The 115343-nt window shown below is 45.5% G+C and carries 98 protein-coding genes and 1 riboswitch (1 of these 99 cut by a window edge); of the genes, 65 read left to right on the forward strand and 33 right to left on the reverse strand.

What is annotated here, in order from left to right; translation table 11 throughout:
* Window positions 1-657: 657 nt before the first annotated feature.
* The 4 genes from HG547_RS06945 (at window position 658) to HG547_RS06960 (ending at window position 6588) form a co-directional block, all read left to right on the forward strand.
* Complete coding sequence (locus HG547_RS06945) at window positions 658-3513, forward strand: choice-of-anchor Q domain-containing protein (protein WP_169547410.1); 2856 nt, start codon at window positions 658-660, stop codon at window positions 3511-3513.
* A gap of 233 nt (window positions 3514-3746) precedes the next feature.
* The gene (locus HG547_RS06950) at window positions 3747-4169 is read left to right on the forward strand and encodes a hypothetical protein (protein ID WP_169547411.1); all 423 of its coding nucleotides are present in this window, start codon (window positions 3747-3749) and stop codon (window positions 4167-4169) included.
* A gap of 238 nt (window positions 4170-4407) precedes the next feature.
* Complete coding sequence (locus tag HG547_RS06955; protein WP_169547412.1) at window positions 4408-5385, forward strand: transposase; 978 nt, start codon at window positions 4408-4410, stop codon at window positions 5383-5385.
* Window positions 5386-5850: 465 nt separating this feature from the next.
* Window positions 5851-6588 (forward strand): hypothetical protein, encoded by a 738-nt coding sequence (locus tag HG547_RS06960; RefSeq protein WP_169547413.1) that lies wholly within the window; start codon window positions 5851-5853, stop codon window positions 6586-6588.
* 438 nt (window positions 6589-7026) lie between these two features.
* On the opposite strand, the gene metH is transcribed toward HG547_RS06960, so the two are convergent.
* Window positions 7027-10761, reverse strand: coding sequence for a methionine synthase (gene metH / locus HG547_RS06965; protein WP_169547414.1), 3735 nt, complete (start codon window positions 10759-10761; stop codon window positions 7027-7029).
* 298 nt (window positions 10762-11059) lie between these two features.
* On the opposite strand from metH, the gene HG547_RS06970 reads away from it, so the two are divergent.
* The 12 genes from HG547_RS06970 (at window position 11060) to HG547_RS07025 (ending at window position 25716) form a co-directional block, all read left to right on the forward strand.
* The gene (locus HG547_RS06970) at window positions 11060-11782 is read left to right on the forward strand and encodes a histidine phosphatase family protein (protein WP_169547415.1); all 723 of its coding nucleotides are present in this window, start codon (window positions 11060-11062) and stop codon (window positions 11780-11782) included.
* A 175-nt stretch (window positions 11783-11957) separates the two neighbouring features.
* A riboswitch (cobalamin riboswitch) is annotated at window positions 11958-12154 on the forward strand.
* Window positions 12155-12277: 123 nt separating this feature from the next.
* Window positions 12278-13165, forward strand: a complete 888-nt coding sequence (locus tag HG547_RS06975) for an ABC transporter ATP-binding protein (protein ID WP_037414795.1) — start codon at window positions 12278-12280, stop codon at window positions 13163-13165.
* Window positions 13162-14301 carry an iron ABC transporter permease gene (locus HG547_RS06980; RefSeq protein ID WP_069453401.1) on the forward strand — a complete coding sequence of 380 codons (1140 nt, stop codon included), beginning with the start codon at window positions 13162-13164 and terminating at the stop codon, window positions 14299-14301. Before HG547_RS06975 ends, HG547_RS06980 begins: the two co-directional genes overlap by 4 nt.
* Before the next feature lie 144 nt (window positions 14302-14445).
* On the forward strand, window positions 14446-15498 hold the full coding sequence (cobT, locus tag HG547_RS06985) for a nicotinate-nucleotide--dimethylbenzimidazole phosphoribosyltransferase (protein WP_037414788.1): 1053 nt from the start codon (window positions 14446-14448) through the stop codon (window positions 15496-15498).
* 91 nt (window positions 15499-15589) lie between these two features.
* Window positions 15590-16378: an adenosylcobinamide-GDP ribazoletransferase gene (locus HG547_RS06990; protein WP_169547416.1), complete on the forward strand. Its 789-nt coding sequence runs from the start codon at window positions 15590-15592 to the stop codon at window positions 16376-16378.
* Complete coding sequence (cobU, locus tag HG547_RS06995; protein ID WP_169547417.1) at window positions 16375-16974, forward strand: bifunctional adenosylcobinamide kinase/adenosylcobinamide-phosphate guanylyltransferase; 600 nt, start codon at window positions 16375-16377, stop codon at window positions 16972-16974. Before HG547_RS06990 ends, cobU begins: the two co-directional genes overlap by 4 nt.
* A 206-nt stretch (window positions 16975-17180) precedes the next feature.
* Window positions 17181-18707, forward strand: a complete 1527-nt coding sequence (locus tag HG547_RS07000) for a cobyric acid synthase (RefSeq protein ID WP_248278717.1) — start codon at window positions 17181-17183, stop codon at window positions 18705-18707.
* Between the two features lie 15 nt (window positions 18708-18722).
* Complete coding sequence (cobO, locus tag HG547_RS07005; protein ID WP_169547419.1) at window positions 18723-19346, forward strand: cob(I)yrinic acid a,c-diamide adenosyltransferase; 624 nt, start codon at window positions 18723-18725, stop codon at window positions 19344-19346.
* 677 nt (window positions 19347-20023) lie between these two features.
* Entirely contained in the window at window positions 20024-22765 is a 2742-nt protein-coding gene (locus HG547_RS07010) for a restriction endonuclease (protein ID WP_169547420.1), read from the forward strand.
* A 591-nt stretch (window positions 22766-23356) separates the two neighbouring features.
* Complete coding sequence (locus tag HG547_RS07015; RefSeq protein WP_169547421.1) at window positions 23357-24394, forward strand: DUF2235 domain-containing protein; 1038 nt, start codon at window positions 23357-23359, stop codon at window positions 24392-24394.
* Window positions 24395-24409: 15 nt separating this feature from the next.
* Entirely contained in the window at window positions 24410-25234 is an 825-nt protein-coding gene (locus HG547_RS07020) for a cobalamin-binding protein (RefSeq protein ID WP_169547422.1), read from the forward strand.
* 98 nt (window positions 25235-25332) lie between these two features.
* Complete coding sequence (locus HG547_RS07025; RefSeq protein WP_099456903.1) at window positions 25333-25716, forward strand: MAPEG family protein; 384 nt, start codon at window positions 25333-25335, stop codon at window positions 25714-25716.
* A 187-nt stretch (window positions 25717-25903) separates the two neighbouring features.
* Here HG547_RS07025 and HG547_RS07030 read toward each other — a convergent pair whose 3' ends face one another.
* A complete protein-coding gene (locus tag HG547_RS07030) occupies window positions 25904-27172 on the reverse strand; it encodes a NupC/NupG family nucleoside CNT transporter (protein WP_169547423.1) in 1269 nt (422 codons plus the stop codon).
* A 114-nt stretch (window positions 27173-27286) separates the two neighbouring features.
* On the reverse strand, window positions 27287-28072 hold the full coding sequence (locus tag HG547_RS07035; RefSeq protein WP_169547424.1) for a 5'-methylthioadenosine/S-adenosylhomocysteine nucleosidase: 786 nt from the start codon (window positions 28070-28072) through the stop codon (window positions 27287-27289).
* A gap of 834 nt (window positions 28073-28906) precedes the next feature.
* Between HG547_RS07035 and HG547_RS07040 the strand changes: the two genes are divergently transcribed.
* The 5 genes from HG547_RS07040 to HG547_RS07060 all read left to right on the forward strand — a co-directional run bounded on the left by HG547_RS07040 (window position 28907) and on the right by HG547_RS07060 (window position 34328).
* Window positions 28907-29125, forward strand: a complete 219-nt coding sequence (locus HG547_RS07040; protein WP_037421608.1) for a hypothetical protein — start codon at window positions 28907-28909, stop codon at window positions 29123-29125.
* A gap of 410 nt (window positions 29126-29535) precedes the next feature.
* A complete protein-coding gene (locus HG547_RS07045; RefSeq protein ID WP_211164575.1) occupies window positions 29536-31071 on the forward strand; it encodes a PAS domain-containing methyl-accepting chemotaxis protein in 1536 nt (511 codons plus the stop codon).
* 77 nt (window positions 31072-31148) lie between these two features.
* Window positions 31149-32231, forward strand: coding sequence for an HD domain-containing phosphohydrolase (locus HG547_RS07050; protein ID WP_169547426.1), 1083 nt, complete (start codon window positions 31149-31151; stop codon window positions 32229-32231).
* 428 nt (window positions 32232-32659) lie between these two features.
* Window positions 32660-33796 carry a glucosaminidase domain-containing protein gene (locus HG547_RS07055; RefSeq protein WP_224020997.1) on the forward strand — a complete coding sequence of 379 codons (1137 nt, stop codon included), beginning with the start codon at window positions 32660-32662 and terminating at the stop codon, window positions 33794-33796.
* Window positions 33797-33989: 193 nt separating this feature from the next.
* Window positions 33990-34328, forward strand: a complete 339-nt coding sequence (locus tag HG547_RS07060; RefSeq protein WP_047540620.1) for a hypothetical protein — start codon at window positions 33990-33992, stop codon at window positions 34326-34328.
* Between the two features lie 216 nt (window positions 34329-34544).
* On the opposite strand, the gene HG547_RS07065 is transcribed toward HG547_RS07060, so the two are convergent.
* The 5 genes from HG547_RS07065 to pyrC form a co-directional block, all read right to left on the reverse strand.
* Window positions 34545-34838 carry a DUF3144 domain-containing protein gene (locus HG547_RS07065; protein WP_037428416.1) on the reverse strand — a complete coding sequence of 98 codons (294 nt, stop codon included), beginning with the start codon at window positions 34836-34838 and terminating at the stop codon, window positions 34545-34547.
* A 503-nt stretch (window positions 34839-35341) separates the two neighbouring features.
* Window positions 35342-35788 carry a hypothetical protein gene (locus tag HG547_RS07070; protein ID WP_069453393.1) on the reverse strand — a complete coding sequence of 149 codons (447 nt, stop codon included), beginning with the start codon at window positions 35786-35788 and terminating at the stop codon, window positions 35342-35344.
* Window positions 35789-35983: 195 nt separating this feature from the next.
* Window positions 35984-36346, reverse strand: coding sequence for a nuclear transport factor 2 family protein (locus HG547_RS07075; RefSeq protein ID WP_169547427.1), 363 nt, complete (start codon window positions 36344-36346; stop codon window positions 35984-35986).
* Window positions 36347-36477: 131 nt separating this feature from the next.
* Window positions 36478-37524 carry a hypothetical protein gene (locus HG547_RS07080; protein WP_169547428.1) on the reverse strand — a complete coding sequence of 349 codons (1047 nt, stop codon included), beginning with the start codon at window positions 37522-37524 and terminating at the stop codon, window positions 36478-36480.
* Between the two features lie 129 nt (window positions 37525-37653).
* Window positions 37654-38685: a dihydroorotase gene (pyrC, locus tag HG547_RS07085; protein ID WP_099456899.1), complete on the reverse strand. Its 1032-nt coding sequence runs from the start codon at window positions 38683-38685 to the stop codon at window positions 37654-37656.
* 389 nt (window positions 38686-39074) lie between these two features.
* Here pyrC and HG547_RS07090 point away from each other — a divergent pair, with 389 nt between their 5' ends.
* The 10 genes from HG547_RS07090 to HG547_RS07135 all read left to right on the forward strand — a co-directional run bounded on the left by HG547_RS07090 (window position 39075) and on the right by HG547_RS07135 (window position 49184).
* The gene (locus tag HG547_RS07090; protein ID WP_055647007.1) at window positions 39075-40337 is read left to right on the forward strand and encodes an HlyD family efflux transporter periplasmic adaptor subunit; all 1263 of its coding nucleotides are present in this window, start codon (window positions 39075-39077) and stop codon (window positions 40335-40337) included.
* A 93-nt stretch (window positions 40338-40430) separates the two neighbouring features.
* Entirely contained in the window at window positions 40431-40706 is a 276-nt protein-coding gene (locus HG547_RS07095; RefSeq protein WP_169547429.1) for a hypothetical protein, read from the forward strand.
* A 108-nt stretch (window positions 40707-40814) separates the two neighbouring features.
* Window positions 40815-41555 carry an ABC transporter ATP-binding protein gene (locus HG547_RS07100; RefSeq protein WP_011621658.1) on the forward strand — a complete coding sequence of 247 codons (741 nt, stop codon included), beginning with the start codon at window positions 40815-40817 and terminating at the stop codon, window positions 41553-41555.
* 8 nt (window positions 41556-41563) lie between these two features.
* Window positions 41564-42868 carry an ABC transporter permease gene (locus HG547_RS07105; RefSeq protein ID WP_037428404.1) on the forward strand — a complete coding sequence of 435 codons (1305 nt, stop codon included), beginning with the start codon at window positions 41564-41566 and terminating at the stop codon, window positions 42866-42868.
* Between the two features lie 11 nt (window positions 42869-42879).
* Window positions 42880-44079, forward strand: coding sequence for an FtsX-like permease family protein (locus HG547_RS07110; RefSeq protein ID WP_037421576.1), 1200 nt, complete (start codon window positions 42880-42882; stop codon window positions 44077-44079).
* A 97-nt stretch (window positions 44080-44176) separates the two neighbouring features.
* The gene (locus HG547_RS07115; protein WP_169547430.1) at window positions 44177-45613 is read left to right on the forward strand and encodes a sigma-54 dependent transcriptional regulator; all 1437 of its coding nucleotides are present in this window, start codon (window positions 44177-44179) and stop codon (window positions 45611-45613) included.
* Between the two features lie 40 nt (window positions 45614-45653).
* Window positions 45654-47309, forward strand: coding sequence for an ATP-binding protein (locus tag HG547_RS07120; RefSeq protein WP_169547431.1), 1656 nt, complete (start codon window positions 45654-45656; stop codon window positions 47307-47309).
* Window positions 47310-47561: 252 nt separating this feature from the next.
* Window positions 47562-47972, forward strand: a complete 411-nt coding sequence (locus HG547_RS07125; protein ID WP_037421568.1) for a curli production assembly/transport protein CsgE — start codon at window positions 47562-47564, stop codon at window positions 47970-47972.
* A 10-nt stretch (window positions 47973-47982) separates the two neighbouring features.
* Window positions 47983-48378, forward strand: a complete 396-nt coding sequence (locus tag HG547_RS07130; RefSeq protein WP_037421565.1) for a curli assembly protein CsgF — start codon at window positions 47983-47985, stop codon at window positions 48376-48378.
* Window positions 48378-49184: a CsgG/HfaB family protein gene (locus HG547_RS07135; protein ID WP_037421563.1), complete on the forward strand. Its 807-nt coding sequence runs from the start codon at window positions 48378-48380 to the stop codon at window positions 49182-49184. The genes HG547_RS07130 and HG547_RS07135 overlap by 1 nt, the downstream gene beginning before the upstream one ends.
* 88 nt (window positions 49185-49272) lie before the next feature.
* Here HG547_RS07135 and HG547_RS07140 read toward each other — a convergent pair whose 3' ends face one another.
* Both HG547_RS07140 and HG547_RS07145 read right to left on the reverse strand, forming a co-directional pair.
* Window positions 49273-49881, reverse strand: coding sequence for a TetR/AcrR family transcriptional regulator (locus HG547_RS07140; protein WP_037421559.1), 609 nt, complete (start codon window positions 49879-49881; stop codon window positions 49273-49275).
* A 22-nt stretch (window positions 49882-49903) separates the two neighbouring features.
* Window positions 49904-51328 carry a coniferyl aldehyde dehydrogenase gene (locus HG547_RS07145; protein ID WP_169547432.1) on the reverse strand — a complete coding sequence of 475 codons (1425 nt, stop codon included), beginning with the start codon at window positions 51326-51328 and terminating at the stop codon, window positions 49904-49906.
* 197 nt (window positions 51329-51525) lie between these two features.
* Between HG547_RS07145 and HG547_RS07150 the strand changes: the two genes are divergently transcribed.
* The 3 genes from HG547_RS07150 (at window position 51526) to HG547_RS07160 (ending at window position 52985) form a co-directional block, all read left to right on the forward strand.
* On the forward strand, window positions 51526-51924 hold the full coding sequence (locus HG547_RS07150; protein WP_169547433.1) for an STAS/SEC14 domain-containing protein: 399 nt from the start codon (window positions 51526-51528) through the stop codon (window positions 51922-51924).
* Window positions 51925-51943: 19 nt separating this feature from the next.
* Window positions 51944-52375 (forward strand): universal stress protein, encoded by a 432-nt coding sequence (locus HG547_RS07155; protein ID WP_047538365.1) that lies wholly within the window; start codon window positions 51944-51946, stop codon window positions 52373-52375.
* A 172-nt stretch (window positions 52376-52547) separates the two neighbouring features.
* The gene (locus tag HG547_RS07160; RefSeq protein ID WP_055647015.1) at window positions 52548-52985 is read left to right on the forward strand and encodes a universal stress protein; all 438 of its coding nucleotides are present in this window, start codon (window positions 52548-52550) and stop codon (window positions 52983-52985) included.
* Window positions 52986-53046: 61 nt separating this feature from the next.
* Here the strand turns inward: HG547_RS07160 and HG547_RS07165 are convergent, their stop codons facing one another.
* Together HG547_RS07165 and HG547_RS07170 are read right to left on the reverse strand one after the other, a co-directional pair.
* Window positions 53047-53868 carry a transporter substrate-binding domain-containing protein gene (locus HG547_RS07165; RefSeq protein WP_239000516.1) on the reverse strand — a complete coding sequence of 274 codons (822 nt, stop codon included), beginning with the start codon at window positions 53866-53868 and terminating at the stop codon, window positions 53047-53049.
* 166 nt (window positions 53869-54034) lie between these two features.
* Window positions 54035-54586 (reverse strand): DUF924 family protein, encoded by a 552-nt coding sequence (locus HG547_RS07170; protein WP_169547512.1) that lies wholly within the window; start codon window positions 54584-54586, stop codon window positions 54035-54037.
* A gap of 198 nt (window positions 54587-54784) precedes the next feature.
* Between HG547_RS07170 and HG547_RS07175 the strand changes: the two genes are divergently transcribed.
* From HG547_RS07175 to HG547_RS07185, 3 genes are all read left to right on the forward strand, one after another.
* Complete coding sequence (locus HG547_RS07175) at window positions 54785-55135, forward strand: winged helix-turn-helix domain-containing protein (RefSeq protein WP_169547434.1); 351 nt, start codon at window positions 54785-54787, stop codon at window positions 55133-55135.
* Entirely contained in the window at window positions 55132-56601 is a 1470-nt protein-coding gene (locus tag HG547_RS07180) for an FAD-dependent oxidoreductase (protein ID WP_169547435.1), read from the forward strand. Before HG547_RS07175 ends, HG547_RS07180 begins: the two co-directional genes overlap by 4 nt.
* 94 nt (window positions 56602-56695) lie before the next feature.
* The gene (locus HG547_RS07185) at window positions 56696-57064 is read left to right on the forward strand and encodes a hypothetical protein (RefSeq protein WP_211164576.1); all 369 of its coding nucleotides are present in this window, start codon (window positions 56696-56698) and stop codon (window positions 57062-57064) included.
* Here the strand turns inward: HG547_RS07185 and HG547_RS07190 are convergent.
* The 7 genes from HG547_RS07190 to HG547_RS07220 form a co-directional block, all read right to left on the reverse strand.
* Window positions 57061-57402 (reverse strand): DUF2956 domain-containing protein, encoded by a 342-nt coding sequence (locus tag HG547_RS07190; protein WP_169547436.1) that lies wholly within the window; start codon window positions 57400-57402, stop codon window positions 57061-57063. The two genes, HG547_RS07185 and HG547_RS07190, sit on opposite strands and share 4 nt — an antisense overlap.
* 86 nt (window positions 57403-57488) lie before the next feature.
* Window positions 57489-58307, reverse strand: coding sequence for a heme ABC transporter ATP-binding protein (locus HG547_RS07195; protein WP_211164577.1), 819 nt, complete (start codon window positions 58305-58307; stop codon window positions 57489-57491).
* Between the two features lie 11 nt (window positions 58308-58318).
* The gene (locus HG547_RS07200) at window positions 58319-59335 is read right to left on the reverse strand and encodes an iron ABC transporter permease (protein ID WP_169547437.1); all 1017 of its coding nucleotides are present in this window, start codon (window positions 59333-59335) and stop codon (window positions 58319-58321) included.
* A 2-nt stretch (window positions 59336-59337) separates the two neighbouring features.
* On the reverse strand, window positions 59338-60291 hold the full coding sequence (locus HG547_RS07205) for a hemin ABC transporter substrate-binding protein (protein WP_169547438.1): 954 nt from the start codon (window positions 60289-60291) through the stop codon (window positions 59338-59340).
* Between the two features lie 93 nt (window positions 60292-60384).
* Window positions 60385-60822 (reverse strand): biopolymer transporter ExbD, encoded by a 438-nt coding sequence (locus tag HG547_RS07210; protein ID WP_169547439.1) that lies wholly within the window; start codon window positions 60820-60822, stop codon window positions 60385-60387.
* Window positions 60819-61562 carry a MotA/TolQ/ExbB proton channel family protein gene (locus HG547_RS07215; RefSeq protein WP_248278712.1) on the reverse strand — a complete coding sequence of 248 codons (744 nt, stop codon included), beginning with the start codon at window positions 61560-61562 and terminating at the stop codon, window positions 60819-60821. Before HG547_RS07215 ends, HG547_RS07210 begins: the two co-directional genes overlap by 4 nt.
* Before the next feature lie 96 nt (window positions 61563-61658).
* The gene (locus HG547_RS07220; RefSeq protein ID WP_169547441.1) at window positions 61659-62579 is read right to left on the reverse strand and encodes an energy transducer TonB; all 921 of its coding nucleotides are present in this window, start codon (window positions 62577-62579) and stop codon (window positions 61659-61661) included.
* Between the two features lie 244 nt (window positions 62580-62823).
* On the opposite strand from HG547_RS07220, the gene HG547_RS07225 reads away from it, so the two are divergent.
* The 4 genes from HG547_RS07225 to HG547_RS07240 all read left to right on the forward strand — a co-directional run bounded on the left by HG547_RS07225 (window position 62824) and on the right by HG547_RS07240 (window position 68168).
* A complete protein-coding gene (locus HG547_RS07225; RefSeq protein ID WP_169547442.1) occupies window positions 62824-64917 on the forward strand; it encodes a TonB-dependent hemoglobin/transferrin/lactoferrin family receptor in 2094 nt (697 codons plus the stop codon).
* Window positions 64918-64941: 24 nt separating this feature from the next.
* On the forward strand, window positions 64942-65502 hold the full coding sequence (hutX, locus tag HG547_RS07230; RefSeq protein ID WP_169547443.1) for a heme utilization cystosolic carrier protein HutX: 561 nt from the start codon (window positions 64942-64944) through the stop codon (window positions 65500-65502).
* Window positions 65503-65535: 33 nt separating this feature from the next.
* Window positions 65536-66093: a heme utilization protein HutZ gene (hutZ, locus tag HG547_RS07235; protein ID WP_144374741.1), complete on the forward strand. Its 558-nt coding sequence runs from the start codon at window positions 65536-65538 to the stop codon at window positions 66091-66093.
* A 287-nt stretch (window positions 66094-66380) separates the two neighbouring features.
* Entirely contained in the window at window positions 66381-68168 is a 1788-nt protein-coding gene (locus HG547_RS07240; protein ID WP_169547444.1) for an ABC transporter ATP-binding protein/permease, read from the forward strand.
* 93 nt (window positions 68169-68261) lie between these two features.
* Here the strand turns inward: HG547_RS07240 and HG547_RS07245 are convergent, their stop codons facing one another.
* From HG547_RS07245 to HG547_RS07260, 4 genes are all read right to left on the reverse strand, one after another.
* Window positions 68262-69866 (reverse strand): long-chain fatty acid--CoA ligase, encoded by a 1605-nt coding sequence (locus HG547_RS07245; protein ID WP_047538408.1) that lies wholly within the window; start codon window positions 69864-69866, stop codon window positions 68262-68264.
* A 368-nt stretch (window positions 69867-70234) separates the two neighbouring features.
* On the reverse strand, window positions 70235-71668 hold the full coding sequence (gene ccoG, locus HG547_RS07250; RefSeq protein ID WP_169547445.1) for a cytochrome c oxidase accessory protein CcoG: 1434 nt from the start codon (window positions 71666-71668) through the stop codon (window positions 70235-70237).
* Window positions 71669-71828: 160 nt separating this feature from the next.
* Entirely contained in the window at window positions 71829-73295 is a 1467-nt protein-coding gene (locus HG547_RS07255; protein WP_169547446.1) for a sigma 54-interacting transcriptional regulator, read from the reverse strand.
* Between the two features lie 504 nt (window positions 73296-73799).
* Window positions 73800-74345 (reverse strand): thioredoxin family protein, encoded by a 546-nt coding sequence (locus HG547_RS07260; RefSeq protein ID WP_169547447.1) that lies wholly within the window; start codon window positions 74343-74345, stop codon window positions 73800-73802.
* A 203-nt stretch (window positions 74346-74548) separates the two neighbouring features.
* Between HG547_RS07260 and HG547_RS07265 the strand changes: the two genes are divergently transcribed.
* A complete protein-coding gene (locus HG547_RS07265) occupies window positions 74549-76099 on the forward strand; it encodes a peptidase S10 (protein WP_248278713.1) in 1551 nt (516 codons plus the stop codon).
* An 86-nt stretch (window positions 76100-76185) separates the two neighbouring features.
* Window positions 76186-76806 carry a LysE family translocator gene (locus tag HG547_RS07270; RefSeq protein ID WP_169547449.1) on the forward strand — a complete coding sequence of 207 codons (621 nt, stop codon included), beginning with the start codon at window positions 76186-76188 and terminating at the stop codon, window positions 76804-76806.
* A gap of 7 nt (window positions 76807-76813) precedes the next feature.
* On the opposite strand, the gene HG547_RS07275 is transcribed toward HG547_RS07270, so the two are convergent.
* The 4 genes from HG547_RS07275 to HG547_RS07290 all read right to left on the reverse strand — a co-directional run bounded on the left by HG547_RS07275 (window position 76814) and on the right by HG547_RS07290 (window position 80454).
* Window positions 76814-77083, reverse strand: coding sequence for a hypothetical protein (locus tag HG547_RS07275; protein ID WP_169547450.1), 270 nt, complete (start codon window positions 77081-77083; stop codon window positions 76814-76816).
* A 371-nt stretch (window positions 77084-77454) separates the two neighbouring features.
* The gene (locus HG547_RS07280) at window positions 77455-78219 is read right to left on the reverse strand and encodes a 23S rRNA pseudouridine(2604) synthase RluF (RefSeq protein ID WP_169547451.1); all 765 of its coding nucleotides are present in this window, start codon (window positions 78217-78219) and stop codon (window positions 77455-77457) included.
* An 11-nt stretch (window positions 78220-78230) separates the two neighbouring features.
* Entirely contained in the window at window positions 78231-78926 is a 696-nt protein-coding gene (locus HG547_RS07285; RefSeq protein ID WP_047538423.1) for a hypothetical protein, read from the reverse strand.
* Between the two features lie 190 nt (window positions 78927-79116).
* Complete coding sequence (locus tag HG547_RS07290) at window positions 79117-80454, reverse strand: Na+/H+ antiporter NhaC family protein (RefSeq protein ID WP_169547452.1); 1338 nt, start codon at window positions 80452-80454, stop codon at window positions 79117-79119.
* A 562-nt stretch (window positions 80455-81016) separates the two neighbouring features.
* Here HG547_RS07290 and HG547_RS07295 point away from each other — a divergent pair.
* Complete coding sequence (locus HG547_RS07295) at window positions 81017-81856, forward strand: FAD:protein FMN transferase (protein ID WP_169547453.1); 840 nt, start codon at window positions 81017-81019, stop codon at window positions 81854-81856.
* Window positions 81857-82005: 149 nt separating this feature from the next.
* Here HG547_RS07295 and HG547_RS07300 read toward each other — a convergent pair whose 3' ends face one another.
* Window positions 82006-83637 carry a methyl-accepting chemotaxis protein gene (locus HG547_RS07300; RefSeq protein WP_047538426.1) on the reverse strand — a complete coding sequence of 544 codons (1632 nt, stop codon included), beginning with the start codon at window positions 83635-83637 and terminating at the stop codon, window positions 82006-82008.
* 134 nt (window positions 83638-83771) lie between these two features.
* Window positions 83772-84662 carry a DMT family transporter gene (locus HG547_RS07305; protein WP_169547454.1) on the reverse strand — a complete coding sequence of 297 codons (891 nt, stop codon included), beginning with the start codon at window positions 84660-84662 and terminating at the stop codon, window positions 83772-83774.
* Window positions 84663-84848: 186 nt separating this feature from the next.
* Between HG547_RS07305 and HG547_RS07310 the strand changes: the two genes are divergently transcribed.
* A complete protein-coding gene (locus tag HG547_RS07310; protein WP_169547455.1) occupies window positions 84849-85628 on the forward strand; it encodes a helix-turn-helix transcriptional regulator in 780 nt (259 codons plus the stop codon).
* Between the two features lie 529 nt (window positions 85629-86157).
* On the opposite strand, the gene HG547_RS07315 is transcribed toward HG547_RS07310, so the two are convergent.
* The gene (locus HG547_RS07315) at window positions 86158-86556 is read right to left on the reverse strand and encodes a GreA/GreB family elongation factor (protein WP_169547456.1); all 399 of its coding nucleotides are present in this window, start codon (window positions 86554-86556) and stop codon (window positions 86158-86160) included.
* Between the two features lie 593 nt (window positions 86557-87149).
* On the opposite strand from HG547_RS07315, the gene HG547_RS07320 reads away from it, so the two are divergent.
* The gene (locus HG547_RS07320) at window positions 87150-88442 is read left to right on the forward strand and encodes an aminotransferase class I/II-fold pyridoxal phosphate-dependent enzyme (RefSeq protein WP_169547457.1); all 1293 of its coding nucleotides are present in this window, start codon (window positions 87150-87152) and stop codon (window positions 88440-88442) included.
* Window positions 88443-88520: 78 nt separating this feature from the next.
* On the opposite strand, the gene HG547_RS07325 is transcribed toward HG547_RS07320, so the two are convergent.
* Both HG547_RS07325 and HG547_RS07330 read right to left on the reverse strand, forming a co-directional pair.
* Window positions 88521-91673 (reverse strand): DUF2339 domain-containing protein, encoded by a 3153-nt coding sequence (locus tag HG547_RS07325; protein ID WP_169547458.1) that lies wholly within the window; start codon window positions 91671-91673, stop codon window positions 88521-88523.
* 211 nt (window positions 91674-91884) lie between these two features.
* On the reverse strand, window positions 91885-93018 hold the full coding sequence (locus HG547_RS07330) for a methyltransferase (protein WP_169547515.1): 1134 nt from the start codon (window positions 93016-93018) through the stop codon (window positions 91885-91887).
* Between the two features lie 259 nt (window positions 93019-93277).
* On the opposite strand from HG547_RS07330, the gene HG547_RS07335 reads away from it, so the two are divergent.
* The 17 genes from HG547_RS07335 (at window position 93278) to dinB (ending at window position 110967) form a co-directional block, all read left to right on the forward strand.
* Window positions 93278-93940, forward strand: coding sequence for an alpha-ketoglutarate-dependent dioxygenase AlkB (locus tag HG547_RS07335; RefSeq protein ID WP_169547459.1), 663 nt, complete (start codon window positions 93278-93280; stop codon window positions 93938-93940).
* Between the two features lie 134 nt (window positions 93941-94074).
* Window positions 94075-94395: a BolA family protein gene (locus HG547_RS07340; protein WP_037415031.1), complete on the forward strand. Its 321-nt coding sequence runs from the start codon at window positions 94075-94077 to the stop codon at window positions 94393-94395.
* 212 nt (window positions 94396-94607) lie between these two features.
* Window positions 94608-95714: a TRAP transporter substrate-binding protein gene (locus HG547_RS07345; RefSeq protein WP_169547460.1), complete on the forward strand. Its 1107-nt coding sequence runs from the start codon at window positions 94608-94610 to the stop codon at window positions 95712-95714.
* Between the two features lie 155 nt (window positions 95715-95869).
* A complete protein-coding gene (gene luxS / locus HG547_RS07350) occupies window positions 95870-96379 on the forward strand; it encodes an S-ribosylhomocysteine lyase (protein ID WP_037415025.1) in 510 nt (169 codons plus the stop codon).
* A 130-nt stretch (window positions 96380-96509) separates the two neighbouring features.
* The gene (locus HG547_RS07355) at window positions 96510-98561 is read left to right on the forward strand and encodes a TonB-dependent receptor (protein WP_169547461.1); all 2052 of its coding nucleotides are present in this window, start codon (window positions 96510-96512) and stop codon (window positions 98559-98561) included.
* A gap of 403 nt (window positions 98562-98964) precedes the next feature.
* The gene (locus HG547_RS07360; RefSeq protein ID WP_037415063.1) at window positions 98965-100299 is read left to right on the forward strand and encodes a Na(+)-translocating NADH-quinone reductase subunit A; all 1335 of its coding nucleotides are present in this window, start codon (window positions 98965-98967) and stop codon (window positions 100297-100299) included.
* Window positions 100299-101498, forward strand: a complete 1200-nt coding sequence (locus HG547_RS07365) for an NADH:ubiquinone reductase (Na(+)-transporting) subunit B (RefSeq protein ID WP_037415023.1) — start codon at window positions 100299-100301, stop codon at window positions 101496-101498. Before HG547_RS07360 ends, HG547_RS07365 begins: the two co-directional genes overlap by 1 nt.
* Window positions 101491-102279 carry a Na(+)-translocating NADH-quinone reductase subunit C gene (locus HG547_RS07370; protein ID WP_037415022.1) on the forward strand — a complete coding sequence of 263 codons (789 nt, stop codon included), beginning with the start codon at window positions 101491-101493 and terminating at the stop codon, window positions 102277-102279. Before HG547_RS07365 ends, HG547_RS07370 begins: the two co-directional genes overlap by 8 nt.
* Entirely contained in the window at window positions 102279-102911 is a 633-nt protein-coding gene (locus HG547_RS07375; protein ID WP_037415013.1) for an NADH:ubiquinone reductase (Na(+)-transporting) subunit D, read from the forward strand. Before HG547_RS07370 ends, HG547_RS07375 begins: the two co-directional genes overlap by 1 nt.
* Window positions 102912-102916: 5 nt before the next feature.
* Window positions 102917-103525, forward strand: a complete 609-nt coding sequence (gene nqrE / locus HG547_RS07380) for an NADH:ubiquinone reductase (Na(+)-transporting) subunit E (RefSeq protein ID WP_006080469.1) — start codon at window positions 102917-102919, stop codon at window positions 103523-103525.
* Between the two features lie 46 nt (window positions 103526-103571).
* Window positions 103572-104828 (forward strand): NADH:ubiquinone reductase (Na(+)-transporting) subunit F, encoded by a 1257-nt coding sequence (nqrF, locus tag HG547_RS07385; protein WP_037427058.1) that lies wholly within the window; start codon window positions 103572-103574, stop codon window positions 104826-104828.
* A 98-nt stretch (window positions 104829-104926) separates the two neighbouring features.
* A complete protein-coding gene (locus HG547_RS07390; protein ID WP_037415060.1) occupies window positions 104927-105985 on the forward strand; it encodes an FAD:protein FMN transferase in 1059 nt (352 codons plus the stop codon).
* Between the two features lie 11 nt (window positions 105986-105996).
* Window positions 105997-106221, forward strand: coding sequence for a (Na+)-NQR maturation NqrM (gene nqrM, locus HG547_RS07395; protein WP_011071354.1), 225 nt, complete (start codon window positions 105997-105999; stop codon window positions 106219-106221).
* Between the two features lie 238 nt (window positions 106222-106459).
* Window positions 106460-106933, forward strand: a complete 474-nt coding sequence (bfr, locus tag HG547_RS07400; RefSeq protein ID WP_037415005.1) for a bacterioferritin — start codon at window positions 106460-106462, stop codon at window positions 106931-106933.
* Between the two features lie 9 nt (window positions 106934-106942).
* Window positions 106943-107410 carry a bacterioferritin gene (gene bfr / locus HG547_RS07405; RefSeq protein WP_011071356.1) on the forward strand — a complete coding sequence of 156 codons (468 nt, stop codon included), beginning with the start codon at window positions 106943-106945 and terminating at the stop codon, window positions 107408-107410.
* 299 nt (window positions 107411-107709) lie between these two features.
* Window positions 107710-109713 (forward strand): methyl-accepting chemotaxis protein, encoded by a 2004-nt coding sequence (locus HG547_RS07410; protein WP_169547462.1) that lies wholly within the window; start codon window positions 107710-107712, stop codon window positions 109711-109713.
* A 174-nt stretch (window positions 109714-109887) separates the two neighbouring features.
* Window positions 109888-110967, forward strand: coding sequence for a DNA polymerase IV (gene dinB, locus HG547_RS07415; protein ID WP_169547463.1), 1080 nt, complete (start codon window positions 109888-109890; stop codon window positions 110965-110967).
* A gap of 169 nt (window positions 110968-111136) precedes the next feature.
* Here dinB and HG547_RS07420 read toward each other — a convergent pair whose 3' ends face one another.
* Window positions 111137-112600, reverse strand: a complete 1464-nt coding sequence (locus tag HG547_RS07420) for an aminoacyl-histidine dipeptidase (RefSeq protein ID WP_169547464.1) — start codon at window positions 112598-112600, stop codon at window positions 111137-111139.
* Between the two features lie 218 nt (window positions 112601-112818).
* Between HG547_RS07420 and HG547_RS07425 the strand changes: the two genes are divergently transcribed.
* A complete protein-coding gene (locus HG547_RS07425) occupies window positions 112819-114357 on the forward strand; it encodes a leucyl aminopeptidase family protein (RefSeq protein WP_169547465.1) in 1539 nt (512 codons plus the stop codon).
* 919 nt (window positions 114358-115276) lie between these two features.
* Window positions 115277-115343, forward strand: partial view of a TonB-dependent siderophore receptor gene (locus tag HG547_RS07430; protein ID WP_069453366.1) — the beginning only. It continues 2099 nt past the right edge of the window; the window shows 67 of its 2166 coding nt (coding positions 1-67); it begins with the start codon at window positions 115277-115279; the stop codon falls past the right edge of the window.

The following is a 115343-nucleotide window of genomic DNA, read 5'->3' on the forward strand; positions in this document are numbered from 1 at the left end:
CTAGATTCTAGATTCTATAAAAGCATTACAGCAGTGCAATCCCTTGGCTAATGGGTGTTTGCCAAGTGCGGTAGCCATGGAAAGATTTTTGTCGGTTCACAAAGTTGTGAACTGGTTTTTTAGCGGCCTATCGGCCGAGGTGAATCAAGGTCGTGGGTCTTCACCCCCTGATTTTTAAACAAGAGTCGACCAAGAGGGGATCAACAGCAATTCCTTCTTGCCTCTTTGTTAATAAGAGTCCTTGCTTCTCCGCAACTGAGTTGAAAGTCCCTTGGGCATTAAGCGTTCTATGCTATCGCGTCAGACGCTCGTCCCTGATTCGACTGACGCTATCTCGGCATCTGATAGGCAGGATGCCTGAATGTCGTGAAGTGCATGGTCAATGATGTTCCATACATCATACTGACATTTTCCATTTCCCTATGGATCAGATGCACGAGAACGACTATGCCTCGCTCACGCAACGAACGTAAATGCCCTTCGGCAACTCCGAGGGGGGTGGTGTATTCCTTCGGCTCAGGTGTTATAGGTCGATTGTTAAGGCATAAAAGTACCTGTCCAATTTTTTAACCTCAGTGTCAGTTACAAATAATGAAAGTTATACTTATCCGAATACTTTAAATAACTTAATAAAATCAAATAAATGGATGTTATGATATGAAATATGCACTTGTACCCCTTTTGTGTTTATGTCTTTCAGCATGTGGTGGCGGTGGTGGAGATTCTTCAGCAGAAACACCTACCCCACCTCCTGTCACCAAAGACCCCTTGTCTAAATTTATCAATATTAAAGACCAATATGCAGGTATTGAGTCTGTAGCTCCATTGAATACAGAAACATTAGGCCAAGTGTACAAGTACATCTTTACACTCATTCCTGAATTACTACCGGACTATAACGATCAAAGTGGCGAACTGGGTTCGACTTGCTCTGGTGGTGGAACGATTAAAATTTCGAATGGAAGCTCAGATAAAGAAAAAAATATTGCTTTCACTAATTGCGTTGAAGATGGCATGACAACTAACGGTAAAGCTACTGTGAGAGCAAACCGATTTTCCACCGATGGAATACTTATTGATAGTACCGTGATTTTTGAGGATGTTGATGTAAAAGGTACTTTAGGTCACAGTTTACTTGCTGGTACTGCACAATATGTAGAGCAGGACTTAACTTGTGCAAAAACTGAAGCAACATATAATTTAATGTTTTCAGATGTAAATAATAAAAAACAAATCTTATTTTCAAATTTTAAATTTATTAGAACTGGTAATGAGATGGTGTTATGTGGAAATGATGGTTTTAGGATACAAGGTCGCGTATTCGATTCATCTTTAGGGTTCTGGGATGTCCAAACGAATGAATTATTTAAACTTAACACTATGGTACATGCCTATGAAGAAAGTGGTGAGTTTGTTGTTAGGGGAAGTAACAGTAGTCAAGCTACATTTTCAGTTGAATTCTATAAGGAGTTAAGAGGAAACATAATCTCTAATTACACCTATTATAAAATTATGCTACATAGTGGCATGGTAAATAAAGAATATGCTTTTTTAAAGGAATACTATAAACCCTCCATATTGACCTCATTTGAGGATGCGGATAACGATGGAATAACTGATGGTTGGGAGTTGGCTTTTGGTTTAAATCCAACATCGGCTTTGGATGCGACTCAAGATTTAGATGGTGATGGCTTTACAAATTTGCAAGAGTTCTTATCTTTTGGTCATCCTAACGATAAAAAAATACTTCCTAAAATTGCTGATCTCGGAGTTACTTTATCCCATGAAACCCAAGGCTATTCTAAAAAGATTATCGTAAAAGCTGAAGTCGAAAGTGATGTAAAATCAACTGATAGCGGAACAGTGTTGACGACCTACTCAACATCTCTTCCTGTTTATTTTGATAGCGATAGTTATGCTCATTCCAATTTTTGTACTTTAACAGATAATCGGCTCGAACTGACCTGTAAATGGGATAATATATCACCAGGATATAAAGCTGTTCAAGAGATCTATTTAAATGCTGACACAGCAAATGGAGCAGAGATTAAAAGTGTTATCACTGCAAAAATACAGCATCTTGGACATGATGAGGATTTGTCGAATAACCAAGCAACAATTGATGTTGCAAGACATGCTGCTGATGTATCTTATCGATTGTGGATTGATAACCGTCAAGAGTATATGATGGAATTAGTTGGTACTTCACAAAAGCTAGCGTTTACAATTCATCAGCAAGAATCTAAATTTGGTGGCTTTGATCCTGTGACCGGCAATAAAATTAGACTGGACATACCGGAAAATATCACATTATTAAGTGCCGAATGTGTTAATAGCCATGAAAAGTATAGTTGTTTGGTTGGAAACGAAATTGTTTTTAAAGACTATCAATGGGCTTATAGTTTTACACTTGATATTAGGGGAGATAGTCAAGGGGAAGGGAAGTTAGTATTCAATTCACTCAGCTCTATAACTGGTGATAAAGTGTTATCTTCAATACCATTTCCAATAGTGGTTGGTCAATCTACAGAAGCATTACAAAAACAGATTGATATGGCGGCCGATGGTGAAAAAGTTAATGTTCCGGCAGGAATTTATATTGGTGATTTAGATTTATCTAAAAAACAAACGCTATTAGAGGCGGAATCTAAAGGTGCTAAGCTTTATAGCAGCGAAACTTCATTTTGGCAACCAAGTTTAATTATTGATAAAAATAGTAGTGTAAATGGTTTTACCTTAGCTAATCACTATATAAAGGTAGAGGGTAGTGGAGGTGCTATTACACGTAATTTATTTGATGGTACACCAAACAACCTCATGTCAGTATCCATTTTAAATAGCGGAGAGATGCTTTTTGAACAAAATATATTGATAGGTAAGGCTCTCGATAATGGTTACGTATCTAGTAATTTGGATGATGATTACCATTGCCCTAGGATTGAAAGCGGTAATTATGCTGTTGCACAAAATACTAAGACTAGACTAGTGAATAATATATATTTTGGCAATCTTTTGGATGCGCCTGATTTATATTTCGGATGTCAGTTTCTTAATGCAAGTATGTCCTCTGAATTAGAAATCTACAATAATACTTTTCTTGGGCTAGAATCTGTAGTGAAGCTTATTTATTATGGGCTTGATGAGCCATATTATAAAATGTCAATCGATAACAATATCGTTTCAAAATCTAGATATTTAATTGATAATGCTTCGTATGCTAGTACTTTGTATAAGTTTGCTTCTGGAAGCAGCATTAACTTAAGTAATAATATAGTTAATGAGGTTAGGGGCTTGTATATAGATATGCAGGACCAACAAGTTGAAGTGAATACTTTTTTTGCCGATCCTTTACTTGATAATAATGGATATCCTTTTAGTAACTCACCGGTAATTGATGCTGGTGTGCCGTTAAACGTAGATGTCGATTTATATGGTGTAGCAAGACCAATTGACGGTGATAACAATGGAACAAAAGTCATTGATATTGGTGCAATAGAGTTTAGATTAAACTGATTATGCTACATTCTTTAATTGTTAAAGCTCTAATTGCTAAACAGTGGATGCAAGTTTGCTAAATAACCAGAAATGACTCATGGAATGTAAAGCACAGGAATGGCAGGTTAGTATTACTATGACCTGCCCATTTTTCTCAACGTCACTGGTGCAACAATGCCAGTTCTGGTGTATCCCGTAGTATTTATGTTTTCTGATGAAAAGAGCTGTTCAGAATAGAAATGGATTTTGGAATGAAATCAGTTTTACAAATTACCTTAGGGATCTTGCTAGCGGGTTTGGTTACTTTGTTAGTGCGAATTGGCTATTTGAGTTATATCGAATACCGCCTGACGCAAGGGCTTAATGAGTTTGCTATGCAACAAAAGCAAACTGAACTTGCTCGCCAACAAGCCGCAAAAGAACGCAAGATTATTGAATATCAGCAGCAACAAATTGCAATGCAACAGGCTGCGGAACAACAACGTATAGCTCAGCAAAACGAAGCGGCACGCATACGTAAAGCCGAAGCATGGCGCAAATATTATATCGTCCCCGAAGACTGCAAAAACTATAAGTCAGATGAGCACATGGTTAACTGCTTAAACCATAAAGCTGATGCCAAAGCAGAATTTGATAGGGCGTATGTCTCTGGTGAATTGGTACTCCCGAAATAAAGTAGTCGAAATTTTTAGCATAAATAAAAGTCGTGGGGCTTCATCCCTGATTGTTAAACAAGAGTCGACTAAGGAGGACTGCTCGTCTTGTCCTTCTTGCCTATTGTTTTCACATAAGCCAAGACGCCCCTAACGGAGTTGAAAGCCCCTTGAGCTAAAATCTAGCCACCCATTACAAATCGCGTTATTTAGGCTCCTCTACTAGACTCAGTAAAAGTGTTTATGTGGAGGAGTTGCTATGCCGAGGCCTAGAAGAACTCAGATTAGTGTTGAAGACACGCCCTTCTATCACTGTTGTAGTCGCGTTGTTCGGCGTGCATTTTTATGCGGCGATGATACTTATTCAGGTAAAAACTATGACCATCGCCGCGCTTGGATAGAATCGCTACTGTTTGAAATTGAAGCAGTTTTTTCTATTGATATAGCGGCCTTTGCGATAATGTCGAATCATTTGCATGTGGTGTTACGGGTGGATATCGACCGTGCTAATCGTTGGACTGATCGCGAAGTGCTTGAGCAGTGGCATAAGCTATTTAAAGGTGATGAATTAACGCAAAAATTCGCTAAAGGTGAGTTGGTTGAACCTCACCAAGTCCTCAGGCTAAAACATGCAATAGCAATTTACCGTAGCCGTTTATGTGATATCAGTTGGTTCATACGTTGCTTAAACGAACCAATAGCAAGACAAGCAAATCAAGAAGATAACTGTAGTGGTCGTTTCTGGGAAGGTCGCTTTAAGTCACAGGCTCTACTTGATGAAGCTGCGGTTTTAGCCTGTATGACCTATGTTGATTTGAATCCCATCAGAGCCAAAATGGCTAACACGCCAGAACAATCAGACCATACCAGCATTCAGCTACGCATTCGGGCTGCATTGAAAGGTGAACAGCCTAACAATTTACTGCCTTTCATTGGTAATGAACGCGATAACCAACCTAATGGAATCGCGTTTACGCTCAAGGATTATCTTGAGTTAGTTGAGGATACAGGGCGGATCATCCGCAACGATAAGCGTGGTGCAATAAGTGGAAATAGCAACAAGTTACTGACCAGATTAAATATATCCCAAGACAATTGGCTTAAACTGACCACCGAGTTTGGCAAGCTATTTCATGGCCCAGTCGGTACGTTGCAAGAACTGACCGATTACTGCGAGCATTTAGAGAAGCGACGACGGCACTTTGCTAAATGCTGTCGTTACCTTAACACAGGCTGATTTCAAGCCTGTTTCATTGCTCGTTCCTTCAAAAGCTCCAACACCTCCAACGAGGCAATGGGTTGGGCTTGTTTTACTAAAAATATCGTTTTTTCAGCCAAATAGGTCAATTTAGTCAGTCATCATCCTTTGTAACCCTACTTCGCTACCCTTTTAACGGCTAAGTGACTTTTCGTCACTTGAATGCCCTCATAAAGTACATTATGTTCTTGTTTTATTTTGGGTGGCCTGATGTATCGCCTCCTGATGTATCGCCTGATGTATCGGTGATGTATCGATAGCCTGATGTATCGGCCTGATGTATCGCTGCCTGATTTATTTGTAGTGGAAGAGGACTAAAAAAGTAAATTTAGAATCAGCAAATTGGCATGAGAATTTAGCTATATGGTCATTTTTACCTAATTAACTGCCGATAGACTAATAATATAAAAATCTAACAATAATTTGCATGGAGTATGGCGATAAATGAAATTGAAACAGGCTTTGCTAATTGGTTTAGCACTTTTTATATCAAAATCTGCTTATTCAAACCCTTCAGAATGTTGGGTTGAAGATCCTGATGTTCAAGGAACTTATGAGGGAGATTGTGTAGCTGGTAAAGCTAATGGTTTTGGAGTTTCAACAGGAAAGGATACCTATAAAGGTGAATTTAAAGATGGGTATTTACATGGAAAAGGTACCTATACATGGCAAAGTGGTAGGGTATATGAAGGGGATTGGGTCGATGGGAAGCGGACAGGGAAAGGCAAATGGCAAGAATGTGGTCCAGCCTCTGGTTGTGACTACTATGAGGGAGAATGGCTGAATAGTAAGTTTAATGGATTTGGTACGTTTTCTTACCGTTGTAACTGTAAGTTTATTGGTTGCCAACGTTGTACAGATCACGGATTGTTTGAAGATGGAAAATTAATTGAATCAGCACCATCAGATGTGACGTCTATAAAAGAGTTCAAAGCTTGGAAAATGAAAGAGAGTAAAAAAATTAATGCTTATGAAGATAAGGTTCGCTCTTTTAGATCTAACTTATCTGTAGGTGATGATTCTTCAGTTGGTATTATTATAGAAGTAAAAGAAAATATAGTAAAAGTACAGACAAATGATAGCCAATGCACACAGCGAAATAATGATGGAGATTGCTTAAATTGGATTACTACACCTGTAGAAAAATGGTTTAAGAAAAATGATATTTATCCTAGAGATTAAATCCTCATCGCTTTAATGTTTAATTGGAAATCCATTGCTAAATCTCTAAAATTGGTAGTAAACATTACTCGGCATACTTTGCATGGCTAGCGAGCAACACAAAAGCAGCAGAAGTTCACCTATCCCCTGCGAAGTTGCTGAAGGGCGTTGAAGAAAATCGCGTGACGCAGACAGGACGTCTGCGTAGCTTTCGGGGGGAAGGGACGCCCCATCGGAAGCGTTAGCGATTTTCGAATAAGCACGAAGCCAGTATTCAATGCATGTAACTTCGCTAGGGGCGGCAAGGGGAGATGCAAGAGGGGGATTGCTGTTGATCCCCTTCTTGCCCTGGTGTGGAATGGAATTCCACGACTTTGATTTAAAATTTCAAACGAAGTTTGAATCAGCTTTTCAAACCGCGTTAGCGTAAGTCCGATCCAGCTTACTCTGGATCACTCTCTATTCAGGATCATAATCCAACACTGGCGCTAGCCACTTCTCCGTCTCTGCAACTGTCATCCCCTTACGCTTCGCATAATCCTCCACCTGATCGCGACCAATATTACTCACGCCAAAGTAGCGGGATTTCGGGTGGGCAAAGTACCAGCCGGATACTGCGGCGGTAGGGAACATGGCGTAGCTTTCGGTAATATTTAAGTCGATGGTTTCATTCGGCTTTAACAGTTCCCACAACAGGCCTTTTTCGGTGTGATCCGGGCAAGCGGGGTAACCCGGTGCAGGGCGAATGCCCTTGTATTTCTCACGAATTAACGCTTCGTTATCGAGCTGCTCATCGGCGGCATAACCCCAAAACTCTTTACGTACGCGCTCGTGCATCCGCTCGGCAAAGGCTTCGGCTAAACGGTCGGCTAAACACTTGAGCATAATGGCGTTGTAGTCATCATGGTTGGCCTCAAAGCGGGCGACATGCTCATCAATCCCATGACCTGCGGTGACCGCAAAGCCGCCCATATAGTCGGCAACGCCGCTGTCTTTGGGCGCGACAAAGTCGGCCAGACAGAAGTTATCGTTACCGACCCGCTCAAGTTGCATCCGCAGGTGATGGGTGGTCAGCTCAACCTCGGTACGAGTCTCATCTGTGTACAGCTCAATATCATCGAAGTTGACAGTATTGGCGGGGAATAGCCCAATCACGCCCTTGGCGGTAAGCCACTTTTCTTCGATGATTTTTGTAAGCATCGCCTGACCATCGGCGAACAGCTTTTGCGCCTCAACGCCGACTACTTTGTCGCTTAAGATTTCAGGGTAATGGCCATGCAACTCCCACGCGCGGAAGAAGGGGGTCCAGTCAATACGGTCAACTAAATCGGTTAATGGATAGTCTTCAAATACTTGGCGACCCAGCACATTGGGTTTGAACGGGGTGTAGTTTGCCCAATCGTGCTGGCAGCGGTTTTCGCGGGCGGCCTCTAGCGAGACGATTTCCTTACGCTTGGTTTGCGATAAACGCTTGGTGCGCATATCGTCGTATTCGGCGTAGGTCTCATCGATAGTCGCTTGGCGAGTTTCATTGCTGACGAGCTTGCTGACCATAGGCACGGCGCGGGAGGCGTCGGCAATGTAAATCGCACCATGGGGATAATGGGGCGCAATCTTCACCGCGGTATGGATTTTCGAGCAGGTCGCGCCGCCGATAATTGCTGGAATGGTGAGCCCTTCACGGTGGAAGGTTTTGACGTTATGCACCATTTCATCAAGGCTTGGGGTGATAAGCCCAGACATGCCGATAATATCGATATTGTGTTCTTTCACCGCCTCAAGAATGCGCTCTACCGACACCATCACGCCTAAATCGAACACTTCAAAGCCATTACAGGCGAGCACCACGCCGACTATGTTCTTGCCGATATCGTGCACATCGCCCTTAACAGTGACCATCAAAATCTTACCGTTAGACTGACCTGCAACTTTTTCCTTTTCAATAAAGGGATTGAGGTAGGCTACGGCCTTTTTCATCACCCGCGCGGATTTGACCACCTGTGGCAGGAACATTTTGCCCGAGCCAAACAGGTCGCCGACGATATTCATACCGTCCATCAGCGGGCCTTCAATTACATCCAGCGGACGGGAGGCTGCTTGGCGAGCCGCTTCAGTATCTTCGTCGATAAATTCGGTGATACCTTTGACCAGCGCATGGGCGAGACGTTGATTAACCGGCCATGAGCGCCATTCTAAGTCTTCTTTTTTCGCGCTACTTGAGCCATCGCCACGGAATTTTTCTGCAATCTCAAGCAATTGCTCGGTGTTGTTTGAGTCTTCAACTGGGCAGGGCAGGTTGAGCACCACGTTCTCGACCTTATCCTTAAGCTCGGGGTCGATATCATCGTAAATCGCTAACTGGCCCGCGTTAACGATACCCATGTCCATGCCGACTTTAATCGCGTGGTACAGGAATACCGCGTGAATCGCCTCACGCACAGGATTGTTACCGCGGAAGGAGAAGGACACGTTCGACACCCCGCCGGAAATCATCGCGTGGGGCAGGGTGGCCTTAATCTCTTTAATGGCTTCAATAAAATCGACGGCATAGTTATCGTGCTCATCGATACCCGTGGCAATGGCAAAGATATTCGGGTCGAAGATAATGTCTTCGGGTGGAAAACCCACCTTATCGACCAGTACGCGGTAGGCGCGGGTACAGATCTCGACTTTGCGCGCCTTAGTGTCGGCTTGGCCTTGCTCGTCGAACGCCATAATAATGGCCGCGGCGCCGTAGCGTTTCACTAGGGTTGCCTGCTCGATAAACTTCTCTTCGCCTTCCTTCAAGGAGATAGAGTTCACAATCCCCTTGCCTTGAATACATTTGAGGCCCGCTTCAATCACCTCCCACTTAGAGGAGTCGATCATAATCGGCACACGGCTGATATCCGGCTCAGAGGCGATAAGATTTAAGAACTTATGCATCACCTCCACGCCATCGAGCATGCCTTCGTCCATGTTGATGTCGATGATCTGCGCGCCGCTTTCTACCTGTTCGCGGGCGACATCGAGCGCCTGCTCGAACTTGCCTTCTTTGATCAGCTTTAAGAACTTAGCAGAACCCGTGACGTTGGTACGTTCACCCACGTTCACAAACAGGGTTTGGGCGTCGATAGTGAGCGGTTCCAAACCCGATAAACGGCAGGCGACGGGGATCTCGGGTAATACCCGTGGCGCAAACGGCTCTACGGCTTCGCGAATGACCTTAATATGCTCGGGCGTGCTACCACAGCAGCCGCCGATAATGTTGAGCATGCCTTCACGGGCCCATTCTTGGATAACGCTGGCCATGTCTTTTGGGGTTTCATCGTAACCGCCAAACTCGTTTGGTAGACCCGCGTTAGGGTGCGCCGAGACATAACATTCGGCGATGCGTGACAGTTCTTCAACGTAGGGACGCAGCTCTTTTGGCCCAAGGGCGCAGTTAAGGCCGATGGATAAGGGGTTGATATGGCGAAGGGAGTTATAAAAGGCTTCGGTGGTTTGCCCGGTCAGGGTTCTGCCAGAGGCATCGGTAATGGTGCCTGAGATCATCACGGGCAAACGCGCTGGCGAATTTGCGCCAAAGAGTTCATCGAACACGGTTTCGATGGCAAATAGTGCGGCTTTGGCGTTTAAGGTATCGAAGATGGTCTCGACCATAATGATATCGGCGCCGCCTTCAATCAGGGCGCGGGTCGATTCGCAGTAAGCGGTCACTAACTCATCAAAGTGGATATTGCGATATCCGGGATCGTTCACATCTGGGCTGATAGAGCAAGTGCGGTTAGTGGGTCCTAACACACCGGCAACATAACGTGGTTTACCCGTGGCTTTTTCGATTTCATCACAGGCCTCACGGGCGAGGCGCGCACCTTCACGGTTAATCTCGGCGGACAGCGACTGCATATCGTAGTCGGCCATGGCGATAGTGGTGGCGTTGAAAGTGTTGGTTTCAATAATATCGGCACCGGCTAATAGGTAGTCGGTGTGAATTTGTTTGATGATGTGTGGCTGCGTGAGCACTAAAAGATCGTTATTGCCCTTAACGTCGGTATGCCAATCCTTGAAACGCTCGCCACGGTAATCGGCTTCTTCTAGCTTGTAGCCTTGGATCATAGTGCCCATGGCGCCGTCTAAAATCAGAATGCGCTTTGACAACTGGTTGCGAATGTCTGCCAGTGTTTGGCTGGCTCGATGGAGAGATATCGCCATAAATGATTACCTTTACTACAGCTAAGTTGAGTCCAAAAATATGCAATTCTGCGGTAAATTGCATTTTATTATTGAATGTCGTTCGTTATGGTTTGGACATTTATACGTATAGACGTCCATAATACGCGACATCGGATTGTCAGGGCAAGGTGAAAGTCAAAGTCATTAGAATCTAGGTTCTAGGCTCTAGGCTCTAGGCTCTAGGCTCTAGGCTCTAGGCTCTAGGTTTTAGGTTTTAGTCTTTAGGCTTTGTTCCTAGCACCTAGATTCTAGGTTCTAAGATTTTTAAAAGGCATATATGAAACAAGTTCGCTTATTACTGTTACGCCACGGGGAATGCGAAGGCGGTGCGATTTTACGTGGCAGAGTCGATGTTCCACTGAGCGAGAAGGGCTGGCGGCAGATGTCGGCAGCAGTGGCGGCGCAGGCGACTGTGTGCCACGGTATTTACAGCTCCACCTCAAGGCGCTGCGCTGAATTTGCCAAGGTGTTGGCGCTGGAGCCGCATTCCAGGTTGTCTGAGAGTTCACATTTAGCGGCACCAACGCCTTCGCCGCTTGAGGTCAACCTGCTGGAGGATCTACAAGAAATGGATTTTGGCGATTGGGATGGTCGCGTGCTCGATGAGTTATATCAACAGGATGGCGAGCGCATGGCGGCCTATTGGCAAGATCCTTGGGCCGTGTCGCCGCCCAATGGAGAAACGATGGCAAGTTTCGAGGCTCGTATCGATGGCGCAATAGAGCTGATCCTCAATAAAGAGTTTGCCCTGCTGGCGTTGGATGATGAACAGGCCCACGGCGAGCGTAATGCCAATGCACCCACAGCCAATATTTGGGTTCTGACCCACGGCGGGGTGATCCGTCATTTAATGGCAAGAGCGTTGGGGGCGGTGAGAACGGTAGGGTTTTACAGTCAACTTACTTTACCGGTTGCCGCGGTGGTGACGATTAATGTACTCGAAGATAAACATGGGACTCGATATTGGCGCTTAGACTGGCCATCGGGCCATGGTGATTGAGTTTGAAATCTCATGCTAAATGGGATGATGAAAATTTTCTGATTTAAACTGCATTGCCTAATGAGCAAGATATAGGATAATGCTTTTCCCTGACGTTTGAGCGAGATAGCGCATTGTGTTCGCTAAGTTTAAATGTCGCAGAAATAGGTGTTGGGAATTTCGCTTTATCCTGCGCTATTCGCTTAAGGCAATAGTCGTTATAAACGCCGGATCAACCCAAACATAATAGGGAATCGGGGTGCTGCCCGTCAGCCAGCCCGAACTGTACCCGCAACTGTGAGTAGTAAAAAGAAGTGCCTAGAATCTAGAGCCTAGAACCTAGAACCTTCTTTGCTACAAGTCAGGAGACCTGCCTATTTCTGTTTTCGCTGCGTGCAGCCTTAGTTCTCGAGCGGGTGACTCGAGGGAGCAGAAAATGATATTGATACGTTTCGCCCTGTGGCCCATGGTGCTACTGGGTTTGGGTACAACATATGCCTGTGGGAGCTGCTTTAAATGAAGCCTTCCACGTCAACAGATGTGCAATCTTCGGCGGTGCTAGCTAATGTGGCACTCAATGTCAGCCAATTGAGTTGGACCATCGAAGGCAAAACCATTCTTTCAGGGATTAACTTTGCCCTACAACGCGGTGAAATGCTGGGATTAATCGGCCCTAACGGTGCGGGTAAATCCAGTTTACTGCGTTGTATATATCGTTTTATTCGCCCAACTCTGGGGCAAATCAGTTTGTTTTCGCAGGATATTAACGAGCTTTCGCCCAAGGCATTTGCCTGCAAAGTAGCTGTGGTGCAGCAGGATACGCCGCACTATTTTGATATGACCACAGAGCAACTCGTTGCTATGGGGCTCACGCCCCACAAAGGGATGTTCGATACTAATTCCAGCGGTGATAGTGAAAAAATTATCAAGGCGCTTGAAAAGGTAGGTCTTAGCCATAAGCGCTATCAGCAATATGAGCGGCTCTCCGGTGGCGAGAAACAACGGGCACTGATTGCCCGCGCTATTGTGCAACAACCTCAGTTACTGATTTTAGATGAACCCACAAACCACCTCGATGTGCGCTATCAAATACAAATTTTGGAGCTGGTTCGAAGCCTTGGCATTAGTGTCATTGCCTCTATTCATGATCTGAATTTAGCAAGTGCCCTGTGTGATAGTTTGCTGCTACTGGATAAGGGGCAAGTGAGCGCCATGGGCACGCCGAGTGAGGTATTAACAGAGGAGCGCATTGCCCAAGTTTTTGGTGTTTGCGCTCAAGTGATGCCCCATCCACAACATGCCAATCCTTTAATTAATTACTTTTATGGTTATCAAAAATCACCGACGGATGATGTGGTTGTATCCGCTCCCCATAACATCAACGGGGAGATAAACACGCCATGATTGACACGTTTAAGCTGATAATGATGAATCTTTTAACCCATATTTTAACGCCATTAACCCGCCAGCAATGGCTGATTCTTGGCTTGGTGGGTTTTGCTCTGCTGACCCCGATTGCGGCCGCCAGTTTTGGCGCGGCAAATATCAGCTTTTTAGATGTGCTGCATGTGTTTATTAAATTATTCAATCAATTTTTCGCCAACGACGATGCGTCAACTGCCGCCTCGATGACGGAGCGGATTGTGATGGAATTAAGGTTGCCACGGATATTGCTCGCGTTTGTGGCGGGGGCGGGGCTGTCTTTAGCGGGCAGTGTGCTGCAAACCGTAACGCGCAATCCCCTTGCTGACCCTTATTTATTTGGCATCAGTTCAGGTGCCTCCTTTGGCGCAGTGGTGATGCTGACCTTGTTTACTGGCTCTGGTCTATTCGGTAATGCGGGCGTTATTGCCAATTCGGGGATTTTTAGTGGCTCGGGAATGTTTGCTGGGCTCCTGTGGTTTAGTTTGCCTTTCGGCGCTTTTATTGGTGCCAGTTTATCCGTTCTTATTGTTCTCGCCTTGTCAGGGCTTGGGCTCAACAGCCAAGTTGAGCGCATGCTGCTCTCTGGGGTGGCAACATCGTTTATGTTTGGCGCATTAACCAGCTTGCTGTTGTATTTTGCCAGCCCGCAGGCCACGGCATCAGTGCTTTTTTGGAGTTTGGGCAGTTTTGCTAAGGCCAGTTGGCCGCTCTTAATTTTGCCATCCATCGTTGTATTGGTGAGTTTTTTTATCATCCTCGGTTGGAAGCGGCAGATTATGGCCCTGCAGGCGGGGGATGAAACGGCCCACACCTTAGGGGTGAATGTACCTAAATTACGCCTCAATATGTTATTGCTCTGCTCGCTAATTACCGCCGTTTTAGTGGCGACCTGTGGTGGCATAGGTTTTGTTGGATTAATGATCCCCCATACGGTGCGCTTGTTATTTCCCGGGCGTCAGCCAATTTTGCTCACCGCGTTAGTGGGCGGCTTGTTTATGGTGTGGATTGATGTGCTCGCGAGATGTTTGCTGGGCAATCAAGAACTGCCCGTTGGTATTATCACCGCCTCAATAGGTAGTTTTTTCTTTTTGCTGATTTTGCGTCGGCGTAACTAATCTAACTCGCGTTTTTCGCAGAGGATTAGCTAATTTAGTACTAAGTGCGTATGGAAAATAGCCGCTGTATGCGTCGTAGTTGTTATCGAACGAGTTATTGAAATCGAACGAGTTATTGAAATCGAATTAGTCACTGGAGTGTGAATGTCTCAATCAAGCCTGTCATTTCAAATCGAGCCTGTGAGTAAAGCGCAGGATCAGGTTATTCAACAAAAAATCGATCTTAAAACCAAGCCGCCAGGTGCCTTGGGACAACTCGAATCCTTAGCATTACAAATTGCTCGCATTCAAGGGCCACAACAATTGCAGATAGTCAAACCGACCATGTTGGTATTTGCAGGGGATCACGGCATTGCCGCTGAAGGGGTTTCGATTGCCCCAAGTGAAGTCACCCACCAAATGGTGCAAAACTTTGCCCACGGCGGCGCGGCCATTAATGTGTTTTGTCGCCAATTAGGTTTTACGCTTGAAGTGATCGATTGCGGTATTTTGACACCCGTTGAGGGGCTAGAAGGGATTATCGATCAACGTCTTGGCGCGGGTACTGCTGCTATTCATTTGGAACCCGCCATGCCTTTAACGAGTGTGGATAAGGGCTTTGATATGGCGCGCGAGCTTATTGAGCGTCACCATCAAGCGGGCTGTAATTTGGTTGCGTTTGGTGAAATGGGGATTGGCAACACGTCCTCTGCCGCGGCAATTATGGCGGCGATAATGCAGCTCGATGTGGCTGACTGTGTGGGGCGCGGTACAGGCATTAATAGCGACACTTTAGCGCGTAAGTTAACCTTGGTAGAGCTGGCGTTGCTATCGCATCAAAGTGCGCTTAGTGGGCCAAAACAGGTGCTTGCTTGTCTTGGCGGGTTTGAAATTGTGCAAATGACTGGTGCCATGCTGGCTGCTGCTGAGCGCAAGATGTTGGTGGTTGTGGATGGTTTTATTGCGACAGCCGCCGCATTAGTGGCGGTGACGATCAATGCTAATGTACGGGATTATCTGATTTTCGCCCATTGCTCCGAGGAGCAAGGCCATCAACGTATGTTGGAATATTTGCAAGCTAAACCCTTGTTATCTTTGGGGCTTAGATTAGGTGAAGGCACGGGTGCAGCCTTAGCATTGCCGTTAATTCAAGCCGCAGTAAATTTTTACAATCAAATGGCGAGTTTTAGTGATGCAGGGATTGAGGCTGTTGTATGATGTGCCTGCTAACTTATTTAAAATAATAACGTTTAGCCAATCGTTTTAACTTTAAACCCTGCAGCAAGTGTGTATTCACTAAGGATGCTTTATGTCAGAACGCGAAAGCTGGCACAAAGAGATAGATTTATTTTTTGTGGCCATGGGCTATTTTACCCGTATTCCTATGCCCAAATGGGTCGAAGTCGATGCCGATAAACTCAATAAAGCCAGTCGTTACTTTGGCTTAGTGGGTTTACTGGTGGGACTGTTAAGCGCCATCGTTTTTTGGCTGACTCAAAATTGGTTACCCGCTGGGGTGTCTGTATTGCTGTCGATGTTAACGGGCGTACTGTTAACGGGCGGTTTCCACGAAGATGGGTTAGCCGATACCTTCGATGGGTTTGGTGGCGGTTGGACGGCTGAAGACAAGCTACGCATTATGAAGGATTCGCGCCTTGGTAGTTATGGTGCCTTGGCCTTGATTATTGTCTTGATGCTTAAATGGCAATTATTGGTTGAATTAGCGCTTTATGACCCTGTGGTTGCTGGTTCGGCGATGATTGTCGCCCATACTGTGAGTCGAGTCGTGGCTGCGAGCCTTATTTTCACCGAAAAATATGTGCGCGACGATGAGACCAGTAAATCTAAGCCGTTAGCGCAGCACCAAGGCATTAATGAACTGTTTATTTTGATCGCCAGTGGTGTGTTAGTGCTGTTGGTATTAAAGGGGATTGCTGCACTGTCGCTGTTGTTGATTATGATCGGATTGCGCCGTTTGATCGTGGTGATCTTTAGACGTCAAATTGGTGGTTACACCGGCGATACCTTAGGCGCTGCGCAGCAAATTTGTGAAATTGTGTGTTACTTCGTGCTGCTCGTTGTAGGTAGCATTCTGTGATCCATTTAGTGCTGGGCGGCGCTCGTAGCGGTAAGAGCCGTTACGGTGAAACCTTAGTACGCCAGTATACGGCTTTAGGATTCGATGCCTGCTACGTCGCAACCGCGCAGGCACTCGATGCTGAAATGGCCAGTCGGATCCGTTTGCATCAAGATGGTCGTGCCCAGGACGATATCGACTGGCAGTTGATTGAAGAACCCTTGGCATTAACCGCCAAGCTTAAGCATTTAGCTAAGCCGGGGCGGGTGATTATGGTGGATTGCTTAACGCTTTGGTTAACTAATCAATTACTTGCAGTCCAGCCACAGGCTGAGCCAGCTTCGACCGAATCAGATTTTGCCCTAGCGGTTGCGACATCATCTCAACACGATGTGTTAGTCCACTGGCGACAGGCAAAAACGGATTTTGTCAGTGCGTTAAATACACTTGAAGGTGTGGTGATTTTAATCAGTAATGAAGTAGGCTCAGGCATTGTGCCCTTGGGGGAACTGAGTCGCCAATTTGTGGATGAAGCTGGCTGGTTAAACCAAGATGTTGCTGCGGTTGCGGATAATGTGACCTTAGTGGTGGCGGGTTTACCGCTGACGCTTAAATGAGCTGGTGCATTTCAATCGCGTCGTTAATGTTATTTTGAGCCGCTTTTGCATTTAGTTCGTACTAAATAATCAGCCTTTTATCTTATTTCATCTATTGAGTGATGTCCTTGCCCATGCATTCACATAACGTTGCAGATCCCACGGCAACCAATCAAACGTCAACCGCTAGTTTGCCTCAAACATCGTCCCAAGGCGCGAAAGTATTAATGGTGCAGGGGACAACCTCTGATGCGGGTAAAAGTACGTTGGTGGCGGGAATTTGCCGATTGCTAGTCCGTCAGGGTGTCAACGTCGCGCCTTTTAAACCACAGAATATGGCGCTTAATAGTGCTGTGACTGTTGATGGTGGTGAGATTGGCCGCGCACAGGCGCTGCAAGCCGCGGCCTGTTATTTAGCGCCACATACTGATTTTAATCCGATTTTACTCAAACCCAGTTCAGATACGGGCGCGCAAATTATTGTCCAGGGTAAAGCGTTAACGACACTCGAAGCCTCGGCTTTTTTTGGTGAAAAATCGAAAGATTATAAAGCCATGGCCCTTAATGCCGTGTTGGACTCCTTTGAACGCCTAGGTCAGCAATATCACACCATTGTGGTTGAAGGGGCGGGGAGCCCAGCAGAAATCAACCTGCGTGCTGGGGATATTGCCAATATGGGCTTTGCCGAGGCAGTTGACTGCCCGGTGATTATTATTGCCGACATCGACAAAGGCGGGGTGTTTGCCCATTTGGTAGGGACCTTGGCGCTGTTATCCGAGTCAGAACAGGCGCGGGTAAAGGGTTTTGTGATCAATCGCTTTCGCGGCGATATCAGCCTGTTGCAGCCTGGTATTGATTGGCTTGAGGCGTATACGCAAAAGCCAGTATTAGGCGTGCTGCCCTATTTGCATGATTTGCACTTAGACGCCGAGGATGCGCTCACTGATTCGCCAACTAAGCAGGCCAAGAGTCGTTTTAAAGTGCGAGTGCTGGTGTATCCGCGCACAAGTAATCACACGGATTTTGATCCCCTCAGGCTGCATCCCGATATCGATTTTGATTATGTGTCACTCCAGACACAAGCCTCAGCTCAGACGCCGGAGATCGCCGCCGATCTACTGATTTTACCCGGCAGTAAGAATGTCCGAGCCGATCTGGCTTTTTTGCGGGAGCAAGGCTGGGATAAGCAAATTGCTAAGCATTTGCGCTACGGCGGTAAAGTGCTGGGAATTTGCGGTGGTTATCAAATGCTGGGTGAGCGCATTGCCGATCCGTTAGGGATAGAAGATGTGCTCGGGACTAGCCAAGGTTTGGGTTATTTACCCATAACCACCGAATTTAAAGCTGAAAAGCAGTTACGTAGCGTCGCAGGTGAGTTGACATTGTTAGGGCAGACAGTGGTGGTCAAAGGTTATGAGATCCACTGCGGTGAGTCCCACTATCTCACCTCCAGTGATGCCGCCAAGGGTGCACCATTACGCTTGATCAATGAGCTCGATGAACAGTCGGAAAAGTCTTTTGCTGACGGCTGCTTAAGTGAGGACGGGCAAGTATTAGGCACTTATTTACACGGGCTATTCGACAGCCCTGAGGCGTGCCAGTTAATTCTGCGCTGGGCGGGATTAGAAGACGCACAAGCAATTGATATCAATGAAATTCGCGAACAACAGTTGAATCGTTTGGCTGATGTACTAGCCGAGCATCTAGATTTACCACAATTACAGGCAATCTTAACCGCATCAGTTAAGCCGTAGGATGAATACCAAACCATGACAACAGCAAACGATAATAACCAAGAACAATTAAAGGCTGAACGCCACAAGGCGCGCCAACAAAAACTCAAAGCGGGAGTCGATGCAAAAATTGCCGCCGCTCAGGATGAAAAAGGCATTTTGTTAGTCTTAACAGGCAATGGCAAAGGTAAGTCGACCTCAGGTTTTGGCACGGTTGCCCGCGCGGTGGGCCATGGCAAAAAAGCCGCCGTAGTGCAATTTATCAAGGGCACTTGGGAATGCGGCGAGCGTAATCTACTTGAAGGCGCTGGCGTTAGTTTTCATGTGATGGGCACCGGCTTTACTTGGGAAACCCAAGATAAAGAAAAGGATACCGCAGCCGCTCTTGTCGCTTGGGAAGCAGCTGAAGCTTTACTGCAAGACGAGAGCATTGATTGCGTGATGCTCGATGAGCTGACCTATATGGTGAGTTATCACTATCTTGATGTCGAGCGGGTACTGACTGCACTTAAAAATCGCCCGCCGATGCAACATGTGATTATCACTGGCCGCGCCTGCCACCGAGCGATTATCGAGCTGGCCGATACGGTGAGTGAAGTGCAACCCATTAAACATGCCTTCGAAGCGGGCATTAAAGCACAGCTGGGGTTTGATTATTAAACTGAGCGTGTGTCGCGATAGCCATAAAGCGACATTTCCTATACCCATATGGGGCAGAGATAAAATGGCGGCCATGCCGCCTATGGTCACTGTTGCAACAATGGCAATTTTAATGACCATTGAACTGTTCATCAGGCTAAAAGCTTTTGCCCCAAAACAAGTCGGCTGAATCGGATATTGCGATATATGCATTGCCACTGTTTCCCCCAGTGACACGCCGTGAATATATCCCTATAGGCTCGACGACGGCATCCATGCCGCCAACGGTCACTGTTGCAACAATGGCAATTTTAATGACCATTGAACTGTTCATCTGGCTAAAAGCTTTTGTCCCAAAGCTGGCTAGCATTCATTTAGTGAATTGAAAACTAACGAATTAATTGCCTTGCAAAATCTCATCTATTTACCCAATGTTTGGCCCTACCGTAAAGCGACTAATAATATATGGGTATAAAGTCGTATTTAAATTTAGATGCTTTTGAGTGTTTTTAAACTCATTAGTTTGCGCGTTTTTCCAGCCTAAAATTTATAAAACCCTTAAAAATCATCCGCATAAGCTTTCCCAAAATTAGTTAATAGGTTTGGAAAACGCGCATGCGCACTAATAAAATGTTAGGGGCTTGATCCTGTTTCGATTATTTTAGCCGACAAACAAAATAACTAGAAATGGAAATAGAATGAAAATAGAAGTCGCAAGTATTGAAGGTGATCCGCAGAAAGTTAAAGGTGATCTATTTGAAAAACTGTCAAAAGACTTACTTGAAGCTCAAGGGTATGACGTTATAGAAGAGATTCGCTTCGTAGGTGTGGAGCTTGATTTACTCTGCAGACATAGGGTGAATAACAAACAAATATACGTAGAGTGCAAGGCACATAAAGAAAAAGTTTCAGCGACTATCCTACGCCAATTACTTGGAACAGTTGCGGGGTACGACTACTCCGAAGGTTGGTTGATTTCAACATCTGACTTTGGAAAAGAGGCCAAAGGCTTTGTTGAAATGTGGAAAGAGAAACCTCGTGAGGTAGCTTCAAAATTAAGCTTCTATACACCAGCAGAGGTTATCAGTTCTTTAAAAGCAGCTTCAATAATATGTCATCCCCCAATAATTGCTGCAGAAGAAAAAGTCGGCGGCAAAGAGTTTTTGGGTGAATGGTCTTTGCTTGTGAGTTCTTTTGGAAGGTTTTGGGCCGTTTATACATTACGTGGTGGGGCTCCTCACGGTGTACTTTTATTCAACGCGGTAAATGGGCGTCATATTAATGATCAAGAAACTTTAAATAATTTAGGTAGTTTAGATTGCTCGTTAGCAGAGTATGATTTAAGTGTTGGCTTGGAGAAATCAGTTGAGTCAGTTTTATCTAAGACGACAAAATTACCTAATGTGGTAGAGGTTCAGATAGGTGATTCGTGGGAAGACTATAGGCCCGCAAGACCTAAAGATTTTGTTGGGAGGGAGAGTGCTCAAAAGGAAATAATTAACTTTTTGGACAACATAAAAAGTAACAAAAGCAATACTCGAATCTTTGCAATAACTGGTAACTCTGGCTTAGGAAAAAGTTCGCTGATAGCAAAGATACGCCAGAGAACAAGTAATCAGTTTTATAAAAATCGCTATTACACTTTTGCAGTTGATATACGTGGGGCAAAGACGCCATCTTATATTTCAGCAGCCCTTTTAACTTGCCTTAAACTTGCTCAAAAAGAAGGTTTCGGAGACCCGATTGAACTTCAATTGACTGACCCAAGCTCACCATTATCATCACCTAGTATTCTTAATTATTTGGAATCTTTAGAGAAATCAGGTCAAGTTATATGCTTGATATTTGATCAGTTTGAAGAGCTATATTCTAAACCAGAATTATTCAGTATTTTCTCCGCAGCGAAGGATTTAATGGTAGATGTAGCTGCGCAAAAATCTAATTTTGCCCTAGGATTTGCTTGGAAAACGGATAGTACCACTCAGCAAGATCATCCTGCATATCATATGTGGCATGAACTCGCAGATTATCGAAAAGTCTACAGATTGGATGTGTTTGACAGTGGTGAAATTGCAAAGTCGATAACTACGTTTGAGAAAGAGGTGGACTATAAATTACCAGTTGAATTACGTCATCAAATAACGCAAAGCTGCCAAGGTTTCCCTTGGCTTCTAAAAAAACTTTGCATAAATTTGCATGAAAGCAATAAAAAAGGTGATGAGTCGCAATCAGTATTAGCAGATTTGGATGTTAGGAGATTATTTGAAAGTGATTTGGAAATCCTAACCCAACAAGAACTGACATGTTTACGTATCGTTGCACAGAAAGCCCCTGCAGACTGGAGCGAAATTATTGAAATTTCAGGGATTTCAGTTGTTAATAGCCTAGTTAATAAACGATTGCTTATAAAAAGTGGCGATAGATTAAACGTCTACTGGGATATTTTTAAAGACTATCTCATGACAGGTAATGTGCCCGTTGTCCCATTCAATTATATTCCGACATCCGATCTTTCATCGATGTTACGCGTCTATACGTATTTACTCGCAAATGATTTTTCAGAGTCTAAAGAATTAGCAGACAAAACTGACCTTCAAGAGAAAACTGTTTGGAATATTGGCGCAGACCTAGTTATGTTTGGTTTAGCAGAAAGAAAGGGAGTTAAGTTTAAGCATCATAGAGATATAGCTACGCATGATGAAGGAACAATGCTTCAAGTACTGCGAGAAAAAATAGCTAAGCACGCTTTGAAAATTTCTTTATACAAAAACCGATCAGGCCAATCTGTAAGTCAAAGTTTCATAATAGAAACATTAAAATCATGTCTGCCTAAAGCAACGTATAGTGATAAAACATGGTCAATGTACTCAAACAGATTGATCAAGATACTAATGAGCGTCGGATACCTTGTTAATGTTGGTGAAAAATTCGTAGTACAGGATACCGGCTCTCCAATTATGGATCGGACAAAAATTGGAAATAGAGGTAAGCAAAAAGGATTTGTATTTTCTGCCACAGCATCCCCGGCGAGTGTTTGTGATGCATTAGAAATAATTTCTGATACAGATTGCTTAAATGATTTGGTGGTAAGTGGATACCGAAACTCACTAACTGTATTAAGGCGATTTGACTTAATATCAATCGTTGACGATGTAGTAACACTGAATCGAGCTGCGGTAGATAAGTTTGGTGGATTCGAAGAGGCTGTATGGACATCAGCGAAAAATGAACCCGTAATAGCTGTATGTATAAGTTATATTCAAGACAACCCTTCTATATCTGCTTCGGCACTTGGAGAGGCTGTATCAAGTAAATATGAGATGCGGTGGACACCTGGATCACTGCAAAGAAATGGAAATAGTCTAAGGCAATGGGCTTTGTGGGTTAACGAGGGCATCAATACCTCAAGTATTCCCACTCCTCCAGGTCGGAAGAAATAGCCCTAACAAGCGGCAGCAGGCGGAACGTTTTTCCGCCGCTTCGCGTCAAAAAACGTCCGCTGTGCCGAGCGTTAACCCATAGAAATTTTTATCCGAAATTCACCTGATACAGTCGACGTGCTGACACGCTTTTGTCCATTTGCTTTTAACGTACATATCGCAAATGGGTAGTTAAAATTGGCATTGGGGCACCAGTGACCGTTGGCGACATGGATGTCGCCGTCGAGCCTATAGGGATATATTCACGGCGAGTCACTGGGGAAACAATGACAATAAACTCCATAAATAGATAAAAAGATTAATCGCTTTTGTTCAATACCTTGTTAAAGGCTGCATTAATCTTGCTTTCGTATGAAGGTTGCACATGCAAACTATCGCTGCATTTTATTGTTCCAATTTGTTAGCTGAGGGTTTTATGTCAGTATAGTTTTTTGCTGCGACGTGAGCATGTAAAGCAAGGTCAGTTTTTCCGTCTTAGATCGCCCGTAAACAAGGCTATCGAGGCGGTGATCCCTTGGTAAAACCCGTTAGCGTCTGTATCGACAGCTTTTTACCATCGAGATTGGGCATCAGTGCCTCAAGGATGATGCGATGAATAAACGTATTGTGATTTGTGCTGACGGGACTTGGAATCGACCCGAGAAAGACCTTAAGGTGGATTTTCCCACCAATGTGCTGCGTCTGGCGCGGGCTATTAGCCCGATGGCGGCCGATGGTAAACCCCAGCAAGTGTTTTACGACTGGGGCGTTGGCTCCTATTACGATGAAATGATTGGCGGCGCGACAGGGCGTGGGCTGCATAAAAATATCATGGATGGTTACCGCTATATCGTGCAGAACTACTCCCCTGGCGATGAGATTTATCTCTTTGGCTTTAGCCGAGGCGCATACACAGTGCGTTGCCTGTGTGGCCTTATCAATAACTGCGGTATTCTTAAGCGCCCCGATGCGAGGCTTATCCAACAAGCCTTTGACCACTATAAAAAAAGCAGCGAGCCCTTTGCTCCAAGCGGCGATAAATCCGTTGAGTTTAGACAAAAGCACAGCCACGAATCACGGGAGATTAAGTTTGTTGGGGTGTGGGATACGGTAGGCGCCATGGGAATCCCGATTTCTTTCCTTGGCTTATTTGAAGATAAAGATGAGTTTTATGACACTAAAATTGGTCGCAATGTGCGGGTTGCCCGCCATGCCTTGGCGATAGACGAGCATCGCAGCGACTTTGAGCCCACTATCTGGCAATTACGCGACAATATGGATATGCAGCAAGTGTGGTTTGCGGGGGCCCATAGCAATATTGGTGGCAGTTATCAGCCGGATAAAGATGGCTCTTTATTGTCGGATAATGCCCTTTCGTGGATGATCGCTGAGGCTGAGCGGTTTAATTTAAGTCTCGAGCCACATTTAACGGCCAGTTTACACCCTAATCCCTTGGCGACGCTGCATGATTCACGCCGTAGTTTTTACCGGATTAAGCAGCCGTATTTGCGGCCGCTTGACCCGAATGTTGCGCCCGTATTGTTGCATCATTCGGTCAAGGTGCGTTGGGAGCAAGATCCCAAGTATCGGCCTAAAAACCTGCAGGCTTACCTTGAAAAATTCGGTTGGCCACAAGAGTTAATTGATTAAATGATAAGGAATTTAATGTTAATCCGACACTTTATTGCCCTCGGCCTGAGCTTGGCGCTGTTACCCGCAGTGGCGATGGCCGAGCCAGCAAAACGTATTATTGCGCTTTCGCCCCACGCGGTTGAAATGCTCTATGCCATTGGCGCGGGGGAGGCGATTGTGGCCGCGACAGATTATGCGGATTACCCCGAAGCGGCGAAAAAAATCCCTAGTATTGGTGGCTATTATGGCATTCAGATTGAGCGCGTATTAGAGCTTAATCCCGATCTGGTTGTCGTGTGGGATACGGGTAATAAGGCTGAAGATATTAATCAACTCAAAAGCTTAGGGTTTAAACTGTACAGCAGTTCCCCACAAACGCTTGAAGATGTTGCCAAAGAAATTGAAGAGTTAGGCCAATTAACGGGGCATGTGGAGCAGGCAAATCAAGTGGCAGGTTATTATCGCCGCGAGCTGCTTCGGCTTCGCAATGAAAACGCCGCTAAATCCGAGCCAAAAGTGTTTTATCAGCTATGGTCCACGCCCTTAATGACAGTCGCCAAAAACAGTTGGATCCAGCAGATTATCGGTGTGTGTCATGGCAAAAACGTTTTTTATGATGCGGCGAGTGATTACCCGCAGGTGAGTTTAGAGAATGTGTTACTGACCTTGCCCGAGGTGATTTTACAGAGCGAAGAGGAAGGCAATGTCAAAGGGATAGATTGGAGCAAGTGGACCGAAATCCCCGCGGTTAAAAACCAGCATATTTATCAATTAAATGCTGATCTATTGCACCGCGCAACACCTAGGGCATTACTCGGTGTGAAGGCGGTCTGTGATGCCTTGGATAAAGCACGTTAATCGCTCGCCTCTTGCTGTTAAATTTAACGTGGTGAGCACAGCAATGTACTGTTTAATATATATTTATTCCATTATGTGAGATTGGCTAAGGAAGCCCTATGAATACATTACTGACTTGTTTGTTTATCGCCATGTTATTGCCGTATTTAGCCAAAGGTCCTGTGGCCTGGGCGATGGCCAAAGCGGGGGGCTATGATAACCATCATCCTCGCAGCCAGCAGGCGCAGTTAACCGGATTTGGTGCGAGGGCATTAGCGGGGCATCAAAATGCCTTTGAATCCCTGCTGATATTTGGTTTGGCGGTGCTGACTGTCATCGCAACTGGCAAGGTGACACCCATGGCCGAATGGTTAGCTATTGTGCATATTGTGGCGCGCTTTGCGTATCAGATTTTATATCTATTAAATAAAGGCACCTTACGCTCCCTCTCTTGGTTTGTGGCGATTTTCAGTGCCTTTGGGATTTTCTTTCAAGCTTTTTAATGCTCGCCATTTTACAAATAAGTACTGGACACTGCTGAGCATTAACAGCTCAGCATCAACATCTCAAAGGTAATTGGTTGACAAGCGTTTGTTGATAAGTGCTAGATTCCCCACTATCTGCCTAGCCTTGGTCTCGAGGCAGTTTGATATCAATGCGGCAGCTAGGGCCGCCGCATTGATGGCCGCGTTAGCTTAAGCTCATAAATAATCCTGCGATAGTCGCCGCCATAAGATTAGATAAAATCCCCGCAGCCAAGGCCTTTAGCCCGAGGGAGGGGATTTCGGAGCGGCGCTCTGGCACTAAGCCGCCAATCCCAGCAATTGCGATAGCCACAGTACCAATATTGGCAAAACCACACAGCGCAAAAGATAAAATCACTTGGGTGCGCTCAGACATTGGCAGCCCAGTGGTTGCGACTAAGGTATCGCCTGACAGGTAAGGCGCTAAGTTGATGTAGGCAAAAAATTCATTGATCACAATCTTTTGGCCAATAAAAGAGCCCGCCAGCATGGCTTCATCCCAAGAGACGCCCATTAACCAAGCCAGTGGTGCAAATAGGTAGCCAAGGATTTGTTGTAGTGTGAGACCTTCGAGGCCAAACCAAGCGCCAATACCACCGAGCATCCCATTAAATAAGGCAACTAAACTGATAAATGAAAACAACATTGCGCCTACCGCGAGGGCGAGTGAAAGTCCGCTCATGGTGCCTGTGGTGGCGGCATCAAGCAGATTGCGAGGTTGATTTTCCTCTGTGAGCTGTAGATGCGCATCGTTGATTGTTTCTGTTTGTGGGATCAAAAGCTTTGCAAACAGAAGGCCGCCGGGGGCCGCCATAAACGAGGCCGCGAGCAGGTACTCCATCTTTATACCTAATTGGGCGTAGCCCGCGAGCATAGTGCCCGCGATGGAGGCTAAACCGCCGCACATTACTGCAAATAACTCTGAGCGAGTCATACGCGGCATATAGGGTTTAATGAGTAGTGGCGCTTCAGTTACCCCTAAAAAGATGTTGGCACTGGCTGACATGGATTCTGCCTTACTGGTGTTGAGCAGTTTTTGCAGCGCCCCGCCAACGGCTTTGACCACCAGTTGCATTATCCCCAGATAATAAAGCACCGCCGACAATGCTGAGAAAAACACAATAATTGGCAATACCTTAAAAGCTATGACAAAACCGCCTGCGCCAAATAGCTCATACATTTTATCACTAACAAGGCCGCCAAACATAAAAGACATGCCGTCATTGCTGTAGCTGATGACGTTGGAGATGGCTGCAGCCATCGAGAAGATCATCGATTGCCCCAGTGCGGAGTACATCACAAATGCCCCTAGGGCCAATTGCAGTAAAAAGGCGAGGCCGACAGTGCGGTAGTTAATGGCTCGACGGTTTTCCGAGGCCAGGTATGCAACAGCAAGTAAGGTGATGATGCCTAAGAGACTAACTAAGATTTGCATGGATTTAATCTACATTGGAATAGCGAAACAATCGCAGGCTTGGCAGTGCAAAGTGCAGGCCAAGCTCACTGTGGATGGGGGGAAGCTAGATCGCTTTTATCCCGCCCGAGTCACTCATTTAGTGGTGCCTATCAGTTGCTGGATGATGTTCAGCACAAATTGCTGGCAATCCACTGCGGTCTGCGGGTCAAAGTCCTGATTGTGTTGATCGGTATTTGACAATATGCGAATGCTGACAAAGGGGAGTTTATAAGCCTCTGCCACTAACGCCGCCGCGGACGTTTCCATTTCTTCGACTGCGGTGCCGAAGGTGTGGTGTAGCCAATTGATACGGTCGAGCTCGCGATTCCATTCATCACCAGTACCTATTATTCCCTTCACAACTTTTCCCTTGGTGTATTGATGTGCTTGGGATAATGCCACCTCCACTAAGGCTGGATCAGCTTTAAAGTGGTTATGCTTGACCACTTCGCCGTGTTCACGCAGGTACATGGTCATATCGAAGTTTTGCCATTGGGTAGGATGAATCCCCTGACCCTTTGGCGTTAACTTGGTGAGATACGAACCCATATTAAAACTGGTTTCACCGATGACGATATCACCGCGATACAACTTAGGGTCATGGCCGCCAGCGGTGCCCTGATTGATGATTAGCTTGGGTCGATAGTGGGCAATGGCCAGTGTGGTCGCAGCCGCTGCATTTGCTAAGCCTATTTCAGTGCGGGAGACCACGACAGGGTGGCCACTCAGTTCACCCTCCCAGAACGTCCATGATCCAAACGTGTTGATTGTGACCTTGCCAAGAGCGGCAATTAAGGTCTCAACTTCAATGTCCATCGCTCCTTGAACCAAAATAGGGGAAATTGTATTGCTGGCTGATACTTGTAGGAGATTTTGCATATTGATGTTTTAAAAAGGGGCGGTGCGGGAATGTTAGCAATCCTCACTTTGTGGAACAAACAAGGGGACTGTGAGTAAATTGTTATGTTCAAGATGATGAGCCGATTGAAATATAAGCATATTTTGATGTTAAAGGCCGTTGCAGTTGTTTTTTAAGAAGATTCAGTAGCGCGCGTCTTAAGGCTAAAAAACGATAAATTAACAAACTAAATAATTCAAAAAACTGTTTTTAGAATATTAGGTTAGTTAATTACGCGAGTGAGTAAGCTTTAATCAGTAGATCATTTTGGTGCAGAGGCTTTTTAAGCCTTTGAGTAGCAATTGATGGTGTTATTCGCCACAGTAAATCGAGGACAATTGCTCAATCATTAAGCTATAAATGCCGCGCAAAGCTACTTTTCCTGTTTTTAAAAAGTGCCAATAAGCAAGGGGGGAGCTCAGGTTATTTAGCTTTGGTTATTGGCGCAAAGGCTATTACCGCAATGAAGCCGAGAGAGGATCTCTTTGGCGTTAGCGTGTTATGTCAAAAATATGAATTGATGATTTTATCGTCGATTTCCTGACGTTAGTTAAGGAGATTATGGTTTATTGTCACTTTATAAAAACATGTCAAATAATCGATCTTTTTCCATGGTAAATCGTTAATTTTGACAGTTTAACGCAAACTTTAATCTTAAACTGCTAAAACTCTGTAATTTAAGGTTTTTATCTTTTTGTATCTCATTGATTAATGGTGTTTATTTGACATTTGCTGGTCATTAAATTGACAGTTTTCTTTAGATAAAACCTCAGCTATATTGCAGATGTCGATACAATTATTGAGGTTTAAATACCATGTTACGTCTACTGACCTATGGCCTCGTTGCCGCTGGCGCTTGGTTTATTTATTTGGATGTTGCCGACTATTTTGGCATGGAGACTTTTGATAAGGCATTAGCTGAGGATGTGCAGCAAAAAGTGGAAGCCCGAAAGGCAAAAGCAGCAGCGGAGCAATATGCACAGCAACTGAAGCAGCAGGTTGATTGCCAAACGACAAAAACATGTACTCAATAATGGCGATGTATCAAGTTTGTTCTTGCTGCGCATAAGTAAGCAACTGATTCGCCACAGTGTCACTGCATCAGAGGGGCAAATAGGATTGTTTGCCCCTCTTTGATTTTAGGTGCTTACCTAAACGACAGATCAGAAATTTTTTTGCTTTGAATGCATTCTATATGCTGCGGGCTTTGGGGATTTAGGACGTGTTGGCGTGTCTGCTATGTTATCGCCTGTTTAGATTGAGTCATGACATCGCACGGACTTTGCTTTGTATAAGTGTCAGTCAAATGCTGCAAAATAACCCTGAAACCTCGCACGCCCTAGTAGTGCTGTTTCATAAAAGTGCAATTAAGGAAAACCTTACTATACTTTTACACTAATCCAACCGTAAATCAGGGATTGTGATCATGGTACACAAGGATGTAGTGACTAAAGATAGTGAAGTCAAATTTTCTGAAGATCTACAGCTCGTTTCCACAACCGATCTTAATGGCGTAATTACCTACGCTAACCCCGGCTTTTGCCAAGTGGCTGGATACCAACTCGATGAAATGATTGGTCAGCATCATAATTTAGTTAGACATCCAGATATGCCGAAAGCTGCCTTTGCCGATTTATGGAAACATTTAAAGCAAGGCAAGCCTTGGCGTGGCATGGTTAAAAACCGTTGTAAAGATGGTAGTTATTATTGGGTCGATGCCTATGTTACCCCCATCTATGATGGGGGCCGGATCTCTGGTTATCAATCAGTCCGTTGTTGCCCTACGCCTGAACATAAAGCGCGTGCTAGCGTGATGTATAAGGAGTTAAGAGCGCTTGAAAACAAGAAAAATAAATTTTGGGGCAATAAGTTACTATCAAATCACCTAGTCAGTTTTCTTTTATTATCCATAGCCATTGTCTGTAGTGTTTGGTGGCTAACCTTACCTCAATCACTCTTAGTGATCTTGCCCTTACTCGCTATCATTGCCTTAAATCGACAGCAATTATTTTTAACGCCTAGATACTTGCAGCGATTAGAGAATGACTACGATAGCATTAGCCGGCTGATTTTTTCTGGTGACGCCCCCCACAGTATTGCAGATTTTCATATCAAACTTGGGCAGGCGCGAATTCGGACTGTTTTAGGAAGAGTTGATGACGCAACCCATTCATTAAAATCTATTGCGGATCAGATTAGTACGTCTATGTCTACCACGAGCAATGATATCACCTCCCAAGATCTACAGATCCAACAAGTTGCTACTGCGGTGACTGAAATGGCATCCGCAGCAGAAGAAATTAATCGTAATATCCAAGCGAGTAATCTACAGATTGAAGAAGCCCGTCGTCATTGTCAGGTGACCAGTCAGCAACTTAAAAATGTTGAAACTGAAGTTGCCTCATTAGCAACCCAAGCTGAACAAGCTTTTGATTCTGCGGTAGCGTTGTCCAGTGAGTCAGAACGAATAGACACTATCATGTCTGAAATACAAGGGATTGCTAATCAAACGAATTTGTTAGCACTCAATGCTGCAATCGAAGCGGCTCGCGCCGGTGAGCAGGGGCGAGGATTTGCAGTTGTTGCCGATGAAGTTCGTAATCTATCTACTCGTACTCATAAAGCGACAGAGCAAATTCAAACGAGCATAGGGCATATTCAGCGTACACTGAATGAATGGAAAGAGTTGATGCATTTGAATGTCGGTAGAACGAATACTTGCCTTTCTAGCACTCGAATTGGAGCGGAATATTTAAATCATATTACGGTTGAAATAGATAAAGTATCTGCTTTTTCCAGCCAAATATCTTCAGCTGCAACTGAGCAACAAGCCGTGATTGAGGATATTAATAGAAATATTAATCTTATTTCATCAATATCCCATGACAATAGTATGAAAGTTGAAGGTGTCAGTGCGACGAGTAAAAATTTATTGAATAGAGCAAATCAACTTAAAAATTTAAGTCAAACATTTGGTTAGCGATAAAAAACAGTTGTTTTTATCGCTAACGAATATGTTTGTATTGTAATTATTGAGATTTAATTGCGGAGTGAATCATGGACAGGACAATAAATGAACGTGTGCATTATGTTCATGCACGACTCCGTAAAAATTTTGACAAATTAACTAGAATCGCAATTGCTATATATGATCAACATACAGATAAAATTAAAACCTTTGTGCATAGTACAGATGGTAAGCCACCGTTGAGTTTATATGAGGCAAAATTGAGCGAAACACCTTCTCTCCAACATATAGTGGAAAGCCGCCAAGCTAGGGTATTAGATAATTTATGTGCTCAACTTATATATAGTTCTGAACATAGTCGAAAAGTGCTTGAGGCGGGCTACGAATCTAGTTATACCGAACCATTGTATTTTAATGATCGTTTTGTTGGTTTTTTATTTTGTAACTCTAAAGAGAGTAGTTATTTTGATGATGCAATACGTGCTGAACTTTCCGCATATGCACAAATCCTAGCAGGTATCATTGCAGTTGAATTTCTTTCTATTCAGACATTTAATGGGGCACTTATTACTGCCAGAGCCTTTGGTCGTTATCGTGATGAAGAAACGGCAAATCATTTACATCGAATGTCTTCATATTCGCGCATCATCGCTAAGACAGTCGCAAAAGAGTTAGGATTAAGTGATGAGGAAGTTGAGTTTATTTATCTATTTTCTGAGTTACATGATATAGGTAAAATCGCCGTGCCAGATGCAATACTATTGAAGCCAGGGAAATTAACCAGTGAAGAATTTGAGGTGATGAAAACTCATACCATTAAAGGTCGAGAGATGATTAATTTGATGATTAATGAGTTTAGTCTCAATGGGATACACCATACGGAGATGTTAAAAAATATTATCAACTACCATCATGAACGTTTCGATGGTAAGGGATACCCTGAGGGATTAAAAGGAGAGGATATTCCGTTAGAAGCAAGAATAGTCACTGTTGCTGATGTTCTGGATGCTTTAACAAGCAAACGACCATATAAAGAGGCATGGTCATTTGAGGATGCATTTGCTTATCTTGAGGATAATGCGGGTCAACAGTTTGATCCTAAGTGTGTCATGGCTGTGCTCAATAATAAGCCTGAATTTCTTACAATTCATAATCAATATGTTGATCTATAAGAAGGTTGTTATTTATTTGTACATTTTCAATGTAACCATACTATCTTCGATTTATTAAAAATAATAAGTTGTGCAAAGTATTTTTATATGTGCAAGCTCAAATCTTTGGTTTTCTTTAGTCTTGGTTCTTAACCATTTCAACCAGTCTTCTGATCGCTAAGATGACTTATGTAGTGAAACCGATGGTCTATAGCGTTTGCATCTCTACATGTTCCCATTTTTACGATGGAATTTACTGAGCGAACATGGCATGCCCGCGGGTCATTTTATCAAAAGCCGCCTCAACTGCTCGACACATGCGATATTTCCGTAGTCAAGTCAGTATTACAAACATAGCTATTAAGCAAATTGTCAGGATTTTATTGTTATCTTTCCCGCCCTGTGTTTTGGCTAGTTGGACTGCGATTGTTTTTCTCCAGAGAGATTCCATGTTGATAAACTGTAAACTGCCCTTAGCAATGTTTATGCTATTCCTAATGTCTATGCCTTCACCTCTATTCGCCGCAGCAGAAATGACCGACAACAAATTAGTGTTTAATCAGCTCTTGTCTACGGCGTTTACAACTGAAAAGACTTGCTATCCGCTTGCAAATTGTCAGTCAACAAAACCACCTATTATGGGATTATCAGCCTTAATTCAGCCTTCCTATACCCAAGTGAATAATCAAGATACTCAAGGTGAACATCGTATTGGCGGCATTATATTTCAACCAGAGCGTGAGCAACGGTCTGTGCAGCAGGCAGAACTTCAACCTGTCACTGTAAGTATTCACTCCATTGATGATTTGATGCTATTTTTTGAATCCCTTAATTACACTGCTGAAAATTTCCATGGGGGGAATAAATCGGTTCCGAGATTAACCTTTGATGCCGTAGGTAAAGGATGGCGGTCGGTATCAGAGCAATTGCCTGTGAAGCAAAAGAAGATGGTGTTTTTTAGATTGATGACCCCCTTAGTATTATTAGCGAATGAAAAAGTGTTACAAGAACGGCTACAGGTAATCTCTGCGCCCCTCAACGACACTGGTTTGGTCGCTTTAGCGATTAAGTACAAAGTTATCAGTAATCCAATACCGTCGTTATCACCGTCCCACAGGCAAGCCCTGCTTGAACGGGTAGATATTTTGCCTCCATCTCTAGTATTGGCCCAGGCGGCAAAGGAAAGTGGTTGGGGGACATCGCGCTTTACACTTGAGGGGAATGCATTGTTTGGTCAGTGGGATTTTAATGGTAATGGTATGGAGCCAAAGCAAAAGCGCCAGGGGATGGGGCAGTATGGGCTGGCGCGATTTGAGACTCCCTTAGCCTCCGTTGAAGGATACTTATTGAATTTAAATACCCATAGTGCTTACCACAAAATGCGTCAGCTTCGTGCCGAATCAAGGCAAGCCAATCAAACAATTACGGGTGTTGCACTTGCTGGTACCTTGGATCGATATTCAGAGCGCGGCTACGCCTATGTTGAGATGATCCAGAAGATGATCCGTACTAATAAGCTCTATCTGGCAGATGAGGCCTATTTAGATAATGATATGCCGTTGCATTTGCTCACAAGAACCCACTAATAATTCATGTTTAAAATGAGATTGGGTTTAGTTGCTCCGCTTGCACACTGTTACAAGCGCCATTTTGTAGATTTAACAATCGTAGAGACGACGATATAAATTAGGGATTGTCAAAGAGAGCGTAGATAGGATGTTGTTGGCGCTCTTTGCATACATAGTCCTAGTATGTGCGGATTTAATCTTAAGGACGATGATGAGAACACTCCAACTTTTGGGATTGATACTTACAATAGCAGGGATAGCTTTGGGCTTTATGATGCTCGCCCCCATTGGTAATGAAACATCTAACGCATCTTTAGGAGCGGCAGGTTTGGGTATCATGTTTCTGTTGTTACCTATGCTGGGATGCTCCGCACTGATGTTGATATTTTCTTCAATTGCATTGTTTAATCATGAGGTCAGAAAGCGTACTTATTTCAGAGGATCTTTTTGGTTAACTCTTTGGAAATGTAATCTAGTGATATCGGCTGGATATACTTCGGTGGTTATTTATGTTGCTTATTTATGGATTAAAACCAACATGAGTAGCTAAAAAGAGCCTATGTTAATATTTCTGTCAGTATTCAACTGACAGCAAGATGATTAGTGCTTAAGGCAGACATTCGGTCGCAAATACTGGCTTGTCGTGACGATAATTAATCAATATTGGATAACGATTAGCTAAGTGTTGAGGAATGAGAGTCATCACCACTTAAGCTAAAAATCAGACGCCCTGATAACCTTAGGCTATCGGGCGTTGCGTAAACGATTACTTTTGCGTTGCGCGGTAGTGGTCGAAGTTTTCGATATAGTCCTCGAGATTGGCGTCGAGCATTTCTTTATAACGCTCCATGTAGTAGTCCATCATTTCTTGTTTTTTGGCCTGCATTTGCTCTTTGTTTTCAAAGCTGGTGGAGCCAAACCAAGCGTTGTAGCGGGCGAGGGCCCACATAAATGAAGCACTGACTTCACCGGTTTGGATTTCAGTGTTTTGGTTTTGCTGGTTAGCGAGCTTAATCAACTCAGTGGCGCGGGCGTAAAAGGCATTTTGGTTATCAGACATCAGCAATTCCTGTTGTTAGGCAAAATGGTTAAAGAAAAAGGGCGCTTGGCTTTACCCTTTTGGCAATTGCTACTAACCCTAAGGCATTTTGCGGCCAAGGGACAGTCATCCATCTCACAGAATCCGTTGATTTCACGTTAAAATGAGTTGTCGAAAGTAAATCTGGGATAGGTGTAACACTTTTCTGATAAACATTGGTAGGTTAACCATTCTAGTAAAGTTAATCCTAATAGGGTTAACGGGCCTGTGTAAGCATCATAGACCAATGTTAGAAGCCCGTGATTGATTCATGCTGTAAAGGGCGTTTTGAGGTTCAGGGATATGAAATGTCTTCTGTTGGCTGTAAAGGCAGTCTCGCTTGAATGAGCCCAATCGATACTTTCAAAACGACCATGGTATTAAAGGGCTCATCGCGTATGCTGGCGAACTTTATCTGCTGTAAGCGTAAGCCCCTATTTTTGCGGGATGGCAAGTGTAGGTTGTTACTGGGGTGTTGCTGAGTGTTACTTGGCCGTAATCGGGCCTTTTGATCCTGCATCGTTATCAATCCACATACTCTCTTTATTCGAGCTGGCATCGGGATAAATGGTGAATTCCACCATACCGTCTTTGAATTTGATGGCTCCACCACTTTGACTGGATTTTACGTGTTTACCGTTAACCCAAACCTGATGTTTATCATCGATTTGAATATTTGCAACCGTTGCTCCTGAGCTGGCTGTTGCTATCCATTGTTGGGCATTGGGAATGATGGCGTCAGCAGCGGCTTTGGGGGAAGCCATTGCTTTGGCATTTTCTTCTTTGGTTTTGTGGATATCGCACCCTTGCATTTCAGACACTTGGGTACAGCCTGAACGCTCAAGTAACTTGCGATACTCATCGTTAATGGCGTGGCTATTTGCGGATAGCAATAGTGCAATACTGGCTGTGAAGATGATTTTAGCGTTCATGTGTTCCCTCGTTGCTATTGAAGTGTGCCTTGTTTATGGCGAATTTAGATGGTTAAGTGTAGTGGGTCTTTAGCCATTTTCTACTCGTGCATGTTGACGTATTGAGATACGATGCTGTTCAGGCAATGCCTTACTCGGAAGATGCGGAGTGAATATAGCGGTTCAATCTTGCATCAAGTAAAGCCCAATAACCCATCAGTTAGTCGCAAAACTCCACATATTTTGGATTAGTCCATCGATTACCTCAAATACCACCATCACTTCAAAAGGTTCGTCGTGTATGCCGCCGATCCGTTCGTGATCCACGACCTTATTGCCAACGACCATACGATTGAGGACTTCGGCATGTAAATGCGGCAAGTTAAAGCGTTCATTTTGATAGAAATCGCGAAATGCGGCTTTACCCCGAATAACGGGCTCTGTGGCGGGTGGACGGTAAATACAAACGTTGTCGCTAAAGAGTGCCACAAAGCTTGCAAGGTCGTGTTGGTTATAGGCAACTAACTGGGCTTGCACTAAGGCTTCGGGTGTCACGCTGTTTACGGTTAAATTGCTCAAGGATGATCCCTTACTGAAACGGGTAAGTTTGAAATGCGTTGCTGTGTTGGATGGGAAAGCGCGTTTGGTGTCATCATATTTATCACCATTAAAGCCTACTTTCCCAATACCGTAGTTTTGTAATACGTAATTTATTCCAATAGTTTAAGTTGTGTTTTACCCCATTGAGTGGCAAAGGGCATGGCTTCTTGAGGGGTTAAGGTAAACTCCTGCTCGCAGCCGTCACCACGGGGCATTTCCCAAAACTTCATTCCAGTTGCCTCAAGAGTCAGTTGATAATAGCCAGAGCCGTCGGAGGTGGGGCATTCTGCGTTTGGCGGGATATCGGCAAACAGCTTTTGCTTTAGCGCTTGTGGTAGCGGAAAACTCATACTCTCCGGCATCGCTTGAGGCTGTTCATTTTCGATAAACCATTGCCATGGATGGAAAGGTTTTCCATCTGCAAGCGAGAAGCTGACAAACTCTTGGCTGATCCCATTGGCACCATAACCCGCTGCCCAGCGATACAAGCGCACACTAAGCCAATGCTGATTAAGGAAAATGGGTTCTGCAAAGGTTTCGTCAGCCACAAAGCTGCCCATTTGAGCCAACATTCTGCGGCGAGTCTCAAAGGTTTGTGCCAGCTGTGCATCATCGGTGAGCTTTCTCTCAAGCCAGTGATTAATTGCCGAAATGCCTTTTTGTGGGCCGTTAAATTCGATACTAACATCAGTGCCAAAGGTCAGCGGACGGTATTCAATGGTATGAAAAGCTTGCCATTTTCCGCGGCTCAGTGAAGGTTTGGTTTCAAGCGGCAGATTGTAGGCATCGGCGCTGCAATCATCATTGTTATCTGGGCTGATTTGCCGCTCAAGTTGTATTGGCAGTGACTTGCTGGCGCTGTCTTTAAACCACTGGCCATTCAGTGTTTGTGGTGTTGCGGTATCAAACTGCCAGTTTCCGGTGTTGTTTTCTTCTTTCCAGATGCCGTCTTGCAGCTCGAGTCGAATTGGGGTGAGGTATTTTTGATAGTAATAACTGCCGGTGCCATATTGGTTAAAGCAGACTCTGATCTTGCTTTTACCCAGTTGTCCCAGCCAAACGCCTGTGAGTTCATCGGCGGCAAACGTGCTGAGTGGCAGTGTAGTGGTAAGTAATAGGCTTGAGGACAATAGCGTTAGTAACTTCCGTGTATGCATACTTTTTCTCTTAAAAGATAATAGGTTATGGTTTACGTGTTGGTTATAAAAAAGTCGCCCTAAGGCGACTCTTAACGGTTTCGAGCTCGATAAACGGTAGGCTCACCGTTTATCGCATCAAAAGGCCTGTTATTCAACCTGCCAATCGATTTGTTCGCCAGCGCGAATTGGCACGACATTGTTGTCGCCAAGTGGGTAACTGACGGGCACATCCCAAGATTTTTTCACCAGGGTGATGGTATCGCTGTTGCGAGGCAGATTGTAAAAATCTGGGCCATTGAAGCTGGCAAAGGCTTCTAATTTATCCAGTGCATTGACTGATTCAAAGGCTTCGGCGTACAGCTCAATGGCGGCATGGGCAGTATAAGAACCCGCGCAGCCACAGGCGGCCTCTTTGCGGTCTTTTGCGTGTGGCGCCGAGTCGGTACCGAGGAAGAACTTCTTATTGCCACTGGCTGCGGCGCCTAACAGCGCTTGCTGGTGGGTATTGCGCTTTAAAATCGGCAGGCAATAGAAGTGCGGACGAATACCGCCAGCCAACATATGGTTGCGGTTATAAAGTAAATGGTGCGCGGTGATTGTGGCGGCCACGTTGTCAGAGGCTTGAGTCACAAAATCGACTGCATCCTTAGTGGTGATATGCTCGAGAACGATTTTAAGCTTCGGGAAATCGGCCACGATCTTGCTGAGGATATTCTCAATAAACACGCGCTCACGGTCGAAAATATCAATCGATGAATCAGTCACTTCACCATGCACTAGGAACAACATGCCCACTTCTTGCATCGCTTCGAGGGCGGGGTAGATGTTCTTCAAATCGGTGACGCCAGAATCCGAGTTGGTGGTCGCGCCTGCGGGATAGAGCTTAGCTGCAACGATTTTGCCTGAGGCTTTAGCTTTACGGATTTCCTCTGGGCTGGTTTTGTCGGTGAGATACAACACCATTAAGGGTTCAAATTGCGAGCCGACTGGCACCTGTGCCTTGATACGATCGTAATAAGCCAGGGCGGTTTCGGTATCGATGGCGGGAGGAACTAGGTTAGGCATGACGATAGCGCGGCCCATATAGCGGCTGATATCGCGAACCGTATCTGTTAATTGGGCGCCATCTCTTAGGTGAATATGCCAGTCGTCAGGACGCGTAATAGTGAGTGTTTTCATAGGGCGATTCATCTTATTGGATATGTCTGCTGCGAGGGTGGCAGGATCTTATGTGGCAAGGTTTTAGCTGTAAAGGGAAACTCCGTCATTTGGCGAATAAAAGTGTTAGCGCATGTTGAGCGACTGCCAGCTTGTTCTTTGCTGAGTACCGTACACCTACAAGCAGCCTTTTCTCATATCGAGCGGACACTTTTGTGAAATTTAGGCGGACACTTTTAGTTCTCAACTGTGGTGTCCGCGGACACTTTTATCTCAAATGTTATTTAAGTTATTGAAAATAGATGCTTTAATGGGATTGGCATAGGCATTGCTATTACTGGATATCGATTTTTAATAGTGTCCGTAGCGATGGGCATATCCAGCCCTCCGACAGGGAAGCGAGAAACGCCATGATTAAAGATACCAGCGGCCAAGATACTCTCCTTGCGCCATCAAACGCTAAACGTCTTAAGGTGCCCTTGATTATTGGCGGCTGCACCTTATTAGTGAGCGCCTTAGTGTGGGCCAGTTTCAGTAGCGATAATGTGAGCAAATCCATTAGCCGTAGTGAGTTAACCACTGCGACTTTATATGTAGGTACGCTGACTCGGGATATCGCGACTACAGGTAAAATCGTCGCGGCCAATGCGCCGATCCTCTACAGCACTGAAGAAGGGACAGTGACGCTACTGAGCAATCCTGGCGATACGGTTAATAAAGGCGATGTGGTAGCCAAGCTAGATAGTCCAAGACTGACCAATCAATTAGAACAGGCGAAATCCTTATTAGCGGGTTTGGAGGGCGCTCTTGAGCGTGCCAAGCTGGACGCTAGACGCAACCAATTACAAGTCAACCAAACCTTAGATATGGCCAAGGTCGATCTCGAGGCGGCCGAGCGTGAACGTCGCCGTGGTGAGCAGCTTATTCAAAGTCAGCTGATTGGGCAGATTGACTATGAAAAGGGCAAAGATGATCTGCATAAAGCCAAGCTTAAATTTGAGCATGCGTTGCAAGACGCTGCATTAACTAAGGATACCTTGACCTTTGAAGTAAAGAATAAAGCGCTTGAAGTTGAACGCCAGCAGTTAGCGGTAGGTGAATTAGAGCGCCAAGTTGAAGCCTTAAATATTAAAGCGCCGGTTGGCGGCATTATTGGCAACTGGCTGACAGAGCAAAAAACGCGTTTGAGTGCCAATCAACCGATTCTAACTGTGGTCGATTTAAGTGCCTATGAGGCCGAGCTTGCGGTGCCTGAGTCTTACGCTGATGAACTTGGACTTGGCATGGAGGTTGAGCTGAGCTTTGGCGAAGTCAAACTCATGGGCAAGTTATCCTCGATTTCTCCCGAAGTGCGTAACCGTGAAGTGACCGCAAGAGTGCAATTTGCCCAGAGCGAAAGCCTTAAGCTGCGCCAAAACCAACGCATTTCTGCCCGAGTGCTACTCGAACATCGGGAAAATGTGTTGATGGTCAAACGTGGTGCCTTTATGACCAGCGGTGGCGGGGAGGAGGCTTATCAAGTCGAAGGCGATATCGCTACCCGCCGCCAGATTAAACTTGGTAGCACCAGTATGAGCCAGGTGGAAGTGATTGAAGGCGGTAACGCGGGTGACGAATGGGTGATCTCGAGTGTTGAGCCCTTCAACCATGCGGAACAGGTTAAGATGCATTGATGTTGTGTGGTAAAAATAGTTATTAATCAAGTTGATGGATTGGAAATAGCCATGGTTAAAAATACTTCGGCGATAAGTAAATAGGAGCCAATAATGAGTCATAAAAATGTTGATATCAGTGTGTTGATGTCCTCCAAGCTGTTTGGCGTATTCGCTTTGGCCCTGTTAGTTGTGGCGGTAGAGCTGGGGATTGGAGAGGCTAATAGTTGGTTTTTTCTTGGCTTAAATATTTTGGAATGGACCAATCCCTTAGACGAAATGCGCCAGATTGGTGATGTCTCGATGGAAAGTGTGAGCTTGATATTCTCTTGCCTAAATGGGCTGTTCGGTAAGTTGAGTGAGTTCATTATGAGTGCTTTTCTGGGCTGATAAGTGGCTTAATCTGCTTTGTTTTCTACATGCTCAAGTTACATTGAAGTCCCGCGCGTTTTATAAGCCGTTTACGCGCAAAGATAAAAATTAATTAAGGAAATTAAAATGTTATCAATGAAAAATATCAGTAAAGTTTTTAAAACGGACTTAGTAGAAACCCACGCCCTGCGGGATTTCAACCTTGAGGTAAACGAGGGCGAGTTTGTGGCGGTCACAGGCCCTTCGGGTTCAGGCAAAACCACCTTCTTAAATATTGCTGGCTTGCTCGAAGGCTTCACCCATGGGGATTATTTTTTAGATGGGATTAATGTCTCCAACCTCAGTGATAACAAGAGTGCTGCCGTACGCAATGAGAAGATTGGCTTTATCTTCCAAGGCTTTAACTTGATCCCCGATCTTAACCTCGCGGAAAACATTGAAGTACCGCTGCGCTACCGTGGTTTTAGTGCCAAGGAGCGTAAACGCCGTGTGGAGCAAGCATTAGAGCAAGTGGGCTTAGGTGCGCGGATGAAGCATTTGCCGACTCAATTATCCGGCGGTCAACAGCAAAGGGTAGCGATTGCCCGTGCTTTAGCGGGGGAACCCCGTTTTCTGCTCGCCGACGAACCTACGGGTAACCTCGACAGCTTAATGGCCCGCCAAGTGATGGAATTATTAGAGAATATTAACCAATCTGGCACCACCATCATCATGGTGACCCACGATCCTGAACTGGCTCGCCGTGCCCAGCGCAATATTCAAATTGTCGATGGACAAGTCTGCGACTTTACCATGTATCAACCCAATGCGGCCCGCAGTGCAAGCCACGGCAGTGTCGATAAACTGGTTGCTAACGCCCAAGGCTAGGAGCGGTTATGTTCTTCTATTACTTAGATTTAGCTTGGCGTAGCATTAAAAAAACGCCCATGTTGTCGGCATTGATGATCATGGCGATTTCCATCGGCATAGGCATCACGATTACCACTCTTAACATTTACAAAATGATGTCCACTAACCCTGCGGGTGAGAAGTCCAGCCAGTTGTTTGCGGTGCAACTGTGGAGCCAAGGTCCAGATGCCTGGGATCGCTTCGATCAACAGATCACCTATCAAGACGGGATGAACTTACTTAAGAGTGATATTCCGAGCCTGCAAACCCCCATGTTTCGCACTGGCGGCGCGGTGCAAACCGAAGATCCGGCTTTTTTACCTGTACTGCAATCTCGGGTTAGGGTGACCAATAACGACTTTTTCCCACTGTTTGGACTTGAGTTTCAATACGGTCAGGCATGGGATGACAGCGTCGATAAAGATGCTCGCTACGAAGTGGTACTGACCGATGAGCTGAATAAGACGCTGTTTGCGGGCCAAAATAGTGTCGGCAAGACAATTTATTTCAATGCTAAGCCTTATCAGGTGGTTGGCGTGCTTAAGCCTTGGGCGCCGAGTCCAAACTATTATGACCTTAACAACGGCGCCTTTGGCAATGTGGATACCTTGTTTGTGCCCTACAGCTTAGCGCCGATTGAGGAATATGGCAGTTGGGGAAATACCAATGGCTGGAACTATGAGAGCATCAACAACTACGCGCAGCGTTTAACCTCCGAAAAGCATTGGACACAATTTTGGGTGCAACTCGATACGCCTGAACAAGTCGCTGAGTACCGTCAGTGGGTTCGCCAATATATTGAACAACAAAAGAAATTAGGTCGCTTTAGCTCACCTAAGGCCGATGTGCAATTGTCCGATATTGACCAATGGCTAGCCATTAATAAAGTGGTGCCAGAGGATAACAAGGTGCTGGTGGGCCTCAGTGCACTCTTCCTCATTGTTTGCTTAGTCAATATGTTAGGTCTGTTGCTGTCTAAGTTTTTACGCCGAGCTCCCGAAATTGGCGTGCGCCGCGCCATCGGCGCCAGCCAAGGGCAGATCTTTGCCCAACATATGGTGGAAGTGTCTTTGATGGGACTATTCGGTGGCTTACTCGGCTTGGCTTGGGCTTGGGGCTCACTTGCGTTGCTCACAAAGAAGTTTCAACTTGAGGCTTCGATTACTCATCTCGATGCCAGCATGTGGCTCATTGCGCCTGTTATTGCCATTTTTGCAGCGATTGTGGCGGGTATTTATCCTGCGTGGCGTGTGTGTACCACTAACCCAAGTGTTTATCTTAAGAGCCAATAATCGGGGGCAATATGTTACATATCAAACCTATTCTCAGCAGTTTATTACGCAGTAAAAGCGGCCCCTTACTACTGTTATTACAGATTATTTTGTCTGTGGCTATCGTCGCTAATGCCAGTTTTATTATCGCCGAACGATTAAATTTAATGGCGCGTGAGTCGGGGATTGTTGAAAGTGAAGTCTTTGATTTCAGCATTTATCATTTTGATAAATCAACAGATTTAGTAGCGCAGGATAAACGAGATTTAGAGATCATTCGTGCGATCCCTGGCGTTATCGATGTTGCACCTACCTCTATGGCTCCCCTGAGCGGCGGCGGTTGGTCGAGTAACTTTACCCTAGGGCCTGAGGAGCGCGCTAAATCTACGCCCAATACCGGCATGTATATGAGTGATGAGCATTTTATCGACTCCTTAGGGCTGAAGTTAGTCGAGGGACGTAACTTCTATCCCCAGGAAATCACCACAGAGTTGCTGGAAGATGGGGGCAAGATGATAGTCACTAAAGCCTTTGTCGATAAGGTGTGGCCGAATGAATCAGCGCTTGGCAAGAGCGTATATATGGGCACACAGCACTTTGTGGTGATTGGAGTGCTGGAGCGCTTACAAACGGCATGGGTTGATAATAGTAACCTTGAGTTTAGTTCTGTGTTGTCGGTGAATTATCCCGCTGACTATAAACGTTATTTAGTAAGAGCTAAGCCAGCTGATATTGAGCGCTTAAAAGAGGTCATCCCCGAAGCCCTGCATAAAGAATATCCTAGCCGGGTAGTCGAAGGCTTTACAACCATGAGCGAGCGCCGTATCGAGGCATATCGTGACCATGAATTAATGGCAACCGTACTGACCATGATGGTGGTATTGCTGTTGTTGATTACCTCACTTGGGGTGACAGGGATGGTGATGTTCAATATCCAGCGTCGCACTAAGCAGATTGGCACTCGCCGTGCGTTAGGTGCTAAAAAGCGCGATATTATCAGCTACTTCCTAGTGGAAAACTATCTGCTATGTCTGTTAGGTGGCACTTTGGGTGTGCTGTTAGCGATTCAGTTAGGCCAGCAATTGATGAGCCTGTATAGCTTACCTATGCTGGCGCTTTCCTATCCATTATTCACCGTTGTTGGATTATTTGTGGTGACCACCCTTGCGGTGTACTTACCTGCACGCAAAGCTGCCAAGATATCTCCGGCGACAGCGACGCGTACTGTGTAACATAAGCTGAGCGGCATAAAGTGCGATAACAGTAGGATGTTATTGCACTTTTTGTTACTTTAAGGTTAATAGTTTTACTCGGGACATACTTTGCCACATGGACACAATTCTGATTGTCGACGATAACCACGCCATCTGCCAGGCCTTAGGCTTAATGCTGGAGATCAATGGTTATCAGGTGTTAACTTGCCATACACCAGATGATGCCCTTGGTCTGATCGCGACCCATGATATTGATCTTGTTATCCAAGATATGAACTTCACCCGCGATACCACCTCTGGGGAAGAAGGGCGGCAGTTGTTTTATGCATTGCGTGATAGGCAGCCGGATTTGCCGATCATTTTAATGACGGCTTGGACGCAGCTCGAAACCGCTGTTGAGTTGGTTAAAGCCGGCGCCGCTGATTACATGGGCAAACCGTGGGATGATGCTAAATTACTAAACAGCATTACGAATTTAATTGCTCTCTATAAGCTTGCACGTACAAATCATCAGCTCGAGCGAGTTAATTCACAACGCCAAGTCGCGATTGCCGATGCGGATCTGTGCGGGATTGTTTTTGGTAGTGGTGCGATGCAGCGTTGTATTGACTTAGCCTTACAACTGGCACGCTCCGATGTATCTGTATTGATCACAGGCCCTAACGGTGCCGGTAAAGATAAGCTTGCCGATATTATCCATGCCAATTCTCCCTTAAAAAACAAACCCTTTATTAAGGTGAATGTGGGGGCTTTGCCAATGGAGTTGCTCGAAGCCGAACTCTTTGGTGCCGAGGCGGGGGCGTTTACGGGGGCTAACAAGGCGCGCATTGGTCGTTTTGAAGCGGCCGATGGTGGCACCTTATTTTTAGATGAAATTGGCAATTTACCGCTCTCTGGCCAAGTGAAATTATTGCGGGTATTACAAACCGGGGAGTTTGAACGTTTAGGCAGCCATAAAACCCTAAAGGTGAAGGTGAGGGTGATCAGTGCGACCAATGCCGATCTTGCCCAAGATATTGCCGAGGGGCGTTTCCGTGAGGACTTATTCTACCGCTTAAATGTGATTGAATTGGCCTTACCGCCACTGAATCAGCGTATTGACGATATTTTGCCCTTAGTGAAACATTTTGTCGGTGAGGGTTTTAGTTTGAGTAAACCCGCCCAACAGGCGCTATTACAGCATCGTTGGCCGGGGAATGTGCGCGAGCTAGAAAATGCATGTAAACGTGCGGCGCTATTGGCGCAAAGTCGAGTGTTAACCGAAGCTGATTTTGGTTTACCGCCAGTCAATGTTAACAACACTCACACGATAAATACGATGACGTTTGGGCGAACCATAACCGAAGTTGCCCCGATTGAATCACAGATAAAAGTTGCCAATCAAGACGTGTCCGCTCAACTGGATTCCAGCGACACTATGGATGTTAGCCGTGAGCAGATTGAAATGGCCTTAAGACAGCACAAGGGCGTGATTGCGCGAGTAGCTAAATCCCTTGGCCTAAGTAGGCAAGCCCTGTATCGCCGCATGGATAAGTTTGGTCTAGAAAAATAGTCATAGCTCTATAAACATTGAGTCTTAGGTGGAGTTTTAGGTGCAACTGCGAACAAAATTAATCATTTATTCAACTGTTTGTTGCGCCTTAGGAGTGCTATTGACCCTAGGTGCTGTGAGCTATCGCCCGTCTATCTCGTCAGTTGAAGTGCCAGCTCCCATCAAGCTCCCCGCAATTAATATACCTCCCATCGATGTAGATAAGCTTCAAGAAAACGTCGAAGCGGCAATTAAAAATAACGAGAAATTACAACAAGCGTTGCCATTACAGGAGCGTTTAAGGGCCGAGCAGATTAAGCATGAGCTGCAAAAGTTAGAGCAGCTCAAGCAAGAACAATTGCAAATTAAGCTTTTTAAACTCGAGCAGCTTAAAGAGGGGCTTTTTAGTCCTTCAGCCCATCCTGATGTGCCGCCCACAGCTCCTCCAGCAGAACCTATCTCGCTGCCTAAGTTGACGTTAGCGCAAGGGACAGACCAAGGGCTACCAATCACCGAATGGTTATTCATATTATTGTTTACCTGTGGTATTTGCGCCTTAGGTGTGGCTCGGTTTACCCGCCATTTAGCTCGTAGCCTCAATGCCTTAGAGGTTGGCTTACTCAACTTTAACGATAATGACTTTAGCGTCAGCATTCCGGCAAATGGTGAGGGCCAGCTTAAGGCATTGGCTGAGCTATTTAATGATTCGGCAGCTAAGCTGCGCCAGGAGCGGCAGTATATTTATCAGCGCGAATTGCTGCTGGATAAAGTGATTCAAAGCTCACCTAACGTGATGCTGCTGTTTAACGATCACCAAAAACTCATGTATGCCAACGATGCGGCGCGGCATCTTTTCCATATTAAAGGCAAAATGGAAGGCTTGAGCCTCGACGAACTGCTGCAAGACTTACCCGATGCCCTTGCCTTGGCCCTTAAGCAGGAAAAGAGCGGCCTGTTTACCATGGGTGAGGATGATACTGAGACTTGGTATCTGAGTCGTGGCCAATTTTTATTGAATAACCAACAACATAACTTGATATTGCTCAAGCAGATGACCCGTGAGCTTAATCGTCAGGAAGTGGCGGTGTGGAAGAAGGTGATCCGTATTATCAGCCATGAGCTAAATAATTCTGTCGCGCCCATTGCTTCTATGGTGAATTCGGGGCGTTTACTGACGAAAGATCTCGATAATCCAAAGCTTAAACTGATATTCGACACTATAGAGAGTCGCACGAATCACTTAAGTCAGTTTATTTTCAATTATGCTCGCTTTGCTAAACTGCCTTTACCGCAGCGACGTCAAGTCGCGTGGCAGCAGCTTATCGAACATTTAACCCAGCATTATCCTTTTACTTTAGCCAATGAATTACCCGCTGAAATGGGCTATTTCGATCAAGGACAAATGGAGCAAGTTCTGCTAAACCTGCTGAAAAATGCCCATGAATCAGGTTCCGATCCCGATGAGGTCACGCTTACCATTCGCTTTCAAACGCTGGTTGATGGCACAGGCTTTATTATCAAGATTGAGGATCGTGGTAGTGGCATGTCCGAGGAAGTGTTAGAGCAAGCCCTATTGCCCTTTTACTCAACCAAGCAATCGGGTACTGGCTTAGGCTTACCACTTTGCCGCGAAATCATTGAGGCCCATGAAGGCAGCATTAGTATGCATAATCGCACCGATGGCGGGCTGTCAGTACAACTCTGGTTACCGCAATAATCTGCGTTTGAGAGTGTATCAAGAGTTTTCATTGCTCATTCTAACGTATTACCCAAATGGGCTATTTTGCGGTTTTTACCTTAGCTTTTTGGGCTAATTTAGGTCTCAGTCTAATGACTAGCATTCTTCAATCCTGTTAACCTTCCTTTAATAAAAATAAGCGTGAAATGTTACATGCACAACATGGCAAAGTGTGCATTTTACGCTATCGCTGTATCTGAAGGTTTGAGCATTGTAGGTAAGGAGGGACCTGTGAAATCGTTAATTCAGCGGTTGTTGTTCAGTATTTTGTGTCCATTCTTGTTTATAAGCGCTCCTGGCGCGTTAGCCGATGATGATATTGAAATCAGTGGGCTTGTGATAGATAGAACCTTAACGCGTTTTGGTAAGGATTTTGGGTTTTACTATTCAAGTTATTGGCGCGAATTGCCGTTTACTCAAGGGTTTAACGTGACCTTGTATGAGACGGTGTTTCCGCAGGCCGGAACCGTTTTAACCTTAGAAGTGAATGGAACTCGTATTTATACCACGCACTTTGGTCGTCGGGCGAACCCGATTAAGGAGAGCGCAGAGCAGGCTATTTTGTTGACGATTGATTACTTAGCTCAAGTCAGGGCTAATGCGATTACGGGTGATTTTTCAGGAACATCGGACGATTTGTAGGATAACAATAATGACATTCAGGACGTTACTTTCTCTTGCTGTGTTTTGCATAGCTCACACCAGCCAAGCAACCGAATTAATCTATACCCCCGTCAACCCAAGCTTTGGGGGCAATCCTGCGAATGGCTCCTTTTTACTCAATAAAGCGCAGGCTCAAAACGATAATAAAGCCAGCTCGACCGAGAAGGACTTTGTTACCCGTTTTAAGGAGTCATTGGAACGTAACATCATTAACTCCATCACCCGCGGCGTTGCTGATGGTGAGATCAAAGATGGGGTGTACGATACTGGCGATTTTCGTATCGAAGTCGCCTCTACTGGCACCGGAGTGATGTTAACCATCACTAACATCGAAACCGGCGAAGTGACGGTGATTGAAATGCCAACTTTTGGAGGCGGAAACTAATGGCACGTTCCATCTTTATCGCTTCTATGCTGCTGAGTATGTCCGCCTGTAGCTTGATCCCAAAGCCTGACTTAAATATTACTCCTGCTCAAGTTAATCCAATGAGTGAGGTGATGAAGGAGCTACAGAGTCAGCCTGGACCAAAATTTCCGATCCCAGTTGCGGTATATTCATTCCGAGACCAAACCGGGCAATATAAACCTCAAGCTAACGTCAGCTCATTTTCAACTGCGGTCACTCAAGGGGCAACATCGATGCTGATGCAAACCTTGATTGACTCTAAATGGTTTACGCCCGTTGAGCGTGAAGGCCTGCAAAATTTATTAACCGAGCGCAAGATCAGTAATAAGCAAAACGGCTCAAAGGGCGATGATATCCCCGTGTTATCGACGGCGAGATTGCTATTAGAAGGTGGCATTATCAGTTACGAGACCAACACCAGTACAGGCGGTACAGGGGTTGAGTATTATGGTATCGGCGCCTCGGAAATGTACCGTGAGGATTTAGTGACTATCTATCTGCGCGCTGTCGATGTACACACGGGCAAAGTGATGATGTCTGTATCTACGAGTAAAAGGGTACTTTCGCAGGAAATGCGTGCAGGCCTGTTCCGTTATACCAGTTTGAATCGTTTGGCCGAAGCCGAAGTCGGTTTTACCACCAATGAACCAGTGCAGTTTTGTGTACTACAAGCCATTGAGTTAGCAGTCGCTGAGCTTATCGAAAAGGGTGTAAAACAAGGTTATTGGAGTGCTTCGCAGTTGTCGCAACCTATAGAAAAACAACCTGAATTAAGCCAAAGCTGATTATACTAATCGTATTAAATATCTGTTCATTCAGTTAAACATCGCCACAATCGAGCCAGATATAAGTCTGGCTCGATTGCTTTTAGGTTTAGTCGGCCCGTAACGCCTTCCAAAACAGCGCAAAGCTGGCATCACGATAATGTTTATCTCTGCCCAATTCGGGATTATCGATAAAAAATCGCGTGGCTGCTAAGTATTGTCCGTGGCAATTTTCAAGCATTAATTCAATGGGATAGTGGGCAATTAATCCCATTAGCTGCCCTTTTTTTATCAACTGGGCGATAAACCCTAAGATGCTATTCATTGCTTGTTCGCGGATAGAAGCCGCAATCATAGGTGACATTGAATATTGCTGAAAAAATAATTGCTTGATTGGATTATCAATCGACCAGTCAATCGCGCTCTGCCAGAGGATTTCTGCATGCTCTTTAAGATCGCTCCCTTCTTTGATATTTAACAATAATGCATTAGCAAACTCTTGTTTAATCGTGAGAAACAGGCTTTCCATCAACACTTCTTTGGTTGGGAAATGATGAAACAGTGTGCCTGTCGCTACGCCAGCCTGCTTGGCAATTGAAGCGGTCGAGGTGGCATGAAAGCCTTGGCTGACAAATAACGATAAGGCGGTATCGAGTATCGCCTGACGTTTATCTGTCATGGGCTTAGTATCTGTATCTGTTGGTAATAAGCTCGACATAACCACTCCTAAGCGGCCCGTATTAGCGTAAAAACAGCTTCATCAACATACGTTGGATAAAAGTGCCATAGGGTGGATGGACAAATTTACCCGTGTTAAAGCGCCCACGGCTTAGCACGGTTTTGGCGTGGCTAAAGGTGAGGAACCCTTCTTTACCATGATAATGCCCCATACCAGATGGGCCTATGCCGCCAAAGGGCGCATCATCGGCTGCTACATGGAATACCGTTTCATTGATACAAACACCGCCAGAGTGAGTTTGCTTGAGGATTTTTTGTTGGCTCGCTTCATCAAAACTCATCACATAGAGCGCTAAGGGTCTGGCGCGACGGTTTACGTAGCTAATGGCTTCATCTAAAGAGTCGTAACCGATAACGGGTAATAGCGGCCCAAAGATTTCCTCTTGCATCAATAGCATATCTTCAGTGGTATTAGTAATCAGCTGAGTGGCGAGTTTACGATTCTGGCTGTCTATTGCTTCATTTGAGGCAGAGATAATCTTGGCACCTTTGGTTTTGGCATCCTCAAGTACAGCCAATAAACGATCAAATTGGCGGGCATTAATAATGCTGCCGTAGTCCTTATTTTGGGCAATTGCGCCGTACATGGCTTGGAATTTTGCTTGATAGGCTTGAATAAAATCGCTCACTTTAGCGTTAGGGCAAAGCACATAATCAGGCGCTACACAGATTTGTCCAGCATTCAAACACTTACCATAAATCATTCGTTCTACCGCTATCTCTAGTGGCATATCGGGGGCGATAATTACTGGCGATTTACCTCCGAGTTCAAGGGTAACGGGGGTGAGATTATTGGCCGCGGCGCGCATCACATGGCGGCCAACCGTGGTTGAGCCAGTAAATAGGAGATGATCGAAGGGCAGTGCTGAAAACTGCGCCGCGACATCAGCTTCACCTTCTACAACGGCAACATGGGATTCATCAAATACTTCGGCTAGCAACTGTTTGATAACGCTATTGGTTGCTGGAGTAAATTCCGAAAGTTTGAGCATGGCGTGATTGCCTGCTGCAACGGCCGTGACTAATGGTCCGATGGAGAGCATGACGGGGAAGTTCCAAGGCACGATTATCCCAATCACCCCGAGTGGTTGGTAATGTACTTTTACTTGGGCGGGGGCGAGTAGGATGCCCGCATGACGGCGGCTTGGCTTGAGCCATTTCTTCAGGTTTTTCAGGCTGTAATTAATGTTATTGACCACGGGCATAATGTCGGAAATCAAGCTGTCGTCGACCGATCTGTGGCCATAATCCTGTGATAGAGCCTCGACGAGCGGCTGTTGGAATTTCAGTAAGGCGGCTTTAAGGCGGATTAAGCGTTCTTTACGGATGGCGTAATCGGGATTGGGGGCTGCCAAGTAACTTGCACGTTGGCGCTGGAGTAACTCGGTGAGTGGCGAGATTTTTGCTGGGTCTGTTGCCATATTCATTGTGATCCCTCGGGTGCAAGCCTTAAGCTTTGGAAGCGATTTGTGGTGTATAAAAACAAACCGACTGATTAGTCGGTTTATCCTAGCGAACAGCGTGAGCATACGCAAGTGTTCTGGTGCTTTTATGAGCAAGATCACGGCCTGTTATGGGCTTAACTTCTACACTTAAAAGGTAGTTTGTTAGACAAGGAGTAGGTATGACTTTGTTAAAGCATGGTATTTCTGTTGGTATTGAGCGTTATGGCGACGATGATTTTTTTGTTGCCTTTAAAGCGGTTGGTACCTTAACTCATCAAGATTATGAGGTGATGGTGCCCGTGCTCGAGGCCGCGTTAGCAGGGGTAAAAGATCCCGATATTTATGCCTTAGTCGATGTGACTGAGCTCGAAGGTTGGGAACTTCAAGCCGCTTGGGACGATCTAAAACTAGGGGTTAAGCATGTTCGTCACTTTGAACGGATTGCTATTGTCGGTAAAACGACTCTACAGGAGGTGATGGCAAAGCTGGCAAACTGGTTTACTCCGGCCGAGGTTAAGTTTTTTGTCGACAAACTGGATGCCATTACTTGGCTCAAAGATGAGCTTCACGATGACTAGCCATTAAGGAGAACAGATTATGCGTTCAGGTCAAATACTCTGGCCCACAGATTTTTCGGAAACTGCGGCCCATGCGCTACGTTATGCTATTGAAATGGCAAATCTATACCATGTAGGGCTAAAGATTTTACACGTTGTTGAGCAACCTATTGGTGATGAAAACTTTATGATTTTAGCTATTACCCCTGAGGAGCTCGCTAAAAGCATGGAGGAGGCCGCAGCAACTAAAATGCAGGCGTTACTCGAGGGACTCAAGACCGAATTACCGATTACAACACTTATTCGCCGAGGCGATCCCGTCGATCAAATCCTCGAGGAGGCGAATGGTAAGGATGTGGGTATGGTGGTGATTGCTAGCCATGGACGAACCGGAATTTCGCACTTTTTACATACGAATGTTGCCGAAGCTGTTGCCAATGGCGCGGCATGCCCTGTATTGGTAGTGAAATAGTCTGTATTGGGTAGATAACAGGGCGCTAAGGCGCCCTTTGTTTTTGATTGTTAAAGCATAATTAATTTTACGGCCTAGCTGCTTGTCTCGAGTTACTGCGATAAAATACAGATTATAAGCAATGCCATTTGCCCTAATATGGGGCGCAACAACCTAAGTGATGGATAAAATTATGCGTACTCAAGAAGTGTTATGCCCTACGGATTTTTCGGCAACTGCCGCCCATGCGCTTAATTATGCGGTTGAAATGGCTAATCTATATCACGTAGATATCCGTTTGCTGCATGTTGTCAGCCCTGCAAGAAGTGCCCATTGTTATGGTATTGCGGTAGATACTCCCGCGACACTTGAGCAACAGTTAGCCGAGTTTGTGGAGACAAAAATGCAGAGTCTACAGCTGCAAATGCAGCAGGGATTAGCGGCTGGACTAAAGATTAAATGTATTGTTCGTCATGGTGATGCGAGCGAAGAGATTTTAGCTGAGTCAGCCGATGCGGGTATGATTGTGATTGCAAGCCATGGCAGCAGCGGCTTAGTGGATTTTTTAAAGCACCATGTGAGTCAAGATATTGTTAGATTGGCGAAATGCCCAGTATTAGTAGTTAAGTAGTTAAGTAGTTAAGTAGTTAAGTAGTTAAGTAGTTAAGTAGTTAAGTAGTTAAGTAGTTAACTTATAAAGGATCTTGCTTGAGTTTTGATTGATCCACAATGGTATTTGAGGCTTCAGCTTCATTCTCTAGGGACATGAGTTGCCGATATTTTTCTTGTAAGGCGATCAGTGTCCCATCTTCGGTAATTTGTTTTAACCCAAGGTTAAAGTCGTCACGGATTTGCTCGCTTAAAAACGCAAATTTATACTCAGTCGGTGGAAAAATGCGATGACATACCGCCACCTGTTTACTCTCTACTTCGGTGAGTTTTCCCTCAATAAATGCCTGTCTAAGATAGTAAGTGAAAATGTTCTTATCCATAACCACTACATCAGCCCTGTGTTTCATCAACATGTAAACCTGCTGTATTTGCCGAGCTTGTTCTTGGTAACTAGGATTAGCTTTAGTCATTTGAGTAAATTCATCACCTAAGAAGCTTGCTGCACGTTGAAAGGAAACGACTTTTTTATCCGTTAAGTCTTTAATACTATTAATCGAAAAGTTATTTTTCTCTAGGCTGATTGCGCAATTTTGATAACGAATCGCCACATTAGAGTAGAAAACGTTTTCGATCATGCCTTCTTTTACGTTGATTATGCCGTCAAGTTTGCCCTCCCTAAGTTCATGGAAAGTGCGTGCTAAAGGCAAATATTCAATATTGGCGGTATGCCCTTTGACTGCAAGTGCTTGATACAGCAAATCGAGTTCTAGGCCGCTATCAGATTCTTGGATGACATAGGGAGGAATGGAGAGGCTCACGCCAATTTTCAGTTCCGCCGCTTGGATTAATTGGGGATACAATAATGCAATTACTGCTAGCAATGGGTAGCGAATACAGGTCATTCTAGAGACGCAGGAAATATGGTTAGTTTGTTTCATTACGCACTGTTACCTTTCGCACCATTGGCCATCTCATGATGCCCAGAGTTGTCCCCTGACATATCATTGTAAGTGTAGTTTGTTAATCTACAGCCACAGTTATTTTTATCTGAATAAAGCTTGTTTATATTCAAAATGACGAGTCCGGCTGGCGTAAAAAAGCGATTTCTTCTGCTGTCGACTCTCTAGCTAATATTTTGTTTCTATGAGGATAACGACCGAATCTGTCGATAATAGCCTTGTGTTTTAGTTCAAATTCGAGATTAGCGATTGCAGCCTCTCGATTGAACAATTTTACAGCAACTTGATGGATGGCAGGGGATTCGCTATGCATAAAAGGCATAAACAAAAAGGGTACTTGTTTGGGAGAAAGCTCCTTATCAATTTGGAGTGCAACAGCCTCTTGGGCAAGGACCAGCGCAATGGTGTCGGCCTCAAACGCTGCTGGCGTGTCGCGATAGATATTTCGCGAGAATTGATCCAGTACGATGATTTCGGCTAAACGAACTTGAGGTGTCACGCGCCAATGCGCAAGCTCACCGCGCTTGGCTTGTTTTAATAGGTCTTCAAAGCGAGATTGGATTTGTGCATCAAATGTTGGGTCTTTTATCCACCAAGATTGAGGTGAAATTTCCTCAAACCAGAAATGTAGCACTTGCTGTGCGGTCATCATTTGGCCCATCGTTGGCTCTCCCATTGATTAATCTTTTTTACAAATAACAGTGATGGAGAGCTTATACAAGCAAATGCGAAAATGTATCTGCGGGAACAGATGTCAAACGGGTCAATTTGCTCGAATAATTTGAATGGAGGCTATTTCTTATTCACTGAATATCAAGTAGTTTTATATTCACTTGGTCAATATTTGGATTGATTTTTTATGCCCCTCGAATCTGCTACTCAGTCAATATCGAAACAACATAAGGCGTTTTTACGTAAGCTATATTTAGCGCATTTAATGGATGATGATCGGCATAACTTGTTATCACTCAATAAGTTGACTGGAATGCCGAGGCGAACATTGCAGGATGCTATCGCCGCGTTTGAAGATATCGGTATTCGCGTCGAATTTGTGCAAGATGGCAGTCGAAACAATGCAGGTTATTATCGCATTTTGACCTGGGGGCCAATTAGCAGTGCGTGGGTTGATACACATTTCGAGGAAATTGCCTCAATTATCGGCGTCGCTCCATTAAGTGAAACCGTGGCATTAAGTGAATCAGTGGCGTGAAAGAGCGCGGATTTTGGTTTGATACTGAAGCTAAGTTAACTCAAAGGACTATGTTACCTGCGCTGCAACATGATATTACCGCTGACATCGCCATTATTGGCGCGGGCTATTCAGGACTATGGACGGCCTATTATCTTAAGCAATACCAGCCCAATTTATCCGTGGTGATTCTTGAGGCTGACACCATTGGCCAAGGCGCTTCGGGGCGAAATGGCGGTTGGTTGATGGGCGGTTTTAGTGGCGATGTAGCCTATCTTAATCAGCTTCAAGGTGAGTCGCGCTTAATAGCAAAAGCCTTGATCCAACAAGCTATTACTGAAGTTGCCGCAGTTTGCGCCAAGCATCATATCGACTGTGATTTACACCATAGCGGCAATTTACGGGTAGCCGCGCGTTATCCTGAGCAATTAGCCAATATTCAAGCCGAATTAGCACAGTGGCGCGCAGATGGCTTTGGTGAAGAAGATATTCGTTGGCTGGATAAGCCCGAGCTTGATAAGCAAGTGTGTATGGCCTACGGCCAAGCGGCACTTTATACCCCCCATTGTGCGCGAATACACCCAGCGAAACTCGTCTGTGGTTTGGCTGATCTGGTGCAAAGTTTAGGGGTGAAGATCTACGAGCATACCCCAGTAAATCACATGGTGTATCTCGGTGATGCGCAAACCCAATTACAGACGCCACAAGGAAATGTTCGTGCGGCGATTGTGGTGCCCGCCGTTGAAGGCTATCTTCGCCAATTGGGTGAATTGGGTCGATTCACCTTGCCTGTTCAGAGTTTACTGATCGCCACTGAGCCGTTAACGGATGAAATGTGGCAGGACATTGGTTTAGCTAATCGCGCGACCTTTAGTGATGCTAGCCGCATCGTTACCTATGGTCAGCGAAGCCCCGATAACCGTTTGATATTTGGCGCCCGTGGCGGCTACGGATTTGGCGCTAAAGTGCGGACTGAATTTGGATTTAATCCCGAGTGCTTTAATACCCAATCTCCCGCTAGCCATCGTCAATCGGCTTTTAAAGGGGAATTTGGCTTTCGCTATCAGCTATTGTTGGCGTTATTTCCGCAATTGGCGGATGTGCAAATTACTCATGGTTGGGGCGGAACCTTAGCCTTAGCGCGGCAGTTTGCGCCCCACGCTATTTACGATAAAAATGTAGGATTGGGGCTTATTGGTGGTTACGGCGGCGAAGGTGTTGGGGCTGCCAATCTTTTTGCCCGCACGCTGGTGGACTTGATCTTAGCGCGTGATACGCCGCTTACTACTATGCCTTGGGCGTTTAATGCCCCGGTTCAGCAAGTATTAACGCCTTGGGAACCTGAACCTTTACCGTGGCTTGCTTATCATGGCATGAACAAGATTTTTGCATGGGAAGATAGGCTTTACAGCCGTCCAAAGAGTGCGGCTTGGCAAAAAGGCTTAGCTAAGCGGCTCGCGAATCGATTAGAAGGCTTAATGAGTTAATCTACTTATAAACCAGAGAGTTAATCAGGCCATTGCTGAGTCATTTTTATTCATACACGATTTATTCATACACGATAAGTACTTTGATGATCCGATGATATTAACCGAACAGTTTTTCCTACAGGGCCGCGTTAAGCTTGAGACGATTCCCCACGAAATGCGTATGTCCCATTGGATGTACGCGCCCAGATTAACCGATATGAAAAGCGGGCAAGTGCTGCTCGATCTTATCGGCCAATGCTGGGATTGTCAGTCTGCGATTGAGCGGGATAACGCGCTTTGCCTAACTCTCGATGGCTACCCCAATAGAGCCAACTGGCTTGAGTTGGCCTTTTTGCCCGATACGGGGCGAGTCCAGCTAAGGGCTGGCAATATCGACACTAAGGCGCTAACAGTACAAGAGTTTCTACCACAGGAGCTGACTGGCTACTTTGATACGATACGCGCGAATCTCCCCCGTTAAAGGAAGATATATGCCCCAAAACCTAGCCAACTGAGGAGTAACAGGGCGATGGCAGCCCAAGCAATAGGAGTAAATTGAGTCTGTGGCAGCGAAAAATCTTCGCCGTCATCCATTTCGCCAGCCGCGCTTACTTGTTGGTTTTTTGCCCTTAACTGTTGTTTTCTCTGTTTATCCCGTTCGCGAGCTTTGGCTTTTTGCAGTTTTTTATATTCGGCAATGCCCTTTTCAATCCCCTGGGCAATCAGTTTAGTTTGTTCTTTGGTTTGTCCTGGTTTTTGAGTGGCCTTCGCCATGGCTAAGGCATCTTGCTGGGTTTCGGTTGAGATAGTGGTTTTCATCTGTTCACACTGTGACTTTAGGTGTCTATTGCAGCGATTATACCCACAACTGTGTCGCTAAAGGCGCTAGTGAAGTCAATTTTGCATTAAAAAATCAGTGGGTAACCACCCTGTGGAGCAGGAATAAACTCAGGTTCGTAATCCCATACTTGGCGAATTATATCAATCGATAATGCATCGTTAGGTGTACCTTCACTGACGATTTCCCCCTGTTTGAGGACGATAACTCTGTCGCTGTAACGGGCTGCCTGATTGAGGTCGTGCAATACCACAATCACAGTGTAGGCGTGCTTGTGCGCGAGATTTTTTGCTAGCGCTAATACTTTGTGTTGCTGCGCCAGATCCAGTGCTGAGGTTGGCTCATCTAACAGTAAAATCGGCGGGAAGGGGGATTGGCTTAACTGCGTTAACACCCTCGCCAGTTGCACCCTTTGTTTTTCTCCCCCAGAAAGCGTGGGGTAACTGCGCCGGGCTAAATGCAATACACCTACTTCGGCAAGCCATTTTGTGACTAACTGCTGCCCTTCTTTTTGACTCAAGGTTAAGGGATAAAGCCCCATTGCCACCACTTCATCAACGGTAAAGGGGAAGGTTAAGCTGGCATGTTGAGGCAGAACTGCGAGGGATTTTGCCAGTTCAGCCCTTGGCCAATCCACCAGTGGGCAGTGGCCAAGCTTGATGCTGCCTTGCGCAGTGGGGATCTCTTGGCACAGTGCCTTTAACAGTGTGGATTTGCCTGCCCCATTAGGCCCTAAAAGTGCGGTGACACTGCTCGGTTGAAATTGCACGCGAATGTTGTTCAACACCGCCTTATCGCCGATAGCGTAGCTGAGCCTATCCACGGTTAATTGGGTACGTTCAAAATGTTGTTTAGCGACGGGCGCAGCCGATAAGCTCATAGCCATGAAGTTCTCGTTTAGATTAATTTGCTGCGTTGTTGCAGGAGTAAAAAGATAAAGAATGGCGCACCGATAAGTGCTGTGACTAAGCCGACGGGTAATTCTGCGGGGGGTAAAAATGCCCGCGCACCTATGTCAGCTAAGGCTAAAAGCGCAGCGCCCAAGAGGGCGCTCATGGGTAAAAGTCGTTTATGATCTGGCCCCAAAATCATCCGCACTAAATGGGGAACCACTAGCCCAATAAAACCGATAATCCCTGTTGCGGCCACACTCACGCCTACGCCTAATGCACAGAGTAGGATGAGTCTTAACTTAAGACGGTCGACATCAATCCCTAAATGTCTGGCTTCAGCTTCACCCAGTAGCAGGGCATTAAATGCCATGGCATCACGCTGAAACCGCCAACTCAGCAGCAGTAATACCAGTAAACATAGGCCGACATACTGCCATTGAGCTCCCGCAATACTGCCCATTTGCCAAAGGGTTAAGTCACGTAATGCCATATCATTAGCGAGATAAGTCAGTACGCCTATGCCCGCTCCTGCTAGCGCTGCAATTGCCACGCCGGAAAGCAGCAATAACACCACAGATGTGCCTAAACCGTTACTCGCCAGACGATAAACGATCAGGGTTGTGGCTAACCCACAGAGAAAGGCGCTAAGGGAAATCATAAAAGATCCCACGTCGGGAAATAACACGATACAGATGGCCGCACCTAATGCGGCTCCCGATGACACCCCGATAATACCTGGGTCTGCCAGTGGATTACGGAATAATCCCTGCATCACAGCGCCACATTGAGCAAGGATCGCGCCTACCGTAAGGGCTAACAAGGTCCTGGGTAGACGCACGTTACTTACCACCAGTTGCTCATGGGGTGCAAGATTGCCAATGCTTTGCTGGGTTGCCCAATTAAATACCGCACTTAGGGAGTCCATAAGACTAATGCTTACAGGACCTACACTCACCGAGAGTATACTGCTCAGGATGAGGAGCATCATCATTGTGGGCCAAAGCCAGCGATACTGTAACATGGTTATTTTCCCGCCGTTTTACCTTGAGAGAGCAGGGTATCTGCAAGCGTTTCGGCAGCACCAATGGCGCTAATACCTAAACCTCCCAGTAAAGCTTGCGGGGCAAGGGTTTGGATATGACCATTTTGGCCTGCGGGAGTATGCGCTAGCAGCGGCATCTCCTTCAGTAGTGCTTGCGCGGCTTGTTCATCCGTTTGTGCATCACTCTGCTCGCTGCGGTTAGACAGTAAAATCACATCCGGTTGTAAGGCGAGAATGCCCTCTTGGGACAATGTCTTGTAGCCTTCAAAGTCCGCAATATTCTTTGCGCCCGATAGCGCAATAATGGTATCGGCAGCGGTACCTTTGCCACCGACTCGGGCTCCTCGTCCTTCCTGTAATAACATAAAGAGGATGTTTGGCTGAGCATTATGTTGGCTGAGTTGTTGTTTTTGCTTATTTAATTTATCTAGCCTTTGATGCAACTCCTGCTTTAGCGGGGCCGCTTTGTCTGTTCGATTAAGCGATTGTGCCAGCGTATCGATATTGCTCATTAATTGTTGCTCATCGGCGCTTGAGGGTAATTGAACTACCTTGATATTGGCTTGTTTTAGTACGTTAAGGGTGGTTTCTGGGCCCATGACGTCGGACCCTACAACCAGTGTAGGGCTGAGTGCCATAATGCCTTCAGCGGAAAGCATGCGGTGGTACCCCAGTTTGGCGACAGAGCTTAATTGCTCAGGCACATAGCTGGTGGCATCGACAGCCACTAACTCATCGGCCGCCCCTAACGCCAGCACTAACTCGGTGACCCCCGCTCCTGCGCTCACCAACTTTATGTCCTGAGTTGCACTCCAAGCATTAAATGAAAAGAGTGCTGTGACTGCGGGGAGTAGACACAACCATTTATTGAATGTATTGCTATCGGTCGGTTGACTGAGTTTATTAAATCTATAACGCACAGCTTGAAACAACATGGGTAAACTCCTGATCCATCTAAAAGCAAGGTCGAGGTGTTATCAACCTTGCAGGGTAAACGGGCTAAAACACGATTGAGTTAAGGTTTAGGGTTAATGTTCCATCAAAATTTGGGTTTGATTAATGGCGTTGCCCTGCAAAAGTGCCAGTAGCTGCATTAGCGGTTCAACTGGCGCGGCCTTATCGGCAGCAATAATGACGGTGGCCTGTGGTTGAGCCGTTAACAGCGCTTCAAAGGCTGAACTAAATGCGGTTAAATCAGCAAATTTTTCGCCATTAATCGCCCAGTAGGGTGAAGTCGCCATAATATTGATGGCTATCGATTGCTTATGCTCGAGTGAAGTAATGGCGCTGCTTGGGCTTTGAGGTACATCAACGGGTAAGCTCAGCAAACGGCTATTTGCGGTGAGTAACAGAAACACTAAAACAATAAAAATAATATCAATCAATGCCGTAAGATCGACGCTGGGCAGTGGCTCTAAGGCACTGATCCCTGCTTGGGGTAACGACGTGTGGTGAGTGCTTATCATGGCTGAGACTCAAGAGATGCGGCGTGTGGAGTATTAGGTGTTTGATTAGCCTGATTTCCTAGAGCGAATGCCTGATATAAGTCCTGCTCAAGTGGTAGCTTGTCTACACCGGATAACCATAAGTTAATTTGATTCAGCACATGGCTCGCTTTTAAGCATTGGCTATGCGCCCAGATCCCAAATAAATGGGCGGCGGTAATGGTCGGCACCGCAATGATAAGACCTGCTGCGGTAGTATTCATCGCCAGACCAAGCCCCGCACTGAGTTGCGCAGGAGTGACTGGCCCTTGGGACTGGCCAAGTTGGGCAAACATGTCAATTAATCCAAGCACCGTACCGAGTAACCCCAGTAGCGGACTAATAATCCCTATCACTTGCAAAATCTTAAGGCCCGCTTGCTGCTCCCTTTGTTGTTTATTCAGCCATAGACTGAGTAATTCTTCCCTGAGTGGTTTGGGTTGATGTGCTTGCGCTAACAGCAGTGTTGCGCCACGGGCCAGTAAATCCTGCTGATGGCTGGTTTTAGAGAGTAAAGCTTGAATGTTTTCGCTTGTCGGTTTGGCATCAGAGTGGCGTAGCTCTTTAACCCAAGCTTGTTTTTTTGGGGAGATTGACGCTACGGATTGTTGTAAAAACAGTGCGCTACGCTCAAGGCAAATCATCAAAGCAAGGAATGCACATATCAGCAAAGGCCAGGTGAGTGAACCGAGCTGGCCATGTAGGGTAGAAAAGTCAGTCATAAGCGGTGAGTCTCTATAGTTAGATCTGTTATCAAGCATTCAGCCAAATTCGTTGCAATAGGATTAGCGTGGTTAAGCGATTGCATCGCCACAGGATCAATTTAAGGCGAAGCGAATCGGTACCCTCACCTTGTAATGGCTCGCCAGTTTTGGGCTTGGCGCCTCAAACTGCCAAGTCTCTACCGCCTCTAGTGCCGCTTGATCCAGCAGGCTGACACCAGAGCTTTTGACTAACGTGAGGGCGAGCTGTTGTCCAAATTCGTTAAACATCACTTCAATTGTTGCGGTTCCTTCCAAGCCTTTTTTGCGCGCCATACGCGGGTATGTTGGTTGGGGTGGTTGACTGGCAAAAGTGGGTGTTGCCAGCTCGATAACCTCGGGAGTGGCTTTGGTGTTCTTGCTGGCACTTGTGGGCGTCACATCGCTGTTGTTAATAGCTGCATTATCTTGAGTCTTGATTTCTGCCATTTGCGATATCTCTCGCTCAGAAGATTTTGCTATTTCTTCTGTTTCTTGTTGATGCAGTGTATTTGCAGCCATTAGCTGCATAGCCGTTGTCGCATCTGCCTTAGAGGATGTGTTCGGCGTTGGCTTGTTTTGTTCAGCGGATTTAACAGTTTGCGGCTTAGCTGTGGTCGGTTCGTGGGCTTGCCTTGCCATTTCAGTTGTCGCCGTATCAGTTAGTTTTGGCGCCGTTTGGGGCTTACTGGCATTAGATAAACGGGCATTAGCTACCTTGGCATTAGACGAGCTTGCATTAGGCACATTTGGGGAGATCGTATCCACGGGATCTGCATTCGCTGGCGTACTTTTTAGCTCAGATATGACCGCTGATTTTTCCACTGAATGATGTGCTGCAAAGCTTAAGGTAACCGCTTTGTTTACCTCATTGAATGCGTGCATTTGAGCAAATTCGTTAAGATCCTTCGGTAATGAAATCGAAGGCTGCGATGCAATCACACCCGTTTGAATCGCAACAGTTAATGCGCCAAAAGCTAAATATCGTTTCGGTGTCACGGCAAACCTTCCCATTCCAAAAGCATTCACTCATCAATCATTGCTAATTAAGATACATAAATATGAATAAGATCGCAAATGATAATGATTTTCATTTGATCAATTTTATATTCTCAGTTAGAGTGCCTGCAATTGCTAAAGTGAATGCTCAAAAAACTAGCAAAATTTCAAGGTAGACGAATGACTGTTACGGGTCTTTTAGATACTAATTGATTAATAAAATTAATAATTTGAGGAAGATAATATGAACAAAAAGCCGTTAGTGATCGCCGTTGCGATGGCACTAAGTAGTACGGCGCTAAGTTTTGCGTTAGCGGCTGAAGAAGGCGTCAAACCCACTGCGGTGCAGAAGAGTGCTGAACAGGGGGTGGTTGAAACTGAATTTGATGAAGTGTTAGTGAGTGCGACGCGTTTGAGTGAGAAAGTGTCTGAAACCAGTCGAAGTGTGGCTGTTGTCGCAGAAGAGCAGCTTAACGTTTCACAGGCTTCATCGGTTGCCGAAGTATTAAAAAACGAAGCGAATATTAACTTAACAAATGGCCCAAGAGCGACCTCTCAGGGCGTCGAAATTCGTGGTTTAAGCGGTGTTCGTGTTTTACAAACGATCGATGGTGCAAGGCAAAATACTAGTTCGGGCCATCGCGGTTCCTATTTTATGGACCCTGAACTACTTAAATCTATCGAGGTGATCCGTGGTCCTGCCAGTAGTTTGTGGGGTAGTGGTGCCCTCGGCGGTGTTGTTGCACAAAATACTAAGTCTGCTCAGGATTTTTTAGCGCCAAATGAAACCTTTGGTGGTTATGTCAAGCAAGGCTATGACACCAATGGCGACCGCACTAAAACCAGCGCCGCAGTCTATGGCCAGCAAGCAACAGTCGATTGGTTGCTCAATGGCAGTTATGTTGATTCCAACAATATTAATACCGGCAATGATGAAACCTTAGTCAACAGCGCTTCTTCAGGAAGCAGTGGACTGGCTAAATTCGGCTGGCAGGCTGATGAAGCCTCGCGCTTAGCGTTATCGGCAAGAGTTAACAAGATTAATGAATTGGTGCCAAGTAATCCTTCTGCCGCTGTGAGTAGCTCAGTGCCTTTAGTGCGCCGCAAAACTGACGATCAAAATATCACCCTCAATTACAGCTTAGCGCCAGCCAATAATCCTTATTTGGATACTCATGTGCAGGTTTATTGGAATAGCACAGATTACGACGAAGACCGTGTCACTAAAGGCCAATTAGATAGTACTGAATACCGCACCGTTGGCATTAATTTGAACAATAGTTCTCAACTCGGTAACACTAAGTTGACCTACGGTGTGGATGGCTATCGCGATACCCTTAAAACTGTCAGAGACGATAAGGGACAGGTTGGGCAGCGTCCTGAGGATATTGATGGCGAAACAACGGTATGGGGAGCTTTTACTCGGGCGGATGTGCAACTGACACAAACGGTAAACCTCGATGCTGCTTTGCGTTATGACAGTTTTAAAAACGAGAGTCATAACCTGAATGCATCTGCTGATGATACTGAGCTATCTCCTTCACTTGGATTAAGTTGGCAAACGCAGCCATGGCTGACCTTAAGTGCGCGCTATGATCAGGCCTTCCGAGCGCCGACGGTGGAGGAAATGTTCTCTAGCGGTACCCATTACTGCATTCCGCCAATACCGGGTTTTTTACCCCAAGGGTTATGTAACACCTTTGCGACAAATCCTAGCCTAAAGTCAGAAGTGGCCCGTAATAAAGAGCTTAAAGCTGACTTTCGCTTCAATGACTTAGCAGGTGATGATGAATTAGCGATTACTTTAAACATCTTCCGTAACGATGTGGACGATTTTATTGTTCAGCAAGTCTCTAATCCATATCGGGGGATACCAGGACTCGAGCAAACAACCTCGTGGAACAATGTGGAAGACGCTCAATTAACGGGCTTTGAGCTCAGCGGTCGTTATCGCATCGGACAAACGCGTTTAGCGATGAATTATGGTCAAACCCGCGGAGAAGACCGTAACACTGGCGATTATATCGAAGGGATGCCAGCCAATAAGTTTAATGTCGACTTGTCCCAAGGGATTATGGAAGGCGATATGAAGCTAGGCACGCGAGTGACCTATGTTGCCAGCCAAACGAATACTCCTACAGGCTACAGTGTTGCAAAATATGATGAATACACCCTATGGGATGTGTACCTAGCATGGGAGCCCGCGATGGGCGTGATGTCGGGCCTGAGAGTTGATTTTGCCATTGAAAACATTGGTGATGAGAAGTATCTGCAGGCATGGCAAACCTTGTATCAGCCCGGCCGTAATATGAAGCTGTCTGCACGCTACATGTTCTAAGCCTTGGGATAGAGGATCTAGGAAATGACCCAAACAGTCGACATTGAAAACACGGATAACGTGTTGAGTCGCCGAGATTCAAATGCTGAAACCCAGCAAATATTGCGACAACGATTTGAAACTCAAACAGATTTAATGCCTGCACAATTGGCCAGTGAGTTAGGGATTGCCGAGCTTGAGGTGGTTACCGCCTTACCTAAAGCGCAGCGAGTGTTTTTACCTTTGGCCCATATGGACGAGTTACTACAAAGCTTACCCGAGTGGGGTTCGTTAACCACCATAGTGATGCTTTCGGGCAGTGTATTTGAATTTAAAGGCGATTTTCCCCAAGGAAAATTTGCCCATGGTTACTACAACCTCTACAGCAAAGGGGATGGCTTACATGGCCATCTTAAATTGGATGGCATGCGGGCGATAGCCTTGATCAGCAGACCTTTTAGGGGCAGCGAGAGCCATTCCATTAACTTTTTTGGACCTCAGGGTGAAGTGGTATTTAAAGTTTATTTAGGACGTGACAAGCAAAGAGTGCTTTTTCCCGAGCAAGTGCGCCGTTTTAAAGCGCTGGCCGCTACCTTTGCTGATTAACATTGATGAACGTAATTTATTGAGGAAACCAATATGAAGCCTGACATTTCCGAGCAAGAACAGCGTTTAAGGGACAAACTGTTACCTGAAATAGAGGTCTTTAAACAGCAACGTAAAACCTTACAACTCGCCACCGTCGATACCGATGGTCAACCTAATGCCAGTTACGCGCCATTTGCCTTAGCAGACGATGGTTTTTATATCTTGGTGAGTGACTTAGCGCGCCACGGCCATAATCTTAAACAGTCTACTAAAGTGTCTGTGATGCTGGTGGAGGATGAAGTCGAAGCCAAATCTGTATTCGCCCGTAAACGATTAACCTTTGATGCCATGGCTCAAGCGGTTGCACGTGACACGCCCTCGTTTAGCAAAGGAGTCAGCCTGTTATCTAAACGTTTTGGCGACATGTCGGATAATTTGGCAGCGCTGACGGACTTTAACCTGTACAAGTTAGCGCCCCATCAAGGATTGTATGTCAAAGGCTTTGGCCAAGCCTTTACTCTTACAGGCAGTGAATTACTCGATGTGAACTGGAAGCGTGATGGTCACCATGGCACCCCAAAAACGCTTGAAGATATGCAGGTAGCTTAGATATCTGTGTTTTACACTTCTGTACTTTGATCTTGCCCTACTCAAGGCGCAATCATAAACCCGCTATCAATGCGGGTTTATTTTTGGCTTTTATATTCTTAGCCTTGAATTTTTGCTTTGCTAGCATCACTTTGGTTATCGTGTGCGCTTTCTTGTGTGCTCAGTTCATTGTCATTTGTGCTAAGTTGAATGACAAATAAAGCCGAAGGATAACAAGAGTGAACAAACCGCTCATAGAGCCCACCGATTCGAGCATTCCACCTCTTCGACCATTATTGGAGTCCATTGTGTCTCAACAATCTTCACACACCTCGGTTCGCCAACGGGCAGTATTGCCATGGATTTGGCAATTTCTTAAGCCCTATCGTTTGCGAGTTGTCGCGGCGATTGTATTTTTATTGATCGGTTCTTTGGCCTGGTTATCTCTAGGTCAGGGCGTGCGTTTGATGGTGGACGAAGGTTTTATTAAGGATAACGCCCAGCGACTGAATGAAATTATTCTATTGGTGCTGCTCATCACCGCAGTAAGTGGCACTGCGGTGTTTTGCCGCTTTTATCTGATGACATGGCTTGGGGAGCGTGTCAGTGCCGATATTCGGCTTGCGGTTTATAATCAATTACTTAAATTATCTCCGGCATTTTATGCCAAGGTGCGCACTGGTGAGGTGATTTCACGTTTTACCGCCGATTCAACCTTACTTCAAACCGTTGTCGGTTCGAGTCTCTCTATGGCACTGCGCTCCGGCGTGACGGTTATTGGTGGGCTGGCGATGATGGGAATCACCAGCGTGAAGATGACGCTGCTCGTGCTACTGGCCGTGCCTTTGGTGTTGGGTCCTGTCGGTTTCTTTGGCCGAAAGGTGCGCACCTTAGCGCGCGAGAGCCAAGATAGGGTGGCGGATCTCGGTGCCTATGTGGATGAAACCTTGCATGAGATCCACACAGTGCAGGCCTATGGCCATGAGGATAAGGACCGCAGTTTATTTAACGGCCGTGTCGAAGATGTGATGACCGCCGCCAGCGGCCGCATTCGTTACCGCGCGCTGCTGATTTCTTCAGTGATGTTCCTCAGTATTGCTGCCATTGCGCTAGTGACTTGGGTCGGCGCCCACGATGTGATGTCGGGTAAGATGACGGGCGGCGAACTCTCAGCCTTTATGTTTTATGCGGTCATGGTGGCAGGCGCGGTTGCGACCATTAGTGAAGTGGTCGGGGAAATCCAACGTGCCTCGGGCGCCGCAGAACGCTTAATCGAATTAGCCGAAACTGAGGTCGATATTCCGGCGCCACTGGTGCCTAAAACTCTGCCAGATAAAGTACGCGGCGAGCTGCAACTGCAACAACTTAACTTCCATTATCCCGAGCAAACTCAGTTAGTGCTCAGCGACTTAGACCTTGTAATAAATGCCGGCGAGCGGGTGGCTTTGGTCGGCCCGAGTGGTGCCGGCAAGAGCACGCTATTTCAGTTATTGCAGCGGTTTTATGTGCCGTCATCTGGCAGTATCTTATTGGATGGGATTGATATTGCTGCGCTTTCACCACAGGATTTGCGGGCGCAGTTTGCACTGGTGCCGCAGGACTCAGTGATTTTTGCTACTAGTGTGCTAGAAAATGTGCGCTATGGCCGCGTTGATGCCAACGAGCAGGAAGTGATCGATGCCTGTATTGCGGCCCGTGCCCATGAGTTTATCAGTGAATTTAATGAAGGTTATCAAACCTATTTGGGTGAGCGCGGTGTGCGCTTATCTGGCGGGCAAAAACAACGTATTGCCATTGCGAGGGCCATTTTAGCCGACAGACCTATCCTATTACTCGATGAGGCCACCAGTGCACTCGATGCCTTGAGTGAGCAAAAAGTGAAGCAGGCGCTTGATGAGTTAATGGCGGGTAAAACTACGCTGATCATCGCCCATCGGCTTGCAACCGTAATTAATGCCGATCGAATTATTGTGTTTGATAAGGGGCGAATTGTTGCCAGTGGTAAGCATCAAACTCTAATGCAAACCAATGCCTTATATCGAGAGTTTGCCAGTTTGCAGCTGCTAACGGATGAGGTTAACCCATTGAGCGAGTAAGACTTGGATTGGGTAAAGAGGCTCAAATAAAACCCCAGAGTGTTGCTCTGGGGTTTTATTTGATTTAAAGCCGTTCAAATTACTTAATGGTTTTTAAGGCTGATTTTTGAGTTCTCTACGCAGAATCTTACCCACAGTACTCTTAGGCAACTGCGGCATAAATTCAATCAACTTAGGCAGTTTGTAGGCAGTGAGTTGCTCGCGGCAGAAGTTGATGATGGTGGTTTTCATCAGTTCAGGGTCTTGGCTGTCATCCTTGAGCACGATACAGGCTTTGACTGCTTCTCCAGAGTGCTCATCCTTTACGCCAACTACGGCGCATTCGATGATATTTGGGTGGCTAGCAAGCACGTTTTCGACTTCATTAGGATAGACGTTAAAGCCAGAGACAATAATCATATCCTTTTTACGATCAACGATTTGATGGAAGCCTTCCTCGTTCAGAATCGCAATATCCCCCGTTTTAAAGAAACCATCAGCCGTCATCACATTAGCCGTTTCTTGGGGATTATTCCAATAACCTAGCATCACCTGTGGGCCACGGGCGGCGAGCTCACCGGCTTCCCCTTGCGCGACTTCATTACCGTTTTCGTCTAACAGTTTGACCTCAGTGCCGAGAACGGGCTTACCGATAGTGCCAATCTTTTGATATCCCGGTGCATTGAGCGAGATCACTGGCGAGGTCTCGGATAAGCCATAACCTTCACTGATGGTATTGCCTGTGGTTTGCTGCCATAGATTGGCTGCGGCAGCGGTCAGCGCTGTACCGCCAGAAATAGTGATTTTTAAATGACTGAAATCCAGTGCCTTAAATTCTGGTTGATGACACAAGGCGACAAATAAGGTGTTAAGCCCTGCAAAACCGGTGAAGGGGTATTTCGCCAGCGTCTTGATTAAGCCATTAATATCACGGGGGTTAGGGATTAATACCGAGCAACCGCCACATTCAAAATACAGCACCAAGTTCACCATAAAGGCGTAGATATGGTAAATCGGCAGTGGCGCGACAAAGGTATCTTCCCCTTCGGTGATAACACTGCCGATGCGGGATTTTACCTGCGCCGCATTGGCGAGCATATTACCGTGGGTCAGCATTGCGCCCTTAGAAAGACCCGTTGTGCCACCGGTATATTGCAGCGCGGCTAAATCGCCTAAGGCGGGCATAAAGCGCGTAAACGGTAGCTCTGCACCTTGTTTTAATACGTGACAGAATTCGACATTTTTAAGCCCCGTTTTGGGCTGAACTTGTGGATCGATAAGATCTAACGGGTGGGTCGAAATCACCAATTCAATTGGTGTGGTTGCAACCACTTTGGCGAGGGTTGGCAACAGATCTGACAATACCACTAAGGCCTTAGCGCCTGAGTCATTAAACTGATGGATAAGCTCACGTTCAGTATAAAGCGGGTTAGTGTTGACGAGAATCAGGCCTGCTCGTAGTGCACCATAGGCGGCGATGACGAATTGGGTAATATTGGGTAATTGAATCGCGATCCGATCGCCAGGTTTTAGGTTAGTGTTATTCTGCAAATAGGCGGCAAAATAGCGTGAATCACGTTCTATCTCATTGAAGCTACTGCTTTTACCTAAGCAAGCATATGCGGTTTTATCGCCAAAGCGTTGGCTAGTGCGTTCGATTAAGTCTATGAGTGAAGAGTATTTGCCAAGTTCGAGTTGTGACTCTTGATCGTATGCCATGCCTAACTACCTCAAATCGGTTTAGTCGTTATTATTATTTTAAAATCAAACGAGTGTTTAGATTAGAAGGATTCAACCTATAAGGTCAATGTTTATCGCCAAATAATTCTATCCAAAGATTGCTACTATCTTTATGTTAAAAATAGTGTTTTTACTCTATATGGGCGGAGTAGAGTTAAGTCTTTATTAACTCGGGTATATTAGGGCGTGTTGATGTTTTAGGGGCATTTTTATAGCAATTGTTAGCTGAATTGGGGGAAAGAAAAGGGCGCGCAATAGGATGTGGCCATTTTAAAAACCAATAAGACGCTCAATCGATGGCGTCTTATTGGTTGTCTACGGCTAAATGGGAGCATTGAGGCTATGAATTAAGGGCTAAAGAAGCCGGTTTCTTGGCTGACGCTTTGTTTGGGTTCGTTGACATCAGTTACCGAGAATTCGATAAGTTTGCGTCCCGCAGGGATTGCATTCTTATCGGCTAATACTGTCACGGGGTAATCTGCTTGTTCACCTGCCGCGAGGGTGATTACCGGGTCGGCAATTAAGCTGAATGGCATTTCGCTGTTGACCGCGAGTTGGTATTGCTTGGTTTGTTGAGTCTTGTTACGGATCTTCAGCTGGTAGGTATTTTCAACTTTATTATCGGCGGTTTCGCGGTACAGACTCTGTCTGTCGCGAATGACGTTAAGCTGAATCTCACTGCGACTGGAGAGATCTAAACCTATTACAACCAACATAATAACAACGGCAGCGCCGTAACCTAAAAAGCGTGGCGAGCGCAAATTGGAATGGGTGATGCCCTTTAATTCATTCTCGCTGACATAGCTAATTAGGTTTTGTTTGTAGTCGAATTTTTGCATGGTTTCATTACAGGCATCGACACAGGCGCCGCAGTTAATGCACTCGTATTGAAGGCCTTGGCGAATATCAATCCCCGTCGGGCAGACCTCAACACATAAGTTACAGTCAACACAATCACCGAGTTCGGTTTGTTGCTTGCGTTTACGGGGGCCGCGTGCTTCGCCGCGTGTGGCATCATAGGTCACGGTTTTTGTGTTGGCATCGAACATCACGGCCTGAAAGCGCGCATAAGGACAGCAGTGTAAGCACATTTGTTCGCGCATCCAGCCAGCGTTTAAGTAAGTGCAAATCGCGAAAAACCATACCCAGCAGGTTGTCCAAAAGCCGGCGTTGCCAGTAAAAATATCCAAGTAGAGTTCACGAGCTGGGATGAAGTAACTGATAAATCCACAGCCAGTAATCAAGGCGGCTAATCCCCACAGGCTGTGTTTGAGCGTTCTTTTACTGAGTTTACTCGCAGACCATGGCGCCTTATCGAGCAACTTGCGTTTATTGCTGTTACCCTCAATTTGGCTTTCGAGCCAGACAAACATAAAGGTCCACGCGGTTTGTGGGCAAAGATAGCCGCACCAGACCCGTCCCCAAAACACGGTTATAAAAAAGAGGCCAAAAGCCGCGGCAATAAACACCCAAGCGAGTAAGGTGAAATCCTGTGGCCAGAGCGTGAGGCCAAAAAAGAAGAATTGTTGCTGACTCACATCCAGCAGTATCGCTTGCCGACCATCAAATGAAATAAACGGCAGTGCAAAAAACAGCAGTACTAACAGGCTATTCATTGTGGTTCTGAGACGCTGAAAATAGCCTTTCTGCTCTCGGAAATGAATCTGGCCACTGCTTTTGTGTGCAGGCTTATCATCTGCCTGGATATTTTTTACGGGGATAAATTGCTCGGCAGAGGGATGTTTGGCGTTCTCTCTGTGTTGGGTGTCACTCTTGGGCATATGCTGTCCTAACGGCTTAAATAAGATTCGGCTCCCCTATAGCAAGCGTTAGGCCAAAATAATTTGCATTTAACTATTTGATATTTATTGATTTAAATTAGATTGGTTTTTATGTGAGTCGCGATATATCGTCAATTGGCGATATATCGCGTTTTTGAGACTATTCATCATTAGTGATTTGACGTGTAATCCCGAGCTTCTTCATTCGCGATCTGAGGGTACTTGGCGGGACGCCGAGTACACTGGCTGCGCCGTTTGCGCCCGAAATACGCCAGTTCAGCAGTTTTAATGTTTGCTCAATATGCTGTGCTTCTGCCTCGGCCAAGGTTTGTAATGGTGAAGCCGCGGTTTGAGTCTGTAGGTGATTCGTGGGCATGGCATGGATATGTAAAATATCCGTTTGAGATAATATAGCCTCACGCTCAAGGATATTCTGCAATTCGCGTACATTACCAGGCCAGCTGTAGGCCATTAATTTTTTTAGGCCTTTTTGACTTACCCCTCGGATTTTTTTACCCAGCTTACGGTTAAGGGAGTGCAGTATATGGCAGACAAGCTCGGGCATATCCTCCAGTCTCGCCCTGAGCGGTGGCACTTGGATTGGGAAGACATTCAAGCGGTAATAGAGATCCATTCGAAATAAGCCCTGTTCAACGCGTTTGAGTAAATCATGATGACTGGCGGCGACTAATCGAATATCGACCTTGATGGTTTCGCTGCCGCCGAGTCGCTCAAAGGATTGCTCTTGGATCACTCGCAGTAACTTAGATTGCGCCTCCAAACTTAATTCGGCCACCTCATCGAGAAACAGGGTGCCTTGATGGGCGAGTTCGAAGCGGCCCTTGCGCTGTTGAGTCGCACCCGTAAAGGCGCCTTTCTCATGGCCAAACAACTCACTCTCTAACAGTGAGGCTGAAAATGCCGCACAGTTAACGCTGATCATGGGCTTATCTTTGCGGCGACTCAGTTGATGTAAGTTGCGGGCAACCAGCTCTTTGCCTGTGCCATTCTCGCCACAAATCAATACGGTACTGTCGGTATTGGCCACCATATGCAGTTGCTGGATCATATGGCGGATCACCGCGCTACTGCCCGAAATATCCACATCGCCAGTCTTATCGGCTAACTCGGCTTGGAGATAATGATTCTCACTGGCCAGTTGCTCCGACAGAGCTTGAACCTGTGCTAAAGCCTGGCGTAGCGACTGCTCGGTTTGTTTTTGAATACTGATATCACGAAATATCGCGACTACACCGATAAGTTTGTTGTCCCGATAGACTGGCGTAGAGCTGTAATGCACTGGAAAGCTGCTGCCATCCTTACGCCAAAACACATCGTGGGTAATTTCCCTTGCTATCCCATCCTTTAAGGTGTTGTAGATGGGGCAATCTTCTTGGGGATAATGACTGCCATCCGCATGGCTATGATGATGGCAATTATGGATATTTTTGCCGAGTAACTCTTCATTCTTCCAGCCCGTCATGCGCTCGGCGGCGGGATTGATAAAGACAGCATTACCATTTAAATCAAACCCATAAATGCCTTCACCCACGGCATTGAGCAGTAACTGATTCTCTGGCAGAAAATGTTTATCCAAGGGCATTGCGGCGGGCTGTGTTGATGTCATTCAATTGATTCCTTAATACGAATGAGTGCCTAGAGTATAACCCCTTGAGTCGTGTCGCGATATATCGTGAGTTGCTTTGTAATGTTTGAATAGAATGGTTTAGAGGCTAGCTTAGAGGTCTGACCATTAACTTATTGATAATAAAAAGCTTATATTTTAATCAATAGAAAGTTTTATTTAGTGCTGGCTTAAATTGCCAAATTGTTATAAAAATGTTTCATAAATATTGTTGGCAAGGTTGAAATAGACCAGTACGCTTACCCTTATATGGGAATATGCATTACTTCGCTAAGATATTTATTTAAGTAACTCGCTAGTTATAAAACTATTTTTATAGTGTTTTGGGGTTAGACGGCTGTTGAGAGTACGGAGTGATTTTCTGCCCACCTTTCCGGAAAATTGCTTTCTACTGATTTGAAGTGTGCAAAAAGGCTGCGATGCAGCCTTTTTTATTGCGCTCTCAATACTCCATTTTTGAAGATTAAGCCAAATAAGCAAAATAGATTACAAGGCTTTAGCCTGGGCTAAGCCATTAAGTACGGCCTCTATGGTGAGTGTTGAAGGCAGCACTATGCCGTTAGGCGCCCTTGGGCCATAGACCTTATTGTAAGGTGTACCCGGTACTCCTTCATGTTGCATGTAGTTCGCGATGGTGGAATCGGCTTCGCTCCAATTTCCCTGCATCAAAATAATCTTGTCGGCCATCAGTGCATTCACCACTTGCTCCCTATGGGTGACTTCAGCCTTATTGGTTTGGCAAATGCTGCACCAGTCTGAGGTGATATCCACAAACACTGTGTAGCCTTGGGCGACCAGTGGGGCGATTTTTTCGGGGGCCAGCGTGCGCCACTGTAGCTTTTGATAGGCTTGATAATCTTCGCCTTTATGCACAAAACCGATAATTCCGCCTAGGCCAACGGCGAAAAATCCCAACACAAAAATCACCGCCAGTGGAATGCGCTTACCTTTGCTACGTTGCCAGATTAACAGACCAATCGCGCCCACAAGTAATGCGAGAATGACCAGACTGATGAGAGTGATAGTGCCCATAGATGCCTACATAAGTTTCCGATAATCCATTCTATCTTAGCGGCTAACAGCTTAAATCTGCGTGAATTTATGTTTTAAAAGCCGATTAAACCTTTGACGCATTCAGTTGCAATTGTGCTTTTGCGCCGAGTGCACAGTCTTTGTAAGCTGGTGCACTAATAAAAAGACCACAAAATAATGATTACAGAAAGAAAGGATAATTGATGCGAGTGCTAAATAAAAAGTCAACGCCCGCAGGGCTAACATGGGCAAGTATGTTGCTGCCCTTGTTATTTACTGTGTCCATGGTCGGCCATGCCGAGCCTGCTCAAAAAGGCGAAGCCAAAGTGGATAAGTTAGTGCCAGAGGTGGTGACCACTAAGCATAAAATGACGATTCAAAATCAGAAGATTAGTTATCAAGCCATTAGTGGTGAGACCATTTTAGAGGATGATAAGGGTGAGCCTCAGGCTAGTATCTTTTCTATTACTTATTTAAGGGATGATGTGCAGGACAGTAGTAAACGCCCAGTCACGTTTATTTTTAACGGTGGCCCAGGTTCAGCCTCGCTTTGGCTGCACATGGGACTCTTTGGGCCCAAACGCGTGATTGTGCCCAGTGATGCCAAAGATGATGGTGCGGCACCTTATCGGATTGAAGCAAACGATTACTCATTACTCGATGAATCTGACTTAGTGTTTATCGATCCTGTGGGTACCGGTTTTAGCCGCGCCCTGGGTGAGAAGAAAGGCACCGATTTTTGGGGAGTAAAAGAAGATGCCCAATCCATTGCCGAGTTTATCCGCCGTTGGTTGATTAAACATAAGCGTTGGAATTCGCCCAAATACCTTGCCGGTGAAAGCTATGGTACGACGCGAGCCGCGGCATTAGTGGATGAACTTCAAGGCGGCTGGACCGATATCTCTGTCAATGGCGTGATGCTGATTTCATCGATTCTCGACTTTAGTCACGCTCGCTATCAACCGGGTAACAACCAACCCTACATTGGTTTTTTACCGACCATGGCGGCGACTGCGTTTTATCATAACAAAGTCAGTGATGCCGATAAGGCCTTGGGGCTCGAAGCATTTGTCGAACAGGCGCGTCAATTTGCTATTAAGGATTACGCCTTAGCCCTATTACAGGGCAGCCGTTTAGCGCAAAGTGATTATCAAGCTGTACGCAAACAGTTGGCGCGTTTTACGGGCCTGAGTGAGTCCTACCTCGACAGAGTAAATTTACGGGTGAGTGCGAGTCGCTATACCAAGGAATTGCTCAGGGATCAGGATTTGACCATCGGGCGGTTAGACAGTCGCTATACTGGCAAAGATTACGACAGTGGCGGTGACTCGACCGATAACGACCCGTCAGGATATGGTATTGATGGTGCTTATACAGCGGCTATCCATCAATATCTGTATGAGGATTTAGGGGTTAAATTATCACGCCCCTTCAACGTGCTTTCCACCGATGTTAACCGTGGCTGGAACTGGAATATTAGCGGTAAACAAATGCATTATGTGAATGTGGCACCCTATTTAGGACAAGCGCAGCGCGAGAATAAAGACTTGCGTATTTTTGTCGGTAACGGATATTTTGATTTCGCAACGCCCTTCTTTGCGACTGAAAATACCTTTGCCGATAACGGCATTGATAATAGCCGCGTCACAATGCATTACTACAAGGCGGGTCATATGATGTATGTAGAGCCTGCATCGCTTGCGCAACTGGTGCAAGATATTCGCGCTTTTTATCATCCCAACGGGGTGAAATGAGAGTGACCGTATTGCTAGGCCAGTGTTAAACTGCCACTCCTGTGAAGGCCCTTTTGAGGGCCTTTTTATGCTTTAAAGGGGTGAAAATGAGCTTTAGTACTTGGTTGGGACTATTGGCGATTTGTTGCTTGGGCGCTATGTCCCCTGGGCCGAGTTTGGCGATGGTCGTGCGTCATACCTTAGGCGGTGGTCGCGGGAAAGGGATTGTGTGTGCTTGGGCGCACTCGATTGGCATAGGGGTCTATGCGCTAGTCACGCTACTTGGTCTTGCGGTAATGCTGAAAAATGCGCCTTTGGTTTTTAATGGGATAGCGATTTTAGGCGCGCTCTATCTGGCATGGATGGGGATCCAAGCATTACGCTCAAACGGTGGCATGCAGGCAAAACTTACGGCGGGGGAGGCGACGGATACGCTCACGGCGGCGCGCGATGGTATCGCGATTTCCCTGTTCAATCCTAAGATTATGCTGTTCTTTTTAGCGCTGTTTAGCCAATTTGTGATGGTTGCAGGTAGTTTTACAGGTCAAGCACTTATCGTACTAACACCACTGGTAGTTGATGGGCTCTGGTACACCTTAATTGCGTTAGTGTTATCCCATTCGAGTATATTGCCTAAGTTGCGGGAAAAAGCGGGCTTGATTGATAAACTTTCTGGTGTGGTATTGATTCTGCTGGCAATACGGGTGCTGTATAGCCTCTATGTGTAGTTGTTCACTATTTTTTGAGCATATAACTTGGATTGCCCGCCAAATAGCTAGTACCGCTAAAATTAGGTTTCACGCATCTTACGGCGCCATCTAACATTGCTAATTCTTGAAATTCCGAAGTAAGAAATAGCTTTATGTGGCAATGGAGATCTTGGGATTCATGTTTAAATACTGCCAGCAGATTCTCAGGGCTACCAGCTTGTTGATAAACTTTGGTTAGGTGATATTGATGTGCGCTTAATGTTGATTGTGAAATAAGCGCATCACCTAAATTCACAATAAACCACTCACATGTTGAAAGCATAATAATTTACCTTACCTGAACTCGGGGTAACGAGTGTCGAAAAATCTAAATTTAATAAACTAAATCAATGTCATAAATGATTTTTTGAAAGGAAAAATCTTTTCTTTCTGACTGAGTACGCAGATTTTCGCGCATATCAAGGCGCTCAGTTGTACACTATAGCGAGCTATGGTTAGACAGACCAACGCACAGAGGCCCGAAAAGATGCCTATTCAGCGGCTCTACCTATCCCGAGCTCAGGTTATCTAGTTAGCGCTGCACAGTGTAAAATCTTTTAGCTGAATAAATGGTTTATGGGGCGTAACGTCACATTGGTCTGAGATTCGTTACCACACCTCATCTGACTATATCGCTAGTGCGGCTTTTAGCGTTGTAATTTCAGTGGGTGTTAGCGGTCGCATTTCTCCCTCTGGTAGAGTGTTTAGTGTGTTTGTTGCTGCTTTGCTTTCTGTACAATTATCTTCGCTTACTGTTTCAAGGCTGAGTGTCATTAAGGCCACTCGCTGTAAATCGATAACCTTATAACCTAAGGCGCTGGACATCCGCCGAATTTGCCGATTTAAGCCTTGGATCAGCACTATTTCAAATCTATCTTCACTAAGCCTACGAACTTTACAGGGGAGAGTATCTACTTCTTTGTACTTTACGCCGCTGGCCATTAGCTTAATAAACTCATCGGTGAAGGCCCTCTCTAGCTGCACATGGTAGGTTTTACTGTGGGCAAAACTGGGGTGCATCAGTTTGTGGGTGAGTTCGCCATCGTTAGTGAGCAGCAATAATCCGCGGGAATCCTTATCTAATCTGCCGACGGGGTAGAGTCTTGGTGTTGGCGGTAGTAAGTGGATCAAGCTGGATTTATCGTCTTTGAGTAAACGGCAATCTGTACCTACGGCCTTATTGAATAGCCAATAGGTGGGAGTTTCGCTGCCTAATACAGGTTTTGCATCCAAGCAAATACTATCAAGGCATTGACCATCTGCATCGAGCTGGACTGGGTCGTGATGTGTGGCAATCTTACCATTTCGCGTAATGCGTCCTGCCTCGATTAAGCGGCAGGCCTCTCGGCGTGAACTGATACCACATTGGGCAAGGTATTTAGCTAGACGCATAAACGATTAAGTTAAAACGGGTGATGGACTTGGGCGCGATAATACAGGATTTTGGATAAACGACGCATCGCAAATGCAAGGCTTAAGCACCAAATAATATTGAGGTTCGTTTGCAGCCACATATTGGCACTAACCAAACAGAAGTGATTGTCTATATCACAGGGCGGAAAATCCAGTTGGCTCCAATCCAGTTGTAAACTCAGGCTAATAGCACTGATAAAACTTAATAAACTCAAGTAAAACAAGGGTCTTGGGCAGATAAGTTTAGGAACGACTCCGGCAATAATCACTAAGGCATGCAAGGTTAGCGTGCTTAAGAGATAGCTAGTGGAAACCAGTCTATGCATGGTTAAAAAGTTAATCGGAAAAATGCCCATCAAAATCACCGAAGTGCCAACCCAAACTCCTGTGAGTGCAATATATTGGCTAAAGCTATCGAGCTTGAGTAAGTACAGCCCAGCCATAGAGATCAGCATGCAAATCCCTGCGGCCAATAATCCTAAATTAAACACATAGGCAAGGGGCGAGTGGGTATAGTCCCCTAAAAAATCGGCGCGGATAAATAGGGCGCTAACGCCCATGGTTTGGTATTGTCCATACAGTGCAACCATCACTCCTATCGCACTGAGCAGTGCGGCTCCCACAATCAACCAAGTGATTAGGCGATGTAAATCGTAAAAACTGGGTTCACGCTGTCTTGGATTCATTTGGCTTTTAATGAATAGTGGTGTGGGTTAAGGGGCAAGGTTGAATAATCGGGTGTAACTTGCCTGAATCCCTTCATGAAGGCAAGTATTCTAAATAGCGCTGCATTTAACCTTTAAAACAAAGGGAGCCAGTCAAGTGGCTCCCTTTGTTTTGTGTTGCTTTCAATAAACCTTGTGATACTTAACTACATCAGTGGCGTTTACGGAACATGACAATTGCAATAGCTACTGCTGCAAGGATCATGCAATACCATGCATGGGACACGGCTGCTAGCGGTGTGATGCTAAATGTCGAGGCGATTAACAGTGCTTGGGCGCCATAGGGTATTAACCCTTGGATAATACAGGCAAAAATATCGAGTACACTGGCAGCTCGTTTAGGTGTTACGCCGTGTTTTTCTGCGAGATCTTTCGCAATGTCACCAGTGACAACAATCGACACCGTATTGTTAGCAACGCAGCTATTGGTCACGGCTACAATTCCCGCCATCCCTAATTCGGCCGCGCGGCATGAGGCTTCGCCTTGGGCTTTTGAGAAACGGGTGATGAGCTTTTCGATCTGTTTGCTCACAAAGGCTAAACCACCTTGTTGCTGCATCAGCGCGGCTAAACCACCGACTAACATCGACAGGATAAAAATTTCCTGCATATTGCTAAAGCCCGCGTAGATATCCTTACCAAATTGGATCACGCCATAGTCCATCGTCAGCAAGCCTGTGGCACCCGCAAGCAGTATGCCTAAGGTTAAGACGACAAATACGTTTAGTCCTGCAACTGCTAATACTAGAATCGTCAGGTAAGGAATCACCTTAATAAAGTCAATTTCTTGAGCGGCTAGATCGGCTTGTCCTTGTCCTGCGATGACAAAGGCAACAAAGGTCAGCAGTGAAGCTGGGATAGCAAAAATCAGGTTCTCGCGGAATTTATCTTTCATATCACAGCCTTGAGTTCGAGTGGCCGCAATCGTGGTATCCGAAATAATTGAGAGGTTATCACCAAACAGTGCGCCAGACATCACGGCGCCGGCCATCAGGGCATAATCAATTTGTGCCTGTTCGGCAACGCCTAAGGCTATAGGTGCCACGGCGGCGATCGTGCCCATAGAGGTACCCATGGCCGTTGCAATAAAGGCGGCAATCACAAAAAAGCCTGGAAGTAATAGGTTTGAGGGAATAAGAGATAAACCTAAGGCTACGGTTGCATCGACACCGCCAGTGGCTTTCGCTACCGCCGCAAAGCCGCCAGCCAGCAAGTAAATTAAACACATGGCAATAATATTGCTATGGCCAATTCCACCAATAAAGGTATCAATGGCTTGATTTAATTTTTGCTTTGATAGCACCAAAGCCAAAATAATGGCCGGCAGAATAGCGATAACACTCGGTAATTGATAGAAAGCAAAGTCCACACCTTGGCTTTGGAAATAGACGCCTGCGCCAATAAACAGACTTAAAAAAACGAATAAGGGTAATAGGGCAACAAATGATGCCGGGTTACTCGGTGCAGTGGTTTGGGTTGATTGACTCAATGTAATTTCTCTTTTACTCGGCGGGTTGTCTGCGTGCTCCTTGGCAGTCAAACTCGCTCTAAATCTATGTCGCCTTGGCATCATATCCTAGCAACTTGGTGCCAAGCATATTGGATTGCCAATTTACTGTCAATCTAGACGTCTAGATGTTTTTACTTCCGTTGTAATCTGTTCGTTAAAAAGAGGTTTAAATCGTGGTTTGTCTTAATTTTTAATCTTAATAAACAGTATATTAAAATTATTCTATTAATGATTTACTGGTTGTTGTTAGCCAATGCTAAATGTGGATTACTCAGTAATATAGCAATAGGGGGCTATTTCTTCCTCCACCGCTGATACAGTTTAGTGGATCTTAAGTTGGTGTACGATTCGGTGTTGTTAGGTTTTCTGTTGTTTTTGACACAGTACTACGTGCTGAGAGTGTGAGGAGTTATGTTAGTTTTTAACATTTTAATTTTGCGGGTATCTTTTCGCATAATATACTAAGGCCACTCTTGCTGTTAGTAACCAGATGCGGTAAAACGGTGATCCTTCATCCACACCTCACATAGCCAGCAGCATCGTGATACGAAGAGCTAAGCCATTACTGGGCACGTTAATTGAAATTGCAGTCGAATCGGTAGTTGAAGAACCCAGCCAACCAACACTCGATGAGCAAGCCATTCAAGCTGCGATTACTGCGGCTTTTTCTCGCATTGCACAAATTGGACGTTTATTAAGTTTTCATCAGCAAGATAGTGAGTTAAATCTTCTAAACCGTCAGCCTGGCCATTGGGTCACCCTAAGCCAAGATAGTCTAAGGGTATTTAAATTAGCCAAGTGGTTTGGTAAAGCCAGCGACAACTTATTTAATTGCACCATTGGTGGTGAAATGATGTCTCGCGGGGCGTTACCTTGCTACCTTGGTATGCCGCTACTTTTGCAGGGCGATTGGAAAGATATTGAAATTAAAGGGAACCAAGCGCGGTTAGCTCGGCCATTAATTGTTACTTTTGACGGTATCGCCAAGGGGTATGCGGTTGATATGGCAGTAAGTGAGTTACGTCGTGCAGGGGTTTCTGGTGGTTGGGTCAATGCGGGAGGGGACTTGCGAGTATTTGGTTCTGCCTCCTTGGATGTGCTTTGTCGAGGCTCAAATGGATTAAGCCAGAAGATAACAGTCCGCAATATGGCTCTGGCAAGCTCACGAGTTTCGCAGCAATTGAGCCTAGGTTGTCCAGCATTATTACTGCCGACAGGTAATGTCGATATGATGAGCTTTGATGCGTCTAATGAGCGTGTTGTTAGCGTTCAAGCGCCTTTCGCATGGCGTGCAGATGCACTAACCAAGGTGGCTGGTTATCTTTCAGCTAAAGCTGCAAAAGATAAAATTAATCAGCTCGGCGGCCAGTTAGTCTGTTAACCGTTATATTTAAACATGCTCGGTACCAGGGCGGTGTGGTTGAAGTGCCGCAGTTTGATATACCTATCGGGTTGTTCTCTTCAAGCCATTGTTTTAAATAAAAACTGGCCAATCCTTTTAGGCTTGGCCAGTATCTCAAATGCCTCTATTTAAGCGACTTTAAAGCGCGAGACTTCTTTTTGTAGATTGCTACAAATGGCTCGGGTATTGACCACTATTTGCTGTGTTTCTTGGATCACTATATTGCAATATCTTGTTTTATCAGACAGTTCAGTCAAGTTACGATTGATTTCCTCAGTGACGTGAGTTTGTTCTTCTGTTGCGGTCGCGGTTTGAGTCGACATCTCACTGACTTTAGAAGTGGAATTTAGGATCTGATCTAAGGCATCTTGTGTCTGACTGGCAAGGGTAACCGTCGAATGGGTGAGGCTGGCGCCTGATTCAATACTCTTCACCGCATCATTAACGCCCCGCTGCAATTCTTCGATCATGCTCTGAATATCTTGAGTCGACGTTTCGGTACGACTCGCCAGAGTACGTACTTCATCGGCGACCACCGCAAAACCACGCCCTTGTTCACCAGCACGAGCAGCCTCAATGGCAGCATTAAGAGCGAGCAGATTAGTTTGCTCCGCAATTGAGCGGATCACATCCAGTACCGAGGCAATGTTAGCGGAGTTGACGGAGAGCTTTTCGATAACAGCAACGGCATTTTTAACCGATTCAGACAATTGCTGAATATGATGCACCGATTGCGTGAGGATTTTTTTCCCCTCAATAGTCTGATCATTGACCTTAGTGATTTCGGTAGCAGTATGCAGGGCGTTGCTGGCCACTTCCCTTACCGCGGCACTCATTTCATTTACGGCTGTAACTATGGTGTCGACAAATTGTTCCTGCTCGTGGCTGATCCCTATGGTGGTAGCTGATTTAGTCGCTAGGTTTTCAACGGTATGGCTCACATCTTTGGTTTGACTGATAATGGCGATTACCATCTGTTGCAGCTGGGCAACGAACAAGTTAAAAGCATTGGCCAGTTCGCCAATTTCATCTTGGCGAGTGATAGGAATTCGTTGGGTTAAGTTGCCATCGCCATCGACTATATCATTAATTCTATTAGTAATGTCTTGAATCGCGTTGACAATAATCTTAGGGCCAAAGTAGGCAATCACGAGGGCGACAATAGCGACAAGCGTAGCGATCGTAACTGACATTTGAGTTTGGGCTGTAGCCTGCTCGGTGGCTTGTAAATCCAGTTCTTTAACGCGATTGTCGGCGGCTTCACCTGCGGCATTGTAGATGTTTCTTAGGGCTTTAAACTCTTTTTTGGATTTGCTTTCGTGTAGTTGTCTTGCTAGGTCGAACTGACTATTTTTTACTGCATTTATCACGTCAGATGAGGCTTGATACCAGAGCGAAAACTGTGCTTCAAAGCCATTGGTGGATTGCAATACTTGGGCATGATCCTGCAAGAGTTTTTTAAACTCCCCCATTCGATCGCGAGCCTGATCGACATTCTCTTGCCAGTTATCTATTTCGCTTTTACGGCTGTCACTACCCAGATCGGACCTGAGTAACACTTCTTCACTTAGCTGTGCTTGGTAGAGATCGCGGTCAGCGTTGAGAATGGCTGAAATCGCAGGATTAAATAACTGACTAAACTCCTGCATTTGCTTAAGAGTTGAGCGGCTTTGCATAGCATCAGTAATTGCCATAACGATCAAGGCGGTCGCCATAATGGCAAACATCAGCGAAAACTTTACTCGAATACTATTAAACATAGGGTACTCCATAACGTACTGACAAAATTGCTTATTAAATAGCTTAGTCGCTATTTTGTGGTTTGCAGTAACAACAGAAAATTAAGGAGAATCATCGTAGGAAAGCCCCACTGATATGGGGCTATTGAGTCGATTTATTCAGCACAGGCGCTTAGGGCTGATATTTTAGGTTTGGGCTTTATCTGCACTAACATTACCCCCAAGATAACCATTGAACCGCCAAGGTAGTGATAAACGGCTAAGGTCTCATTTAAGATTATCGCCGCAAATATAGCCGCCAGAATTGGCATTAGATTGAAGAAAATACTGGTGCGTTCGGCGCCCAATTTGCTAATGCCATTAATCCACGCCCAAGGGGCGATGAGTGATGCGCCAAGGGCGGCGTACACAATAAGTGGTGCAGCTTGGCTGCTAATCGTGACGCTTGGCGCACTAAACAGCAGCGGAGTTAACATCAACACAGCGATAATGCCCTGAATATACACTGATTCCCACGTCGATATCGGTAGCTGCCAGCGTTTTAGCAGTACCCCATAAAGGGCGTACACAAACGCACTGATAAGTAATAATAAATCTCCCTCAGTAACCCCAATCGCCAGATTAGCCATATCCCCGTGGCTTAGCATAAACATTAAGCCCAGTAGTGAAATTACACTGCCAGCAAAGACTAATGGCGAGAGCTTTTGCTTGAGTAAAGGTACCGCCAAAAACAGGCTTACCATAGGCACTATCGAGTTGATTAATGCCATATTGGTGGCGGTTGTCGTCGCAGCGGCAAAATAGGCAAGGCTTTGGTTTAATACCATTCCTAAGGCGGCTAAGGTTGCTAATTTCGGTAGTAGAGGAATGATTGTTCTACGTTTTTTCAAGACGGGTTTGAGCATAAAAGGGGTAAGCACAAGCATGGCAAAAAACCAGCGATAAAAGGCAATGGCTTCAGGGGCGATAATTCCAAAGGAAAGTTTGTTAACAATGGCGTTACCCGCCCAAATCATTACGGCGAGTAGTGGAAATAAATACAACATAGGTCAGTCTTCATTGGGGGAAACGAGCCGATGCCAAGTGGCAAACGTGCTGTCATAGATAGTCGCTATTATTGCTGGTCTATTATGATATAAATATTGCTTAAAAGACAATGTCAGTTCCTCGATAGACAACCACCGCGTCAATCGATGTTTTGATTGGATATAAAGTCGAGTTTTAGGAGTACGATGCGCCCTGTTTACCATCCACTTAGCTCGGAGCAAGCGCCAGTGGCAGATATTTTCTTCAACTATGAAGCCTTTCTGCCCAATACCATTACACCAAAACATAACCACATTTGGGGGCAATTACAGCTGATCAGTGGTGGCATTATGGAGTTGCATGCGGCTGGACAACGATTTTTGTCGCCATCCCAATATGCGATTTGGGTGCCAGCAGGCGTAGAGCATGAGAGTTACACCCGCCGCAGTATCCATTACTGCTCATTGAATATTGTTGCCAGTCGGGCGCAGGTTTTTCCTGATGAAACTTGTTTACTTGTGGTGACGCCGATAGCGCAGGCAATAGTGAACGATCTCCGCCAGCGACAGGTGCGTGTTGCACAAACGGATGCGGATAAACGTTTGGTTGAGGTGTTAATTGACCAGTTAATCTTAGGTCAGGCGCAGCCACAATTTTTGCCTTCGAGTACCGATAAACTGTTGCAACCTATTTTGCAGCAACTTGAACTCGAGCCAGCCAGTCAAATAAGTCTTAAAAGCTGGGCGAGTGAATTACATACCACAGAACGCACACTCGCTCGGCGTTGCCAAGACCGCCTTGGAATGAGTTTTACTGAATTGCGTCAGCGACATAAGTTTATTTATTCGTTGCAATTGCTACGTGAAGGCTTATCAATCAAAGAAGTTGCCCTGACATTGGGCTATAACCAAACTTCACCCTATATTGTGATGTTTAAAAAATATGCTCAATACTCACCCGAGCAATATCGCCGCCAGCTGGCATAAAAATAGGGCGCGGCTATTGCCGCACCCTATGTCATAAAAGAGAGGATTTAAGGGATTTTTATAACAGGCATTAATCGGAGGCTTTTTGGCGATTCCGCTTATCCTGTCGCTTCTCTTTTAAGGTTTTCATCGGCGGTTTTTTCGCTTTTTCTTTACTCATGGAAAATACTCCTAACTAAAATGAGATTAAGTAAAGTCAAACTATCGAGTGTAGCGCCGCATTCTCACCGACAGTTAGTTCAAATTAATCTATCGATAAATTTGAATAATTTAAAGCATTCTGAGCGAGATAAAACACTTTGACCTCTTTATGGTTTCTACATAAGCGCTGCCATACTTAGTAAGTTTTTAAGAGGAGTAAGTGTTAGCTCTCTGCTATTAATTTATTTCGCGGCCAGTAAATAACTTCAAAATCGTATCCTCCAATATATTTTTATGCCTGTGCTAGATGCCGCCGCAAATAGCGACCTAAAAGCATGTTGCCACTGAAATTTGAACATGCTTTATTCTAAAGTTGTTATTTTTTCCGTTAATTTTTAGGTTGTCTCTTGCTAAGTGAAATATCCTTCACCATAAACAGCACGGGCTTACCTAAAATATTTACCTCAGCATATTCACCTTTGGTTCGCCCCAGTAAGCTCACACCTAAATCGGAAATGACAGAGTAGCGACCCGCTCTTTGTTTGTGTCTAGGTGGGTATACCAGTTCTATACGATACTCCTGCTGATCCTGTTGATTAACGAGGAGCACTTCACGCCCAACGGTCACTTTATCTAGGGTTTCTTCACTTTTAAGTTGATCGAGCTTTGCTATCACCGCCGCCAGTGCGGTGGGGCGTAATGAGGCATTAAAACTGTTTTGCAAGTAATAGGTTTCTGTTTTCAACATAAAAGACTGAAATAGATTACTAAAAAAAGAATAAAACATAGCTACCCCAAATATGAGCTAGATAACAGCTAAGCCCCAGCATAAAAATAGGAGCAATAAATTGAAATGTGGGTAATCAGATGCCGAGTGCGAGTAGCACTCGGCTTAAACTGGGAATTTAAGAGACAGGCGTGCCGCGCGGGATAAATAATCAAGTGTATTCAGCATTAACCAAGCTGACTTAAGTCTGAGTAATGAAAATGCATTTTTTAACACGGGCTACATCTCCATATAATTTTAAGATTAAATTAATCATCTAACAGAGTTAATGATTAATGACTAATAAACTGTCCATACCATAGGCCAACTAAAAAAATAAAGCAAGCCTGAAAATGATTGTCATATTAATAACAATATAATAACGGATAAATGGGTGAAACTTATTTTACTCAAAATACTTGTTATTTAATTGCAGCTGTTAAATTTTAAAGCACTATGTATAAAAATGTTTAGACTTCTAGATGGCCGTCTGGTAGCTTGGGTGCAGTGCACAAATCTTGTGCGGTTTTAGTGTCTATTTTCGCAAAGTGCCCCCAATGTTTGTGTTGGCTTAGGCGCAATGGTTGGGAATTTTTCAGGGGAAGGAAGCAAAAATGAAACTTGAATCACTGGCGTTACACCACGGATATGAGTCTGAGGCAACGACTAAAGCTGCTGCGGTACCTATTTATCAAACGACGTCCTATACCTTCGATGATACCCAGCATGGTGCTGATTTATTTGACTTAAAAGTTGCTGGGAATATTTATACGCGGATTATGAATCCAACGACCAGCGTACTTGAGCAGCGTCTTGCCGCCATTGAAGGCGGGATCGGTGCGCTTGCTGTGGCGTCTGGCATGGCGGCTATTACCTATGCGATTCAAGCTCTTACTCAGGTTGGCGATAATATCGTCAGCACCAGCCAGCTCTATGGCGGTACTTACAATTTGTTTGCTCATACGCTGCCGCGCCAAGGAGTCGAAGTGCGGATGGCGGCCTTTGATGATTTTGAAGGACTTGAAGCTTTAATCGATGCCAAAACCAAGGCGTTATTTTGTGAGTCTATCGGTAACCCCGCCGGTAATATTGTCGACCTTAAACGTTTAGCCGAGATTGCCCATAAACATGGTGTGCCTTTAATTGTCGATAACACTGTCGCCACGCCAGTCCTATGTCGCCCGTTTGAGCATGGTGCCGATATCGTTATTCATTCCCTCACTAAATACATTGGCGGCCATGGTACAACCATTGGCGGTGTGATTATCGATTCGGGTAAATTCGATTGGGTGGCGAATAAAGAACGTTTTTCCTTGCTAAATCAGGCCGATCCTTCCTACCACGGTGTGGTCTACACCGAAGCCTTTGGCCCTGCGGCCTTTATCGGACGTTGCCGTGTGGTGCCGCTGCGTAATACGGGGGCGGCACTTTCACCACACAGTGCTTTTTTACTGTTGCAGGGGCTTGAAACCTTAAGCCTTAGAATGGAGCGCCATTGCTCAAATGCGTTGGCATTGGCCGAATACTTGATACTGCATCCTTCCGTTAGCTGGGTAAATTATGGTGCTCTGCCGAGCAGTCCTTACCGTGAGAATTGTGAAAAGATCACTGGCGGTAAAGCCTCTGGGATCATCAGTTTTGGTATTAAAGCGGCAACGCCAGAGGAAGGTAAAATCGCGGGAGGTAAGTTTATTGATGCCCTGAAGATGGTTTTGCGCTTAGTGAACATTGGTGATGCGAAATCGTTAGCTTGTCATCCTGCCAGCACCACCCACAGGCAGCTGGATGCGAATGAACTTGCTAGAGCTGGGGTGTCTGAAGATCTCATTCGTATTTCCGTCGGCATTGAACATATCGACGATATTATCGCCGATGTTTCGCAGGCGCTGGAAAAAGCTGTGATGTAAAGTTTGTCATATCATCGTATGTGTTTGAAAAAGGCCGCTAGCAGAAGCGGCCTTTTGCGTTTGAAGGATAAACGTCTCTTACTCATTTGCTTCTTGAAGGCGGTTACGCGCTTTTTGATAGAAGTAAGATACGCTCAGTAAAATGACTCCAATTAACATAAAGGCGATCACTTTTTGCACCAGTTCGAAGGACGCCATATCCAGTAATAACACCTTGAGCGTGGCTAAGGTAAAGAGCCCTGCGGCGAGGCGGATCATATCCGCATGTTGGGGTTTTAAGCTGATAAACATCAATACACTGCCATGCACCACTAATAAAATCGCACTGAGCGGTGCGGCAATCATGTTATCAAATACATAACTCCAGGTGAGATAGCTGAGCGCAAGTAATCCATGCCAACCCCATTTCAACCATTGCAGCGGTAAGAAGCGTCGATGTAAACGGATAGCAACGCCGCGGCATAATATCAGCGTGGCAAGCAATGCTAAGGCGGTAAATTCGCAGAGGATCAGTAACGCATTATTTAAATCTACTCTCAACGATATCTCAAAATGCAGCAGGATAGGCAGCAGCGCTAAGCCAAGGCAAAGGCCGTAGGCAAGACTGTAGCTTGAGCGCACTGCGGCTTGGATTTCACTGGCAATGTGACCGAATAAGCTGGTCTTTTCACCCGTATGGTTAGTCCCTCTTTGGAGTAATAGTGCAAAGTAGCCACTGAGCGCTAAAGCCGTCATCGACCAAGCCACCACATCAGTGCGATTTAATCCATAGACAAGTACAGCCAGCGGCAGTGCAAAGTAATAGGGACTCAGTTGCCATTGAAGGGTTAATAGTAGCCGCCACCTGTCGGGGAGAGTGCGATAACGAATGAGTACAAATCCCATAACAAGCATGCCAATCAGCAGCGCAATAAGCCCTTGCCAGATTTCAATCAGACATAAGCTCGCTGTGGTGAGTATGGCAAGCCAGGTCAGAATTTTAGTTTCAATCTCAAGGGCTTTGTGTCTAACCAAATAGGCAAGTCCAAGGCTGAATAGGCCGCTAAACCAGAATGCGGCTGCGGTAAACTCCCAATAACTGCGGATGACTTTAGGTAATAAAAACAGTGGTAAAAGAAGATAACAGCCGATTTGTATCTGTTTAGCGGCCTGAGCGAATAAGGATTCTGGATAGTATCTACGATACCAATAATGACCCAACAATAGGGCGGCGAACAATTCAATCCGCGCGATTTGGGCCATCAGTGGTTGTGCACTAAAACTCATGCTGCCGGAGAGGGTAACGCCTTCGATTACAGCAAACAACAATGGTAGCAGCAATAGCCAGGCGGCAAACTCACTGACCACCAGTTTGTCTTTGCTACTTAAATATAAGAGTAACAGGCTAAGGAGTGGCACAATGGCGAGGTAGTAATCACTGCTAACAAGATAAGCTGTAATCAATAGCGTCGCGACATAAAACCCGCTGAGGCTTTCTTTTAGTAGATAGCTGAGTTGTCCTTCTAACTTGGAAAGTATTAATTCATTATTTGTTAGTTGATTGATCGTAAAGAACAATCCGCCAGCACTTAAGGCTAACGCGATAAGGGGGAAGCCAAGGGCACCCACTGGCGATAAGCCGCCGAGTTCGAGTAAGGTCAAGCCCGAGAGTAGGCTGTAGGCATTGAGCACCAGTCCCATCACTAGCAAGACATAGGCTTCGGCGCGCACTGAAATCAGTTTTTCGTTGAGTCCAATCCACAACAGTAATATTGCCTCGAGTAGCAATACTAACCCTAAGAAATCATGGCTTACCAGATAAAGTGCCGCAAAGGCGGCAAAGCTTCCGCCAAACACTAGCAAGAGGCTAGATTGGGATTTAGCGAGCCGATTGTTAAGTTTAAGGTACAGTCCTACGCAGACTAGTGCGTTAGCGATAAAGATTTCACCTGCAAACTCAGTAAATTGTGTCAGCTCAAAGATCACAAAAGCCAATAACGCAATCGGCAGTGCCAATACCCTATGGCTTAGTGATGTTGTCGATGAGTTAACGATAAGCCCAGCTAACCCATAGAGATAAAAGAGCGCGTTAAGACTCACAACGGCCAGCACAGCTTCGCCATGCCATTGCTGGAGTGGTAAATCGACAAAATAGCTGAAGGCTTCAATACAAGCGATATGTAATAAGGCGGTCATTTCAAGCAGTAATGGCCACTGCAATTTGCGGCTTTGTGCTAATGCCCCAGTACCAATCAGCAGTAAGTAGGGAATATATTGCAGCGGCGCATAGCTTTGGGATAACAGCATCATCGGTGCCGTTGAGCCACCAATTAAGGCGATGACCGCAATGACTTTGGCATCGAGGCGCATTGAAAGGCCATAGCCCGCTAAGGTAATCAATAGCAATAGAATAAAGCTGGCGCCGTTGGGAATAATCTCAAAATAGGGGCCAATAAAATAAGCGCACAGGTAGTTTAAGATCAGCCCTAATCCAACGATTCCAGAGCCAAAGTCGGCCATACCTTGGCGTTTTTGACGGATAAAAATGCCGCCAGCGATAATCGCATTTGCACAGCCAAAACCGAGTAATGCTTTACCGAGTTCAGAAAACCAGTGATTGATGGAATATTGCAGCAGATAACCAAAACCTAGGGTGAGGGTAATAATGCCGGCCACAGTCATTAAAAACACTGGCCCCAAGCCCTTCACTTGATAATGTTGATAGAAGCCTTTTAGCTGTTCTTTTATGGCCACAAAGGGCGCCATTATTGCGGCAACGCCTTGCGATAAAAAGGCTTCTACTTGGGCTTCTACTTGACTTGTTGCTTGAACACCTAGTTCTACCCGAGTTTGCTTTATCAGCTCGATATCAGTGGCTTGTGGCGAATCATGTTGCTCGCGAGAGCGCGGGTTAGTTTGGCGCTGCCATGGATCATCCTGCCAAGGTGACGTGGCTGGTGCTTGTGACTCAATAGGATGTGAAACCGTTTCGGACTGCAGAGCGGCATGGCTCGCCATTGCGTGGGCATCTGTTGTGAACGCAATCGGGGATGACTCGGCAGCAGATTGCTCAGTTATGCTGCTCGTGTGAATGAAACCATTATTTTGCTGTTCAAGCTTTAAGCTTAAGGTATCAAGTTTGGCTGAGAACTCAGCTAGTTGGCGGTCAAGTGAAGATTGCTGCGCGAGGTGCTGCAACGTTAATTGCGTCAATTCTGCCTTGAGTTGCTCTACGTCATCCTTTAACGGCATATCAGTATCCCAAATACGCTATCCATATAAATCAGGTACATAAAAGTCTAAGTCGTTTAGTTTTATGTATTTGCTTTCGCGGATTGTACTGACAACTTCGGGCGGCGGCTAGTTAAAAGCCGCTGTTCAGAACATTCTGATGATGAGCATCTGAGCTAATTTTGCGAAAACAGCGCTAATCGCTAGCGCCAGTTTCGCGGTGTAGAAAGGACTATTTTTGGGCTTGCAGGATGACAAATTTGCCATTTGAGGCAACGGTGGTGCAGTTTTTAAATAAGCGTTGTAATTTCACATGATAAGCCAAGTGGCGATTGCCAACGATATGTAAAATCCCACCATTTTTTAACCGACGACGGGCATCTAAAAACATTTGCCAAGCAATATGATCGGTAATGGCCTCACCTTGATGGAAGGGCGGATTACACAGCACTAAATCAGGCTCTACATTATCGGGAAAGTGGCTCATGCAATCATCCCAATGAAAATGTCCCTTACCTTCGGGGAGTTGATTGGTTGTCCAATTGGCCTTTGCCGAGGCAATAGCCATTTCGGAGTCATCGATAAAATGGATATCGGCATTGGGATATAATTGGGCGGCACGAAGCCCGAGCACGCCATTACCACAGCCAAGGTCGACAACCGTGTTAAATTCACCTTTTGGCAGATTATCGAGCATAATGCGTGCGCCAATATCGAGCTTGTTGGCGGCAAATACGTTGCTTAAGTTGCTGATTTTAAGGTTAAACTCTGGAATATCCCAAATGATTTCATTTGGCAGTGTTCTTGGCTTACCATCACTAATACAAGTGATCACGCGGGTTTTCTTCCAAGCAAGGCTGGCGCTCGCTGGCCCCAAGTGTTTAGCAAATAATGCCAGTAAACTCGCGTTGATTGATTTGGCTTTTGCGCCAACTAAGACGCGACAGCCAGCGGGTAATACCTGTGACAGGCGCATGAGCTGGTGGGCAAAGTAGGTGAGATTCTTCGGTAATTTTATCAACACTAAGGCGACATCTTGAGGCAAGGTGTCGCGACTGGTAAACCATTGCAGGTTATCCATCGGCAATTGATTGCGATGATGATTTTGTTCGGCACCTAAAAAACTGGTTCTGGCATCGGTTTCAACGCGAAGCGGCCAGTTGGGATTGATACGCGAGAGGGCGCAACTTAAGGCGCCAAAACTATCGTTAATAATGGCCGTTGGCACAGCTGGTTGTTCACCTTCAATCAAACTATTGATTAAATGCTCGTCTGCGGCATCCCACGCTTGAAGATTCGATTCCTGCGATGCGGGATAGCGAAATAGTTCGAGTTCTATTCCTGCTACTGAAAATTGTGTCGTCATGTTGTGTTGTGCCAATAAAAATAAGGCGCTGATTATCGCAGATTTCATGGCCGCTTGCGATGTTTGCCTTAGTTTGTATACCTTGAAGTATGTCTTTGATGCCGTACCATGGCAGCCAAGTTTACTGGTCAAATTTGAATCCTCAGACTGAGGCTGGATACACTGTTGACTCGCAACGCTGCGCAAACCTACGTAAAACACTACAATCATTGGTGTTAGGCTGATTGTCGAAAGAGCGAACTGTGAATAAGGTGGGGGTATGAAACAAGCTGAATTAGGATTCGAATTTGAGGATTATCCTTTGGATACACCTGATGATGTGCTTGCCATCGAAAGCCTAGATATTGGACAACTCGAACCACCTATCACCTTAGTGCGGGACTATCTAGGTAAGGCGCAGCAAAATGCGTTGATTAATGAGGCGCAATCATATCCGCTTACTCGCCCGCAAATTCAAGTGTTTGGACGATACCATTCGATCCCTCGCCAGCAGGTTTGGTATGGCGATTTGGGATGTGACTATATGTATTCGGGGCTATTTATTCGCGCCTTGCCTTGGCCTCAGTATCTGCAAAAATTACGCGATAAATTGCAGCGAGATTTTAGCCTTGGCAGTAATGGGGTGTTAGTTAACCGTTACGCCGATGGCCAGGATTGTATGGGAGCCCATAGTGATGATGAACTTGAAATTGCCCACGGCAGCGATATTGCCTCCATCAGCTTAGGTGCGACTCGTGATTTTGTGATGAAACATAAACATAGCAAGCTTAAATACACGATTAGTTTACATAGTGGTGATTTATTAATTATGCACTGGCCTATGCAACGTGACTGGTTGCACAGTGTACCTAAGCGCCTAAAGGTCACAGAGCCTCGTTGGAACTACACATTTAGGCAACTTATCGTTAATTATCATGGATAATTGAAAGGTTATTGAATTCAAAATGTTGTCTGATTTGTTAGGTTTTAAGTTGCAAAACGGGCGCTGAAATTTGATCTTTTATACTTGAAGCAGTACTCTGCGGCCACTGGATTTACCCATATTGAGAGTTGAATATGTCCAATACCCAAGTGCAGAGCACAGTGGCTGAGACCATCAATCAGAAGTTAACTGAGAGCTTCTCACCAACCTATTTAGAAGTGCTTAACGAAAGTCATCGTCATCATGTACCTCCTAATTCAGAGACTCACTTTAAAGTTGTGGTGGTCAGCGATGAATTTGAAGGGCTCCGTTTACTTGCCCGTCATCGCTTAGTGAACAACTGTTTAGCCGATGAGTTAGCTAATGGTGTCCACGCGCTATCTATTCATACCTTTACTCAAAGTGAATGGGCGACGAACGTCGAGGTGCCTAAAACCCCCAATTGTCGCGGCTAATTAACGCTATTTAGGACGGGTCATGCTTAAAACAAAAAGCCACTTTATTAAAGTGGCTTTTTGTTTTAAGTCAAATTGGTCTCATTCTTAGGTTCCCCTGTCGAATATTCTGTGTTAACAATATGTTCTATTTATCGAGTTAAGCGCCTATTTTCTACAAAAAGAGTGCTATTTTTCATGTGGTTAACAGTTTTTGTTGCGGGGAGTGCGTGATGCGTTATTTGGGGGGGCTGTTATTAGCGGTATTGTTTTTGGGCGTGACTGGCTGTAATCCCTCATCTCAACATGCGGAGTCTATTTCCGTTGCTGAAGGGCCTCCTGTTAAAGATGTGATTGAATGGCGTTTAGCCACTTCTTGGCCAAAAAATTTTCCTGGGTTAGGCATGGCCCCTGAGCGTTTTGCCACGCTTGTCGATGAGATGTCCCACGGCCGATTGCACATTAGCGTCTACGGCGCGGGAGAATTAATGCCTGCCTTTGCGGTATTCGATGGCGTTAGCCAAGGTAAAATCCAGATGGCGCATGCAGCCTCCTATTATTGGAAGGGCAAAGCCCCCGCCTCCCAGTTTTTTTCTTCAATTCCCTTTGGGATGACAGCACAAGAGATGAACGGCTGGTTACATTATGGTGGTGGTATGGCGCTGTGGGAGGAAGTCTATCGTCCCTTTGGCATTATCCCTCTGGCTGGTGGTAATACGGGAATGCAAATGGGGGGGTGGTTTAATAAACCCATTAATACGATAGCTGACTTTAAAGGATTGAAGATCCGCATGCCAGGACTCGGTGGTGAGGTGCTTAAACGTGTCGGTGCTGTGCCCGTCAATATGCCAGGAAGAGAACTCTATGGTGCTCTGCAAACTGGTTCAATCGATGCGGCTGAGTGGGTTGGGCCTGTGAATGATCTCGCTTTTGGCTTACATAAAGTGGCTAAATATTATTACTATCCCGGTTGGCATGAACCAGGTTCCAATATGGAGTTTTTAATTAACAAGGACGCTTTTGAGAATCTGCCTAAAGATTTGCAAGCCATCGTTAAGACGGCTGCGCGTGCCATTAATCAAGATATGTTGGATGAATACACCACGCGTAATGTCAGTGCACTTGAAACTCTAGTAAAAGAGGAAGGGGTAGAGCTTAAGGCGTTTCCGTCTGCTGTGTTAACTGAACTTGAACGGATCTCACAACAGGTGATTGCAGAGCAGGCGCAACAAGATCCCATGATGGACAAAGTGTATAGGGCTTATCATGCTTATGAGCAAGGCGTGCGTGAATACCATAAGATTTCTGAAGATGCTTACAGCCAACAACGACAGCATTAATGATGGCTATTTACCCAAAATGTTCATATTAGCACCTTACTGATATGAGATGATTTCATCTTGCGTTAACTTGTTACTGTTTGGTGTTATGCTTGCACTCATATAAATAGATAGCGACAGTGGCGTTGTATCGCCCTGATAATTTGGAGATCCCTATGCCATTACTTGATAGCTTTACTGTTGACCATACTCGAATGAATGCACCTGCTGTGCGTGTCGCCAAACATATGACTACCCCCAAAGGTGATGCGATCACAGTATTCGATCTACGTTTTTGCGCGCCGAATAAAGATATCCTTAGCGAGCGTGGTATTCACACTTTGGAACATTTATTTGCAGGCTTTATGCGTGATCATCTAAATGGCAATGATGTGGAAATTATTGATATTTCGCCAATGGGCTGCCGCACTGGGTTTTATATGAGCCTGATTGGTGTGCCCACTGAACATCAAGTGGCTGATGCTTGGCTTGCTTCTATGGAAGATGTGCTGAAAGTCGTTGAACAATCTGAAATTCCTGAGCTGAACGAATATCAATGCGGTACCTACGAGATGCACTCTTTGGAGCAAGCACAGGAAATTGCACGCAATATTATCGCTGCTGGTGTGAGTGTTAACCGCAACGATGATTTAAAACTCAGTGATGAAATTTTAGGTAAACTCTAAGCCGCAAATATGGGCTTAACGCGAAAGCGTCAAGAAAGCGACATTAGTCGCTTTTTTTTTCGAACTAATTCCGCTATTTTACAAAATAACAACAAACGCCGTACGCTAACAAAAATTTTGGGAGCTTGGTATGCCAAGTCGCTATTTTGTCATGTCGCTGACCGCGCTGGCGGTTTCCTGTGTTTACCCTAATACACTTAATGCAAACCCGCTCCATTCTCAGACGCTCGATTTAGCCAAGCTCAATGATCAGTACCATTCCAGCGATGATGCGATGCAATTAAGCAATCTTAATAGCTTAACCTTGCTTCGAGCCGACCATAGTGGCAATTCCGCCAATATCAGTATGCGTTCTGCCAGCCAAGGTGTCGCTGTAATGCAAGATCGGGTGTATTTCTCACCTGCGCCTTACTCAGCCCCTCAACTGCAACTCTTACCCCATCTTTTATTACAGCAAAGTGTGACGACTACACCACTGGCCAATATGGCTGTTGGTGGTCAGGGAGCGTTTGGGGTTGTGGATTATCAAAGCCTTAATATTATTGAGCGCCCGCAATCCGGCAGTGTTCAAATTGAGGGGACAACAGATTCCGATGTAAATGCTGGCCTGCGTTGGGGCGTTAAGCAAAAAGAATACGGAGCCTTATTTGCCGCCAATTATTTAAAACAACAAGGCGATGCGAATTTTTTAAACGGTAGTGATGCTGACAGAAAAAAAACGGATATCTTATTTAAGGTCAACGCCACGAGCTTGCTTGGTGCTCGCAGTCCACAGCAAACTGAATTTACCTATCAATTTATCGATGACGATAGTTATCGCTCATTGCTTGGGATAACGGCTGCCGACTGGCAGCAAGATCCATTACAGCTATATTCCGCTACAGCACAAGATAACCACCAAGGGAGACAGCATAAATACCAGTTATCACATCAAGTGGATTTGGGTGACAGTCGAGTGATTAGCGACTTTTACTATCAATCATATTCACAACAACTGGATCAGCTTGGCGCGTTTAATGGGCAAAATATTGGCTTGGGAACGCTTTACGACATTGCCGCCTTTGACCGAAATCCCAGTGTTAATGGTGCCGATATCAATATGTTGGTACAAGATAATGATTACAGTGCGTTTGGTGCTCAGACTCAGGCGATAAACCAATATGGAGAGCATCAAATTACCTACAGTGCTCGTTATCATACCGATAAAGCCGAAATGCGTTTCGGTGATCAAACGGCTTTGTGGCAAGCGGACAGAAGTATAGTGCGTGATGAGTCTAATGCGGTGTTAGCCTACACCGATGATGCCACTGCGCTGACGTCGGCGATCGACTCTTTATGGCGTTGGCAAGGTATGCAAATCAAGTTAGGGCTTACTTACGAGCATGTCATTGTCAATCGTGAGATTAGCTTAGTCTTTCCTGGGCTTGATGAGGCTGACTTTTCCGATAGCGATTGGATGCCACAATTTGGTGTACTGTATGACGCTGGCGATTGGCGCTTTAGTACTGATATCCGCCGAGCGTGGGCAGCCGCGAGTGCAGGCAATCTTACTCAGGAAGCACAGGAGTCACTCCATTATCAAGTTAGCGCCCAATATGCGAGCGAGGGGATTAAGGCCGATTTGCGCGCCTATGTGCAAGAATTTGATAATCTGCATGTTGATTGTGATAGCTATTCCATGTGTGTTGATACTCGTCTACTCACCCAAGAGAATATTCCTGATGTGCTCAGCTATGGGATTGAACTCGGCCTAGGTTATCAGTGGGTGCTGGGCGAATTTGAATTGCCCTTAGGTATAAGTTATCAGTATCTTAGCGCTGAATATCAGACTAGCACCTGCACCGATATCCAAGGTTGCGTCCTGGAGGGCGACAAACTGGCTTGGTTACCCGAGCATCAATTGCAATTGAGTGCGGGGATTGAATACGCCCAATATCAATTAAACCTTGTCGCTGCTTATCAATCTGAGCGTGATTTCAGTCAGTATGGTAGTGAGTTGCAGCGTGTTGACGGTCAATGGCGTGCCGATATAGCGGCTAATTACGATATTGATAAGCACCATCGATTGTATGTTCGGGTCGAAAATCTACTTGATGAGTCCTTGGTAACCTCAGCATCAAATAGCGGAATTCGAGTAGAAAATGGTCGGATCAGCTATTTGGGCTATCAATGGCGTTTCTAAACTGAGTTAAATCTTGTTTGACGATTGTTCAGCAAGAAAGCGAAAAGGTATTTATATTTCTGGTTATCTTGATATATCGACCTTTTGCTAAATTAATTCTTTTAAAATTAATGTTATAGTATTTAGTGACCGTAATACTCTCTCTTTCTGAGCCCTCACTCGGTCGGAAGGTGAACGCTGTAGTGCATGATTCTTTTAAATCCTTATTTTAGGTTTGAAAACACCTATAATTTTCGTGGCGATGGCACGGCAATTGGGGTAAAATGCGCGCGACCAGCGTGATTGCGATCGCATTTCTGTGATAAATCTGCGCTAGCTCAATGCAGTAGGTTTTGTTTAAAACCTACGTATTTAGCAGGAACGCGGCGCATTGTCTTTCCTTCAAAACGTAGTGCTTGTGGATATGATTACAATTAAGAAAGGATTGGAACTGCCTATAGCAGGCGGACCAGAGCAAGTTATCCATAATGGCCCAGCCATTAAACATGTAGCTACTTTGGGTGAAGAGTATATTGGCTTACGTCCAACGATGAAGATCAAAGTGGGCGATAAAGTACAAAAAGGTCAGGTGATTTTCGAAGATAAGAAAAATCCTGGCGTAAAATATACGGCTTTAGCCAGTGGTACTATATTAGACATTAACCGGGGCGCCCAGCGTGTGCTGCAGTCTGTTGTTATTCAAGTGGAAGGTAACGAAAGCGTTTCCTTTGCTAAGTATGACGCCACTGCTCTTGATACGCTTGACTCGCAACTGGTCCGTGACAACCTGATTGAGTCAGGTTTATGGACTGCATTGCGTACTCGTCCTTTCAGCAAAGTGCCAGCCGTAGATTCTTCTGCTGCGGGTATATTTGTAACCGCCATTGATACGCAACCCCATGCTGCCGATCCCGTAGTGGTGATCCGCGAGCATAAAGAAGATTTTGCTAATGGTCTTAAAGTCTTAGCAAGACTTACCGAAGGTAAAGTTTACCTTTGCAAAGCGCCTGGCGCCGATATTCCTGCTGCTAATGCCCAAGTTGAAGAATTTGCCGGTGTTCACCCTGCAGGTCTTGTTGGTACTCATATCCATTTCCTACTTCCAGCTTCTGCAAAACGTACTGTTTGGCATGTCGGTTACCAAGATGTAATAGCCATTGGTCAGCTATTTACGACGGGTCAACTGAATACCGAACGTGTAGTTGCAATTGCCGGTCCTAAAGCAGCTAAGCCACGTTTGGTTCGCACTGTTTTAGGTGCAAGCATGACTGAGTTGACTGCTGGCGAAACCTTAGATGGTAACGTGCGTTTCATTTCAGGCTCTGTGCTGAATGGCCGTACTGCAGTTGGTCCTCAAGGGTATTTAGGCCGTTACCATATGCAGGTCAGTCTGCTTGAAGAAGGTACTGAAAAAGAATTTTTGGGTTGGGTATTGCCTGGCGCCAACAAGTTCTCTATCACTCGCGCATTCCTTGGTCACTTAAGCTCTTCTCGTTTGTTCAATATGACGACCAGTACTGGTGGCTCGGACCGTGCAATGGTGCCAATCGGTAACTTTGAGCGTGTAATGCCTCTGGATATTCTTCCTACAATGTTACTGCGTGACCTGATTTCGGGTGACTTTGACGGTGCGGCTACCCTAGGCGCGTTAGAGTTAGATGAAGAAGATCTCGCACTGTGTACGTTCGTATGTCCAGGCAAATATGACTACGGTTCATATCTGCGTGACTGTTTAGATACGATCGAGAGGGAAGGCTAATGAGCTTGAAAGATTTTTTCGAACGTATTGAACCCGACTTCGAGAAAGGCGGTAAATACGAAAAGTTTTATGCCCTCTTCGAAGCGGCATACACCATTTTTTATACGCCAGGTAAAGTGAACAAGGGAAAAACCCATGTTCGCGATAACCTTGACCTAAAACGTATGATGATTACGGTTTGGGCCTGTGCATTTCCCGCGATGTTCGTCGGTATGTACAACGTAGGTTTACAAGCACAACTCGCATTAATTGCGGGTTTTGCGACCCCAGATGTATGGCAAGTGAGCTTGTTTGGCATGTTCGGTACTGAACTGACAGCAAACTCTGGTTGGCCTGCATTAATGTGGTATGGCGCCTGTTTCTTCCTACCTATCTATGCGGTGACGTTTGCTGTCGGTGGTATTTGGGAAGTGTTGTTTGCCTCTATCCGCGGTCATGAAGTTAACGAGGGTTTCTTCGTTACCTCTATCCTGTTCGCCTTAACTTTGCCAGCAACTATTCCATTATGGATGGTGGCGCTAGGTATCACCTTCGGTGTGGTTGTGGCTAAGGAAGTGTTCGGTGGTACAGGGCGTAACTTCTTAAACCCAGCGCTTGCCGGTCGTGCATTCCTGTTCTTCGCTTACCCATTGAACATGTCTGGTGACACTACATGGGTTGTGGCTGACGGTTACTCTGGTGCGACTGCACTGAGTCAAGCTGCTGCGGGCAATTTGGATTATGCCTTCAACCAAAACTGGTGGGATGCGTTCTTCGGTTTCATTCCAGGTTCTGTCGGTGAAGTGTCTACGCTAGCGATTCTTTTAGGTGGTTTGGTCATCATCTATACCCGTATCGCATCATGGCGCATCGTGGGTGGTGTAATGCTGGGTATGATTGCCATTTCTACGCTGCTGAACGTTGTGGGTAGCGACACTAACCCAATGTTTGCAATGCCTTGGTACTGGCACTTAGTGTTAGGTGGTTTTGCGTTTGGCATGATGTTTATGGCGACTGACCCAGTGTCTGCGTCATTCACTAACCAAGCTAAATGGGCATACGGTATCTTGATTGGTGCAATGGCTGTGTTTATCCGCGTGATTAACCCTGCGTTCCCAGAAGGCATGATGTTAGCGATTCTGTTTGCTAACTTGTTCGCGCCATTGTTCGACCACTTCGTGGTTCAGGCAAATATCAAGCGGAGGATTGCTCGTGGCTAGTAATAGAGATTCGTTCGGAAGAACGCTATTTATCGTCGTTGGCTTATGTCTAATTTGTGCGATATTTGTGTCGACTGCGGCAGTATTACTGCGCCCAACTCAAGCAGAAAACAAACTGCTTGATAAGCAAAAGTACATTCTGGAAGCTGCAGGTCTGATTGACACTAAAGCCGGTAAAGTGACCAAAGCGCAAATTTTGGAAACTTACGGTAAGCATATCGAAGCTAAGTTAGTTAACTTAAAAACCGGTGATTGGGTTGAAGGTGTTGACGCCAATACATTTGATCAACGCAAAGCGTCTCGCGATGTGAAAACCTCATTTGTACCTGAAAACGATATCGCTTCAGTTAAGCGTGTTTCAGAAGATGCAGTGGTTTATCTGGTTCGCGACGATCAAGGTAAGTTAACCAGTGTGATCCTGCCTATCCATGGTTATGGCCTGTGGTCGACTATGTATGCTTTCCTCGCGTTAGATGCTGATCTGAACACGATTCAAAGCTTAGTTTACTACGAGCAAGGCGAAACCCCTGGTCTGGGTGGTGAAGTCCAAAACGCTCAGTGGAAAGCGAAATGGCATGGTAAAAAGTTATTTGATGCGCAAGGTAATATTGCGATCAGCGTAACCAAAAACCCCGCTGTTGCTAGCACTGAATACGGTGTAGATGCATTATCCGGCGCAACTCTGACCAGTAACGGTGTTCAACACTCTCTGACGTTCTGGTTAGGTAAAGAAGGTTTTGCGAGTTTCATTGAAAAAGCACGCAATGGAGGTCTCAGCTAATGTCTGACGCTAAAGAACTGAAACAGGTTCTGACTGGACCTATCGTCAACAACAACCCGATTGCATTACAAGTCCTTGGTGTATGTAGTGCGTTAGCGGTAACGAGCAAGCTCGAAACTGCACTGGTAATGGCGTTGGCATTAACTGCGGTAACAGCGTTTTCGAACCTGTTTATCTCAATGATCCGTAATCATATTCCTAGCAGCGTACGTATTATCGTGCAGATGACCATTATTGCCTCTCTGGTAATTGTGGTTGACCAATTGCTGCAGGCTTATGCTTATCAGATTTCTAAGCAGTTATCGGTATTCGTGGGTCTTATCATTACGAACTGTATCGTAATGGGACGCGCTGAAGCCTATGCGATGAAAACACCACCAATGATGAGCTTTATGGATGGTATCGGTAACGGTTTAGGTTACGGTGCGATTCTGTTAGCCGTTGGCTTCGTACGTGAACTGTTTGGTAACGGTTCTCTGTTCGGTGTTGAAATCCTGCACAAGATCTCTGACGGTGGTTGGTATCAACCAAATGGTTTGCTATTACTGCCGCCAAGTGCGTTCTTCCTAATTGGTATGCTGATTTGGATTATTCGTACCTATAAGCCAGAGCAAGTTGAAGCAAAAGGGTAATTGAGATGGAACATTATATTAGCCTGTTAATTCGCTCTGTTTTCATTGAAAACATGGCACTGGCCTTCTTCTTAGGTATGTGTACTTTCTTAGCGGTATCAAAGAAAGTGACTACCGCGATGGGCCTAGGGATTGCGGTAGTTGTTGTGTTAACTATCTCTGTTCCTGCTAACCAAGTTATTTACCAAGGGCTGTTAGCGCCTGGCGCACTGGCTTGGGCTGGTGCACCTGAAGCTGACTTAAGCTTCTTGAAATTCATTACCTTTATCGGTGTGATTGCGGCTTTAGTTCAAATTCTGGAAATGGCACTGGATAAGTACTTTCCTCCTTTGTACAACGCGTTAGGTATCTTCTTACCTCTGATCACTGTGAACTGTGCGATTTTCGGTGCGGTATCATTCATGGTTGAGCGTGACTACAAACTGGGCGAAAGTGTGGTGTTTGGTTTCGGCTCTGGAGTAGGTTGGGCATTAGCTATCGTATTGATGGCCGGTATCCGTGAGAAGCTGAAGTATGCCGATGTGCCCAATGGCCTGCGTGGTTTAGGTATTACCTTTATCACCGCTGGTTTAATGGCCTTAGGTTTCATGTCGTTTTCTGGTGTGTCTCTGTAAGATACACCAAACGGCTTCTTGAATTGGACCTTCTAAGGATAAGTTAATGGATATTCTTGGTATTTTTAAATCTACTCCGCTTGAGGTTTACCTCGGTGTGAGTATGTTTACTGCTATCGTCCTAGTCTTAGTGTTAGTGATTTTATTTGCTAAATCTAAGCTAGTGTCTAGCGGTGACATCACGATCGGCATCAACGACGATCCTGAAAAAGCGATTACAACCGGTGCCGGTGGCAAGCTGTTAGGCGTGCTAGCGAACAACGGTATCTTCGTATCGAGCGCCTGTGGTGGCGGTGGTTCTTGTGGCCAATGTCGCGTAGTGGTTAAGTCTGGCGGCGGTGATATTCTGCCAACAGAATTGGACCACATCAGCAAGGGTGACGCCCGTAAAGGTTGTCGTCTGTCTTGCCAGGTGAACGTTAAGAACGACATGGAAATCGAGCTTGACGAAGAAATCTTCGGTATCAAGAAGTGGGAATGTACTGTTATCTCTAACGATAACAAGGCGACCTTCATTAAAGAACTGAAGCTGCAAATTCCTGATGGTGAATCTGTTCCGTTCCGTGCGGGTGGTTACATCCAGATCGAAGCGCCTGCACACCATGTTAAATATGCTGATTTCGACGTACCGGCAAAATACCGTGGTGACTGGGAGCACTTTGGTTTCTTCAATCTTGAATCTAAAGTTGACGAAGAAACGATCCGTGCTTACTCAATGGCTAACTACCCAGAAGAGTTCGGCATCATCATGTTAAACGTGCGTATCGCAACGCCACCTCCACGTAACTTGAGCTTACCATGCGGTAAGATGTCATCTTACATTTGGAGCCTAAAGGCTGGCGATAAAGTGACTATTTCTGGTCCATTCGGTGAATTCTTCGCGAAAGATACCAATGCAGAAATGGTGTTTATCGGTGGTGGTGCGGGTATGGCACCAATGCGTTCACACATTTTCGACCAACTGAAGCGTCTGAAGTCTAAACGTAAGATGAGCTTCTGGTACGGTGCACGTTCTAAGCGTGAAATGTTCTACGTAGAAGACTTTGACGGCTTAGCGGCTGAAAACGACAACTTCGTATGGCATGTGGCCCTGTCTGATCCTCAACCTGAGGATAACTGGGATGGTTACACAGGTTTCATCCATAACGTATTGTATGAAAACTACCTGAAAGACCATGAAGCGCCAGAAGATTGTGAGTTCTACATGTGTGGACCTCCAATGATGAACGCGGCCGTGATCGGTATGTTGAAAAATCTTGGTGTCGAAGACGAAAACATCCTATTGGATGACTTCGGCGGCTAATGTGAATTAGCCCAAGGTGAGAAGAGTTGCAGATGTGGAGTAAAGCTCTCATCTGCAACTTTTGCATTAAAGGGCATCCAAAAGAGTTGTTAGTCACTATGTTTAAAACCCTAGCGTTAAAAACCCCTGTGTTAAAAACCTCAGTGTTGAAGCATTCAGTGAACTGGCTGGTCCTTGTAGGTCTAGCCTTTTTTATTTCAGCCTGTAGCAAACAGGATGAGGTTATCTCCCTTGCGGGCAGCACAATGGGCACGACTTACCATATTAAAGTGGTTCCTAATGAGCAAATGCCCACGGCCCAGCTATTGCAGGCCGAAATTGACTTAGCCCTAGAGCAAGTCAATAACCAGATGTCGACCTATCGACCTAATTCAGAATTGTCCCGTTTCAACCAGTTACCGCTTGAGCAAAGTGTCGAAGTGTCGCCGGATACTGTCAAAGTGGTTAAAGAAGGCATGCGTTTGTATCACGTGACAGACAAAGCCTTAGACATTACCTTAGGGCCGCTGGTGAACTTATGGGGATTTGGCCCCGATAAGCGCCCAACCAAAGTGCCGACTCAAGCCGAGATTGATGCAGCTAAGGCTAAAACGGGTATCAGTGAGCTTTCTATCGAAGGCAATCGCTTAAGCAAGCATAACGCCCATTTGTACGTGGATTTGTCATCTATCGCCAAGGGCTTTGGCGTGGATAAAGTGGCTACTATTTTAGATAAATATCACGCAACGGGTTACTTAGTTGAAATTGGTGGCGAGCTGAGCATTAAAGGCACCAAAGGCGATGGCAGTTCGTGGCGTGTCGCCATAGAGAAGCCGACCGATGAGGGCATGGCGGTACAGCAGGTGATTGAACCGGGCACTATGGCCATGGCGACGTCGGGGGATTACCGCAATTATTATGAGGAAGAAGGTCAACGTTTTACCCATATAATCGATCCGCGTACCGGTTTGCCTATCAATCATAAGTTAGCATCTGTGACCGTTTTGCATAAAGAATGTATGACGGCCGATGGTTTTGCGACGGCGATGATGGTTTTAGGCACAGAAGCGTCATTGGAGCTTGCCAAGAAAGAACACTTGGCGATAATGCTAATAGAAAAGCAAGGCGAAGGATTTAAAGTCTACTACAGTGACGCCTTCAAGCCTTTCCTTAAGTAGTTGGAGTTAACATGAGCACTTTTATCGCGGCATTTGTGATTTTATTACTGTTCTTTTTGCTTATGTCGATAGGTTATCTCATCAAGCGCAAAGCCGTTGAAGGAAGCTGTGGCGGTTTAGGTGTATTAGGGATTGAAAAAGCCTGCGATTGTGATGATCCCTGCGACAAGCGTAAGCGTCGTATGGCAGCTGAAGAAGCGCGCCGAGCGAAGTTAACCAAAGACCGGATCATTTAATTATCCGCTTCAACTAAAATAGCCTCCTCTGGAGGCTATTTTTTTGCCTCAAATTTAGCATCGTTAACATTAATCCTTGATTTATGAGGAGGATAGCAGGCTAATCTAAGCGATAATGAGAATGCTTTTTATCTTTAAGTTTGTGAAAAATAAAGAAAATTTGAGTTAGCTTGAAAACTGTACTAGGCTAGAAGCTTGATTTAGATCAATCTTTCACTCATATCAAGGATCGTAACTTATGAAAGGTCATCCAAAAGTGGTGGGACAACTCAATCGGGTGCTTACCTGTGAGTTAACGGCCATTAATCAATATTTTCTCCACGCCAGAATGTTCAAGCATTGGGGGCTGGAGAAGCTAAACCACGTCGAATACAAGAAATCCATCCAAGATATGAAACACGCCGATAAGCTTATTGAGCGGGTATTATTTTTAGAGGGATTACCGAATCTACAACAGCTCGAAAAACTGCGTATTGGCGAGCACACTCAAGAGATGCTCGATTGCGATTTAGCCATGGTGCAGGAACAACTCTCGCTGTTGCGGGATGCCATTACACTCTGCGAAGTTGAGCAGGATTATGTCAGTCGCGATCTGCTCGAAGATATTCTTGAAGATGAAGAAGAGCATTTAGATTGGCTCGAGTCACAGCAGGAGCTGATTAGCTTAACTGGCATTCAAAACTATCTTCAATCGCAAATTAGTGAGTCATAGGAGCTGAATATGAAAGGTGATAAAGACGTCATCGATGCGTTAAATCGACTCCTAACCGGAGAGTTATCAGCGATGGATCAGTATTTTGTGCATGCCCATATGTACGAAGACTGGGGACTAAACGAACTCTATGAGCGTATTGCCCACGAGTCGGATGATGAAAAAGGCCATGCGGCCAAATTGGTACAGCGTATTTTATTCCTTGAAGGTGTGCCAAATGTGGCCGCGCGGGAAGCGCTCAACATCGGCTCCAATGTTGAAGAGATGCTGCGTAACGATCTCGCATATGAATACAAGGTGGCCGATGATTTACGTAAAGTCATCGCGTTGTGTGAGCAGAAAAAAGATTATCAAACCCGAGAGATCTTAGAAGTGCTGCTCGATGATACCGAATCTGACCATATGTATTGGTTAGAGAAACAGCTCGGTTTAATTGACCGCATTGGTTTAGCGAATTATCTGCAAACTAAGATGTAACAATATCCGATTGCGCAGCTCAAGCACAAAGGCCAGTCATTTTATGACTGGCCTTTGTTTTGGGATTTTGAGTATTTAGTCTAACACTCTGTAAAAATTAGCTGTAGTAATGAGATGTTCTGTTTGAGGTGGATTGTTTAGCGATTCCTGTTATTTCATTAATGTCTATTCTTTACAAATACTTGTTTACGTTTTTTCTCATCATTTTGGCTGTTGTTGGCGGGTAAAAATTGTTACCGTGTGAAGCTGTTTTTGCAGGCTTTTATGTTAAGTGGTTGGTTAACCAGACGGGAAGATGAATGAGATATATAAAACGTTCTCTAAGTTTGCAGTTAGTGGTAACTATCGTCGGTGCCCTCGCTGTACTGCTTACTTTAGTTGCCGCTTTGCTCGTGAATAAAGAAAGTAATAATACACGTAAGCAGGTGGATGCCGACATTTCGGCACTTGTAGCCTTAAAAGCCAATGAGATCAGTGGTTACTTTGTTGCGAAGGGGCAAGTAATCCACTCGGTATTTGCCGAGCCTGGGCTTATCAACTGGTTTAGTCAGTATCATGCCCGGGGCAGTAATCTGGCGCAGGATCAGCAATATCAAGATATTATTCGTTATTTTCGCTCGTTTTCCGACCGTGATAGCGATGTGAAATCAGTATTCTTTGGTTCGGCAAACACCTTTGAGTATTTTGACCTTAATGGCCGTTTCGATGGCGATCCTGATTATTACACCAATAAGCGTCCTTGGTGGCAGGAGGCGATTGATCAACGTGGCCTGTTTGTGGGCGATCCTGCGGTAGATGCCAACGATGGTTCTATTTCTGCAACGGTTAAAACCCCAGTCTATAGTGCTAATGGCGAACTTATTGGCATTGGTGGTATGGATATTCTGATCGATACCATTGGTAAAAACCTGTTAGCACCGATTAAATACCGCAACTATGGCCAAGCCTTCCTGATGACGGATGAAGGTAAGCTTGTGTATTTCCCAGGATTCTCGAATAAATTCCCTCCCGGCTCACTTGCCAATCAAATTGATAGCCAATTTAAAGATACCTCCGGTTTTACAGCATTAATGCAACAAATGCAGCGCGAGCCTCAGGGGTTTGCCGAAGTTACTTTTAATGGCGTATCACAGCGAGTGACCTTTGTGACTGTAGGCGGGGATTATCCTAAGCAGAAATGGCACTTAGCCTTTATGTTGCCCCATGAAGTAATTGAAGCGCCTGTTACCAAAGCCTTTTGGAATGCCTGTTTTGTTGCATTAGGGATCATGCTGTTAGTGGGGATTACTGTTTGGTTGATGTTATTACCCTTTAGACGCCAGCTCAGCAAATTACTCGATGCCATGGAAGATATTGCCGAGGGTGACAGTGACTTATCCCAACGCATTTTAATGGAACGGGAAGATGAGCTAGGTAAACTGGGTGATGCTTTCAATCGTTTTGCTGAAAAGGTTCAGCAAATGTTGCTGCATACCCGTAGCTTAACCCAAGAGGTCGGCACTGGAGTGATGGATGCGCGCCAAGTGTGTGATTTAGCTGTCTCGTCGGTATCATCGCAAAAACAACAAATCGATTCTGTCGCCACGGCAGCAACTCAAATGGCGCAGACGAGCCAAGAAATGGCGATAAGTGCTCAACGCGCAAATGATTTTGCCGAAAAGGCACAGACTCAGGCCCTTGGTGGTACGCAAATCGTGTCCCGTGCGACCGAAGGGATGAAGGCATTATCGGTTCAAGTCATCGAAGCGGCTAATGTGATTAAGCGGCTACGAAGCAGCTCAGAGCAAATTGGTGAAGTCTTGAGCGTGATCCGCAATATTGCCGACCAAACTAACTTGCTGGCATTGAACGCGGCCATCGAGGCGGCGCGGGCGGGTGATCAAGGTCGAGGCTTCGCCGTTGTTGCTGACGAAGTGCGCACGCTGGCTTTGCGTACCCAAGATTCTACCGCCAATATTCAAGGCATTATCCAAACCCTGCAACAAAGTGCGCTTCAGGCTGAACAAGTGATGGAATCAGGGGTTGAGCAGGCAAGAGTAGGGCAAGACTTAACCACGCAAGTCGAGCAAGCCCTCAGCGACATCGCCAGTGCGATTACGTCTATCCAGCAGCAAACGGTGGAAATTACTGTGGCGATAGGCCAGCAGGCAGTGGTTGCCGATGAAGTGGCGCAAAACGTGGTGAGCGTGCGTGGTTTATCCGATCAATCCCTATTGTCAAGCCAAGATCTCTCTCAAAGTCTACAAGGATTTGAGCAAGCAACTCGAGAACTGACACGTAATATTGGTCAATTTAAAATTTAAATGCTGTTGTTTTAAAACCAAAGGAGCCTTAGCGCTCCTTTGGTTTTTTTGGGAATGTTATGCTTGGATAAGAATGCTTGAGTCGATAGATGAACTTCGCGACTGCGTAAATATGTCCTAGATACTTGATAACTGTTTTTATATACAGTATTTTGAGTGTCGGAGGAACCTTTAGTGCGAAAAATCATTCATGTTGATATGGATTGCTACTTTGCTGCGGTGGAAATGCGAGACTTTCCCGAATACCGTGGTAAACCGCTGGCCGTTGGTGGGAGCCGTGAGCGGCGAGGGGTTATCAGCACCTGTAATTACGAAGCGCGCCAATTTGGTGTGCGCTCCGCTATGGCAACGGCTTATGCGCTTAAACTGTGCCCAGACTTAATCCTTGTCCCCGGTCGAATGCAGGTCTATAAGGATGTATCGCAACAAATTCGCGCTATCTTCTCTCGATACACTGAATTGATTGAACCCCTCTCCCTCGATGAAGCCTACTTAGATGTTAGCGATTGCAAGCTGTTTAAGGGCTCTGCAACTCTGATTGCTGAAGCGATTCGCCATGATATTTTGGCCGAAACAGGGCTTACTGCTTCGGCTGGCGTTGCTCCTGTTAAATTCCTCGCCAAGGTGGCCTCTGACTTAAATAAACCTAATGGTTTGTATGTTATTTCGCCCGACAAGGTTCCTGAGTTCATTAAAACCTTATCCCTACGTAAGATCCCCGGTGTGGGGAAAGTCACCGCAGAAAAACTTTCCTCTTTAGGGTTGAATACCTGCGGCGATATACAAACTTATCCAAAACAAGACCTTATTACTCGTTTTGGCAAATTTGGTGCCGTATTAATTGAAAGATCCCATGGGATTGATGAGCGTGGGTTATCAGTGAGTCGCGAGCGTAAATCTGTCGGCGTTGAAACTACGTTGGTGCAGGATATTTACAGCCTCGAGCAGTGCCAGCAAGTGATGCCAGGATTAATACAAGAGTTATCAACTCGCCTAAGTCGTAGTGCCAAGGATCGACAAATCCATAAGCAGGTGGTGAAGCTTAAATTCAGTGACTTTAAACAGACCACAATCGAGCATCGCAGTGACGAAGTATCCATAGTGATGTTTTATGAGTTACTGAGCCAAGCAATGGCAAGGCAAGAGGGTCGTGGAATTCGATTACTCGGGATTTCTGTTGGACTTGCCGAGAGTAAAGATACGCTTCAGCCAATCATGGCTCGCGAGACTAAGCAGTTGGATTTGGTATTTTAATATCAATCTTACTGGGCGGATCTCGCTCAGCGCTAATCAAACCTAACTTAGTTAACGCGATAATAAGCCTTACGCAGTGCATAAATAAAAGGTACAAAAAGACCGCATTGGTGAACTCTCTGCGGCCTTTGTCATTTAAGTCTGCTTAGTGACTATTCATCTGTAGCGACTATTCACCTTTAGCGGGAATGCGCTCTAGCACGGCTAATAGTAGATCCCAGTACTGACCTACGGTGGTGATATTGACCATTTCATCCGGGCCGTGCGGATAACGGATGGTCGGGCCAATCGACACCATGTCCATTTCTGGATAGGGCTTTTTAAACAGACCACATTCAAGGCCAGCGTGGATCACCATGATAACGGGTTCTTTGTTGTAGATTGACTCATAGGTTTCACGCACAATTGCCATCACCGGCGAAGTGTTGTCTGGCTTCCAACCCGGGTAAGCGCCGCTAAGTTCAATATCTGCACCCGCTAAGTTGGTTAACGCAGTAAGCATGCCTTCAACTTGGCTACGGCCAGAATCGATGAGCGAGCGAATTAAGCAAAGAATGCTGACTTCTTCATCGTTAGTGCTGATCACACCAACGTTGAGTGAGGTTTCGGTTACGCCAGTTACTTCATCACTCATGCGCATTACCCCATTAGGGCAAACATGCAATAAGTCGATAAGGGTATTTTGGCTGTTTTCGCTCATCACACGTTTTGGCGTTGGGATTTCGCTCAACACTAAGCGCATGTCTGGGTCGGCAATGGCCAGCTCGGCGCGGACTAAGGCTTCAAAAGCACGCACTTTTTCATTCAGTGCATCGACATTTTCAGCAGGTAACATAAAGCTGATATTGGCTTCGCGTGGGATAGCATTACGCAGTGAACCACCGGTAAATTGGGTTAACTCTAGGGCTAACTCATCGGCATTTTCGAACAGGACGCGCGCCAAAATCTTGTTGGCGTTGCCACGACCCAAATGGATGTTGACCCCAGAGTGACCACCTTTTAAGCCCGATAAATGCAGGCTAAATGATGCATAACTTTGCTCCGACGCTTGCCATACCATAGGTAGGGTGATTTGGGCATCGACGCCGCCAGCGCAGCCCATGTAGATCTCACCTTCTTGCTCTGAGTCGGTGTTGATCAGGATCTCGGCATCAAGCATACCTGCTTGTAGTCCAAAGGCGCCTGTCATGCCCGCTTCTTCGTCAATGGTGAGCAGTACTTCGAGTGGACCGTGTTTGATGTCATCTGAGCCTAAAATCGCTAAGGCCGATGCCATACCAATGCCATTGTCGGCGCCTAAGGTTGTGCCTTTGGCTTTTACCCAGTCACCGTCAACATAGGCTTCGATAGGATCTTTGGTAAAGTCATGCACTTTATCGGCATTTTTTTGCGGCACCATATCGATATGGGCTTGGATCACAACGACTTTACGATCTTCCATTCCCGCAGTTGCGGGTTTGCGAATGATTAAATTGCCGACGGCATCTTCTACTACATCGAGTTGTTTGCTTTTAGCCCAGGCTTGGATGTGTTGGCTGAGTGCTTGTTCATATTTGGAAGGGTGGGGAATTGCACAGATTTGTTCGAACCATTGCCATAAAGGCTGTGGGTATAACTGACTTAACGCTGTCACAGAAGGTCCCTCATCAGGTCTTGTGGGTATGGGGCAAATTTGGGCTAATCCTAACACATTCTGCTCGGGCGATTAATCATCTCGATAACTCCGTGTACGTTTGTGGCAGCGAAAGTTGCCACCCTCTGTATTTTCGATAGTGGCAAAGCGATTTTTTGATTGGTAATTAAGCGTTATAGCGGGAATAATGCTGGCACAATAATGAAAAAGGATGGGTCATGTTTCAAGTTAACTTTATTGATGTACAAGCAGAAAATGCCATTTTTGATGGCGAAGGTTGGGATGCGGTTGTGGTGGTCACACCGGATCTCGTTTCTATCGGAATTGATGAGATCAGTTTGTTGGCCGAGCACGGTGCTAAGGTCGATAAGCGGGTTGGTAAGAGCCCGACGTTACTATTTGCACCGGGTTTAGCCGGTGGCCGTTTAATCATAGCGCCCGTCACTCAAGTGACTGATGATTATGCCGATGTGCGTATTTATGGCGATGCGGCAAGAGCTGCGATTGCTATCGCAAAAGACGCGGGGGCTAAGCGTCCGCTGCTTTATGTTGTTCCTTCAGCATCCCCTAAGTTTGGTTTTGCGACCGAAGTCGCGGCGTTGGCCTGTGGTCAAGAATTATGGCAAACCTTAGAGTTACGTGAGGCGACAGGCTTAACGCCAGCCTTTGAAGCGATAGGTTTATTGTCGTTATCATCTGAAAAGAGTCATTTGCTCAACGCATTAGAAGCAGGCCGCGTATTAGTGCGGGATTTATGTGGCACTGAACCTGAGCGTATGTCGGCGAAGGCCTTTGCTGAATATTGTTTGCAAGCCTTTAAAGGCAGTGTGATTAAAACCGCAGTGGTGGAAGATCGGGATATCCTTGAACGGGATTATCCGCTGTTAAGTGCGGTGGCGCGTTCTTCCTTTGCTGTTGGGCGGCATCAACCGCGGGTGGTAAAACTCGAATATCTGCCCGAAGGTGAGATTACTCGTACCTTCTTATTTGCTGGCAAAGGTGTGGTCTACGATACGGGCGGCGCCGATCTGAAAGTCGGCGGCGCAATGGCCGGCATGAGCCGCGATAAAGGCGGCGCCTCTGCTGTGGCTGGGTTATTTAAAACCTTGTCTATGCTTAAGCCTAAAGGGATCCGGGTGATTGCCGAACTGGGTTTAGTGCGTAATAGCATTGGCAGCGAAGCGTTTGTCACCGATGAAATTATCACCAGCCATGCGGGCGTGCGGGTACGCATTGGTAATACCGACGCTGAAGGTCGTTTAGTGCTGGCTGATTTGCTCAGTCATCTGCGTATTAAAGCGGTAACGGCTGTTAAGCCTGAGCTGTTTTCGGTTGCGACGCTCACGGGACATGTGGTGCGCTGCTATGGTAATTATTCCGCAGCGGTTGAAAACGCGGTCGCTAGTGGTGCACTGTGCGCGCAGACACTTGCGTCACAAGCGAGCCACTGGGGCGAACCCTTTGAGGTTTCCACATTACGCCGTGAGGATTTTGCCAAGATCCGCGAAGTGTCTGGGGCGGCTGATATTTTATCTTCAAACAATGCGCCGTCTTCAGTAACTGCCCGCGGGCATCAATATCCTGCAGCCTTTCTACTTAAGGCGTCAGGTCTGTTTGAACACGGTGTTAATGCCGCTATTCCTTTAGCTTATACACACTTAGATATTGCGGGCAGTGCAACTGAGGGCGATCCGCTCTACGGTAAACCCACTGCCAGCCCCTTGGTTAGTTTGTATCAATATCTGATCAATCGTTAACGAAATAACGTAACAAATAGAAATAATTCTGTAATATCTTATTTATTAGATGGTTACAGGGTTATTTCTGTTTTTATGTGATGCATGTCGCCAATATTTTTGATGGTTTGTGTAATTTAATTACATTAAAAAGCCTTAATCAAAATAAATACAAAAAAAGCTTGTAATAAAACTACGAAAACATATAATAGTTTTCGTGGACAGGGCATTAAACCTTTCCCCTCTAGTCTATCCAGGATGGATACCCTTCTCCAAGGACCCGAGTGACAAGTCGTCTCAACGGATTTGAGAATCTCTAGTTCCAAGGAACCGAGCCAAGCTTTACTAGAGTACTTAATCTCAACTTTACTTAGGAGTAATTGACTATGTCTTATACAGGCAACAACCATTTTTATTGGCAAAATACTTGGTTTAACACTGATGTTTTGCGTGGCGGTTTATTCGCTATGAGCTTTAAGGGCTAACTATCCCTTTAAATCTAGTTTCCATCATCCATCAACCTTTGTATCGCCTTTTGGGGCGTGTTTAGACTCAAGTAGCATATCGGTGTTTTTGCATGGGTATGCCAGGTTTTTCCCGCTAGCGCGGTAATGTACTTCCCCGAAAGGGACGCTTGAAACATGTCTTGCCTGCTCATTGAGCAGGCTTTTTTTTAGCTTTTTTCTGTCGTTATGACGCAATGCCTCTCATTCCTTCCCATAAACGTAAAATTTTTTGCGGCCATCTTGCGATGACTACTCTTCGCAATAGTTAATTTAATTAGCTGTTTTTAAAACATAAAACCTTGTCATTAATCTATTCATCTTTTTGTACGACTTATGAATGATGAATTTGTTACATTTGTCACATAAAATACAAATGCAAATCGTTATCAATGGTGTTACCGTATGCGCACCTTGACGAAACTTGCTGAACGACTATGCGTTTTAATCTACTTCCTCTGGCGGCTGCGGTCACACTAGCCTTGAATCCTTTGGCATTGATGG

Source organism: Shewanella sp. DNRA4 (genome assembly GCF_012843185.1).
GTDB classification, from domain to species: Bacteria; Pseudomonadota; Gammaproteobacteria; order Enterobacterales; family Shewanellaceae; genus Shewanella; species Shewanella xiamenensis.

Bases quoted from the DNA above. Each gene is read 5' to 3' on its own strand.
- HG547_RS06945 (WP_169547410.1), top strand. From the start codon at position 658: ATGAAATATGCACTTGTACCCCTTTTGTGTTTATGTCTTTCAGCATGT.
- HG547_RS06950 (WP_169547411.1), top strand. From the start codon at position 3,747: ATGAAATCAGTTTTACAAATTACCTTAGGGATCTTGCTAGCGGGTTTG.
- HG547_RS06955 (WP_169547412.1), top strand. From the start codon at position 4,408: ATGCCGAGGCCTAGAAGAACTCAGATTAGTGTTGAAGACACGCCCTTC.
- HG547_RS06960 (WP_169547413.1), top strand. From the start codon at position 5,851: ATGAAATTGAAACAGGCTTTGCTAATTGGTTTAGCACTTTTTATATCA.
- metH (WP_169547414.1), bottom strand. From the start codon at position 10,761: ATGGCGATATCTCTCCATCGAGCCAGCCAAACACTGGCAGACATTCGC.
- HG547_RS06970 (WP_169547415.1), top strand. From the start codon at position 11,060: ATGAAACAAGTTCGCTTATTACTGTTACGCCACGGGGAATGCGAAGGC.
- HG547_RS06975 (WP_037414795.1), top strand. From the start codon at position 12,278: ATGAAGCCTTCCACGTCAACAGATGTGCAATCTTCGGCGGTGCTAGCT.
- HG547_RS06980 (WP_069453401.1), top strand. From the start codon at position 13,162: ATGATTGACACGTTTAAGCTGATAATGATGAATCTTTTAACCCATATT.
- cobT (WP_037414788.1), top strand. From the start codon at position 14,446: ATGTCTCAATCAAGCCTGTCATTTCAAATCGAGCCTGTGAGTAAAGCG.
- HG547_RS06990 (WP_169547416.1), top strand. From the start codon at position 15,590: ATGTCAGAACGCGAAAGCTGGCACAAAGAGATAGATTTATTTTTTGTG.
- HG547_RS07000 (WP_248278717.1), top strand. From the start codon at position 17,181: ATGGTGCAGGGGACAACCTCTGATGCGGGTAAAAGTACGTTGGTGGCG.
- cobO (WP_169547419.1), top strand. From the start codon at position 18,723: ATGACAACAGCAAACGATAATAACCAAGAACAATTAAAGGCTGAACGC.
- HG547_RS07010 (WP_169547420.1), top strand. From the start codon at position 20,024: ATGAAAATAGAAGTCGCAAGTATTGAAGGTGATCCGCAGAAAGTTAAA.
- HG547_RS07015 (WP_169547421.1), top strand. From the start codon at position 23,357: ATGAATAAACGTATTGTGATTTGTGCTGACGGGACTTGGAATCGACCC.
- HG547_RS07020 (WP_169547422.1), top strand. From the start codon at position 24,410: ATGTTAATCCGACACTTTATTGCCCTCGGCCTGAGCTTGGCGCTGTTA.
- HG547_RS07025 (WP_099456903.1), top strand. From the start codon at position 25,333: ATGAATACATTACTGACTTGTTTGTTTATCGCCATGTTATTGCCGTAT.
- HG547_RS07030 (WP_169547423.1), bottom strand. From the start codon at position 27,172: ATGCAAATCTTAGTTAGTCTCTTAGGCATCATCACCTTACTTGCTGTT.
- HG547_RS07035 (WP_169547424.1), bottom strand. From the start codon at position 28,072: ATGCAAAATCTCCTACAAGTATCAGCCAGCAATACAATTTCCCCTATT.
- HG547_RS07040 (WP_037421608.1), top strand. From the start codon at position 28,907: ATGTTACGTCTACTGACCTATGGCCTCGTTGCCGCTGGCGCTTGGTTT.
- HG547_RS07050 (WP_169547426.1), top strand. From the start codon at position 31,149: ATGGACAGGACAATAAATGAACGTGTGCATTATGTTCATGCACGACTC.
- HG547_RS07055 (WP_224020997.1), top strand. From the start codon at position 32,660: ATGTTGATAAACTGTAAACTGCCCTTAGCAATGTTTATGCTATTCCTA.
- HG547_RS07060 (WP_047540620.1), top strand. From the start codon at position 33,990: ATGAGAACACTCCAACTTTTGGGATTGATACTTACAATAGCAGGGATA.
- HG547_RS07065 (WP_037428416.1), bottom strand. From the start codon at position 34,838: ATGTCTGATAACCAAAATGCCTTTTACGCCCGCGCCACTGAGTTGATT.
- HG547_RS07070 (WP_069453393.1), bottom strand. From the start codon at position 35,788: ATGAACGCTAAAATCATCTTCACAGCCAGTATTGCACTATTGCTATCC.
- HG547_RS07080 (WP_169547428.1), bottom strand. From the start codon at position 37,524: ATGCATACACGGAAGTTACTAACGCTATTGTCCTCAAGCCTATTACTT.
- pyrC (WP_099456899.1), bottom strand. From the start codon at position 38,685: ATGAAAACACTCACTATTACGCGTCCTGACGACTGGCATATTCACCTA.
- HG547_RS07090 (WP_055647007.1), top strand. From the start codon at position 39,075: ATGATTAAAGATACCAGCGGCCAAGATACTCTCCTTGCGCCATCAAAC.
- HG547_RS07095 (WP_169547429.1), top strand. From the start codon at position 40,431: ATGAGTCATAAAAATGTTGATATCAGTGTGTTGATGTCCTCCAAGCTG.
- HG547_RS07100 (WP_011621658.1), top strand. From the start codon at position 40,815: ATGTTATCAATGAAAAATATCAGTAAAGTTTTTAAAACGGACTTAGTA.
- HG547_RS07105 (WP_037428404.1), top strand. From the start codon at position 41,564: ATGTTCTTCTATTACTTAGATTTAGCTTGGCGTAGCATTAAAAAAACG.
- HG547_RS07110 (WP_037421576.1), top strand. From the start codon at position 42,880: ATGTTACATATCAAACCTATTCTCAGCAGTTTATTACGCAGTAAAAGC.
- HG547_RS07115 (WP_169547430.1), top strand. From the start codon at position 44,177: ATGGACACAATTCTGATTGTCGACGATAACCACGCCATCTGCCAGGCC.
- HG547_RS07130 (WP_037421565.1), top strand. From the start codon at position 47,983: ATGACATTCAGGACGTTACTTTCTCTTGCTGTGTTTTGCATAGCTCAC.
- HG547_RS07135 (WP_037421563.1), top strand. From the start codon at position 48,378: ATGGCACGTTCCATCTTTATCGCTTCTATGCTGCTGAGTATGTCCGCC.
- HG547_RS07140 (WP_037421559.1), bottom strand. From the start codon at position 49,881: ATGTCGAGCTTATTACCAACAGATACAGATACTAAGCCCATGACAGAT.
- HG547_RS07145 (WP_169547432.1), bottom strand. From the start codon at position 51,328: ATGAATATGGCAACAGACCCAGCAAAAATCTCGCCACTCACCGAGTTA.
- HG547_RS07150 (WP_169547433.1), top strand. From the start codon at position 51,526: ATGACTTTGTTAAAGCATGGTATTTCTGTTGGTATTGAGCGTTATGGC.
- HG547_RS07155 (WP_047538365.1), top strand. From the start codon at position 51,944: ATGCGTTCAGGTCAAATACTCTGGCCCACAGATTTTTCGGAAACTGCG.
- HG547_RS07160 (WP_055647015.1), top strand. From the start codon at position 52,548: ATGCGTACTCAAGAAGTGTTATGCCCTACGGATTTTTCGGCAACTGCC.
- HG547_RS07165 (WP_239000516.1), bottom strand. From the start codon at position 53,868: ATGACCTGTATTCGCTACCCATTGCTAGCAGTAATTGCATTATTGTAT.
- HG547_RS07170 (WP_169547512.1), bottom strand. From the start codon at position 54,586: ATGGGCCAAATGATGACCGCACAGCAAGTGCTACATTTCTGGTTTGAG.
- HG547_RS07175 (WP_169547434.1), top strand. From the start codon at position 54,785: ATGCCCCTCGAATCTGCTACTCAGTCAATATCGAAACAACATAAGGCG.
- HG547_RS07185 (WP_211164576.1), top strand. From the start codon at position 56,696: ATGATATTAACCGAACAGTTTTTCCTACAGGGCCGCGTTAAGCTTGAG.
- HG547_RS07190 (WP_169547436.1), bottom strand. From the start codon at position 57,402: ATGAAAACCACTATCTCAACCGAAACCCAGCAAGATGCCTTAGCCATG.
- HG547_RS07195 (WP_211164577.1), bottom strand. From the start codon at position 58,307: ATGGCTATGAGCTTATCGGCTGCGCCCGTCGCTAAACAACATTTTGAA.
- HG547_RS07200 (WP_169547437.1), bottom strand. From the start codon at position 59,335: ATGTTACAGTATCGCTGGCTTTGGCCCACAATGATGATGCTCCTCATC.
- HG547_RS07205 (WP_169547438.1), bottom strand. From the start codon at position 60,291: ATGTTGTTTCAAGCTGTGCGTTATAGATTTAATAAACTCAGTCAACCG.
- HG547_RS07210 (WP_169547439.1), bottom strand. From the start codon at position 60,822: ATGATAAGCACTCACCACACGTCGTTACCCCAAGCAGGGATCAGTGCC.
- HG547_RS07215 (WP_248278712.1), bottom strand. From the start codon at position 61,562: ATGACTGACTTTTCTACCCTACATGGCCAGCTCGGTTCACTCACCTGG.
- HG547_RS07225 (WP_169547442.1), top strand. From the start codon at position 62,824: ATGAACAAAAAGCCGTTAGTGATCGCCGTTGCGATGGCACTAAGTAGT.
- hutX (WP_169547443.1), top strand. From the start codon at position 64,942: ATGACCCAAACAGTCGACATTGAAAACACGGATAACGTGTTGAGTCGC.
- hutZ (WP_144374741.1), top strand. From the start codon at position 65,536: ATGAAGCCTGACATTTCCGAGCAAGAACAGCGTTTAAGGGACAAACTG.
- HG547_RS07245 (WP_047538408.1), bottom strand. From the start codon at position 69,866: ATGGCATACGATCAAGAGTCACAACTCGAACTTGGCAAATACTCTTCA.
- ccoG (WP_169547445.1), bottom strand. From the start codon at position 71,668: ATGCCCAAGAGTGACACCCAACACAGAGAGAACGCCAAACATCCCTCT.
- HG547_RS07255 (WP_169547446.1), bottom strand. From the start codon at position 73,295: ATGACATCAACACAGCCCGCCGCAATGCCCTTGGATAAACATTTTCTG.
- HG547_RS07260 (WP_169547447.1), bottom strand. From the start codon at position 74,345: ATGGGCACTATCACTCTCATCAGTCTGGTCATTCTCGCATTACTTGTG.
- HG547_RS07265 (WP_248278713.1), top strand. From the start codon at position 74,549: ATGCGAGTGCTAAATAAAAAGTCAACGCCCGCAGGGCTAACATGGGCA.
- HG547_RS07270 (WP_169547449.1), top strand. From the start codon at position 76,186: ATGAGCTTTAGTACTTGGTTGGGACTATTGGCGATTTGTTGCTTGGGC.
- HG547_RS07280 (WP_169547451.1), bottom strand. From the start codon at position 78,219: ATGCGTCTAGCTAAATACCTTGCCCAATGTGGTATCAGTTCACGCCGA.
- HG547_RS07285 (WP_047538423.1), bottom strand. From the start codon at position 78,926: ATGAATCCAAGACAGCGTGAACCCAGTTTTTACGATTTACATCGCCTA.
- HG547_RS07300 (WP_047538426.1), bottom strand. From the start codon at position 83,637: ATGTTTAATAGTATTCGAGTAAAGTTTTCGCTGATGTTTGCCATTATG.
- HG547_RS07305 (WP_169547454.1), bottom strand. From the start codon at position 84,662: ATGTTGTATTTATTTCCACTACTCGCCGTAATGATTTGGGCGGGTAAC.
- HG547_RS07310 (WP_169547455.1), top strand. From the start codon at position 84,849: ATGCGCCCTGTTTACCATCCACTTAGCTCGGAGCAAGCGCCAGTGGCA.
- HG547_RS07315 (WP_169547456.1), bottom strand. From the start codon at position 86,556: ATGTTTTATTCTTTTTTTAGTAATCTATTTCAGTCTTTTATGTTGAAA.
- HG547_RS07320 (WP_169547457.1), top strand. From the start codon at position 87,150: ATGAAACTTGAATCACTGGCGTTACACCACGGATATGAGTCTGAGGCA.
- HG547_RS07325 (WP_169547458.1), bottom strand. From the start codon at position 91,673: ATGCCGTTAAAGGATGACGTAGAGCAACTCAAGGCAGAATTGACGCAA.
- HG547_RS07330 (WP_169547515.1), bottom strand. From the start codon at position 93,018: ATGACGACACAATTTTCAGTAGCAGGAATAGAACTCGAACTATTTCGC.
- HG547_RS07335 (WP_169547459.1), top strand. From the start codon at position 93,278: ATGAAACAAGCTGAATTAGGATTCGAATTTGAGGATTATCCTTTGGAT.
- HG547_RS07340 (WP_037415031.1), top strand. From the start codon at position 94,075: ATGTCCAATACCCAAGTGCAGAGCACAGTGGCTGAGACCATCAATCAG.
- HG547_RS07345 (WP_169547460.1), top strand. From the start codon at position 94,608: ATGCGTTATTTGGGGGGGCTGTTATTAGCGGTATTGTTTTTGGGCGTG.
- luxS (WP_037415025.1), top strand. From the start codon at position 95,870: ATGCCATTACTTGATAGCTTTACTGTTGACCATACTCGAATGAATGCA.
- HG547_RS07355 (WP_169547461.1), top strand. From the start codon at position 96,510: ATGCCAAGTCGCTATTTTGTCATGTCGCTGACCGCGCTGGCGGTTTCC.
- HG547_RS07360 (WP_037415063.1), top strand. From the start codon at position 98,965: ATGATTACAATTAAGAAAGGATTGGAACTGCCTATAGCAGGCGGACCA.
- HG547_RS07365 (WP_037415023.1), top strand. From the start codon at position 100,299: ATGAGCTTGAAAGATTTTTTCGAACGTATTGAACCCGACTTCGAGAAA.
- HG547_RS07375 (WP_037415013.1), top strand. From the start codon at position 102,279: ATGTCTGACGCTAAAGAACTGAAACAGGTTCTGACTGGACCTATCGTC.
- nqrE (WP_006080469.1), top strand. From the start codon at position 102,917: ATGGAACATTATATTAGCCTGTTAATTCGCTCTGTTTTCATTGAAAAC.
- nqrF (WP_037427058.1), top strand. From the start codon at position 103,572: ATGGATATTCTTGGTATTTTTAAATCTACTCCGCTTGAGGTTTACCTC.
- HG547_RS07390 (WP_037415060.1), top strand. From the start codon at position 104,927: ATGTTTAAAACCCTAGCGTTAAAAACCCCTGTGTTAAAAACCTCAGTG.
- nqrM (WP_011071354.1), top strand. From the start codon at position 105,997: ATGAGCACTTTTATCGCGGCATTTGTGATTTTATTACTGTTCTTTTTG.
- bfr (WP_037415005.1), top strand. From the start codon at position 106,460: ATGAAAGGTCATCCAAAAGTGGTGGGACAACTCAATCGGGTGCTTACC.
- bfr (WP_011071356.1), top strand. From the start codon at position 106,943: ATGAAAGGTGATAAAGACGTCATCGATGCGTTAAATCGACTCCTAACC.
- HG547_RS07410 (WP_169547462.1), top strand. From the start codon at position 107,710: ATGAGATATATAAAACGTTCTCTAAGTTTGCAGTTAGTGGTAACTATC.
- HG547_RS07425 (WP_169547465.1), top strand. From the start codon at position 112,819: ATGTTTCAAGTTAACTTTATTGATGTACAAGCAGAAAATGCCATTTTT.